83 protein-coding genes, 1 tRNA gene and 3 pseudogenes (1 of these 87 running past the window's edge) are annotated in these 115,343 nt (G+C 47.9%); 54 read left to right on the top strand and 33 right to left on the bottom strand.

Going from position 1 to position 115,343, the window contains the following annotated elements:
• Positions 1-60: 60 nt before the first annotated feature.
• From ICL80_RS01825 to ICL80_RS01805, 5 genes are all read left to right on the top strand, one after another.
• A complete protein-coding gene (locus tag ICL80_RS01825) occupies positions 61-852 on the top strand; it encodes a thioesterase family protein (protein WP_194214428.1) in 792 nt (263 codons plus the stop codon).
• 168 nt (positions 853-1,020) lie between these two features.
• Positions 1,021-2,235 (top strand): NosD domain-containing protein, encoded by a 1,215-nt coding sequence (locus ICL80_RS01820; protein WP_194214427.1) that lies wholly within the window; start codon positions 1,021-1,023, stop codon positions 2,233-2,235.
• Between the two features lie 27 nt (positions 2,236-2,262).
• Positions 2,263-3,042, top strand: coding sequence for a hypothetical protein (locus ICL80_RS01815; protein WP_194214426.1), 780 nt, complete (start codon positions 2,263-2,265; stop codon positions 3,040-3,042).
• The gene (locus ICL80_RS01810; protein WP_194214425.1) at positions 3,008-3,964 is read left to right on the top strand and encodes a hypothetical protein; all 957 of its coding nucleotides are present in this window, start codon (positions 3,008-3,010) and stop codon (positions 3,962-3,964) included. Before ICL80_RS01815 ends, ICL80_RS01810 begins: the two co-directional genes overlap by 35 nt.
• Positions 3,965-4,100: 136 nt before the next feature.
• Positions 4,101-4,634 carry a hypothetical protein gene (locus tag ICL80_RS01805; RefSeq protein WP_194214424.1) on the top strand — a complete coding sequence of 178 codons (534 nt, stop codon included), beginning with the start codon at positions 4,101-4,103 and terminating at the stop codon, positions 4,632-4,634.
• A gap of 46 nt (positions 4,635-4,680) precedes the next feature.
• On the opposite strand, the gene ICL80_RS01800 is transcribed toward ICL80_RS01805, so the two are convergent.
• Entirely contained in the window at positions 4,681-5,031 is a 351-nt protein-coding gene (locus ICL80_RS01800; protein WP_194214423.1) for a YigZ family protein, read from the bottom strand.
• 466 nt (positions 5,032-5,497) lie between these two features.
• On the opposite strand from ICL80_RS01800, the gene ICL80_RS01795 reads away from it, so the two are divergent.
• Positions 5,498-5,686 carry a hypothetical protein gene (locus ICL80_RS01795; RefSeq protein ID WP_194214422.1) on the top strand — a complete coding sequence of 63 codons (189 nt, stop codon included), beginning with the start codon at positions 5,498-5,500 and terminating at the stop codon, positions 5,684-5,686.
• A 206-nt stretch (positions 5,687-5,892) separates the two neighbouring features.
• Positions 5,893-7,794, top strand: coding sequence for a CocE/NonD family hydrolase (locus ICL80_RS01790; RefSeq protein ID WP_194214421.1), 1,902 nt, complete (start codon positions 5,893-5,895; stop codon positions 7,792-7,794).
• Between the two features lie 18 nt (positions 7,795-7,812).
• Here the strand turns inward: ICL80_RS01790 and ICL80_RS01785 are convergent, their stop codons facing one another.
• Complete coding sequence (locus ICL80_RS01785; protein ID WP_194214420.1) at positions 7,813-7,962, bottom strand: hypothetical protein; 150 nt, start codon at positions 7,960-7,962, stop codon at positions 7,813-7,815.
• 658 nt (positions 7,963-8,620) lie between these two features.
• Here ICL80_RS01785 and ICL80_RS01780 point away from each other — a divergent pair.
• Positions 8,621-10,816 carry a TonB-dependent siderophore receptor gene (locus ICL80_RS01780; RefSeq protein WP_228073751.1) on the top strand — a complete coding sequence of 732 codons (2,196 nt, stop codon included), beginning with the start codon at positions 8,621-8,623 and terminating at the stop codon, positions 10,814-10,816.
• A 157-nt stretch (positions 10,817-10,973) separates the two neighbouring features.
• Here ICL80_RS01780 and ICL80_RS01775 read toward each other — a convergent pair whose 3' ends face one another.
• The 3 genes from ICL80_RS01775 to ICL80_RS01765 all read right to left on the bottom strand — a co-directional run bounded on the left by ICL80_RS01775 (position 10,974) and on the right by ICL80_RS01765 (position 14,315).
• Positions 10,974-11,945 (bottom strand): NAD(P)H-dependent flavin oxidoreductase, encoded by a 972-nt coding sequence (locus ICL80_RS01775; RefSeq protein ID WP_194214419.1) that lies wholly within the window; start codon positions 11,943-11,945, stop codon positions 10,974-10,976.
• Between the two features lie 106 nt (positions 11,946-12,051).
• Positions 12,052-12,684, bottom strand: coding sequence for a 2-hydroxychromene-2-carboxylate isomerase (locus ICL80_RS01770; protein WP_194214418.1), 633 nt, complete (start codon positions 12,682-12,684; stop codon positions 12,052-12,054).
• 14 nt (positions 12,685-12,698) lie between these two features.
• Positions 12,699-14,315 carry an AMP-binding protein gene (locus ICL80_RS01765; RefSeq protein WP_194214417.1) on the bottom strand — a complete coding sequence of 539 codons (1,617 nt, stop codon included), beginning with the start codon at positions 14,313-14,315 and terminating at the stop codon, positions 12,699-12,701.
• 412 nt (positions 14,316-14,727) lie between these two features.
• Here ICL80_RS01765 and ICL80_RS01760 point away from each other — a divergent pair, with 412 nt between their 5' ends.
• The 11 genes from ICL80_RS01760 (at position 14,728) to ICL80_RS01710 (ending at position 29,530) form a co-directional block, all read left to right on the top strand.
• Positions 14,728-15,546, top strand: coding sequence for an alpha/beta fold hydrolase (locus tag ICL80_RS01760; RefSeq protein WP_194214416.1), 819 nt, complete (start codon positions 14,728-14,730; stop codon positions 15,544-15,546).
• A gap of 57 nt (positions 15,547-15,603) precedes the next feature.
• A complete protein-coding gene (locus ICL80_RS01755) occupies positions 15,604-17,022 on the top strand; it encodes an aldehyde dehydrogenase family protein (protein ID WP_194214415.1) in 1,419 nt (472 codons plus the stop codon).
• Positions 17,023-17,147: 125 nt separating this feature from the next.
• Positions 17,148-17,948: a 3-ketoacyl-ACP reductase gene (locus tag ICL80_RS01750; protein WP_194214414.1), complete on the top strand. Its 801-nt coding sequence runs from the start codon at positions 17,148-17,150 to the stop codon at positions 17,946-17,948.
• Positions 17,949-18,106: 158 nt separating this feature from the next.
• Positions 18,107-18,874: an IclR family transcriptional regulator gene (locus tag ICL80_RS01745; protein ID WP_194214413.1), complete on the top strand. Its 768-nt coding sequence runs from the start codon at positions 18,107-18,109 to the stop codon at positions 18,872-18,874.
• A gap of 392 nt (positions 18,875-19,266) precedes the next feature.
• Positions 19,267-21,003, top strand: a complete 1,737-nt coding sequence (locus tag ICL80_RS01740; protein ID WP_194214412.1) for an acetolactate synthase catalytic subunit — start codon at positions 19,267-19,269, stop codon at positions 21,001-21,003.
• 86 nt (positions 21,004-21,089) lie between these two features.
• On the top strand, positions 21,090-22,508 hold the full coding sequence (locus ICL80_RS01735) for an NAD-dependent succinate-semialdehyde dehydrogenase (RefSeq protein WP_194215726.1): 1,419 nt from the start codon (positions 21,090-21,092) through the stop codon (positions 22,506-22,508).
• 205 nt (positions 22,509-22,713) lie between these two features.
• The gene (locus tag ICL80_RS01730) at positions 22,714-24,975 is read left to right on the top strand and encodes a TonB-dependent receptor (protein WP_194214411.1); all 2,262 of its coding nucleotides are present in this window, start codon (positions 22,714-22,716) and stop codon (positions 24,973-24,975) included.
• Between the two features lie 89 nt (positions 24,976-25,064).
• Positions 25,065-26,396, top strand: coding sequence for a spinster family MFS transporter (locus ICL80_RS01725; RefSeq protein WP_194214410.1), 1,332 nt, complete (start codon positions 25,065-25,067; stop codon positions 26,394-26,396).
• A 58-nt stretch (positions 26,397-26,454) separates the two neighbouring features.
• A complete protein-coding gene (locus ICL80_RS01720; RefSeq protein ID WP_194214409.1) occupies positions 26,455-27,396 on the top strand; it encodes a cyclase family protein in 942 nt (313 codons plus the stop codon).
• Positions 27,397-27,530: 134 nt separating this feature from the next.
• Complete coding sequence (locus tag ICL80_RS01715; protein ID WP_194214408.1) at positions 27,531-28,742, top strand: alpha/beta fold hydrolase; 1,212 nt, start codon at positions 27,531-27,533, stop codon at positions 28,740-28,742.
• A gap of 206 nt (positions 28,743-28,948) precedes the next feature.
• The gene (locus ICL80_RS01710; RefSeq protein WP_194214407.1) at positions 28,949-29,530 is read left to right on the top strand and encodes a TetR/AcrR family transcriptional regulator; all 582 of its coding nucleotides are present in this window, start codon (positions 28,949-28,951) and stop codon (positions 29,528-29,530) included.
• A 74-nt stretch (positions 29,531-29,604) separates the two neighbouring features.
• Here the strand turns inward: ICL80_RS01710 and ICL80_RS01705 are convergent, their stop codons facing one another.
• The 4 genes from ICL80_RS01705 to ICL80_RS01690 all read right to left on the bottom strand — a co-directional run bounded on the left by ICL80_RS01705 (position 29,605) and on the right by ICL80_RS01690 (position 33,740).
• Positions 29,605-31,920, bottom strand: coding sequence for a TonB-dependent receptor (locus ICL80_RS01705; RefSeq protein ID WP_194214406.1), 2,316 nt, complete (start codon positions 31,918-31,920; stop codon positions 29,605-29,607).
• Between the two features lie 118 nt (positions 31,921-32,038).
• Positions 32,039-32,524, bottom strand: a complete 486-nt coding sequence (locus tag ICL80_RS01700; protein ID WP_228073747.1) for a RidA family protein — start codon at positions 32,522-32,524, stop codon at positions 32,039-32,041.
• Positions 32,525-32,619: 95 nt separating this feature from the next.
• Entirely contained in the window at positions 32,620-33,030 is a 411-nt protein-coding gene (locus tag ICL80_RS01695) for a RidA family protein (protein WP_194214405.1), read from the bottom strand.
• Positions 33,031-33,272: 242 nt separating this feature from the next.
• Positions 33,273-33,740, bottom strand: a complete 468-nt coding sequence (locus ICL80_RS01690) for an Lrp/AsnC family transcriptional regulator (protein ID WP_194214404.1) — start codon at positions 33,738-33,740, stop codon at positions 33,273-33,275.
• Positions 33,741-33,863: 123 nt separating this feature from the next.
• On the opposite strand from ICL80_RS01690, the gene ICL80_RS01685 reads away from it, so the two are divergent.
• From ICL80_RS01685 to ICL80_RS01655, 7 genes are all read left to right on the top strand, one after another.
• Positions 33,864-34,121, top strand: a complete 258-nt coding sequence (locus tag ICL80_RS01685; RefSeq protein WP_194214403.1) for a DUF6356 family protein — start codon at positions 33,864-33,866, stop codon at positions 34,119-34,121.
• 2 nt (positions 34,122-34,123) lie between these two features.
• On the top strand, positions 34,124-35,149 hold the full coding sequence (locus ICL80_RS01680; protein ID WP_194214402.1) for a YeiH family protein: 1,026 nt from the start codon (positions 34,124-34,126) through the stop codon (positions 35,147-35,149).
• 248 nt (positions 35,150-35,397) lie between these two features.
• On the top strand, positions 35,398-36,111 hold the full coding sequence (locus ICL80_RS01675; RefSeq protein WP_194214401.1) for a GntR family transcriptional regulator: 714 nt from the start codon (positions 35,398-35,400) through the stop codon (positions 36,109-36,111).
• A gap of 425 nt (positions 36,112-36,536) precedes the next feature.
• The gene (locus ICL80_RS01670) at positions 36,537-38,738 is read left to right on the top strand and encodes a TonB-dependent receptor (protein WP_194214400.1); all 2,202 of its coding nucleotides are present in this window, start codon (positions 36,537-36,539) and stop codon (positions 38,736-38,738) included.
• Between the two features lie 145 nt (positions 38,739-38,883).
• Complete coding sequence (locus ICL80_RS01665; protein ID WP_194214399.1) at positions 38,884-40,059, top strand: RidA family protein; 1,176 nt, start codon at positions 38,884-38,886, stop codon at positions 40,057-40,059.
• 55 nt (positions 40,060-40,114) lie between these two features.
• Complete coding sequence (locus ICL80_RS01660; protein ID WP_194214398.1) at positions 40,115-41,380, top strand: spinster family MFS transporter; 1,266 nt, start codon at positions 40,115-40,117, stop codon at positions 41,378-41,380.
• A gap of 45 nt (positions 41,381-41,425) precedes the next feature.
• On the top strand, positions 41,426-42,433 hold the full coding sequence (locus ICL80_RS01655; RefSeq protein ID WP_194214397.1) for an NADPH:quinone oxidoreductase family protein: 1,008 nt from the start codon (positions 41,426-41,428) through the stop codon (positions 42,431-42,433).
• Between the two features lie 243 nt (positions 42,434-42,676).
• Here ICL80_RS01655 and ICL80_RS01650 read toward each other — a convergent pair whose 3' ends face one another.
• Positions 42,677-43,726 carry a M14 family metallopeptidase gene (locus tag ICL80_RS01650; protein ID WP_194214396.1) on the bottom strand — a complete coding sequence of 350 codons (1,050 nt, stop codon included), beginning with the start codon at positions 43,724-43,726 and terminating at the stop codon, positions 42,677-42,679.
• Between the two features lie 465 nt (positions 43,727-44,191).
• On the opposite strand from ICL80_RS01650, the gene ICL80_RS01645 reads away from it, so the two are divergent.
• From ICL80_RS01645 to ICL80_RS01630, 4 genes and pseudogenes are all read left to right on the top strand, one after another.
• Positions 44,192-44,947, top strand: a complete 756-nt coding sequence (locus ICL80_RS01645) for an enoyl-CoA hydratase/isomerase family protein (RefSeq protein WP_194214395.1) — start codon at positions 44,192-44,194, stop codon at positions 44,945-44,947.
• Positions 44,948-44,987: 40 nt separating this feature from the next.
• Entirely contained in the window at positions 44,988-46,358 is a 1,371-nt protein-coding gene (locus ICL80_RS01640) for a phenylacetate--CoA ligase family protein (RefSeq protein ID WP_194214394.1), read from the top strand.
• A gap of 120 nt (positions 46,359-46,478) precedes the next feature.
• Positions 46,479-48,107, top strand: coding sequence for an enoyl-CoA hydratase-related protein (locus ICL80_RS01635; RefSeq protein WP_194214393.1), 1,629 nt, complete (start codon positions 46,479-46,481; stop codon positions 48,105-48,107).
• Between the two features lie 254 nt (positions 48,108-48,361).
• A pseudogene (locus ICL80_RS01630) lies at positions 48,362-48,602 on the top strand (IS3 family transposase); the annotation flags it as partial.
• Here ICL80_RS01630 and ICL80_RS01625 read toward each other — a convergent pair.
• Entirely contained in the window at positions 48,536-48,793 is a 258-nt protein-coding gene (locus tag ICL80_RS01625) for a hypothetical protein (protein ID WP_194215946.1), read from the bottom strand. The pseudogene ICL80_RS01630 and the gene ICL80_RS01625 overlap by 67 nt on opposite strands.
• 557 nt (positions 48,794-49,350) lie before the next feature.
• Between ICL80_RS01625 and ICL80_RS01620 the strand changes: the two genes are divergently transcribed.
• Positions 49,351-50,865 carry a Fic family protein gene (locus tag ICL80_RS01620; protein ID WP_194214392.1) on the top strand — a complete coding sequence of 505 codons (1,515 nt, stop codon included), beginning with the start codon at positions 49,351-49,353 and terminating at the stop codon, positions 50,863-50,865.
• Positions 50,866-50,999: 134 nt separating this feature from the next.
• A pseudogene (locus ICL80_RS01615) lies at positions 51,000-51,308 on the top strand (transposase); the annotation flags it as partial.
• A gap of 37 nt (positions 51,309-51,345) precedes the next feature.
• On the opposite strand, the pseudogene ICL80_RS18085 reads toward ICL80_RS01615, so the two are convergent.
• From ICL80_RS18085 to ICL80_RS01600, 4 genes and pseudogenes are all read right to left on the bottom strand, one after another.
• Positions 51,346-51,498, bottom strand: a pseudogene (locus ICL80_RS18085) (IS3 family transposase); the annotation flags it as partial.
• A gap of 53 nt (positions 51,499-51,551) precedes the next feature.
• Positions 51,552-57,491, bottom strand: a complete 5,940-nt coding sequence (locus ICL80_RS01610) for a DUF3320 domain-containing protein (protein ID WP_194214391.1) — start codon at positions 57,489-57,491, stop codon at positions 51,552-51,554.
• Between the two features lie 18 nt (positions 57,492-57,509).
• Positions 57,510-57,785 carry a hypothetical protein gene (locus ICL80_RS01605; protein ID WP_194214390.1) on the bottom strand — a complete coding sequence of 92 codons (276 nt, stop codon included), beginning with the start codon at positions 57,783-57,785 and terminating at the stop codon, positions 57,510-57,512.
• Positions 57,786-57,826: 41 nt separating this feature from the next.
• Positions 57,827-58,714: a BRCT domain-containing protein gene (locus tag ICL80_RS01600; protein WP_194214389.1), complete on the bottom strand. Its 888-nt coding sequence runs from the start codon at positions 58,712-58,714 to the stop codon at positions 57,827-57,829.
• 189 nt (positions 58,715-58,903) lie between these two features.
• Between ICL80_RS01600 and ICL80_RS01595 the strand changes: the two genes are divergently transcribed.
• The 8 genes from ICL80_RS01595 (at position 58,904) to ICL80_RS01560 (ending at position 72,081) form a co-directional block, all read left to right on the top strand.
• Positions 58,904-62,275 carry a TM0106 family RecB-like putative nuclease gene (locus tag ICL80_RS01595; protein ID WP_194214388.1) on the top strand — a complete coding sequence of 1,124 codons (3,372 nt, stop codon included), beginning with the start codon at positions 58,904-58,906 and terminating at the stop codon, positions 62,273-62,275.
• 75 nt (positions 62,276-62,350) lie between these two features.
• Positions 62,351-63,568, top strand: a complete 1,218-nt coding sequence (locus ICL80_RS01590) for a DUF6361 family protein (RefSeq protein WP_194214387.1) — start codon at positions 62,351-62,353, stop codon at positions 63,566-63,568.
• 5 nt (positions 63,569-63,573) lie between these two features.
• A complete protein-coding gene (locus ICL80_RS01585) occupies positions 63,574-65,391 on the top strand; it encodes a phospholipase D family protein (RefSeq protein WP_194214386.1) in 1,818 nt (605 codons plus the stop codon).
• Positions 65,384-68,554 carry a DEAD/DEAH box helicase gene (locus ICL80_RS01580; RefSeq protein WP_194214385.1) on the top strand — a complete coding sequence of 1,057 codons (3,171 nt, stop codon included), beginning with the start codon at positions 65,384-65,386 and terminating at the stop codon, positions 68,552-68,554. The genes ICL80_RS01585 and ICL80_RS01580 overlap by 8 nt, the downstream gene beginning before the upstream one ends.
• Before the next feature lie 368 nt (positions 68,555-68,922).
• Positions 68,923-69,573: a hypothetical protein gene (locus ICL80_RS01575; protein WP_194214384.1), complete on the top strand. Its 651-nt coding sequence runs from the start codon at positions 68,923-68,925 to the stop codon at positions 69,571-69,573.
• Positions 69,573-70,040 (top strand): hypothetical protein, encoded by a 468-nt coding sequence (locus ICL80_RS01570; RefSeq protein WP_194214383.1) that lies wholly within the window; start codon positions 69,573-69,575, stop codon positions 70,038-70,040. The genes ICL80_RS01575 and ICL80_RS01570 overlap by 1 nt, the downstream gene beginning before the upstream one ends.
• Before the next feature lie 27 nt (positions 70,041-70,067).
• Positions 70,068-71,206, top strand: a protein-coding gene (locus ICL80_RS01565; protein ID WP_392389792.1) for an IS3 family transposase whose coding sequence is annotated in 2 segments (ribosomal slippage) — positions 70,068-70,338 and positions 70,338-71,206 — 1,140 coding nt in all. Because the reading frame shifts where the segments join, the coding sequence is not laid out codon by codon here.
• An 8-nt stretch (positions 71,207-71,214) separates the two neighbouring features.
• Positions 71,215-72,081: a hypothetical protein gene (locus tag ICL80_RS01560; protein ID WP_194214382.1), complete on the top strand. Its 867-nt coding sequence runs from the start codon at positions 71,215-71,217 to the stop codon at positions 72,079-72,081.
• Here ICL80_RS01560 and ICL80_RS01555 read toward each other — a convergent pair.
• A protein-coding gene (locus ICL80_RS01555) for an IS3 family transposase (RefSeq protein ID WP_392389792.1) occupies positions 72,078-73,216 on the bottom strand; the annotation gives its coding sequence in 2 pieces (ribosomal slippage) (positions 72,078-72,946 and positions 72,946-73,216; 1,140 coding nt in all). The two genes, ICL80_RS01560 and ICL80_RS01555, sit on opposite strands and share 4 nt — an antisense overlap.
• A 31-nt stretch (positions 73,217-73,247) precedes the next feature.
• Here ICL80_RS01555 and ICL80_RS01550 point away from each other — a divergent pair.
• The gene (locus ICL80_RS01550; protein WP_194214381.1) at positions 73,248-75,062 is read left to right on the top strand and encodes a site-specific integrase; all 1,815 of its coding nucleotides are present in this window, start codon (positions 73,248-73,250) and stop codon (positions 75,060-75,062) included.
• Positions 75,063-75,699: 637 nt separating this feature from the next.
• Here the strand turns inward: ICL80_RS01550 and ICL80_RS01545 are convergent.
• From ICL80_RS01545 to ICL80_RS01500, 10 genes are all read right to left on the bottom strand, one after another.
• Positions 75,700-76,491 (bottom strand): enoyl-CoA hydratase/isomerase family protein, encoded by a 792-nt coding sequence (locus tag ICL80_RS01545; protein WP_194214380.1) that lies wholly within the window; start codon positions 76,489-76,491, stop codon positions 75,700-75,702.
• Complete coding sequence (locus tag ICL80_RS01540) at positions 76,488-78,476, bottom strand: acetyl-CoA carboxylase biotin carboxylase subunit (RefSeq protein WP_194214379.1); 1,989 nt, start codon at positions 78,474-78,476, stop codon at positions 76,488-76,490. Before ICL80_RS01540 ends, ICL80_RS01545 begins: the two co-directional genes overlap by 4 nt.
• A 29-nt stretch (positions 78,477-78,505) precedes the next feature.
• On the bottom strand, positions 78,506-80,125 hold the full coding sequence (locus ICL80_RS01535) for an acyl-CoA carboxylase subunit beta (RefSeq protein WP_194214378.1): 1,620 nt from the start codon (positions 80,123-80,125) through the stop codon (positions 78,506-78,508).
• A 117-nt stretch (positions 80,126-80,242) separates the two neighbouring features.
• Positions 80,243-81,124 (bottom strand): phosphatidylglycerol lysyltransferase domain-containing protein, encoded by an 882-nt coding sequence (locus tag ICL80_RS01530; protein WP_194214377.1) that lies wholly within the window; start codon positions 81,122-81,124, stop codon positions 80,243-80,245.
• Positions 81,125-81,138: 14 nt separating this feature from the next.
• Positions 81,139-81,939 (bottom strand): TIGR03084 family metal-binding protein, encoded by an 801-nt coding sequence (locus tag ICL80_RS01525; protein WP_194214376.1) that lies wholly within the window; start codon positions 81,937-81,939, stop codon positions 81,139-81,141.
• Positions 81,940-81,949: 10 nt separating this feature from the next.
• The gene (locus ICL80_RS01520) at positions 81,950-83,116 is read right to left on the bottom strand and encodes an acyl-CoA dehydrogenase family protein (RefSeq protein ID WP_194215724.1); all 1,167 of its coding nucleotides are present in this window, start codon (positions 83,114-83,116) and stop codon (positions 81,950-81,952) included.
• A gap of 240 nt (positions 83,117-83,356) precedes the next feature.
• Positions 83,357-84,163 (bottom strand): helix-turn-helix transcriptional regulator, encoded by an 807-nt coding sequence (locus ICL80_RS01515; protein WP_228073741.1) that lies wholly within the window; start codon positions 84,161-84,163, stop codon positions 83,357-83,359.
• Positions 84,164-84,303: 140 nt separating this feature from the next.
• Complete coding sequence (locus ICL80_RS01510) at positions 84,304-86,100, bottom strand: CocE/NonD family hydrolase (protein ID WP_228073740.1); 1,797 nt, start codon at positions 86,098-86,100, stop codon at positions 84,304-84,306.
• Between the two features lie 90 nt (positions 86,101-86,190).
• The gene (locus tag ICL80_RS01505) at positions 86,191-87,363 is read right to left on the bottom strand and encodes an enolase C-terminal domain-like protein (RefSeq protein ID WP_194214375.1); all 1,173 of its coding nucleotides are present in this window, start codon (positions 87,361-87,363) and stop codon (positions 86,191-86,193) included.
• A gap of 269 nt (positions 87,364-87,632) precedes the next feature.
• Positions 87,633-88,514, bottom strand: a complete 882-nt coding sequence (locus tag ICL80_RS01500; protein ID WP_194214374.1) for a fumarylacetoacetate hydrolase family protein — start codon at positions 88,512-88,514, stop codon at positions 87,633-87,635.
• 115 nt (positions 88,515-88,629) lie between these two features.
• Here ICL80_RS01500 and ICL80_RS01495 point away from each other — a divergent pair, with 115 nt between their 5' ends.
• The 8 genes from ICL80_RS01495 to ICL80_RS01460 all read left to right on the top strand — a co-directional run bounded on the left by ICL80_RS01495 (position 88,630) and on the right by ICL80_RS01460 (position 103,369).
• The gene (locus tag ICL80_RS01495; protein ID WP_194214373.1) at positions 88,630-90,153 is read left to right on the top strand and encodes an AMP-binding protein; all 1,524 of its coding nucleotides are present in this window, start codon (positions 88,630-88,632) and stop codon (positions 90,151-90,153) included.
• A gap of 41 nt (positions 90,154-90,194) precedes the next feature.
• Positions 90,195-91,343, top strand: coding sequence for a malonyl-CoA decarboxylase domain-containing protein (locus tag ICL80_RS01490; protein WP_194214372.1), 1,149 nt, complete (start codon positions 90,195-90,197; stop codon positions 91,341-91,343).
• A gap of 22 nt (positions 91,344-91,365) precedes the next feature.
• Positions 91,366-92,034 (top strand): GntR family transcriptional regulator, encoded by a 669-nt coding sequence (locus tag ICL80_RS01485; RefSeq protein WP_194214371.1) that lies wholly within the window; start codon positions 91,366-91,368, stop codon positions 92,032-92,034.
• Positions 92,035-92,062: 28 nt separating this feature from the next.
• Positions 92,063-93,442: an MFS transporter gene (locus ICL80_RS01480; protein ID WP_194214370.1), complete on the top strand. Its 1,380-nt coding sequence runs from the start codon at positions 92,063-92,065 to the stop codon at positions 93,440-93,442.
• A 313-nt stretch (positions 93,443-93,755) separates the two neighbouring features.
• A complete protein-coding gene (locus tag ICL80_RS01475) occupies positions 93,756-95,486 on the top strand; it encodes an IlvD/Edd family dehydratase (protein ID WP_194214369.1) in 1,731 nt (576 codons plus the stop codon).
• Positions 95,487-95,507: 21 nt separating this feature from the next.
• The gene (locus ICL80_RS01470; RefSeq protein ID WP_194214368.1) at positions 95,508-99,020 is read left to right on the top strand and encodes an indolepyruvate ferredoxin oxidoreductase family protein; all 3,513 of its coding nucleotides are present in this window, start codon (positions 95,508-95,510) and stop codon (positions 99,018-99,020) included.
• A 216-nt stretch (positions 99,021-99,236) separates the two neighbouring features.
• The gene (locus ICL80_RS01465) at positions 99,237-101,033 is read left to right on the top strand and encodes an acyclic terpene utilization AtuA family protein (RefSeq protein WP_194214367.1); all 1,797 of its coding nucleotides are present in this window, start codon (positions 99,237-99,239) and stop codon (positions 101,031-101,033) included.
• A 125-nt stretch (positions 101,034-101,158) separates the two neighbouring features.
• Entirely contained in the window at positions 101,159-103,369 is a 2,211-nt protein-coding gene (locus tag ICL80_RS01460; RefSeq protein WP_194214366.1) for a TonB-dependent receptor, read from the top strand.
• A gap of 133 nt (positions 103,370-103,502) precedes the next feature.
• Here ICL80_RS01460 and ICL80_RS01455 read toward each other — a convergent pair whose 3' ends face one another.
• The 5 genes from ICL80_RS01455 to ICL80_RS18260 are packed head-to-tail and all read right to left on the bottom strand — an operon-like array spanning position 103,503 to position 105,904.
• Positions 103,503-103,919, bottom strand: coding sequence for an antitoxin Xre-like helix-turn-helix domain-containing protein (locus ICL80_RS01455; protein ID WP_194214365.1), 417 nt, complete (start codon positions 103,917-103,919; stop codon positions 103,503-103,505).
• Positions 103,916-104,113, bottom strand: a complete 198-nt coding sequence (locus tag ICL80_RS01450) for a hypothetical protein (RefSeq protein WP_194214364.1) — start codon at positions 104,111-104,113, stop codon at positions 103,916-103,918. Before ICL80_RS01450 ends, ICL80_RS01455 begins: the two co-directional genes overlap by 4 nt.
• An 11-nt stretch (positions 104,114-104,124) precedes the next feature.
• Positions 104,125-104,481 carry a hypothetical protein gene (locus ICL80_RS01445; RefSeq protein ID WP_194214363.1) on the bottom strand — a complete coding sequence of 119 codons (357 nt, stop codon included), beginning with the start codon at positions 104,479-104,481 and terminating at the stop codon, positions 104,125-104,127.
• Positions 104,474-105,673, bottom strand: coding sequence for an Arm DNA-binding domain-containing protein (locus ICL80_RS01440; protein ID WP_194214362.1), 1,200 nt, complete (start codon positions 105,671-105,673; stop codon positions 104,474-104,476). The genes ICL80_RS01445 and ICL80_RS01440 overlap by 8 nt, the downstream gene beginning before the upstream one ends.
• Positions 105,674-105,685: 12 nt before the next feature.
• Positions 105,686-105,904 (bottom strand): hypothetical protein, encoded by a 219-nt coding sequence (locus tag ICL80_RS18260; protein WP_380082466.1) that lies wholly within the window; start codon positions 105,902-105,904, stop codon positions 105,686-105,688.
• 161 nt (positions 105,905-106,065) lie between these two features.
• Between ICL80_RS18260 and ICL80_RS01435 the strand changes: the two genes are divergently transcribed.
• A complete protein-coding gene (locus tag ICL80_RS01435) occupies positions 106,066-106,287 on the top strand; it encodes a helix-turn-helix domain-containing protein (RefSeq protein ID WP_194214361.1) in 222 nt (73 codons plus the stop codon).
• Between the two features lie 61 nt (positions 106,288-106,348).
• On the top strand, positions 106,349-107,155 hold the full coding sequence (locus ICL80_RS01430) for a HEPN domain-containing protein (protein WP_194214360.1): 807 nt from the start codon (positions 106,349-106,351) through the stop codon (positions 107,153-107,155).
• 140 nt (positions 107,156-107,295) lie between these two features.
• On the opposite strand, the gene ICL80_RS01425 is transcribed toward ICL80_RS01430, so the two are convergent.
• Together ICL80_RS01425 and ICL80_RS01420 are read right to left on the bottom strand one after the other, a co-directional pair.
• Positions 107,296-107,382, bottom strand: a tRNA-Leu gene (locus ICL80_RS01425).
• 105 nt (positions 107,383-107,487) lie between these two features.
• The gene (locus ICL80_RS01420) at positions 107,488-108,318 is read right to left on the bottom strand and encodes an undecaprenyl-diphosphate phosphatase (RefSeq protein ID WP_194214359.1); all 831 of its coding nucleotides are present in this window, start codon (positions 108,316-108,318) and stop codon (positions 107,488-107,490) included.
• Between the two features lie 341 nt (positions 108,319-108,659).
• On the opposite strand from ICL80_RS01420, the gene ICL80_RS01415 reads away from it, so the two are divergent.
• From ICL80_RS01415 to ICL80_RS01405, 3 genes are all read left to right on the top strand, one after another.
• A complete protein-coding gene (locus tag ICL80_RS01415; RefSeq protein WP_194214358.1) occupies positions 108,660-110,093 on the top strand; it encodes an NAD(P)-dependent oxidoreductase in 1,434 nt (477 codons plus the stop codon).
• Positions 110,094-110,107: 14 nt separating this feature from the next.
• Positions 110,108-114,619, top strand: coding sequence for a glutamate synthase large subunit (gltB, locus tag ICL80_RS01410; protein ID WP_194214357.1), 4,512 nt, complete (start codon positions 110,108-110,110; stop codon positions 114,617-114,619).
• 67 nt (positions 114,620-114,686) lie between these two features.
• Positions 114,687-115,343 carry the 5' portion of a glutathione S-transferase family protein gene (locus ICL80_RS01405; RefSeq protein ID WP_194214356.1) on the top strand. It continues 12 nt past the right edge of the window, so only the first 657 of its 669 coding nucleotides appear in the window; the start codon lies at positions 114,687-114,689; the stop codon falls past the right edge of the window.

The raw sequence follows: 115,343 nt of genomic DNA, 5'->3' as shown, positions 1-115,343 counted from the left end.
TCACTTTAAAGTGCAATAGATTTTAATCAAAACCTACAGCGAACAACAGGATATTTTAACATGCGCACCTCCCTACAAAACATGCTGGACACTGTAATAGCCAGCGATGATTGTGGCACTGATATATGCCCAAGCTGGTTGCAGGGCCGGGCTGCGTTTGGGGGGTTGGCTACAAGTGTTGCTTTAACTGCCCTGCAGAAGGAAGACCTTGAAGGAAAATCGTTAAGATCGTTAATGACAAATTTTGTCGCACCGCTCCCTGCTGGGGCGACGCAGGTTAATACTGCGGTGCTGCGCAGTGGCCGGTCTGTGACCCAGTCAGTGGCCGATGTTGTTGCGAACGGGCAGATAACCACCCATGTTTCAGCCACTTTTGGTGCGCCGCGCCCGTCTCTCGCTGTTGCGCCTGTGGCGGCTTTTAATCCTGATGCGCGGGAGAGCGTTGCCCCCCTTGATAGTCATGATCGGCGCAGGCCACCTTTTATGTCCCATTTTGATATTCACTGGACTGGTGGTGGTATACCAATGGCAAATACAAAGAGCACAAGCTTGTCCATGTGGGTGCGGCATAAGGATGATATCAGCAGGCACCCAGAGGCAAAACTTGTTGCCCTTGCCGATATTCCACCCGCAATCATTTTCTCGCATTATGATCGTATGATTATGATCAGCTCCCTTTCATGGTCGCTGGATTTTGTTCGTCCGGCAGAAGATGTTTCTTCTGATTGGTTTTACCTGGAGTTTGAAATGCATGCTGCAGCGGACGGTTACTCCCAGCAGTCTGGGAAAATATTTGATGCGCAGGGCAACCTGTGTCTTTTGACGCGGCAATCCATGGTATATTTTGAGTAACCGCAACTTTGTTGTTGGCTTTGCAGCCTTGTTCAACCGGTGTTCAGTTTTGCATCTTTAAGATGATGCTAATAAACATAAACTGTCAAAAAGTGTTTTTTAGTTTTAACCAGCCCTGATAGGGTATGGTTAATGTGTTTAAAATAGCAGCGATGAATGAGGCTGGCCATGATTGGGAAAAAACTTCTTCTTTCTTGTTTTGTGTTGTGGGTGGTGTCACTTGGCACTGTGCAGGCTGATGAAATTCTTATTATGGATGAGGATTTTAACAAGTATCTTTCTGCCGCAAAACCGGGTGATGTTTTTAAAATATTCCCTGGCGTCTACAAAATTAAAGGAACGGCCAAGCTTGAAGCCTCTGGTATGGCAGGGGAACCAATCATTATACGACCAACGCTTCCGGGTTCTGTAACCATTGTTGTCACAACAACAATCGGCTTTAAAATCTCTGGCAGTAACTGGATTGTAGAAGACCTGAAATTTGTGGGTATGTGCGAGACAGATGACCAGTGTCAGCATGCTATGCAGATAGTGGGAGACGCAGATTTTACCACGATTCGTCGCAACACCTTTAATGAGTTTAATTCTACGATAAAAGCGAATGGTATTGATGTTCAGGGGGGCAAACAGTTTCCTGATAATGTACTGATTGAAGGTAATCAAATATTTAATAACCGCCCTCGCGAAACTGGCTACCCTGTTACCTTAATTGATGTTGTTGGTGGTAAAAACTGGGTTGTTAGAGACAATTTTATTGCCGATTTTCATAAGCTTCGAGGTAACAATATAAGTTATGCTGCTTTCTTAAAGGGTAATTCTGAAAATGGCCTGTTTGAGCGAAATCTGGTCATTTGCGAATGGCGGCATAAGGGCGGCGTGCGCTTGGGTCTGTCTTTGGGTGGGGGCGGCACTGAAGAAAAATACTGCTATGGCGGTAACTGTAAAATTGAGCATTACAAAGGGGTTATTCGCGGCAATGTTATTATGAATTGCCCGGCGGATGTCGGCATATACTTAAACAAGGCTGCCAACACCCAAATTGTGAATAATACTATTTTAAATTCGACAGGCGTTGATGTGCGCTTCAGTACCAGTTTTGCCATGTTTGCTAATAATATTATTGAGGGCCGTATCAAAGACCGTGATGATGGCACCCACAGGGAAGAAAATAACCTTGTGCAAGAATCCATGAAAGATGTGTTCCCCAATAGTGCTTATTATGACCTTACCCCGGCCAATCAGGAAATTTTGATGAAAGCTGCGCGGGATTATAACGGGGTTGATTTCTGTACGGGCGAACGGCAGGACACATGGATTGGTGCCTTTAGCCAGCCTGCAAAATGCACGCTGCAAGACAAACTGTCTGAGATTCATACACAGTAAATAAAGTTTCAGTAGGTAAGGCTATATATGTCGTCTTTTGTGGTCTTTCGCAAACAGCCTGACACTGAAGGAGCCCTTCGCCAGTATATTGGACAAAGGGCGGTTTATTCTGAGACGTTAGATATTTCGTCACGCCCCGGTTTTCAGCTGTTTTTATGGTCGGCTCTACGTCCTGAAACATGTGCTCTCCATAAAGAGCCAACTGGTGGCTTTGCTGCAGTGGCCGGCACGTTTTTATACGGTGATAGTGAGGGCAGAGAAGCTCTCGAGTTGTTTTATAAGCAGTTTGACCCAACAGCCATTGACCTTTCTGGTACGAATGGCCATTTTGCGCTAGTTATTGAAAAAGCTGGGCATTGTTTTGTGTTAAATGATCGGCTTGGCGTTTGGAAATTATATGGCAGCCAGGATGGTAGTTTTATCTCTGCTGGTTTTTTAGAGACCTTATTATGTGCGCCGTCACTGTCATTTCATGCGCAGGGTCTTTATGAATATGTTTTTAACGGCCATGCACTAGGTACTAATACGCCGTTTCAGGAAGTGATGGCCGCCATGCCCGGCAAAGGGTTCGAACTGACAGCGGAATTGGCTATACAGAATATACAGCATTCTGTGCCTTTGGGACGGTGCCCGCAGGACGATCCACTATCTGATCTTGAAACTGCTGCTAAAGGGCAGGTGGTAGCTTTCAAGAGAATAATGAAAAAGTATAGTGGTTGTGTCGGGAAAATATCATCCTCGCTTTCTGGCTGGTTTTTTATCAGAGAACAGGGTGCCAGACCTGTTTGTTTACGGGCAAGATACTGACCCAGATGTTACTTCGGCAAAGGCCGTGGCTCAAGCAGGGGTCATGCCGTTAAGACATATTGATAAGCAGAAGATAAATATTACTGAAGCTGAGCTCCCAACTGCGGATGACCTCATTTTTTATTTTGATGCTACACAAGATGAAGGCCTTTTCCCGACTGCAGTTGATTTACTAGACAGGAAAAACCGAAGTACAGCCATGTCTTTTATGGCAAATGGCAGTGGCGGCGAAATTTATAGGCACTTTTTCCTATACCCAAACAAGCCTGTAAGCGTAGATGCCTTTCTGGCGGCCACATATGCCAGAGTGGATACGGGTGCTGTGTCACAAGGTTTTAATCTGGGGGTATATAGGCAAAGCGCCCGAAAAACCTTTTTAGCCCTTATGGGCTGCGTAGGGGATACGTTATCTCGGCAAGACATAGACCGAGTTTATATAAATGTACGGTTAACCCATGAAAAAGCGCGTGACATTATGGTTAATCACCGATTTGTAAAAACGCTCTACCCTTTTATGGAACCTGAGGTCGTAGCCGCCAGTCTGCCACTGGCGTATAGATACCGACAATTTGGTCGGCTTGAGGCAAAAATGAATGCACTTTTAAACCCGCTTCTGGCTAGTATTCCGGGTGAATATGGGCACAGTTTTGATGAAGAGCCTTCTTTGAAATACAAGATGCGTGTACTGGAAAGCTATTATCGCCCCTTGTGGCTTCGGCGGCTGATCCCAGCCATTCGGCGCAGGATTAAAAAACCTGTGGGGATTAATGCTCTTTTAGGGCGCGATCTATATCTAATAAAGGATCAGACATTTCCTTATATGCAGGCCTATTTTCAGCTTGATAAACTAAATGACAGACTTATTGCCTCGCGCATTGCAACGCTAGAGCTTATCGCCCAGCGTTTTAAGGCGCTAAGATAATTAGGTGATTTGTGCTGGGCGCACTGCTCGCCTCGCTGTATTGTGATCGTGCCTTCATTGTATTGGGTTGACATTTCCCCTGTGTAAGCCACCATTCATCTTTGTTATCGATTCAAATTACCGGAAAGGTACGATAATGTTTTCATATAAGCTGTCAGCCGTCACACTCTTGCTTTTTGCTGTGCCTGCCTTCACTGCTGCATCTGTTGGTGAGGAAATGCAAGTTGGCACCACGCTGAACAAAAAGGTCGCTGTTCCGGTATCTGAGGTGCCTGCCGCTGTTTTGGCAGCGGTAAAAGCCAAAAGGCCCGAATTGAAAGTTGAAGAGGCTGAAAAGGAAATACGCAACAATAACCAATATTTTGATATTGAGGGAACAGATGCCAGCGGCAATGAAATTGAGCTGGATCTGGTTTTAGAGGATGGCATCTGGGCGGTGGTTGAAATTCAGCGTGATATTGCGTGGAAAACAGTGCCTCATAGTGTGCAGGAAGTGTTAACACATAAGGTGCCCGGTATTGCGCCAGCGCGTATTATTGAAAGTGATCAGGATAACGGCATGATCATTTATGAATTTTTCACCCGTGATACAGAGGGCACAGAGGCAAAATATGAAGTGTCTTTTGAAGATGAAAAAGCAGTGTTTTTAACAGAAGAGTGGAAACACTAACTACGCCCAGCCTGGGGGGCAGGCGCACGGCATGGCCTGTGGTTTGCTAAAATGCGTTATCCAGATAATGCCGGACCGCATCTTGCACATGGCGAAACCGGTCGCCCCCTAGGTGCTTGCCGCCGTACCAGCGAGTAACCACCACAATATGGTTATGCAAGGTCTCGCGCTCTAGCATGCGCACGATCACCATGCCTGCGCCGCTTTCACCGTCATCATTTTTCACGGGGCCTTCACGGCCTACAAACGCCCAGCTGTTGTGGGTGGCTTTTGCAAACTTCTTTTGTTTGCAGAGGTTCTTTATAAGGGCTTTTGCTTCGTCCGCACTGCTGCACGGCCCGCCAGACACCGCATATTTTGACCCACGGTCTGATATGATTCCATCAAATATTTTCATATTGTTTTTATAGGAGGGCCGGCAGCAGCAAGTCAAATACACAGTGGTGCCCCTCTGTCATCAAATGTACAGGTGTATTATAAATATTTGATGTGCAATAAGATAAATTATAGTAATTTTCAAAAGGCTAAGTTTTTTGCAAAACGGTGGGGTGAAATTTTAAATCTCAGCTTAGTATCTTATAATTGGATATTGAATAGCCACCCCTTACGTAAAAGATGAAGCTCTCTCAATAAACTGTTCCTAATATGAATAAGGTACAAAGCAAAAATATAAACCAAAAGTGTACCTTTCCTGTTTGCGGGTCATTGAATAGCATATCACCTGTTTCTGGTATAACAGTAACGATTAGCTTGGAATCTCAGGGCTGCACGCGGAGGGTAACGTCGTCTTCAAGTGGCACACGCCTTTTGCTGGTTTGCCGTCAGGAGAATATAGTGTTTTCATTACGTCTTCAGCGGGGGATATGCAGGAAAAAACAGCCCGTGTTACTGTATCTTCACCGATGACTTCTCAAGCTGATGAAGTTAGCGAATGGCCGGTAACTTGGTTTGAAACTTTCAAGTTGGCCCCCGGTAGGCATGGAGCATTCATGTGTGAAATAGCACTTGCGGATGAGGTAGCAAAAGCGGGAGGGCCTAAATCTTCCGCCTAACCCAGCTTATTTTGTCAATATTCGTAAAAATGTTTTGTCTCATACAGATTCGAAAACAGTAGGCCCCGTATCAGCACAAGAATGCTTGGCACGTCTGGGTAAGTGGAGAGAAGAGCATCCAAGTGCGTTGATTGACTAGGTCTTACGTCTCATCAGTAGATAAAGTATTTGGGTCAATTCAATAACTTGAATTGACCTTGTAATGAATGAGGAACTACATGCGTATTTTGCTTTTTACCTTGGTTGTTTTTAGTTCACTGAGACTAGTTTCTGCCGATGACCCATCATATGATGAGCGGCCAGAAACACATGTGGTTTCTACGGAAGGGTGGAATTACGAGCGGCGCATTGTTGACATTGAAATGCGTGATGGTGTGACTTTGCACACTGTGATTATAGTGCCTAAGGGCGCTATGAATTCGCCTATACTCCTAACCCGCACGCCCTATAGTGCGGAGGCGATGACAAGTTATGCGACCAGTGGAGATATGCGTGCTATTTTGCACGGGTTTGGCAATGTTGCAGACTTGATAGTTGATGGTGGTTATATCCGGGTTATTCAGGATATCCGTGGTACGAACGGCTCTGATGGTTCGTTTGTTATGAACAGACCCCTAGTCAGTAATCCTTATAATTCAACGGATGTAGACGAATCCACCGATGCTTATGACACTATAGAGTGGTTGATTAAGAACATTCCTGAAACAAATGGAAACGTTGGTATCATGGGAATGTCGTATAACGGGTTTGAGGCGCTGATGGCGCTTGTGAATCCACATCCCGCTTTAAAAGTAGCCGTTCCGGTTGATCCGATGGTTGATGGCTGGAGGGGTGATGACTGGTTTCACAATGGCGCCTTCAGACAAATGACTATCAGTTCTATATATAGCAGTAGTGCCTCCAGAGGAGGTGACAGCAGTTTTGTTTGGAGTACGCCTGAGCGTTATGAGGCCTTTTTGCGTGAAGGGTCCCTTAAAGCGATGGCAAATCGTTATGGGATGGAGCAGTCTGGGTTTTGGCGAAAGCTTACAGACCATGAGGCCTATGATGATTTCTGGCAGTCTCAGGCCATGGATCTGGTTTTGGCGAAGGAACCTTTGAAGGTACCTGTGATGCTGGTGTCTTCACTTTGGGACCAGGAAGACCTGTATGGTGGGTATGCCGTATACCGGGCTCTTGAGCCGAAGGATACCGCAAATGATATGGTGTTTTTGTCATTGGGACCTTGGTCTCATGGTCAGTCCATGGCTGATGATGCCAGCAGCCTTGGGAACATAAAATGGGGGCACAACACATCTGTATGGTGGCAAAAGAATGTACTTGCCCCCTTTTTGGCATATCATTTGAAAGGAGAAGCCGCGCATATTGCCCCGGTAACTGTATTCCAGTCTGGCACAAATGAATGGCAGCAGCATATCACATGGCCAGAGACATCAACTGTTAAAAAGCTATATATGAAGCCTGATAGGACGCTTGAGTTTACGCCAGCATCTGGGGCTGAAAAGACGGTTGATTATATATCTGATCCCGCATACCCGGTTCCATTTATTGATCGACCTATCACCTTTGAGGATTACAGCCAATGGACCACATGGCTCACAACAGACCAACGTAACGCAGCCACTCGGCCAGATGTAATCACTTTTACTTCAGAAGTTCTTGCTGATGCGATAGCTGTTGCGGGAGTGCCTGTTGTTAACTTAACCGCATCCACCAGCGGCACAGACAGTGACTGGGTTGTGAAGCTCATTGATGTTTATCCAGATGAAGTGCCCTCTGATAATAATATGGCAGGATATCAGTTTCCAATTGCTATGGAAATTTTTCGAGGTCGCTATCGGGAAACTATATCTGAGGCGCGTCCGTTAACAGCAGATAAACCTCTTACTTATACCTTTGAGCTTCCGAAGGTGAACCATGTTTTCAAGCCCGGACACAGGCTTATGGTGCAGGTGCAATCTAGCTGGTTTCCTCTCTATGATCGAAATCCACAAAAGTTTGTGCCTACTATATTCTTTGCTAGCGAGGGGGATTATAAAAAGGCGACACAAAAGATTGTGGTTTCAGGTGAGAGGCCCTCATACATTAATTTGCCGGTAATAAAGTAGGTTTTTATTGGGGTTGGATTATTTTGTGGTGATGTGATCCCAATATTTTTTGATACGCCAAAAGTCCTTTGCCATTTTTAGAATGAGCGGCAGTTTCTGAGCGCGGTGGATGATTGCGCCCTCCACGTCAACAATAACGCTTTCTGCGATCTTATCTGTTTTGCTCATTATTTACCTCTGCCGAACACCTGTAACTGTAACTATAAAAATAAGGGTACGCATATTTGTTTTAAACCAAAACTGTACCTTTTTATGGGCAAGTTTGTCCATTAGTATCACTGTATGGTCTCAATTCAAGAAACCCCTAAGGAAGGCAAGATGGATTCACGTTCTTTCAGAGAAGACCGGGCGTTTGACGATAGTGGGCATAAGAAATGTGCGGCCAGAGGGGAGATTGGCTGCGCTCAGCTCGACTGCAATGTTCGATCCGGAGAGTGTTTCCCGATTAATTCGGTGAGGGTGTTTTACCCCTGAATGTAGCCAACGACAGGATAGAAAACGGTGTCGGGAAATTTGAGTTGCCTATGGGGAGTGGTACCTAATTTTATCGTTAATGGGAGAGAATATTTGTTCCAATGGTAGTAGAGCCTTCTGTAGTTGCTGCTGCTTCCTATGTGATCAAGTTGGCTGCTCAGCTGCTCAGTGTGGTGGTTTCACTGCGCGCTGACCAGCCTATCATGCGGACACAAATAAAGAGTAAATGCTTAGCGCATTATGAGTAACAAGTACACTGGTCAGTAAATTTCTCTAAGCCTTTTAATAGCTTATGAGTCACTAAGGTGAGTTTTAACGTTACCAATAATAGATCATGGAGGAGAAACAAAAAATGAATTTTATGAAAACCTTGTTAGAGGACAGGTGTAGCATGATATACAAGAAAAACCTTGAACACTTACGTTCATGCTCCATCTTGAATAGAACCCCTTTCATTATGGCGGCAGCTGGTATGCTGCTAGGTTCGGCAAATGTGAATGCGCAGGCCGATCAGCCTGAGGATCAATCTAATTACCTGGAGACCATCACAGTAGTGGCTCAGCGTGCCTATCGCACCAGTAAAGGCGCCACCAACCTGAATATGGAAATTAGTGAAACGCCGCAATCCATTAGTGTGATTAGCGCCGATATGATGCAAAAGTTCGGTGCTGATTCTATCAATGAAGCTCTTAGACTGACAACCGGGGTTAGAGTAGAAGAGACATCAACCAACCAAACGACATTTGTTGTTCGTGGTTTTGATATCAGAAGTACGCAGGTCGATGGTGTTGGTATGCCCAATGAATGGGGTACGCTGACAAATGCGGTAGATTCATACGGCTATGAAAGAATTGAGGTTATTCGTGGAGCGAACGGCCTACTGACCGGCGTGGGTAATGCGTCTGGCACCATCAACTATATCCGCAAACGGCCGACGAATGAAGCGCAAGGACATATTGGTGTTAGTTATGGTAAATGGGGTAACCGAAGGATTGAAGCCGATTATTCGACGCCCTTTACTGACTCAGGTAGCTGGGCAGGCCGTGTCGTAGTCGCCAAGGAAAAATCTGACTCGCACCTGCGCGATTTTGAAACTGATCGCACCTTTATTTACGGTGTAGTAGATGGCCAGATCGGCGAGAACGGCGTGCTAGCTATTGGCTATTCCAATCAGGATTCTGACACTAGCGGCAATATGTGGGGTCAGCTTACTTTCGTGGCAAATGACGGCACTCAACTTGAGTGGGATACCGATGCATCCACAACTCAAGATTGGACATATTGGAATTCCAATACCGAGAACATTTTTGTCGATTACACACATCAGCTAGGATCGAATTGGCAGGCAAAGGCCTCGTACAACTACCGCCAATATGCTCATGATTCACAGTTGATGATGGGTTACTCCCTTACTGGTCTCGATCCTGAAACTGGCGAAGGTCTCCTTGGGTGGGCTTATAAGAGCCCATACGAAACTGAAATGCATCTCTTTGACCTTACAGTAAACGGTGAATTTGAACTGTTTGGGCACGTGCAGGAGGTTGTGTTTGGTGGCGGTATCGGCAAAAGCGAACGCACTGATTGGTATAACCCAACCGACTTCAGCAATCCGCTTTTCTCGGGTCTGCCAGCTTTTCCATATGCAGGGGATGCGATTCCTGAACCGGTTTGGGGAGACCCCCTAGTTTATACGACTTTAGATCAGGACTTAAAACGCTTTTTCGCGGCCACAAGGTTGACATTTACAGATAGTTTTGTGGGCGTTTTTGGCTTCAACTGGGCGGAGTATCACCGTGTGGGTGTGAATGCCGAGGCCGTGCCCTTTGATCAAACAGAATCCAAAATCAGCCCGTACGCTGGTTTAACCTATCATATTACTGATGATATCATGGTCTATGCCAGTTACTCCGATATTTATCAGCCACAAGAAGAAACTGATATTAATGAAGTGTACCTGGACCCGAGTAAGGGTGTGAACTATGAGATCGGTGTAAAAGCAGAACTTCTTGACGGCCGCCTGCTGACGACTCTCGCTTGGTTCAGCGCGAAGCAGCAAGATTTAGCGACCTATGGCGGTTTCCAGTTCTTACCTGATCGCGCTTATGCTTACTACGTTGGCGTTGATATTAAATCCAAGGGCTGGGAACTTGAAGTAGTTGGTGAACTGGGTGATTATACGGAGATCGTTTTCGGTGCGACCACCTTGGACATGGACGGCACTAGTGGCAGCGATACCTATCCTTGGGTACCACGTCACACGGCAAATCTGTCGCTAAGCACGCAAATACCTAGCACACCTGTTTCCATGGGCTTTAATGGGCGTTGGCAAAGCAAAACATCCAATATTGATAGCTATAGTGGATATGAAATCAAACAGGGCAGCTACGCTATACTCGATCTTTTTGCCGCTTGGGATATCACCCCAGATCTTACCCTGCGCGCTAATGCTGGTAATGTGACGAACGAGAAATACATCAACAGTCTCTATTATGCGAGCTATTACGGTGCACCAAGAAGCTATAGTATTGGTTTGGATTGGCGCTTTTAATACCTTGATTTGTTTTCTATAGGGTAAATGCTGTATTTGTACCGGCGCCCATTCGGCGCCGGTACGAAAAAGTAGTAGACCGATAATTTACCCAATATAGAATCAACTTACACGAGGTGTCCCACGAGCTCCTACATTCCTACAATGTGTATTTCAGTCAATATAGACCCGCTAATCTCTGTTTTATAAGTTGCTCTGCGTCCTGCATAATCTGGTCGATGAGTTGCTTGACTGTTGGAATGTCATGAATAAGGCCGGCGACCATGCCGCATGACCATGCACCAGCGTCGAGATCACCGTCGATCATCACTTTGGGGTAAACACCAGCAACCTCTGGGGCGATATCTTCGAATTTGATGTTTGCGCCCAGCGTGCGCTCTTTTTCAAGTAGCCGCTCAACAGCGGCATTGGTCAGCACACGTTCTGTATTCCTAAGGGGCCGCATCACAAGACGAGTATCAAGCTCCGTTGCTGCCACAATAGCCTCTTTTACTTTTTGGTGTACGGGCGCTTCTTGTGTTGCAATAAAGCGGGTGCCCATGTTCATGCCTTCTGCGCCCATCGCAAGTGCTGCCACAAGCGAGCGAGCGTCTGCCATGCCGCCTGATGCAATGAAGGGAATGTCCAGTTCATCAGCCGCACGCGGCAGCAGGATCATATTGGGGATGTCGTCCTCGCCTGGGTGGCCGCCACATTCAAAACCATCCACCGAGACGGAATCGCAGCCAATATCCTGCGCCTTCAGGGCGTGGCGCACCGTCGTGCATTTATGGATGACCTTAATCCCGGCTTCTTTCAGTTGTGGCATATATGCTGAAGGGTTATTGCCTGCTGTTTCCACAACAGTAACCCCGCCGTCAATGATTGCTTGTATATAGCCGGGGTAATCTGGCGAATTAACCATGGGCAGAAAAGTGAGGTTAACACCAAAAGGCTTGCTGGTAAGCGATTTACACTTGGCAATTTCTGCGGCCAACAGTTCTGGTGTTCTTTGTGTAAGGCCGGTGATGATGCCTAGCCCGCCCGCATTGGAAACGGCGGCAGCAAGCTCTGCAAAGCCGACATAATGCATGCCCCCCTGAACGATGGGGTGCTCAATGCCTAAAAGCTCGGTAATACGGGTTTTCATATGTAGACTTCCTTTTTGGGGTACACAGCCCCTAGAATATTGTTTTAATCACGACAGGAAAGTGCCCACTTTCCGCGTTGCTGTGATCAACCTAGAGCGAAATAGTTTACCACCCACCTTTTTCTAGCCATGTTTTTATCATTTGTAGCCGGTCAGACCCCCAAAACATTTCACCGTCGATTATAAAAGAGGGAGATCCAAAAATACCCTTGCTGATAGTGTCAGAAACAGCGTCGCGCAGGGCTACCTTGATACTGGCACTTTTCAAGGCTATTGCAGCCTCGTGTCGTGCAAGGCTTATGGATTCTATGACATCAAGCACCGTTGCAGTGTCGGAGATGTCTTTGCCGTCACGCCAGTGCGCACGGTATAAGGCAAGAACCAAATCTTCTATTTTTTCAGGCGCGGTGGTGTGTGCCCACATAACGGCACGGGCTGGGACCACAGAGAGGAAGCCGAATTTTGATTTTTCATGCAAAAAAAGGCCGTGATAACGCAGCGACCGCTTGATATCATGCAGGAGATAATCCCCTTTTAAGGGGGTTTCAAGTGGGGGTTTCATCCCCATTGTTTCAAGAACTGTGACTTTAAGAAGAAAGGGGTGCCAATTAACGCGCCTGCCAAATTTACGTGCAAGGGCCCCAACCTTTTCAGCCCCAAGCCACCCATAGGGGGATATAAAGTCAAAATAGAAGTCAATGACACCATTATCTACCGTATTGGTGGTATCAGCATTCATTGTGATTGTTTCCATTATGCGCTTTGTTTCATGAGTTGGTCACGCAGGGCAAACTTTTGAATTTTACCAGATGCTGTTTGTGGGAAACTATCCATGAAATGCCAGTTTCTAGGTACTTTAAAGCTGGCCAAATGTTGCCTGCAAAAAGTTTCCAATTCGGCGGGTGTTACGATGCGGCCTTCTCGCAGTATAATGCAGGCTGCTACAATTTCACCCCAGTCATCATCAGGCAGCCCAATAATAGCAGCATTCATAATAGCAGGGTGCGTAAAGAGAACATCTTCGATTTCTCTGGGGTAAATATTTTCGCCGCCGCGAATAATCATATCGCGGAGCCTGCCATGGATACGGCAATAGCCATATTCATCCATGCTGCCTGTGTCACCTGTATGAAGCCACCCATCTTTATCGATTGTCGCGGCAGTGGCCTCTGGTGCGTTATAATATCCAAGCATGATGCCGTAACCCCGTCCGCAGATCTCTCCAGAGGTGCCTACTGGCAGGGTATCGCCGGTTGAGGGATCAATGATTTTTACTTCTGTCTGCGGCAATGGTTTGCCAATTGTTTCAACCCATGAAGGGTGTGGATCATTAATAAGTGTATGGGTGAGATAAGGCGAAAACTCTGTTTGACCAAAGCCGATACCTACGTTTGCGCCGGTTAGTTCTTTGGCTCTACGCGCGAGGTCTGCGGGCACCGGTGCGCCGCCCAGCGCAACAGTGCGCCATGATGACAAATCTCTGGGGTTTTGTTCTTGCTCGACGAGCATACGGATAAGCATTGTTGGTACGCACAGCATGATCGTGCCGCACTCTTGTTCAAAAAGATCCAACATTTGCCCTGCCTCAAAGTCTGGTGCCATCACTAGTGTGCCGCCTGTTTGAAGGGCACCAAGGGTTGCTAGGCCGCAGCCGGCTGTATGGAACATGGGCATAACATTGATCCAGATATCCTTGTCGGTACCCCCAATTCTTTGACCAAAAAGGCGGCCATTATTACTGAGCCCAAGGTGTGACAGGCAGGCCCCTTTGGGAAAACCTGTAGTGCCAGATGTATATTGTATTTGGGCCATATCTGTGGGCGCAACCTTTGGTAAGGCGCAGGGCTTGGCAGCTGCTATAAAAGCATCCCACGTTGATAAAGGAAGCACTGTTTTAATATTTGGTAAGTTTGCTTTAGCTTCTTCTAAAACCGTGATTAGGTTCCGTCCCCGGTATTTGTCTTGCAGTATGATCCCATGCGCTTCTGACTGACCAAGCACATGAACCAGTTCATGGGTAAGATAAGCGGGGTTTACGGTTACGAGCGTCAGGCCTGCGAGGGCGGCACCAAATTCAATAAGGGCCCATTCAGGGCTATTAGCACTCCATACCGCTATACGCTGACCGGGTTCGAAATGTTGAAGAAGCGCATATGCGACTTTTTTGGCGTCTTCTGCGAGCTCATTGAATGTCCATTGACGCCGGGCTGATGGGTCTGGCTGGCCGTCAATTAAGGCGATTTTGCTGTCAAATTGTTCTGCTGCTCTCAGCACGGCATCACCCACTGTTCCTTCAATCAGAGGTACGCTCTCATCACGAGGAAAAAAAGACGTTGTCAATTTAGTGGTTGTTGCAAATGTGGTTGTCATATTGAAGTTTCCTCCCCGAGAAACCTTAAGCCCGATAAGCTCTGTATGTTTCGCTTTAGCCCTTTGAATATGAGTGTGGTGTCCGGTCATTCAGCAGCACAAAAATGCTGATTTTCATACCTTTCCTTATCGTATCACTCTACCCTATTATGTCAATATATGAAAATATTTCAAATATTGACATTTATATATTGCGTGCTACCATGTATCCATGTTGCACGCTAACAGCGTAAAGGCTGGACTGCGGGTGCGGGGAAGTAAGCTTGCAGGCGAGAGAGTTGGCGGCCAATGTCTGTGGGGAAGGGAATCTTTAACAGAATAACGGCATGATTGCACACGTGTGAGCCCTCTGCGCCATTTGCGGGTGTGGTTCTGGCATTGCATGGGGTAACTGGGAATAAGGAAGTTGGGTATGAGCACTGGAAATGGAATTGCAGTCAATGGCACTGTTTTGTGGGTTGAAGACACTGGTGAGGCTAATTTACCGCCGATAGTTTGTCTGCATTCACTTTGGCTTGATGGCAGCATGTTTGATGCTCTTGTTGTTGCGGCTAAGGGGCGGTTTCGTGTTGTACGCCCAGATTTTCGCGGACAGGGTGGCAGTGCGCCTGGGTTCACTGATGCTATTTCAATGGATTGCTGTGCGGATGATATGATTGCCCTTAGTGATGCGCTGGACTTGCCGCCTGTTCATTTGCTTGCTGCATCAATGGGCGGGGATGTTGCGGCCCGGATGGTCGCAAAAAAGCCTGACCTGTTTCGGTCTATGGTTATGGTTGGGTCTTCTGTGTGCACAGAGCCACCTGAGCAAAAGGCACATTTCACTGAATGGTTGGACGGCATGTCAGGCCATAAAAGCTTTGTCGGTGACGATTTAGACATGTTGATGTCTATTATGTTTGGGGCAACGACACGTGCCCGGCCAGATGCGGACACTATTTTGGACCATTGGCGCAAAAAACTAGAGCTCACACCACGTTCTGCATGGCCAGCCCTTATCGGCGTGCTGGAGCGCGGCACAGCGGTACCGCTACTGGCGGGTATTACAACCCCCACTTTTATCATGAATGGTGAAGAAGATATGCCGCGTCCGCCAGCATGGGCCAAAGAGGTGGCGGACGGTATAAAAGGTGCCAAGCTGGAGATGATCAAAGGGGTTGGTCACACGCCAATCATTGAGGCTCCAGAAGTTGTTATTCCGAAAATTCTTGATTTTATGGCTGCGCATTAAGGATCGTTCAATCGGTTTAGGATGTGCAGGACGCATAGGGAAAAGGAACCAGATCTAATGAAGTTTGATAGTGATTTTGCAATGTTGATTAATGGTCAACTGGTGACAAGCGATAAAACTATGGGGGTGATTAACCCTGCAACTGAAGAAGTGTTTGCCCAGATGCCGGATGCGAGCCATGAGCATCTTGATAAAGCAGTGGCTGCCGCGAATGCTGCCTTTCCTGCATGGGCAGCCCGGCCCATTGCTGAGCGCCAAGAAATGGTTGTGGCGATTGCCAAGTGCCTTGAAGATAATAGGGATGGGTTTTGCAGACTTCTAACGCTTGAACAAGGTAAGGGGCGTGGCGGCGCTGAATATGAAGTTGACGCGTCCGCCGGCTGGTGCCGGGGTACTGCAGAATTTACCTTGCCTGTAGAAATAATGGAAGAAGACGGCCGCAGGACTGAAATACGCCATACACCGATTGGTGTGGTTGGGGCAATTACACCTTGGAATGTCCCTATCTTGATGATGGTATGGAAAATAGCGCCAGCCCTTGTGGCGGGTAATACGATTGTTTTGAAGCCGTCACCCTATACGCCGCTTGCAACCCTAAAGCTAGGCGAGGCGCTGAAAGATATACTGCCTGCGGGCGTGTTAAACATTGTCTCTGGCGGTAATGAATTGGGGCAATGGATTACCAACCACCCTGGTATTGGCAAGGTTTCTTTTACCGGTTCAACAGTGACTGGCCGCAAGGTAATGGAAAGTGCGTCAGCGACATTAAAGCGGGTTACGCTGGAACTTGGCGGTAATGACGCGGCGATTGTATTGCCAGATGTTGACCCAAAGGCGATTGTCCCTGCCTTGTTCTGGGGGGCGTTCTTTAACAGTGCGCAGGTTTGTGTTGCTATCAAGAGGCTTTATATCCACGAAGACATTTATGATGCTGTTGCGCGGGAGCTGGTTGAATATGCCAAAGGGGTGACAGTTGGTGACGGTGCGAAGCAAGGTGTTGATCTTGGGCCGGTGCAGAACAAGATGCAATTTGAAAAGGTTAAAAGCCTGATTGCAGACTCGCATGGCAAGGGTCATAAATTCCTGCTTGGTGGTGATATTCCTGACGGAAAAGGCTATTTTATACCGATTTCCATTGTGGATAATCCACCAGAGGATTCCCGAGTAGTTGTGGAAGAAGCGTTTGGTCCAGTTGTGCCGCTTTTGAAATTCAATGATCTTGACGATGTGATTAAACGCGCCAACAATACGGACACCGGCCTTGGGGGATCAGTTTGGTCTGCGGATACGGATAAGGCATATGAAATTGCTAAAAAGCTTGAAACGGGTACTGTATGGATCAATGAGATGTTTGCTTTCTCACACAAGGCAACTTTCTCTGGCCACAAGCAGTCAGGTGTTGGTGTAGAGCATGGCATAGAAGGCCTGCTGGAGTTCACCAATACGCAGACAATTACTGTCAAAGCCTTGGCATAAGAAACGGCGCTTATATTGGGGAGGGGATGCTGTTATCTCCCTGGGTTTTGCAGCGCCGTATCCCTGAGGGCTGTGGTGCTGATGTATAATTATTTTCACGATAAGCACGATAAGGAAGCAATATCATGTCAAATCATCGCGGGGAAGGCACCAACCGTCCTGTTGCAATTGTCACTGGCGGCTTGCAGGGCCTTGGTCTTGGGGCTGTATGCGAAATGCTTGATGAGGGCTTTGATGTTGCGATTGTTGATTTAGCGGCGAATGTTGCTCTGCCGGATGGGGTAACATCGCGTCTCGGTGCCGGTAAACAGTGCCGGTACTATCAAATGGATATTGCCGATACAGAAAGACACGAAACAGTTCTTTCCGCCATAGAAGGTGATTTCGGACGGCTTGACTGCCTTGTGAATAATGCGGGCATTGCAGCCCGACCTTTAACCGATATTCTCAAGCTTGATACGACTGCGTTTGATAAATCGGTTGAGGTGAACTTGAAGGGCACTTTTTTTCTGACCCAGAAGTTTGCCAACAAGCTTTTGGCGATGGGTGAGCCGGCGGATGGTGCTTACAGGTCTATTATTAATATTACGTCAATTGCAGCTGATTTTGCCATTACTGATCGGTCACAATATTGTGTAACCAAGTCAGCTCTGTCAATGGTGACCAAGCTTTTCGCCAAACGATTGGCCCCAGCGGGTATCCATGTGCATGAAATTCGCCCGGGGTTTATGCAAACCGAGATGACGGCTAAAGTGGGGAATGACACAATCGAGGCCTTGCTGGCACGGGGATATGTGCCCATTCCTCGCTGGGGGAAACCGGAGGATGTGGGGCAGGCAATTGCATCACTTGCAGCAGGACGTATCCCCTATATGACAGGTCAGCCCATGTGGATTGCCGGAGGCTTGAACGTGGCAAATATATAGTGAAATCATGTTGAGCATATCATGTGATTTCACTATATGGGTGAGACCTGCAGGAAGTGATCATATTTCATATATAGAACTTGACGCTAACCAGTGGATCATTTACCCCTTCGCGTTGAGGTACACATTGCTGTGCATATTTGTAGTGGGCATTTGGTATGGATAATCAGAATACACTTCAGACAGTTGATCGTGCGATATCATTTCTGGAATTTGTGGCGGCCGCAGCAGAGCCTCCCAGTATTCGAGAAGTCTCTAAGGGCCTGAATCTGAATATTACCACCTGTTATCACCTACTTCGGACGTTGGTTGCTCGCGATTATATAAAGCGCGGTGCTGACGGCCAACTGGAGCTGGGCGAAAGCGTTGGTATTCTCTTTCGTAGTTATCAAAGGTCTTTGGATACCGAAGAATATTTGGCGGGCGTCGTGAAACGTATTGCTTCGCAAACACTGGAAACGTCCTTTTTGTCCCTGAGAGACGGCAAGAATGTTATTCTTAAGGTGTTGATCGAGGGAACGCACAGATTAAGGGTTGCGGGCTTGTTTGTTGGCTTGCAGGGCCATGAATATCGGCGTGCAGCAGGCAAGGCCGTTTTAGCTCATGTGGATGAGACAACAAGAAGCGACATTCTGGAAGCATGTCTTGCAAACACACCAGAGCGGCAACGCAAAACTATATATAAAACACTCGAAAAAGAGTTACCTCAGATTGTCGCTCGCGGTTGGTCCGTAGATGATCAGACTGAAGAAGGTATCATTTCGATTGGTGCTCCTATCTTTGATGCGTCAGGCACTGTTATCGGGGCTGTGGGCATTGTAACGCCTACTTTCCGGATGGATAAGTCGCGGGACAGTTTTATCAATGCTGTTTTGGCAGGCGCTGCTGAGGCAACCCAACTGCTTAAGAATATTTCCGACAAGTAAAAACATCCATTATCGCTGATTTTTCAGTTTAGTCTGCGGCCAGTACATTCGGCCCTTGGCCAAGCAATATGATAGCTTGTTCCTTTACTATGCTTTTGTGCCGTCAAAATTTATATCCTCTGTAACTATCTGAAAAGTAATATTTTTTATCCATATAAGGCGTGCTTTTTGCGAGTGCACGGTGCCCTTTGTGGTGCATTTTCCCTGTGCATTTTTCCCGAAGTGATCCACGACGCACATAAAAAAAATTCCTTTACTAACGCTTTTTATTATGTCAAATAATGAAAATATTTCACAATATAAAATAACCGGGGCGGATATTTTCAAGGAAGGTGACGTAAAAGTACGGGGTCCATGACGCCTCACCCGGCTACGCTGGAAGGAGAAATTTGATGAACCAGACTGTTGCAGGGGCGATTGCCTCGGCTCTTACGCGTCACGGTGTTGAGTATATTTTTGGTCAGAGCAATCCCACAGCCCTGATGTTGGCTGCTGAAGCGGAAGGTATTCGTCAACTTTTGTACCGGACAGAGAATGCCGCAGGTGCGATGGCGGATGCCTATGCGCGTGTGACAAATAAGATTGGTGTTGTGGCTGCCCAGAATGGCCCAGCTGCAACGCTTATGGTTGCGCCGATGGCTGAAGCGCTAACCGTCTCTATTCCTATGCTGGTACTGGTTCAGGAAGTGCCAGCAAGCGAACGCGATAGGAATGCATTCCAAGAATATGATCATTTTGCTCTTTTTCAGGGCGTGTCAAAGTGGATTCGCAGACTAGATGATCCTAACCGCGCCGCTGAGTATATTGATCTGGCTATGATGGCAGCGAACAGCGGCAAGCCAGGGCCTGTTGTGTTATTGTTAGCAAAAGACGTACTGCGCATGCCCAGCAACCCACCAGCATTTAAACGGCAGCAAAATTTGGGTAGCTTCCCACTTGATCGGCCGCGCCCAGAGGCTGCTGCTGTATCAGCTGCTGCAAGGATGCTGGCAGAAGCGGAATCGCCGTTAGTGATTGCTGGCGGTGGTGTACTTGCATCGCAAGCATCAAATGAGCTGGCGCGACTGATTGAAGTGGGTCAAATTCCTGTTGCGACAACAAATATGGGTAAAGGCTCGGTTGATGAAACCAGCGAGCTTTCCATGGGTGTTGCCGCCAATATTACAGGTGAAAATGGGCCTGCTTATGCCCACCGTGACCTAATTAAGAATGCAGATGTTGTTCTGTTTATTGGGACGCGTACAAATGAAAATGGAACAGATTCCTGGACCCTAACATCACCGACAGCAAATTATATCCATATTGATGTTGATGGTACAGAAGTTGGCCGCACATACGAAGCGCTTAGGGTCGTTGGTGATGCAAGGTCTGCTGTTGCTGATCTTGCGACGGCGCTAGAATATGAAGATTTGTCTAAGCGACACAAGAAAAGTGCCAAGATAAAAGCCGATATTGTTGCGGGGCGCAAGGCGCGGGCTCAGGCAATCGCGCCTGTATGTCAGTCGACAGCAAAGCCGGTGATGCCGCAGCGTTTGATGTCTGAATTAGACAAGCTTATTTCACCAAATGACATTGTTGTGGCTGATGCAAGCTACTCGTCGGTTTGGGTGCTGGGGTATTTAACAGCCCGCAAGGCTGGGCAGCGGTTTTTGACGCCGCGCGGGTTAGCTGGGCTTGGTTGGGGTTTCCCGTTCGCTGTGGGTGCAAAGTTGGGGCGTCCGGAAGCTAAGGCAATTGCGCTTGTTGGGGACGGTGGTTTTGCACATGTATGGGCTGAGCTTGAAATGGCCGTGCGGGAAGAAATTCCTGTTGTTGTTATTGTGTTGAATAACGCGCAGCTTGCAATGCAAAAGCACGGTGAAGCGCTGGGGTTTGGCAAAACAACGACAGGTATTGAATTTGCTGCTGTTGACCATGCTGCTGTTGCGCGGTCCGTGGGTGCGGAAGGAATCCGTATTGAGGATCCGGAAGATTTTGCGCCTGCATTAAAGCGTGCTCTTGCTTCGGATAAAGTGACACTAATTGATGTTATCAGTAGCGCTGATGCGGCGGGGCCACTGCGGATTTTTGACGGGAACGCAGATCTTGTCAACGTGCAACCAGCACCCAAAAAGTTAGCAAAAGTATAGGGTGTGAAACTGTGAATGCACCTGACCAGAATAGCATTGTAGAGTTTCTGGAGAGAAAAGCATTGGCACAGATATGCCCACAATTAATGGTGGGGGGTGTTTGGCAGGATGCGGCCACTGGGGCTACTTTCCCTGTTGAAGATCCGTCAACAGGGAAAGTCTTGGCTCATGTTGCTGATGCGGCGCCTGCTGATAGCTTGGCGGCTCTACATGCGGCGCATGAGGCACAAGGCGAGTGGGCTGCATGGCCCCCACGTGCGCGCAGTGAAATTCTTCGCAGAGCATATGACCGCTTGATTGATGAGGCAGATACATTCGCCCGTGTTATTGCACAGGAAATGGGAAAGTCCTTGCAGGATGCACGCGGCGAAGTTTTGTATGCAGCTGAGTTTTTGCGCTGGTTTTCTGAGGAGGCAGTTCGCATACAGGGCCGCTATCAGTTGGCGCCAAACGGTAAGCTGCAACATTTGATTAGTAAAAAGCCTGTAGGCCCTTGCCTATTGGTGACGCCGTGGAATTTCCCGCTTGCGATGATTACCCGTAAAGTGGGTCCGGCTGTGGCTGCTGGGTGTACGATGGTTTTAAAGCCTGCTGAGCTTACACCGCTTACGGCAGGCATGTTTGTGTCACTCATGCACGATGTGGGCCTGCCTCCGGGTGTGTTGAATCTAATTACAACCACGCATTCGAGTGAAGTTGTTGGTGCGTTGCTGAAAGATAACAAGCTAAAAAAGATTTCTTTCACGGGGTCTACCCGGGTGGGCAAGATTCTTTTGGTCGGCGCTGCAGAAAACGTACTGCGTATATCTATGGAGCTGGGTGGTAATGCGCCGTTCATAGTGTTTGAAGATGCAGATGTGGGTGCTGCAGTTGAAGGTGCTGTTCAGGCAAAACTGCGCAACATAGGGCAGGCCTGTACAGCCGCGAACCGTTTTTATGTTCATGCCACACTTGTGGAAGAGTTTACCGAAAAGCTCAGGCAGAGGTTTGCTGCGCTGCCAATTGGTCGCGGTACGATCGAAGGCGATATAATAGGGCCGCTTATCAGTGCAGTTGCCAGAGAGAATGTACACAAGCTGGTTCTGGATGCAGTTGGCCGTGGCGCAAGGCTTGTGCAGGGCGGGGCTGTCATTGATGGTGCGGGCTATTTTTACCCACCGACAATTTTGGTGAATGTGCCAGCTGATGCTCGTGTGATGCAGGAAGAAATTTTTGGGCCTGTTGCACCTATTTGTGGTTTTTCAAGTGAGCAAGAAGTCATTGCGCATGCAAATGCCAGTGAATATGGCCTCGCCGCGTATGTTTATACGAGCGACCTTGATAGGGCGATGCGCATAAAGTCTGAAATAGACACCGGTATGTTGGGCATTAACGCTGGGGTTATTTCTGACCCTGCTGCGCCGTTCGGCGGCGTTAAACTTTCAGGTATAGGCCGAGAGGGCGGCGCAGAAGGCATAGAGGAATATCTGACCACGCAGTATGTGGGAATAGGCAATCTCGCCTAAAGGTGTGGTTAAAACAAGGCGATAATTTCATTATTTGATATTCTTTCACATATTGACATTGTGAAATAATTGCGTAATATGAAATTTATTGGCTTTGATGCGGGGAATTACAACAAGCGGTCAAAAAACATTTGGCCATATTTACTAGGGGAAGGAAGTAGTGATGAAGGCTTTCAAAAAGAGTTCTTTATTTATTGGGAGCATTATGGCGGGGACGGCACTGATGTCTGTGTCACCAGTTATAGCGCAGTCTGAGAGTAATGAGCCGTTTCGTCTTGAGGAAATTGTTGTTACCGCTCAAAAGCGTGAACAGAATGTTCAGGATGTTGGTATTGCTGTAGCAGCCTTTGGCGGTGAAGAGCTTAGGTCACTGCGTGTGTCATCAGCTGATGGTATTGCGGATTCAGTATCCGGCGTTCAAATTTATAACTACCGCGGTAAAAGCCAGCCATCTTTTGTGGTGCGCGGCGTTGGTACGCAGGATTTTGCACCAAACACAGCGCCAACGGCAGCAGTTTACATTGACGAAGTTTACCTTGGTTCCAACATTGTAACAGGTTTTCAGATTTTCGATGTGGAACGTGTCGAAGTGTTGAAAGGTCCACAAGGTACTCTGTTTGGCCGTAACACGACGGGCGGTGCGGTTAGCTATACAACCAAGCGCCCATCTGACGAGTTTGAAGGCTATGCCGAAATTGGCTATGGCAATTACCAGACAATTGACGGCGCTTTAGCAATTGGTGGCCCTGTTACTGACGGTGTTAGAATGCGTCTTGCTGGTAAGTTTTCCAATCAGGACAAGGGTATTTACACAAATACCTTCACAGATGCCCAGAACCCATTTGGGCCTGCTCCTAACTTCCAAAATGTAAAAAGCAACGTCGGTGAAGATTTTAACTGGGCTGGTCGTTTGCTAACAGAAATTGACCTCGGTGATAATGCGACACTCTTGTTGAACATTCACGGCGGTGAAAGAAGTGCGGATACACTGCCGGTAACGCCGATTGGGTTTACGCAGCTTGCAGGTGTGAGCGGCACGTGTGAAGCAACAGCAACTGGCGGTGATTTCTCAGACCCACGTTTTTGTGGTGATGCGTTTGGGTATTCTGACACAGACGGTGACGAATTTACTGTCAGCAACGACTATGTTGGTGAAAATGACGAGAAAAACTTTGGTGCTTCTGCCCGGTTTGATTTTGATCTTGGCGACGTAGCCTTTACATCGATCACAGCTTATGAAAGCGCCAGCAAGCAACAGTCTGCGGATGCTGATGGTTCGGCGTTCTTTGTGTTCAGTAATGCGTATGACATTAATTTTGATCAGTTCAGTCAGGAAATTCGCCTGAATGCAACGATGGGTAACCTGTTCTGGATCGCCGGCCTTTATTATAGCCATGATGAAATTGATCAGGTTTTCTGTGGTGACCTGAACTTGCTTATTGGTCTTGGCGCGCAGTGCCGGAATGAGTTTTCTCAGGTAACAGACAACGGCGCCGCTTACGGCCAAGCAGAATACTTTGTTAGCGATAAACTACGCTTTACACTTGGTCTTCGCTATACATACGAGCAACGTGATTTCAATAGCATTAACACGCTTACTGATGAGTTCGGTAATGAGACAATTGCTAACTTTGGGCTTAATCCAGAGGATGAAGCAATTATCGATGATAAGGTGAGTGGCTCAAACCTTTCTGGTCGCATTGGTATCGATTATTTTGCAACCGAAGATATCCTGCTTTATGCCAGCTACTCTAAAGGTTTCAAAAGCGGTGGTTATGACGGTGACTTCTCTTTCACACGTCAGCAGCTTGACCCATACGGTGAAGAAACATTGAAATCATACGAGTTTGGCTGGAAAACGACACTCGCTGATGGTCAGGTGCGCTTTAATGGTGCAGCATTCTATTATGATTATTCAGCACCGCAAGTACGGGTGCAGCGTGTTAGTAATGCTGGCCTGCCATTTAACCAGCTTATTAACCTGAATTCTGCTGAAGTATATGGTGTTGAAGCTGATCTGAACTGGGCGCCAACAGAAAGCTTGTATTTTGCGGCTTCTGCAACGCTTCTTGACACCAAGCTGAAAGAGGATAGCACAGATCCGGCACTTGCTTTGTTTGACGGTAACGAACTGCCGCTTGCAGCGAACGAGTCCTTCACCCTACTTGCGCGCTATGAACAGCCTATCACGGATAATTATACAGCCACAATTCAAGTGGACGGTAAATATAACGGCGCTTACGAACTGAACGCTGAAAACCTAGGTTGGCTTGCGCAGGACTCGTATGTGCTGGTGAATGCCCGCCTGAGCCTACTAAATGTGGAAGGTGGCTGGGAACTGTCTGTATGGGGTAAAAACCTTACAAATCAGACATTCTCTGTTGGTAGCTATTCACTCTTTGGTGCCTTCCCGGTGTTTTACAATACACCACGTACATACGGTGTATCACTGCGGTATGACTGGTAAGAAATACTGAAGACATAGGGTGATATAAGATAGCAGTGTCGGCTTTAAATCGGCGCTGCTATTTTCTCTTAAAGGCGGGAGTAAAGAGAATGAGTAAGCAGAAAACTACCGATTTAAGAAATGGTCTGTATCCATGGGTTGTCGTGGTAATGCTCCTTGTTGCATACACGCTGTCTTTTATTGACCGGCAAATTATTTCGCTGATGGTTGGCCCTATTCGCGAAGATTTGCATATATCGGATACACAATTGAGCCTGTTGCAGGGGCTTGCCTTTGCTTTGTTTTATACCTTGATGGGTATTCGTATCGCCAACTGGGCCGATAAACATTCGCGCCGGAATATCATTGTTTGGGGCATTGCAATCTGGTCTATTATGACGGCCTTTTGTGGTATTTCTAAGAACTACTGGACACTGTTTCTGGGGCGCTTGGGTGTTGGGGTTGGTGAAGCGGCTTTGTCGCCTGCATCATATTCGATGATTACCGACTATTTTTCTGCAAAACGCCTGAGCACGGCTTTATCTGTTTACGGCGCTGGGCCGTATATTGGTTCTGGACTTGCTTATATATTGGGCGGTGCAACGGTTTCTTATATCGATAGCCTTGGGCAATTATCCGTACCAGTTTTAGGGGATATTTCTAGCTGGCAGGCTGCTTTTTTGGTGGTTGGCCTTCCTGGCGTGCTGGTGGCACTTGTGATTTTAAAGTGGGTGCGTGAGCCAGAGAGAAAATCAAGCGGGGTGCTGGAAGAGCATGAGACCTCTTTCTTGCGGGGTGTTCTGCCTTATATGGCCGGGCACACCCGGTTTTATTTGTGCCATGCTTTGGGAATGGGCCTGATTTCCCTAGTTGCTTACAGCACATTTTCTTGGCTGCCGACATATTTTGTTCGCGTTTACGATATGCAAATTGGGGAAGTGGCGCGCAATATAGGCGTGCTTATATTGGTATTTGGTACATTAGGCATATTTGCCGGTGGGCGCTTAGCGGATTACTTGCAAAACAGCCGGTCTTATAGTGACGGGGCGATGCGTAGTGTTTGGCTGGGTTCGATTTTGCTGGCGCCTGCTGTGATGGGTGCGACAATGACTGGTTCTGTCGCTGTTTCGTTTTTCTTTGTGGGTGTTGTTTTCTTTCTGGTTGCTTTCCCGTTTGGCTCAGGTGTGGCAGCCCTTCAAATGGCAACGCCGCCCCATTACCGGGCTCAGGTTTCTGCTGTTTATCTGTTTGTCACTAGCATTATTGGGCTTGCTGTGGGGCCAACAGCGGTGGCGATGTTTACAGATTATGTTTTTAAAAATGACAATGCTGTTGGGCAGTCGATTGGTGTTGTTGGGGCGATAGCAGGCATTGGTGGATGTGTTTTGTGCTACCTTGCCCTGAAGCCCCTTCGGAAAATGCTGAACCAAAATAAGGGTTAGTTCTGCCGGTCCTTGTGGAAGCAGAAACTTTGCCACTATAGCTTAAAGGAGCATGACTATGATGAAATCAATAAAACAGGCTTTGTTAACATGTGTACTTGGCGGTGCCATTCTGTGCCCTGTAGGTGCAGAGGATCAGGCCCCTTCAAAATGGGGTAAGGATGATACCATAGGATCAGCTAACTATCTTACACCAGAGCTGGCTTTGAAAGCGGCAGGGTTGGTGACAAATGGTAAGGTGTACGGCCTTGGTCTTCCCGTGAGTAGTTCAACGCCAGCAGTTGCCCCGCGCACGATAGCCGTTAATGTGTTTATGCCGGGCCAATACGGTGGCGCGACACTTGGATCCAATAAAGCAAGTTACCTCGATGACATGATTACGGGCTGGATGGGCATTGGAACTCAGATTGATGGCCTTGCCCATGCCGGCCAGAACGGCACTTTCTATAATGGAAATAAGGCAATCGATTTTGTCACACCTTCCGGTGTTAAAAAACTAAGTGCCGCTGACATTCCCCCAATTGTTACGCGGGGTATTTTGTTAGATATTGCTAAATACCGTGGGGTTGAGCGGCTTAAGGAAGGTGAAGTTGTTACTGTAGATGAACTGAAAGCGGTGGCTGAACAGCAGGGTGTTGAAATTCGCCAAGGCGATGTTGTTATCTTGCACACTGGCTGGCTCTCATTGCTGGATGAAGACCCTGATCGTTTTGGTGCGGGCGAACCGGGCCTGAATAGGGCGGGGGCTGAGTATCTTGCCAGTAAAAATGTTATTGCTGTTGGTGCGGATACGTGGGGCATTGATGCTGTTCCATTCGCTGATGATACTGTTTTTGATGTTCATGTCACCTTGCTCTATGAAAACGGTACGTACCTTTTGGAAGCCATTGACACGCGGGAACTGGCTGCAGACGGCGTGTATGAGTTTATGTTTGTCCTTGGGCAACCGCGTTATGCGGGCACTGTTCAGGCGATGATTAATCCAATTGCTATCAAATAATAGGGTTTGATAGGCCCAACGGTCTGAACTCCGCTACGTAAGTAGCATTTGGGCACCTTTGGTAAATTCCCAACCGGGGGTGTCTCTTTTTTCTATTTGATCTGGTGGTGCTGAGCGCAGGGAGGGGAGAGTAGATGAGTAATTTTCTTGGTAAAGAATGGCTGAAAGACTACACAAAACACTTGATAGCCGATCAGGCGTGGGCGGCAGCAACAGCATATTTTTCTGGCCGCATTGGTTTTCGCTGTGGCACTTTGAGCGGTGTTGTTGAAATTCAGGCAGGTAAAGTCCAGGGTGTATTTTCCTCAGAAGAGGCTTTGCCAGCAGATTTTATGCTGGTTGGCCCAGAGGCAGAATGGCAGCGCGTTCTCTCTGGCGAGACAGACTTTTTCAGAGGCCTTTCTGAAGACCACGGCGACCTCACAATCGAGGGGGATGCCGCTGCAGCCATGCGTAGTGCCAAAACCATGTGGCTTGCGCTTGAGATAATGTCACGAGTTGGCGGCACAAGTTGCTGTGATGCAGTATCCTATTCGCCAGACCCTGAACCCTCTGGCAGGGCAGTGACGGGGCGTTATATCGAGGTTGATGATATCCGTACTTACTATGAAGAGGCTGGTGAAGGGTATCCCCTTATCTGCTTTCATGCCGCTTGTCAGGATACATTAATGTACCGGCATGTTCTGGATAATCTTTCTGATAAATTTCGAGTTATTACTGTCGATGCCCCAGGGCACTCTAAAAGCTTAATGCCAGAAGCAGGTCCGTTTACCAGCCTTACACAGCACTGTGAATTTAATGAGAAGCTGATGGATAAGCTTGGTTTGGTGCGCCCTGTTATTCTTGGGTGTTCCATGTCTGGTAATCAGGTGCTTGAGCTAGGGAGCAGGCGGCCAGACAAGTATGCGGCTATTATTTCTGCTGAGGGGGCCGATTATACACCGACGATATCTAAATTCATGCTTGATATGCTGCTCGTGAACGGACAGCAAATTCTGGAAGGGTATTCTCAGTCTATCACCGGCAATCGCACACCGCCTGATCGGGCGCGTGAAGTGGTTTGGCAATTAATACGTGCTGTGCCTGAAGTGATGAAGGGGGATTTAGCAGGTTATGCCGGTTTTGATATGCGCAGTGAGGTGGGAAAAATTACGGCACCTTTATTGTTAATTAGGGGTGACGCTGATTGGCTTGTGTCACAGCAGCAGGTTGACGAGACAGCATCCAGAATTCCCTGTAGCAAGGTTACTGTCCTTGAGGGTACAGGTCATTATCCGATGATCGAGAATCCGGTTGAGTTTAATGATGCTGTACGTCAATTTTTAAACGAGGTAGGAATTAGTTGAAAATATAGCCGTTTGTTCATGTCATAAATGAAGGCGGCTACATTTCTGGAATCGTCTTTCATCACCATGGGGCCTTGGTGTCTAAGCCCTGCTGCGCGCCTTATATTAATAAGGCGGTTTAATTATGCTCAGTGTTGTGTCATAATTCTATTTTGTTGAGCACAATAAGTTTTGTGTTGTGGATATAATGACAAGTGTAGAGTTTTATGAAGAGCCCAAAACAAGATCGTCGTTCTGTCATTTTGGATACCGTCATTCTGCTTCTTGCAGAAAAGGGCTTGGCGGGCATCACGCACAGGGCAACAGATGCTGCTGCGGGCTTACCGCAGGGATCAACCAGCTATTATTTTCCCAAGAAATCTGATTTGCTGCGTGCAGCGGCGCTTCATTTGGCGCTTGAACTGGAAAAAGACTGTGACCGCCTTCAGGTTGGTTTTGCCGGTGTTGTTGCCAAGGACGGCCTCGATAAGGCGATTAATTATGTGGCAGGGGAATTAATTGATACAATTGATGAAGCCAAACATTTGATGTTGGCGCGTATTGAACTGACACTTGCTGCAGCCCGTGATGAGGAATTATCAGATATTGGTGAAAGGCTTTTGGTTGCAGGCAAGCGACCAATTGAATTTTTCATAAGCCTTATTTCTGGCGGTAAAAATGATGTTCCAATAGATACCTATGTTGGTATGATTGATGGTATTACACTTATGTATGCAAATGGTCAGAATTCACAGCCTGCCAAAGATCAAGTGGCTGTTGTTATCAGATCCCTTATTGCAGGGGTCTGAGTGCTCTGTTTCAAACGAATAACAGGTAAGAAGCGCCCCTAGCCGGGAAGGTGCCAAGGGCGCTTATAGGTAAGCTACATTTTGTAGCGGAGTGTTAAACCGTACGTTCTAGGCTCATTATAAATTGTGTAATAGAAACCTAAGCTTGCCAGGTCATTCATATCTGCAATATAGCGTTTGTCTGTGACGTTTTTGACGAAGGCGTGCAGCTCGACGCCTGTATTCAGAAGGGATATACCTGCATCTAGGTCCAGCTCACCGTGACCTGAGCTTTGCATTGGCGATTCGTTCACTGGGCTGAAGTAAACCTTTGATTGATAAGAAAAATTACCACCTAAAAAGGCTTCTGCATCATCAGTAACATTAAACGTATAGCGCGCACCAAGTGCCATTTGAAGTTTTGGCGTCTTGTCTAGGCGCTGCCCGGCAAAATCACCGCGAATTGGGTCATCAAACTTTGTATACTGGGCATGGAGTGCGGATAGACCAAAGTTGATGTCTAGTCCCTGTAGTGGCCTTGCTTGTAGCTCAATTTCAGCGCCGTAAATTTCAGCTGAGGCATTCTGCAAGCGCTGCAGGATAGCCCCATCCGGGTTCGATTCGAGGCTGAATACTTGCATGTCTTTATAATCATAATAGAAAGCTGCAAGGTTCAGGCGTACATGACGGTCAAACAGATCAGACTTCATACCTATCTCAAACGAGTCCAGCTGTTCTGGGGCTACTCCTGAAAGCTCTTCTATTTCAAAGACGGCGCCGGTGTTGTGACCGCCAGAGCGCACACCGCGTGTGTAGCTTGCGTAAGCACTGATATCATCATTAAAAGAATAGTTTGCAGCAAACCGCCACGTTGGCTTTTTCAGCTTGTCTGTTGTGTTAACAAAGCCGTCGATTGCAGGGTCATGTGGGTTACTGTCCACAAGTCCGATAACCGGCTCTTCTGTCGGGCGAAGCGATCTGTCAGCATCAGCATTTACAGGAAAAGCGACGCTGCGGAATGTCAGGTCTTTTTTGTCGTTTGTATAGCGAATGCCGGCAGTTAGTGTTAGTTTGTCTGTTACATCATAATCAGCTTGGGCGAACCCTGCGAAGCTGTCAGTGGTTTGTTCAAAAGTGCGCTCTACGTACATAATAAAATTTGCAGGATCAAAATATGGCTCAAGTGGGTTAGGGTTAAATTCACGCAGGAAGGTGAAGTCAACAAGGCTATCGAGCTTTTCGTGTAGGAAGTAGGCACCAACAACCCAGTTCAGACGGCCTCCTGCATTTGATGCAATACGCAGTTCTTCACTGATTTGTTCTGATGTTTCATCCCACAGCGTGCCACTTGCAATGGCATAAGGTGACCAGTCTTCATCTGTACTTAGGCGGCGGTGGTTTCTTACATAACCTGTTATTGATGTAACGCTTATGCTTTCGCCGTCATAGACAATAGATAGGCGGTCACTGAGGTTATCTAGCCGTTCATAGTTATCTAAGATATCAGTTGGCATATCGCTTAAGTCGGCTGAGGGTATGAAGCCTGTTAGCGGGTTTGCGCAGATATTGATTGCCAGGATTTCATCACCAGTACAGTCACGTCCTTCTACAACATTGAATGTACCAAGTGCTTTGTGAGCAATGTCAGAGGTTTCGCTGCGGCCGCCTTCAATCTTGTTTGAAATTGTAATGTTATCAGTCGGTTTAAAAAGAAGCTGTAACCGAGTTGCATAATTGTCGATGTCATTCAGGTCACGGCCGTCGATGGTGTTAATTGCCCAGCCATCTCGCTGTTTAACAGATGCTGAGACGCGCACAGCAAGCGTATCATCTATGACAGCACCGCCGCCTGCTGCCTCAAGGAATAGCTGGTTAAAACGACCATACGTCACGGATGCTGACAAATCAGGTTCAAAGGTTGGCTGTTTTGTATAGAAATTTATAACACCGCCAGTTGTGTTGCGGCCGTAAAGAGTGCCTTGCGGACCTTTTAGAACCTCAATGCGGTCAATATCATAAATTTGGAAGAGTGCACCAACGCTTGAGTTTAGGAATACGTCATCAATGGTAACACCGACCGCACCAGAAGAGGCAGCATTAAAATCATTCACACCGACGCCGCGCAAGAAGATGGTGGGATTCGAGGCCTGAAATAATTGATTGATTTGCAGGCCTGGTACAAGTTTCGTTAGGTCTGTTGCATTACGCACGCCGCTTTGTTCAATTTTGGCACCACTTAGAGCAGAAACCGCAATTGGTACGTTTTGAATGTCTTGGCCACGTTTTTGTGCCGTAACGATAATTTCTTCAAGTTGAAAGCCTGTATTGTCTTGAGCGAGAGTTGTTGTGGATAGCGTCGTGCCCGCCATAATTCCAGCTATGAATAACGCACGAGGATAACTGTTTTTCATCAAATTTCCCTTTCCTGAGGATAGCAGCGGGCGTTTGCCGCGCCGCATGTTATTGCTGCACGCCACTCGTTTGAGGTTTGTTGGAATTGCCCCGCTTGGCGCGGGGTCTATGCTCTAGTTAGTCAAGGCGCACTGTCATCTCGAGTTCGATCATCAGATCTGGTGCCGCCAGTGCAGTAACGCCTACGCCTGTCAGGCTTGGTAGGTGACCATCGAACAGAATGTTTAAGTGGGGCATAACTTCTGCAATGGTTTCGGGCCTTAAGTCTGTCATGTAGGCGCGTACCATCACGATGTTTTTTGCTGATGCCCCGATAGCCTTAAGAGCGGCCTGAGCATTGGCCACAACCACTTCTGTCTGCCCTGATAGAGTATCAGGAACAGGTTCGCCGTTTGCGCGCCAAGCAACCTGACCAGAGATGAAAGCAAGTTTGCCAGCTTCCATGACTGTAATCTGTGAATAGCCTGCCGCGGCTGCGTCTGGCAGTGTGGACGGATTTAAATGTGTTATTGGTTGTGCAAAGCTAGGTATTGTGGCGGTTAGTGCTGTGATAATGGCGGCACCGCCTACCATCACTGTGCGTAAATATTTGGACTTCAACATGATTTCTTCCTTTAATATGATGGTCAGTTATGTGTCAGCTGCAATTGGCTCTTCCGTATCTGTTTTCTCAATTCTTTGGGTAAGGTGGTTAGGCATTAGGCAGGTAACCGAACCGTCATTTCCAGTTCTAGCAGCAGATCAGGCCCGGCAAGGTTGAGAACACCGATTGCAGTTATGCTTGGCTTTCCGCCATCAAAAAGCTCAATAATCTGAGGCATTACTATTCCTGCGGTATTAGGTAATATCCCGCCTGTAATAAAAAGCCGTGCCATAACGATGTCTTTCCCTGTAGCGCCAATTGCTTCCAGAGCTGCTCTGGAATTGGCAACCACAACTTCTGTTTGGCCGGCTAGTGTTGCGGGCACAGGTTTGCCGTTTGCTTGCCAGGCAACTTGTCCTGAAATGTATGCGGTACGCCCAGCTTCTGCGATGGTGATTTGCGAGTGGCCCATAGCACTGGCATCAGGCAGTGTTGTCGGATTCAAGTAGGTGATAGGTTGTGCCATTATTTTCTCTTTGTAATGATTTAATTAATAGTATAGAAAATTACTACATATGTAGAGGTTATATGTCAAGTAATAGAAGGGAAGCCTATCGGCTTTCGGACGTTGGGGAGAAAAGCTATTATAGAATAATGACTTGTGTTTTTATCTGTGCATAGATGTGTGCGCACTTGATCGAATGCCCAGTGCGGTTCAGGGGTAAAAATAGTAAAATACTAGTGTGGTAGTTAAGGAATCGGGCTACCTCAGGGCAATGAGAGAGGGATTTCCGTTGTTTCCTTAATGCGTTCCATAGCGAAGAACGATGACACGTCAACAAGGGGTGCGCATTTGATGATTTTTTTATAAATGCGGTCATAGTCATCAATGTCGCGGACCCGGATTTTTAGGAAATAATCCACATCACCGCTCATTCTGTGAAATTCCACAACTTCTGGGATGAGATGGATCCCTTTGGCAAATTTTTCTAGCCAGTCCTCGGTATGCTGATTGGTACGTACAGTGACATAAACAGTAACACCGCAACCAAGTTTTTTGTAATTCAAGAGGGCAACCTTTTTTAAAATATAGCCTTCTTCTTCCAGTGTTTTTAATCGCCGCCAGCAGGCATTTTGTGACAGCCCCACTTCTTCTGCCATATCAGCAATGGATAGGGTTGTGTCTTGTTGCAGTAGTTTCAACAAGCGAACGTCATAGCTATCAACTTTTCTCATGATAAAGCCATTGTATAAAAAATTATCCCAATATTTAATATTATTAAGGGATAATATGGGATTTTATGTGGGCGATAGCAACTATAATTTGTCTTATTGTAACAATAAGCGCAGGCCAGTTTTATGTTTAAAAAGATTTTCCTAAATCATCCTCAGTCCGTTGATGAAAGCTATTTTCAGCATTTTATTCAAGCATGTACATTTAGTTTTAAAATGTTTACAGGCGGTTTGGCCTGCCTTGTCCATGCCTTCATTCCGTGTTTGTGTGTAAGTACGGGTAGTAAGGCCATTGTAAATTTGCATGATAAAATGGTGATGAACCGTCATAAGCAAACCTCTCACCGTAAGGGTGATAATACTTCACATGAACGGGCAGCCTAAAGGTGTCAGCGCAGTTAACCGCTCAGTTTTTGCCGCTCACTCATCGCTGGAACCTATATGCCCCGGGGGTTATGGTTTCCTTTATGATTGCGGCGTCTGCCTACTATATTTCCAGCAGGCTAGGTGGCCCGGTTATGCTCTATGCCCTTCTGTTTGGCATGGCTCTTAACTTTCTATCAGATTCAGATAGGTGCCAGCCCGGCATCAGGCTTTCCAGCAAAACTATATTAAGGCTTGGTGTTGCTTTACTTGGGCTACAGATAACATGGCTAGATGTTGCTGCGCTTGGCCTGTCCACAATAGAGCTGGTTATTGCAGCGGTTACACTCACTATCATTGGCGGGGTGTTTTTAGGCAGGCTTCTTAAGCTTGACAAAAGTTACAGTGTTTTATCGGCGGGCGCTGTTGCCATTTGCGGTGCCTCTGCGGCCTTGGCTATATCCTCGGTTCTGCCAGTTGACAAAGAAGACAGTGAAAAACTAGAGAGCCAAACCCTTCTCGTAGTTGTCGGCGTAACGGCGCTTAGTACCATTGCAATGGTTTTATATCCTGTTCTTATTAATGCTATTGGGTTGGACGATAAAACAGCAGGGGTTTTCCTTGGGGCAACCATTCACGACGTAGCGCAGGTTATTGGCGCTGGGTATATGATTTCCGACGAAACAGGGCAGGTGGCAGCTGTTGTGAAGCTATTGAGGGTCGCATGTTTGGTGCCTGTGGTTATGATCATAGGGCTTATCTTTAGGTCAGAACTAGACGCAAGAAGGGGCAGTAAGCGGCCGCCCGTTATCCCGTTCTTTTTATTTGGTTTTCTCGCGTTTGTAGGGCTTGCTAGCATAGAGGTGCTGCCAGAGAGTATGGCGATCTTCCTCTCGGATGTGTCGCGCTGGTTTTTAATTGCAGCTGTTGCGGCGCTGGGCATGAAGACGTCACTAAAGAAACTGTTCACCATTGGATATGCCCCTGTTCTTGCGCTGGCCTTGCAAACATGCCTGCTCGCTGTGTTCGTACTAGCGGTTTTAATATGAAGTCTTTATTATTCATAAAGCGTAACTTTTCCTGAAATGTCACTGCTTCCTTGTTGTTATCTTACCTTTCGGGTTGGCTATGAACCATAGGATTAGTATTGCAGGTCATTCTGTGTTTGACCGAAGGATTGACGTTCATCTATAAGATTTTGATTATATATTTATGCCAAGTGTGAGAAGCGGTGCTGGTTTCCTTATAAGTTTATATAAGGTAGTAAGGAAAATAGTGATTAATCAAGGAGTGATGAATGCTCAATAAACCTGATGAAGGTTCGGATAAAGCCGATCTGGGTGAAAAAGCGTACCGGCTCCTATACAGAGAGATCATTCGTTGCAAAATCCTGCCGGGACAGGATATTACCGAAGCTCAAATGTGCGAGAAGTATGAACTAAGCCGCAGTCCTGTTCGTAGGGCTCTTGCGCTTTTGGCGCACGATGGTTTGATCACGCCAGTTCCCCGTCTTGGGTTTCATGTGTCTGATATCAGTTTGGTGAGCATTCGGCAAACCTTTGAGATGCGGGCTTCGCTTGAGGGGCTTGCTGCGCGTGCCTGCGTGGGGCGCGTTGATATTGATAAGCTGCGTGATTTAAACACGAGATATGTTGAAGGGGCACATGCTGGTGAACATGGCATGCTTGATGTGCACAATGAAATTCACAGAGAAGTATACGCAGCAACGAATAACCCGATCTTGGAAAAAGTGTTAAAGCAGTTGCTCGATCAGTCAAATCGTATTGCATACTTTGTTGTGAAGGTTGGTGGGCAAGGCCACGCCAGTAGTGATGTAAATATTGATGAACATGAAGCGCTTTTTACAGTTCTGGAAAAGAGTGATGCAGAAGAAGCAGCTCTAAGATTTCAATCACATGTGAGGGAAAGCGAACGACTTGTCATTGATGCTTTATTGAAATCTCGATATTTTAGTGATTTGCCTATCAGAATTAATAATAGCGAATACTGAAATTTCAATACTGAAATTTTGAAATTATAATGTAATTATTGACTCTGGTGTGCTCAATAAGCAGTCTTTGCTGCTTTAATTTTTTCAAATCATCTGATATTCCGCTGCGTATGTAGGCTTGGCCTACGTTGATGCACCATCCTGCTTTTTCTTTTTTATTCCCCGGTAACTGTGCTTTGGCGCTGAGCTTGTGCAGGCTAATAGGAGCCGCCTGTTTGGCTTTTCCAATAAGATAAAAGTTATTAATAGCGAGCTTTGTATTACAAAATTAGCTTAATGAAATTTCATAATTAGTTATTGACATTCCAATAAGCTTATATAAAAATGTTAAATAGATTTTGATCATATAAAGAAATGTGATCATATATAGAAATAATGTATAGAGGAAATGTCGCGCATAGACGCATAAGAAAGGGGTGGTTACTATGACTAAGAAAAGTTTATTATTAGCGGGCGCATGTTCGGCTTTGCTTTCTGGCGCAGGTTTAAGTGCTCAAGCAGCGGAGCCTTCATTCGATATTGGTGAAGAGATTGTTATCACGGCCCAACGCCGAGAAACATTGCTTGGCAAAACGCCAGTCTCCGTAACAGCTTTTAGTGGTAGGCAGCTCCAAAACGCGGGTATTGGTACGCTTGATGCTGTGGCAATTCAAACACCAAACTTCAACTATGTTGATACAGGCCTGCAGCCGCGTTACCGCATTCGGGGCGACGGCCTTCAAGTGTTTAATGACACCTCTGAATCGCCCGTTGGTTTTGCTGTTGATGATATTTTTTACGGTGCAGGTGCCCTTCAGCGCGCGCCTTTATATGATATAAACCGTGTGGAAGTACTGCGCGGTCCACAAGGCACGCTTTTTGGCCGTAACACAACGGCGGGTTTGGTGCAGGTTGTTACTAAAAAGCCAACAGACACATTTGAGGGTTACGTACAGGCGGGCTATGGTTCATTTGATGACAAAAGGCTTGAAGGCGCTGTAAGTGGACCGCTGGCTGATGGTGTCCGTGGCCGTGTCTCTTTCTATTATGATAAAAACGATGGCTGGCAGAAAAACCTTGGTATTCCGGGCGGCGTTAACTGGGCTTCCCGCGATGTGATGTCTGGTCGTGCACAGCTTGGTGTTGATCTTGGTGAAAATGCGACCTTGCTTTTGAAGGCGGCTTATACGGAAGATCGCAGTGTTGCACATTCTACCGGTGGGCAAGGAACGCTTGAGCCGGGCACGTTTGCGCCGTGTGCTACAGCACAGATTTTGGCAAATGAATGCGTGAACGGTACGGGTTTCAGTTTTGGTGAGCCTGACCCAAAGGTTATCTACAGTGATCAAGACGGCCTTCCTAATCATCTGGATTTTGCAGAATTCAGCGCGCGCCTTGATTGGAATATCACGCCTTACCTTCAGCTGGTTTCCATCACCGGTTACCTTGATTATGACCGTATTTTTGCGGAAGACGGTGACGGCAGTGCCCAAGGTGGTTTCCTTGGGAATGCTGAAGTGCCCTACACGCTTGATGCTCAGCAGTTCTCACAGGAATTGCAACTGCGCGGTGGCGGCGATGATGAAATCAATTGGGTTGTTGGTGGCTTTTACTATAATGATGACAGAACAGCGACCAGCACTGTTCCGGAATTCCTTGGTGATGCGATAGACACAATAGGCCGGATTAAAACAGAATCCGGGGCGGTTTTCGCAAGTGTTAACGTGCCTGTTACTGACACGATTGGTGTGGAATTCGGTGGCCGGTACACGAGCGAAAAGAAAGACCTTGATCTTGTTTTTGCTTTTGCCCCTGATGCAAATGACGGTGTAAAAGTTGATGAATTTACGTGGCGGGTGGGCACTAACTGGCAGATGACCGATGATGTTTTCCTCTATGCGAATGCATCAACCGGTTATAAATCACCTGACTTTAACACAACCCTTCTGTTTGGTGATGCAACAGCTGCGATACCAACGCAGCCAGAAAAAAGCTTCTCGCTTGAAGCGGGCGCCAAACTGAAGCTTGGCCCTAGAGTTAATCTTTCAACAGCGGTGTTCAGGAACCTTGTGAAAGACAAGCAGGCGACCGTTACGCAGATTGTAAACGCGCTACCAGTTGCCCGTCTTTTCAACTTTGGTGATGTGGAAATTTATGGTGCTGAACTGGAGCTTTCTGGCCGCGTTACTGATCAACTGAGTGTTATGCTTGGGGCAGCAGTGCTTAATACAGAGATTAAAGCTGATCCAACAACAACATACAGCACGGGGCCTGCTAGTGTTGCTACGCCGATCGACGGCAATGAACTGCCAGCGACACCGCATTTCACCGCTAATGGTTTAATTCGGTATGATTTTGATCCAACGTCAGTAGGTCAGTTTGCTGTGCAAGCAGACTTTAACTACACAGCCAAGCAGTTCTTCCAGGTGGATAATAACGACCGGGATTTCCAAAAAGGCTATGGCATTGGTAACCTTCGTGCCTTCTGGCATGATAATGATGATAAGTTCAATGTACAGGTGTTTGTTGAGAATGTCACCAACACTCAGTACGCCTCTTATGTGGTCACGCCGAACGGCTTTGATACACGTTACACATGGTGGGGCACGCCGCGTACATGGGGTGTTAGGGCTGGCGTTAACTTTTAAGCCGCCCCATACTGACATCATATGAAAACAAAAAGCTATCCGGTTGATATTTGGCCGGATAGCAGTGTCTTTGAAGACAGTTTTTCTAAGCCCTTTCTTCCATGTTGTTAGGAAAGTTAAGTGGGATCTACGTGGACAGGTTAAAATGAGTAAACATGAAATGGTAACTGAACGGCTGTATATTGGGGCCTCCCCGCTCGTTAAAAAGGCAGCGCCGGGTTTTAAGATTAGCCGTGCCGTGCGTGTCGGTGATTGGTGCATCACGAACGGGCAAATGGACATAGGCGAAAATGCGAGAGTTCTAAATACAGATGATATTATATCGCAGACCGTTTCATGTATGCGCAGTATTTATGAATTAATGGCCAGAACAGGTTTCTGCCTGTCTGAGCTGGCTCAGTTGCAGGTATTTTACCATGCAGATTTTATAGAGGATGAAGCAGCTTTCCGGGGCATGATCCTTGAAGAGTTTCCTGAGTGTGGGGAAGCTCTCATGATGATAACGCGGGTGCCCAGTTTTGCGACTGTAGGCCATGTTGTGGAAATTGATGCGATGGCTATCAAGGGACCACAGACATGTGTAGCAAATGAAAAGGGTGTTGTCACGGGTGTTCGGCGTGGTGATTGGGTGCTGGCAAGTAGCCGGGTAAACGGTGACAGTAAAGATATATGCGCGGGCCTTCGTACGATACTTGGTGAATTGGGGGCTGGTCTGAATGATGTGTGCCGCCTGTATGTTTATTATCCAGCTGACCTAACGGCAGCGGAACACAGTGATATTGAACGCGCATTGGCGGCGGCCTTTGCAGATATGCCGCCAGCATATCATGCGGCGCTATTGCCGAAGACCAGTAAATCCGATTTTGCAGTTGAGTTGGAAGTGATTGCGAATTCAGGCTTTGGGTTTAAAAAAATACGCCTTGGCCGTGCTACAGCCCCTTCTGCTGATATTGACTGGCCTTTTGCTGAGACACTGCGCTGCGGCGATGTTATTTTTACGAGTGGCCAATTTTCAGTGGATGAAACGGGGGCGGTTCTGCATGCAGAAAATATTGTGGCCCAATCCCGCGAGGTAATGCGCCGCTTAGGCAAGGCATTGAACAAGGCCGGCGCGGATTTTAGCGACCTTGCGAAGATAAAAACATATTTTGAAGGTGAGGCGGATCTCGATAATTGGTTGGATAACTTAAATGCACGCATGGAAAGCCTAAGCGATCCGGGGCCTGCATCTACGGGGATAGAAGGCTTGCCGCCAGTAATAGAAGGCACGCTTTTGTCTGTTGATGGGATTGTTATTTTAGACTCTGCGGACAATGACTAAAAGCCACGATTGATAGGGGCATCATGAACTTGAACAATTATAGATTGGGCAAAGTATGAGGCATATTCGCCGACACGCTATTCTTTTGATCATCACTCTCATGATCATCATCCATGCGATTGACCGGCTCGCGATTGTGATCTTGCTTGAGGATATTAAACATGATCTTGACCTCAGTGATGCACAGTTAGGGTTTTTGTCAGGCTTTGCTTTTGTTGCCCTCTATGTGCTTGCGGGTATTCCAATGGCGTACCTTTCAGATCGGTCAAACCGCAGTAAGCTTATAGGCAGCGCCCTTATGGTAATTGGCGGTATGACAATGCTGTGTGGGATGGCGCAAAATTTTGTTCAGCTTGCGTTTGCGCGGTGTGGTCTTGGCATTAGTGCTTCGCCGTGTGTGCCAGCAGCCCATTCAATTATTGCGGATATCTATCCGCCTTCTCAGCGTACAACAGCTCTCTCCATTACAGAGTGTGGTTTTTTTGTTGGGTCTTTCATTGGCCTTTGGGTTTGTGGGTGGATCGCGACAGATTACGGCTGGCGTGCGGCTTTTATAGCGGTTGGAATTTTGCCTATTTTACTGAGTTTTGTTGTTTTCACGTTCATGCGCGATCCGGTGCGGACAACCAAGTCACAAAAGGAAATTAAGCTAGGTTTTAAGGAATCACTAGGCACCATCATTGGTGTGCCTGCTGTTCGCTGGTATGTGGTTGGCAGTTCACTTGCTGTTTTTGCACTTGCGGCCATGATGACGTGGCTACCGACATTGATGATCCGGTCTTATGACATGACACGAACAGAAGCGGGGGGGCTTATCGGTGCTATTAACGGTGTAGGCGGTCTTGTTGTAACCATTTTGGTGGGCGTAATGGCGGACCGGTTAGCCCGCCGCGATAACCGCTGGAATCTTTGGATCCCTGCAAGCCTGTTTGCCTTAAGTGCGCCGTTTGCTGCTCTGACATTCTTAAGCGATACACCGACAAGCATTCTTATTTATTTTGCTATATCTGCGTCGCTTGTGCCAGCGTGCAGTGCGCCCATCATTAGCTACTCCCAGCAAATCATGCCGTCGAATGTGCATGCCATGATTACAGCCCTGATATTCTTGATGCTGAATATTGTCGGTTTCGGTGCGGGGCCTTTAATCGTGGGGGCTTTTAGTGATTTTCTAACGCCGATTGTGGGCCAGCAAGAAGCTCTGCAACAGGCGCTTCTTTATCTGGCGGCGCCTGCCCTTTTCGTTGGGGGATGCTTCGTGGCGGTTGGGTCCTATCTTTCTGTGAACACGAAAGCGGCGGGTGCAGTGACGCAGGCTGGATAGATATGTCTGCGCTGTATATTTAACTCATTATCTGGAGATGCTCTGATGAAGGCTCTGCTATCCACCGCGCCAGGCGGCCCTGAAACACTTGAATTGAGGGATATTCCATCACCAACGCCAAGTGCAGGGCAACTGCGTGTTCGTGTACTCGCCTGTGGTATCAACTATCCTGATGTGCTGGTGATAGAAGATAAATACCAGTTTAAACCGCCGCGCCCGTTTGCGCCAGGCAGTGAAATTACTGGTGTGGTGGAAGAGGTTGGCGAAGGCGTGACCGGCTGGGCGGTTGGTGACAGGCTGATTGCTATGCTGGGAAGCGACGGCGGGTTGGCGGAACAAGCACTTGTAACGGCGGGTCAGGCGATAAAACTAGGGCCAAAATTTGATCCGGTTGAAGGCGCGGCCCTTATTTTTACCTACGCAACAACCATCCACGGGCTGGTGGACCGAGGGGCGCTGAAAGCAGGGGAAACCCTGCTTATTATGGGTGCTGCGGGCGGTGTTGGCATTGCGGCTATTGAAATAGGCAAAGCACTAGGCGCAACTGTTGTGGCGGCTGTTTCCAGTGAAGAAAAAGCGGCTGCCGCCCGGGCGGCGGGCGCAGACCGTACCCTCATTTATGGCAGGGGACCGTTTGATAAGGAGGCCTCCAAAGAGCTGGCTAAGGTGTTTAAGGAAGCTGTTGGCCCGAACGGTGCTGATGTTATTTATGACCCTGTGGGCGGTGATTATGCCGAAGCTGCCCTCCGTAGTATTGTATGGGAAGGGCGCTATCTGGTGGTGGGCTTTCCTGCAGGCATTCCGAAAATGCCGCTTAATTTACCGCTTTTGAAATCTTGCGACATACGTGGTGTGTTTTGGGGCGGTTTCCTGCAGCGGAACCCTGAACGCAACCGCCAGCATGTGGAACAATTGTTCAAATGGTGGGCTGGTGGGCAGATCCGCCCTCGCATTGATAAAGTCTACTCCCTTGCAGATGGCGGTGCGGCGATTGCCCGCCTTGCCAGCAGGTCTGTGATTGGGAAGGTAGTTGTGCGCCCTTGCGAGGAATAAACCGACTATCAAGGTTATTGCCCAGTTTATTACTATGCCTTGCATTAACGACAGCAAGCCGTGCTGGTGAACCTATCTATGACATTGCGGCGGCACCGTTTATGATGGATCGGGTGCACAGGGCCGGGCGGTGGATGTTGCAATCAAGGGTGACAGAATTGCATATGTGGGTGATCTTTCAGGTGTTCGGGCCAGCCAGATAATTGATGCACAGGGCCCCGGCTGGCAGAAATAGGATCCCAGTTAAACGAGCTCTGCTTCAACCCAGTCACGGGCAATATAGGCGATACTGTCGCCTGTGTGAATGATTGGGTCCAGCCGAACGGCGATTAGAAGGACATCGGTTGGTAGTGTAACCGTTTCCAGCAGGATGCCGGTAAAGTCAGTAATAGTACCAAGGGGTTCGCCCGCTTTTACAAGAACACCGGGTTTAAGGGGAGATTGCCAAATGCCACCAGTATCAATGTTCAAGTGACCGCGGGCGCTGACCAGATATGATTTTTTTGCCTCCGCAGGCACTGCCTGCATGGTCAGCATGCCAAGCTCTGCACACACACTGCGGTAGCACTGTATCCCTAGTTGCACTTCTTCGGGGGTAGCACGCTGAGCGACACCGAACTCAACCATAAAGGCGGGTATCCCGTTGACCATCGCCATATAATCGAGCGCACCAGCATGGTTGCCGGGATGTTCCCCAGCCCCAGGCAGAACGCTTTGATGGCAAACGACGAAGGGGTCAAAATGTTTTAGAAACCGGTAAAGGTAAGCAGGCTCAATAGGGCAATTGGGAGGTAACTTATAAACGCCGTATATTTTGCTGGCAAAATCAGTGCCTTGTGCATGCATGCTTAAGAGAAGGTCAGGCTTCACCGCCAAAATCTCACAGAATAAACGATGAGCCATGCGCTCGGTTATAAATCCGTTTGGGCGACCCGGAAAACTGGTGTCAAGGTTTTGACCAAAATCCTGCTGTGTTGCCCATGTTCGGCTTTCAAGGGCAAGGGGATTACCGCTTGCCGTGAACACAACAGAGCCCTTAAGTGACGTAGGGTCAAGGCTATTGCAAAATTCTATGCCAGCAACAATGGCGCAGACCTCTGTGCCGTGCACCTGTCCGTTAATCCACAGGGTCGGGCCGGCTTCGCTGCCGATCACAACGATATAACTGATTGCGATGTTAGCACCAGTAGCGCGTGTACCCAGTGTAATTCTACCCCGATTAATGCTGCCGGGTTTGCCTTCTTCGATAATACGATCAATCACCGTGTAAGCTATCTCGGGTTGTTCTTGCATTGCCGCCTCTTCATAATCGAATGTTTTATGAAATGTCAGTATAAACATTCTGAAAAACACAAATCAATGAAATTTTCATGAAATGGTTATGGCAGGGATGTATAACAAAGAGAATTAATCTAGAAGATACAATAAAAAGTGCTTGTGTGGCTCGGCTGTTTATATAGTAAATACAGGTATATATGAAAAAAAATAGCTAAATATAACGCAGCTATATTTTTGAAATTTTAAATTGCTTTATTGACATTCCATAAATCAATAAATAAAATGTCAATAGTAGAGAGTAATGCTCCAAAGCCTGCGGCCGCAATGAAATGACATGGTTGTAGTATCTGGGAATAAGAGATCGCTGAATACAATGCACAAAAACTTATTAAATCTGAGGGCAGATATTATGGTCCCTAGCTTTGGCTTCTTTTGTCAGCAAGAAATGGAAAATGCTGATCAGAGTAAAGTGTTTGCATTATGACCGCATTTAACTCAAATCATGATATAGTCGCTAATGAAAAAGCCTTGATGCAATCTGGTGTTCGCGACAACGTCGGTTTTCTTATTCTTAACCGTCCAGAAAAGCGTAATGCAATGTCAGCTGAGATGTATGACCTGTTTAATGAGGCGATGAGGTCTCATCAGGAAAATACAGATGTTAATGCCATTTTGATTGCGGCGAACGGACCGGCTTTTTGTGCGGGTGGTGATCTTGATATGATCAGTAAAGCAAAGAGCGGTGTTATTGATGCTAATAAGCTTGATCTTGATTTTTTGCAGCCGGGTGTCATTACAAAGCCGATTGTGTGCGGTGTTACTGGTCCTTGTGTTGGTGAAGGTTTTGCGATGGTTCTTGCCAGTGATTTAGTGGTTTGTGGCACATCAGCACGGTTTGCGTTGCCGGAAGTAGCGCTAGGTATTCCGCCCGTTGATATACCCCTGCTTGCAGCGCGCCGCCTTGGTGCAAACTATATACTTGAGGCACTACTGACAGGTAACTGGAAAGATGCACAGTGGGCAGATAAGGTTGGTCTGGTGAATGAAGTTGTGTCGGATGAGATGGTTCGGGACACTGCTTTTATTCTGGCATCTAAAATTGCATCAGCGCCGGTTTCCAGTGTGGCTTTGGTGAAATCACTTGTTTATGAAGCAAGGGTGCCAGGCGGCGCTTCGGCCCTTAGAAAACACGGTGCTGAAATCCGGACGCAGATTCGTGAAAGTGCCAGAAATTAAGCTATCTGGCTCAAGGTAATAAAATCATGGTAGTGATCTAATGAATAAAATTTTACACCGTCCTGATGTAGAGTGTTTGACAGGTGAGGCCTTAAAAGACCTTCAGTTCTCAAAGCTGCGCAAACAACTCGTTCGTGTTTATGAAACCTCCCCTTATTATCGGGAAAAATTTAAAACTGCGGGCGTTGATCCGCACCGCTTTCGCTCATGGGAAGATTATGCGGCATATCCATTCTTTGACAAAGAAGAAGAGCGCATCAGTCAAGAGCGCTCACGCGAAGAACTAGGGCATCCGTTTGGTATGCATGTAACATGCGATGTTCGTGATATTAACCGAGTGAGTGCTTCATCGGGTACAACTGGAGCGCCTACTTATATTGGATACACGGCAAGGGACCGTGCCGTTTCAGAAGATCATTTTGCTAGAATGGCAGCAAGGATGGGCCTAGTGCGTGGTGACAGGGCGATGTTTGCCGGTGTCATGAGCATGTGGGTTGTGGGGATCCCGTCTGTTGATGCCATGCTGAACCTTGGGTACGGCGTTATCCCGATTGGTGGGCTCGCAAAAACTGAGCGGCTTGCACAGACAGTGATTGATACACGTCCCGACTTTTTTATGTGTACTCCTTCTTATGGATTGCATCTGATCAAATCAGTTGCGGAGAAAACTCGGTGGCGGACAGAAGATTTTGGTATAAAGAAAATCCTAGTGTTTGGGGAACCGGGCGGCAGCATTCCTGAAATCCGTGAAAAGCTGTCAGTAGGTTTTGGTGGCGCTGAGATTTACGATATGTCTGGTGGTACGGGGTGCACGAACCCTTTGGGCGTTTCATGTGAAGCACATAGTGGTATCCATACCTTTGCTAATGATAATGCCCTTATGGAAATTTTGGACAAAGACTTAAACCCATTACCGCTTGAAAACGGGATAGAGGGCGAAATTGTTTTCACGGGCTTAGTGAAAGAGTGTCAGCCCCTTATCCGGTGGCGTGACAAAGACCTGATCCGTGTTTACACAGATCCGTGCCCTTGTGGGCGTCCGGGCCCGCGTATTGAATTCAGAGGCCGTATTGATGACATGTTGCTCGTTAAGGGGGTGAATGTATTCCCTACTGCCGTGCGTGATACAGTGGCGCGGAGTTCTGAATTGGTGAGCGGCGATATTCAAATTTTGCGTTATTCGTCTTCAGCGGTGGTAGAAGCCCCGGTGGATGTTGAAGTATGCCTGAAACCAAACGTGGGTACAGAACCGCTTGATAGACTAAAGGCGCGACTTGAAGACGCTATACAGAGCAAATTGAGGTTCCGCGCACGCGTTCATTTGGTTGCCTCATCTGACTTTACGCTTGATTACGGTGCAACAGGAAAAGCCAAGTTGGTTCGAACACTTTCAAAGCCAAAATATAAGTAATTCGCTGTTTGCTTAGGGTGCTGGCATCTGTTCAGTACAAATAATCTCAACAATATAAATGTTCGTGCTTCGGCTCGCATTGAGCCGGAGGCAAACAATAGAGGATTACCAAGGGTGTTAGTGAACGCGTCCCGTAAAGGGCAAGCTATTGTTTTGCAATTATCTAATGGTTCAGCAAACGTGCTGGGCATAGAGAACGGCATGGTCGCTGCTTTAAGGCAGGGCTTGAAGCAGGCTATGGCAGATCCTTCTTGCAAGGCTGTTATTCTAACAGGCTCAGATGGGGTATTCTGCGGCGGTGCAGACCTCAAGGAACTACACCTTGTTGGTGCTATGCGAGATTTTCTGAATAGTGTTGAAATGTCAAAAAAGCCTGTTGTTATGGCCGTCAACGGCATGGCCCTTGGGGGCGGTGTTGAGCTGATAATGGCAGGTCATTACCGTATAGCTAATGCTGGTGCGCGTTTTGCTCTGCCTGAAGTAACTATGGGGCTACTACCAGGCGTGGGCGGGACGCAGCGTTTGCCGCGGTTGGTTGGGGCAGAGCGAGCCCTTGATATGATGCTGTTAGGTAAGACCATTGTTGCTAAAGAGGCTCTTTCTTGCGCTCTTATTGATATTGTTGTGGATGGCTGTGCTGTAGAAGCTGCCCTTGAATTGATTGATGCCGATGAACTGGCTGTGCGCAGAACAAGTGATTTGCCCGTTCCGCCGGATAAGATAATGGCAGTCAAAACCCGGCGCTCAATAATGAAACCAGTATTGAATAAGGCACCGCAACATATTCTAGACTGCGTAGAAGGGATGTCAGCCGATTTTGCTTCAGGTTTAAAGCGAGAGGCGGAGTTTTTTGAAAAGCTTGCAGACTCTGAAGTTTCAAAGGGTCTGCGCTATGCCTTTTTTGGGGAACGCACTGTTGTCCGGGTGTCGGCCTTGCCGTGTGAGGTTAAACCAAGATCCGCTACTTCAGTGGGAGTTGTTGGGTCTATCGCTTTACATGAGCACTTCATGGCAGCGTTACAGAAAGCTAGTCTGGATGTTACTGTGGTTGAGAGCTGTAATGGTGATCTCGCGGCCTTTGCCCAGGTTGACCTGGTAATAGATTTGGTGCCGGGGAGTTTGAAAGATAAAAAACAGCTTTTAAACCGTCTCGAGGCTGTTGTTTCAAGGGATGCTATGCTTGCGCTTAATGTCTCAGGGCACGATTTAGATGTGCTTTCTACAGGGGCACATGAAGCCACACGTTTGATTGGTTTTAAGGCACCTGATGACCAAGCAGCGCATTTGATTGAGGTCGCTCCTTGCCGCGCAACAGCATCTGGTGTGCTGGCAACTATAATGGCGCTGAGTAAGAAAATACGAAAAATAGCGGTTGTTACAGGCGCGTACGGTGCGTTCATCGGTGACCGGATTTTTGCAGCTTACAGACGTACGGTTCTTTCGTTACTTCAGGTTGGTGCGCTGCCACGTCAGATTGATGCTGCCCTAGAAGACTGGGGGATGGCGGCCGGGCCTGTTCGGGGTATAGGTATAGATAGGCCGAATACGCCGACCAAGGGTCAGCAGATAGAGGATGCAGAGATTATTCAAATGTGCCTGACAGCCATGATTGAAGAGGGCATCAGAATGATTGAAGAGGGTATTGCTTGCAGGCCCGTTGATATTGATGTGGTTGCTATACACAGGCTTGGGTTCCCGCGTGAAAGGGGGGGGCCTATGTTTCAGGCTGATTTCCTGAGGCTTAAATAAGTGGGTATTTTAGAAACTTCTATACTTTTAGTGTGGTGATCTTCCACCTGAGCTATGGCTCTATTTTTCCAAAAGCATCAATATAGGTACGCACGTTATAGAGATCAGTTATGCTATTTTGGGTTATTCGTTCATATGGCGACTTTCCTCGAAAGGCATAGTCATGGTTGTTCCCCGTCAGAGCCTATGTTTCAGAATTGATATTGTAACTAAGTGAGTGTTTTGGTTTCATAGTAGTGACGTAAGGAACGGAAATGAAAGCAAAACAGAAAGCCCCTAAAGTTTCGGCAAGCAAAGTGGTTAAAGACATTCATAGAGCCACTCGCAAGCAGTATAATGCGGAAGAGAAGATCCGCATTATACTGCTTGCGCGGTGAAGACAGCATTGCAGAGCTTTGCCGCAGGGAAGGCATTGCTCAGGGCGTCTATTACAAATGCTCGAAGGACTTTATGGAGGCAGGCAAGAAGTGTTTGGCGAGGGATACTTCACGGGCGTAGCGCATGAAAGCATCTCCCACAGATTTAAAGCGCCCCATATCGCCAGAGGCATACGACTTTAAAGCCTGCTCTTTGCGGCTGGCCCGTTCTTTAGCTTCGGTTTTAGTGGCAAGGGTGGCTGAGTAGCGCTTGCCCCTATAGCTGACGACTGCGCGCCCTTTGGTGCCGCGTTTGGTGAAGGATGCCATTCAATATCTCACTCTGGTGCATATTTGGTGCACGCACATTCAAATTATTTGGAACAATGTGGCAACATATGGAAATAGCGCACAAGCAAAAATTAGCGCTAACCCTTGGTTTGAAAGGGTTTGATATAAATGAATATGTTTTGGAAATTTTGAATTGGTGCCCTGAAGAAGACTCGAACTTCCACTCCCGTAAAGAGAACTAGCACCTGAATATAGAACCTAAGCACGTCTATTATTTTACGTTAATTTATATAGATTAATATTATCCAATAATATCAAGGTATTATGGCGATTTGTATTTAATATGTCATAAGATGAATTAAAGTAATTTTAAAGGGGATGAATATTTTTTGCAAAATGGCGGGATAAATTTTTAAATTTCTGATTTATTGTTAACGTATGATGCCACCATTTATCTTAATTCAGATGTCATATAGCGCAATCATCGTTCTGGAAAAGCAGAATAAGCTAAATAAAAATTGACGCAATAAGCTAATTATAATACAGCATGAAAAGCTAAAATATAATCATCTCAATAAGCTATAATTGGATACATAATGGCAAGCCCTTCTGAGAAACTTGTTAGTTCGTTGGAGGCTTTGAAGAAACTGCAGGATCAGGGCCTGGGAGCAATTCGTTCTGCCGACCTGACACGCACACACCGGGAGCGTCTCTTGAAGCATGGTTTTCTTCAGGAGGTCATGAAGGGTTGGTACATTCCGGCGCGGTTAGATGATGCAGTTGGGGAAAGTACAGCGTGGTATGCGTCGTACTGGGAGTTTTGTGCTACGTATCTAACATCCAGATTTGGAAGTGACTGGTGTTTGTCACCAGAGCAATCCCTCCAGCTTCATGCCGGTAATATGCAGGTGCCAGTACAACTGTTGGTGCGTTCGTCTAAGGCCCGTAATAAAGTAACAAACCTCCCGCATGGAACATCCTTATTTGATGTGAAGGCTAGTCTGCCAAGTGAGCAAGACATTGATGTCAGAAATGGATTGCGGTTGTTTTCATTGCCGGTGGCGCTGATGTCTTGTTCTCCTTCCTACTACAGGCAATGTCCCACTGAGTTGCGTACAGCTCTTGTGGTGGTAAAAGATGCATCGGCTTTGCTGAGAGCGTTACTCGATGGGGGGCATAGCACGATCGCTGGAAGGCTAGCAGGTGCCTTTCGTAATATCGGACGTGACCGTCTTGCTGATGAGATACTATCCATAATGCGTGCTGCAGATTTTGACGTGCGGGAGCATGACCCCTTTGAAGAGAAGTTGCCCTCCGTGGGTAATTTAAGAGAAGAAAATCCACTTTCGGTGCGTATTAGATTGATGTGGCAAAGAATGCGGGCAGACATCGTTGGGCGGTTCCTTGCGGCTAAGCCCAAAAAGGATGTGCAGGTGTATCTTGCAGATGTTGATGATATATACGCCACTGATGCTTACCACTCGCTATCGATTGAAGGTTACCGAGTTAATCATGATCTCATTGAGCGTGTTCGGTCAGGAGACTGGAACCCAGACGCGGAGGAGGTGGATAGGCAGCAACGTGATGCTATGGCAGCCCGAGGTTATTGGCAGGCCTTCCAGAAGGTCAGGGAAAGTGTCAAGAAATGCCTTGAAGGTGAAAACCCGGGTCGGGTTGCAGATGAGGATCATGGTGGTTGGTACAGGGAGTTGTTTGCGCCAAGTGTTGCGGTAGGTCTTTTAAAGCCTTCAGACTTAGCGGGCTATCGCAGTACAGCTGTTTATATTCGCCGGTCTATGCATGTACCTCCTTCGTCAGAGTCTGTTCGCGGTGCGATGCAAACGCTTTTTGAGCTTCTGGAGGCTGAAGAGGACCCTACTGTTCGTATCGTCCTCGGCCATTTCATATTTGTTTATATTCACCCGTATACTGATGGGAATGGTCGCACTGGCCGTTTTCTCATGAATGTTATGATGGCTGAAGGCGGGTACCCGTGGACTATTATCCCTGTGGAACGCCGTAGCGACTATATGAGTGCTCTTGAAGCCGCGAGCGTCGAGGGAAACATAGTGCCATTTGCAGACTTCATCGCGAGTTGTATTGTTGAGTGACTGTTCTGAGGATACTAAAAGTTTCAAATAGAGTTCTGACTAGGCTCATGACAAAACTCCTTTGCCATCCGTGTATCATATACCCAGCAATGAGGTCAAAGCTTTGACCTGCTTCCCGAACTTTAGACCACGTAATGCTGGAATTTTCTAATTATGCCCCCTGTTTGGGAGAAGGAGAATTCTATGAAAAGACGAAGTTTACCGAGGCGCAAATCGCGTTCATTTTGAAGCAGACGGAAGATGGCACGCCAGTATCTGAAATGTGCCGCAAAGCCGGCATATCAGATGCAACATATTATAATTGGCGGAAAAAATACGCAGGTCTTATGCCTTCAGAGATGAAGCGGCTCAAGCAGTTGGAGGAAGAGAACCGTCAACTCAAGCGTGTTGTGGCAGACCTGAGCTTGGACAAAGCAATGTTGCAGGATGTTATTAAGCGAAAGCTGTAGGGTAATACCCCCATATTTAGGGGGGATTACCATAGGGCCTGCCACGCACATGCTTCATCCCCTTTGATGTTAGAAAGCCTGCAAGCTCCTCAACCATATAGGAAGAGCCATTGTCACTGAGCAGACACGGCATATCAGCTTTGCGATCACAGCCAGATTCCGTTAGTGCCAGCTCAAGGGTATTACCGTGTACGGCCTGGCATGTCCAATTTACATAATTTATCTTATGGCTGTTGTTCACAGGCTATTTTTATTGTTGGCGTCACGCACTCGTTGAACGACGTCACTCACAACCGCTTCAAAATCTTGCATCGTAGAGGAAGCCAGCCTTTTCAGGTTTAGCTGTTCCCCCATTTTGCGAGGCGCTTCTGTAACACCGTACTTCCTAATCATCTGAGCTGCTAAGCCTAATTTTTCAGGATATGGTAGGTCAATCCAATGCCGATTTATCCCCATAACTACAGGGCCACGGAAAGGGATGAGTTCTTTTAATTCAGCTTCATTAGGCCATAAAATAATTTCACCATCAGGATCATGGCTCATTGCTCGAAGTCCTTTTATCGATTCAGTAACCACTTCCCGAATTTTCCTAGCGGTTCTTTTGAAGCCATGTTCGCGAGCAATAGCATCGGCTAAGTATTTAAAAGTTATTGGGCCATGATCATCAATAAAGTTTGCTGCAAACTTTCGTATCACGGGCCGATAGTCGTCAGCGTAAAATCTATCTGGATTTAGAGAAGTTTCTTGGCCTGATACAATATCTAAACTAGCGACCTTTTTTTCAAAAGCTTCACCTATAGGCCGTAAAGTAGAGTTTGTTTCATCAGCTTCTAGCGAAGATGACTTCTCTACGTTATAAATTTGCTCCTGCTCGCTGATTGCATTTAACTCAGGTTTTAGTGCAATAACCTCAGCCTCTACTTTAGAGGTTTTTTGATCCTCTGAGGCTTGATCCTGTTTTGCATCTTCTTCGATTAAATCATGTAGCTTTTTTGAAAGAGCTTCAATACTTCCTTGAGGATTAATAAAGTAGTCCGTTGACCAGAGTCTAAGAAGTTTCCAGCCTAAGTTTTCAAGGATAACGTGCCTTACACGGTCCCTGTCTCTTGCCGCAGGGAGACTGTGATAGGTAGCCCCATCACACTCAATCCCCGCTAAATAAACACCTGGTTTGTCTGGATGTACTACGCCCAAATCGATACGAAATTTGGAAACGCCTATTTGGGTATGAATAGTCCAGCCCTCTCGCCTTAAGCCATCTGCAACTGCTCGTTCAAAGTCAGAATCATAATCATGAAGGTCGCCGATTTCATGTATGGCTTCGCCTAGCGCCTTAGGACCTCTTTGGGCAAACTCAAGGTAGTGTTTTAAGTCATGAACGGCTTGCGCGGATGTTCTTGTAAGATCAATCATTGATGGATCAAAGCTAGCGAATATAATTTTTTCTTCAGCAGCACGGGTAATTAGCACATTAAGCCTACGCTCACCACCCTTTCGGTTTAGAGCACCAAAGTTCATTGACATTGTTTTGGCTTCAGGAATTGTCGGCCCAAAGCCTATGCTTATGAGGATTACATCACGTTCGTCTCCTTGAACGGTTTCTAAGTTGCGGACAAATAAGTGCTTTGGATTTTCTTCATCGAAAAAGGGTTCCAGCGTAGGGTTTTTCTTTCGCTCTTGATCGAGCAAGTCGTCTACAAGTCGTTGTTGTTCGGTATTCATAGTCACTACCCCAAGACTATGTTGGGACAGCTCAGAGTCAGTCAATCGTCTAACTATCTCGGCAACAACTGCTTTCGCTTCTTTTTCATTCGTACGTTTTCCTCTTTGATATTGGCCCGCAACATGTACGAAAGTTACTGCACTTTCTCTTGTGTCAGATGCAGGATAAGTTATCAGGTCACCGCCATAGTAAGCATGATTCGAGAAGGCTATTAGACTTTCGTGCCGGCTTCGATAATGTCCAGTTAAACGGTGAACCTTAACTCCAGATGCAAGTGCCTCATCAAGTATACTTTCTAGGTCTTGTACCATCTCATCCCCATCCTCTTCGTCACCGGCTGAGCGGTCGAAGAAGCTAGTTGGGGGCATTTGTTTTGGATCGCCGACCACAATGACATTTTTACCGCGCGCAATAGCCCCGATAGCGTCCCATACTGTAATTTGCGAGGCTTCATCGAAGACAACAAGGTCAAATAGCTCCGCATTCGCTGGTAAAAATTGTGCAATTGATAAAGGGCTCATTAACATGCAAGGAGTGAGAGAAGTGATTACGTTCCCCATCTCACTAATAAGCTGTCTTACAGGTTTGTGAGCTCGTTGCTTATTCATTTCATGGGATAGTATTTTATATCCTTGTGGACGAGAAGGATCATTAGGGGCATGTATGTTCCCGCTTAATCGGGCTCGAATAAAGTCAACAGATAGTTCAGCAACTTTTTGATCGAGTTCCCTGAAAGTTTTTATTTTCTCTTCATGAGCAAGAGAAGAAAATGCCCTAAGAGCTTCTCTGTCATCAATAAGTTTAGGAGCTATCCAGTATGCATATGCAGTTTTAAATGCTTCTACCACATTGGTGGGGTCAACGACTTTTTGTTCTAGAGCAACCACTAAAGAGCCAAGTTGGCTTTCGTTAGCTTGTCGTTTTGCTCCTAACCATCGACACCATGCATTTAGCTGAGTTTGCGATTGGTCAATTTTAGACATACCGTCTACAGTCTCAGCTACTGACACGTTTGAAAAGTCGGCCTGGGTCAGTGCTGAAAACTCAGTTTGGCTCTTCTCATAATCTGCAAATGCTATATTAAATTCTTCTGAAGTGGAGGGAATTATTAATCCTGGTTGGAGCAGCTCTCTACCGTCCACGAATAAGGTTTTTAGTGAATGCTTCACTTGAGAAACACTATTTAAGTCTAAGATGTTTTCCGAAACTGCAACTCTTAGTTTCTTAATTAAGTCAATTCGATCTGTTAGAGTATTAGTATCGGTAGCCAAGTCTTTCCAGGGTAAAGTGTCCGAAATTCTTGTTCCCATTTCCACTGTCTTTTGGCGGCAAGACTGCATTGAAATGAGCTTTGGAAGATCAAGTTCGGGGTGTAATTTTGATGTACCAGCAGCTTTTTTTAAATTACGTCGGATAGAAAATTGTTGCCAGTGCCGCAGTCCAAAGAACGCTGTATTGCTTTTTCTCCAATGAGAGAAGAGCTCCTTGGCAGGGATTTCCAACACTAGATCATCATTAACTAAATGGGTAAGGCTTTGGGAGATTTCCCTATATTGATTAAGTTGAGCCAATGCTGACTCTGCAATTTCTAGTTCTTCATCTATATTAACATTAAAAGCTAATGATAAGTCAGCCTTTGCAGCCCCCTTCAAGCAATCTGTTAACTTAACTAGACCATTTAAATCAGCTTCGGTAGGGCTTCGATCAGGCAACCCAAATGCTTTTTGTAAATTTTGAGTAGCATCTATAAGTTTAGATGCAGCGTTTCCTAACTTATGTGATGCACTTACTACTTGACCTTGCCAAGCATGTGACCAACCATCGTTATTGATAAGGTGAAAAGTATCAGCGTCTATTGAGGTAATTTCGCTAAAAGCAAGCGCCAACTGACCTGTAATGGCTTCTAGCTCTTGTAGCGCCTCTGGTGTTTTGATTGGGTCGGAGGCGAGACTATTGTCCCAATCTAACCGTAATCTGTGAATATCACTATATCGAACAACACGTCCTATTGCGCTAAATGGGCTAATTCCACTTGCTGTAGGCCGATGAATTTCTTGCACTACAGAATTCAAATGATCGCGTAATTCCCCTAATCGCGACGTTTCCGAGACCCATTCGTTTGTTGTTAACAGGCGTCGGGATTTCCAAGACTGACCAAGGTGATCAATTACAGCTTTTTTATTTGTCTTGTTTGAGTGCAACTCTAAACAAAAATCTCCTAAGCCATGTAGTTTTAAGCGATTATAGACTACTTCAAGAGCAGCCATTTTCTCTGACACAAAGAGGACTTTGCGCCCAAGAGCCAAATTGTGTGCAATGATATTAGAAATAGTCTGTGATTTACCTGTACCTGGGGGGCCTTCTAGGATGAAGTCGTTATTTTTTCCGGAGGCATGTACCGCTACAATCTGGGAGCTATCCGCAGGTAATGGCATATAAAGGTCTCTAGGCTCGATTTTAGAATCTAAATCCTTGGGCTCTATAAAGTCGGCATCTCTTTCGTAAGGATCTCGTGGGTTATCGATTAGGTGTCGGACTAGTGAGCTTTTTTTAAGAGTTTCGGTCCGATCTGATAAATCTTTCCACATGAGATATTTTGCAAAAGAGAATGTGCTCAATACAACTTCTTCACGGACCTCAAATCCAGGTATTTCTTTTACAGCGCGACGAACAATCTCCCAAACTAGAGGGACATCAATGCCAGATTCGTCAGTTGGTAGGTCTCCCTCCAGCATTGGGATTGAAACTTCAAAATCCTGCCTCAGCATTTCTAGGAGTGTCATGTTGAAGACGGGTTCATCATCGTGCAAAACGATTTTTACCTGAGACCGTGCACTTTTTCTCTCTAACTTTACTGGCAACAATAAGAGCGGTGCGCGGTAACTTCTTTGCTCATCATCAGATTGCTTCCAACGCAAAACCCCGATAGCTAGGAATAACGTATTTGCCCCTCCTTCACGAATATCAGCTCGCGACTTTCGGTATAACTCTATCATGCCTTTTTCGAGGTCTTTTGCGTCAAGGTCGGCTACAATTTGCCCTCTTTCCATAGCGCGTGCAGCGAATTCTTGCTCATAATCTGCTCCAGTCCTCTCTCGAAATAGTTCGGGATCTCTCTCTCCCTGTTCTCCGGTGATTTTCTCAAGAGGGATTACAGTTATCTTGTCACCTTCTGCTAGGCGATCTTCCAAAACGGCAGGGCTGGGACAAATAAGCTTAATTGCAGTTTTTGTCGGCTTGAGGTTTAAAAGTCGATTACGTTTCGTTAAATCAAGAAGTTTTCGCCTCCAGCGGTCTAGCCTTGTTTCGGGAGTTTCTTCGGCTCCACTTTCTATCTCTATTCCAAAATCAAAAGCAGGTAGATCTGGTGCAGCATCTAGACCAAAAGCTATTGGTTCCGGGTTAGAAGTGTTGGTTATTGTTTGCGCTATACCATCTAGTATAGGAAGTGGACTAATTCCTCTATGCCTTGCTTGTTTGAGGTCAAGAGCATAGACAAATTCTTCTTCAAATTGCTCATCAAGTTTGTCATGTCCACGGCTAACGGCCTGCCTAAAGGTTGCAGGAGGTTCATGAGTTGATAATGTGGTCTCAAAAAGTATGAGTTCTTTCGCGGCAATATGTTTGCGAATTTCCACACAATCATCTGTTGTGAGCGCTTGTAGGCTTTGAGGTTGTAGCCAAAGGCCACAAAAAGCATGGCCATTAGTGAAAGCTATCAGAGGGTTTAAACCAGCTTGTTCCAACGCTGCAGCGAATAATACAGTAGTATCCAGGCAAGTCGCTAAACCTCTTTCCCAGATTTGGCTGGGTGACCGAAGTTTCTGCCCAAGCCTTTCGAAACTCGCTGGTGGCTCTGCATATGTTAAGCGCTTTGCTGCAACAGCACTCCAAATGGCTGAGGCTATAGTATAGACACGTTTGCGAGATTTCGATTGATACCCTTCAATTGCATGATGTTCACCTGCACGGCGTAATACCTCACTAGCTTCTTTCAGAAGTATATCTACTGAGGGATCATTAGGGGTGATGAACGCAGCCAGTAATTCTGGCATGTAATTCGCTCCTCCCCACTCATTTCTAGCGAGCACAGTTAACTTATGCTCAAAGGAGGCAAGCCTTTTGTCACCTTGAAAAAGCCTGAGAGATACATTCGCGGTCATCCTCTCAGTGAGTTTTTGGAGCATACTTGCTGACAAGTGCACGGATCGCTTATGGATACGTAGTTCTGATTGTGGATGAAGCCGATCTATAGTCCAGCTATGTTCTTGTATTATGTCAGGTTCAGCAACGAGTTTTAACGTTAGATTTTCCAATACCTCGTCAGTATTATTATGCAGTACTAACTCACTAATGACGGCCACGTCATTTTGCTGTGAGGCAAAATTAACTTGTTCCAGAATGGATGCTTTAACTGTGACTGGAAATTGCTCGTTTGTTGCTGTCTCTTCCATTTTTCCGTCCAAATAACTTTATTCTGCTGTTGGGTAGCGTCTGAACTTAAGCGTGATTGTTCCGTCCAGATTGTCATGTTGTGAAACTAGTTCAGTTGCATAGGCTGCTGGGGCAAACTTGCGATAATAATCGTCAATTTTTTGCTGCACCTCGGCATAGGATGCCTCCACAGTTTCGAACTTGAAGGCGTTTGTTGGTACGTCTTGTCTATTGCTTGGGTAGAATGATTGAGGCTTGTATGGCCTTGGTGTTTGACGCCTTAGCCAACCCTTATCTTCTTCTTCGTCTGCCATGATAACCCCCATTATCTGTGCTATTGATGGTGTCGTTTATTTCAAAGCTTTATTGACTGTCGCCATACATCTTCGCCGACAAGATAGGGGAAACTATCCTCTCGCATAGACATCACGCGTTTAATCTTGGTTCCAAAATGTGATGTTAACCAGAATGGGCTCGCAATTGAGCCAACGACTAGATAGTCCAACTTCTTGGTGACATCTTTGATCGGTAAACCGCCCATTTCTCTTGTTGTTGCTTCACATTCAGCTCTTTTCCCGAAAAAGAATTTTCCAGTGAAGCAGAATGTTTTCCCCTCGAAAGTAAGGTCGTGCGCCAGATGTTTGGTGACTTCTATGGGGAGACCGATGGTTGTTGAACCTGTTTCTGCAAAACTTCCACCCACTAAATGCTTCAAAGCTGTAAGTAATTCGGCAGCCTCGCTTTTATCAAGTATTCCATCATTCAGAAAACTGTTTAATCGGCGTGAAATGTCACAAGCTGGCCATTCACTTACAATATCTTCATTGGTATTTAGCCATTGTTGAAAGCGTTCAGCCTCAGCTTGGTTGATAGCGTCATCGGCGATCAGGCCAGAGCAAACTCCTAAGAATTCCTCTAGTCGTTCTAGCTGAAGGGCGTCTTCAGGGGTTTGGTATTCAATAATACAGTCGATGACACCTAAAAGGTCTTCTTGGCTTGCTTTATCGATGTGAGCTTTTGCAACTAAATCTTCTGTGACGTCTAAAACATCAACGATATCGCCGTGATCAAAATGGTCTGCACACTCAAGCATATATGTGTGTAATGCTTGGAGCTCTGTGGCATTGATTTTATCATCAGCCACAATGCCTTGTAAAAAACCAAGGGCATTACGAAACATTTTTGTTCTGTTTCGATCACGATGGATAGCTATTAAGGCATTATCACTTACAGTATGGCCCATTTAATTTCCCCAAAAATTAATGGCTAAATTTACAGTTTTAAATAGTGCGTATTTCTTTATAGGCTTCAACATAAAAATTTATTAGTATTTATTTGAAATTACTTTAGCCACTTATTTATTGGGGGATAATGATGGCTGCTTTCGTATATTTCTCTGGCTATTGTTTTCCCAATGCAGATTGGGGGATTTATGCAGTATCAAAATAGTAATATTTTGTTTTCACCATCAGATTTAACAGCATACATGGACAGCCCATATGCTAGTGCAATGGAGCGACTGAAGCTGGAGAGCCCTGAGCTCAAAAAGTTCATGGATGCTGAGGATGAAATGCTCAAACGTCTCCAGCTCAAGGGCGATGAGCATGAAAAAGCTGTTGATCAATCTATGCGAGATGACGGACTTGATGTCCTAGAGCTGAAGCGTTCCAACAATCATGAATGGATGGCTGCCGAGACAATCAGGGCCATGGAGGACGGTCAGGAAGTGATCGTGCAAGGGTACTTAAAAGATGGTTGTTTTGCTGGATTTTCGGATTATCTGGTTAAGGTGTCAGGTGATAGCAACTTTGGCAATTATCATTATGAGGTGTGGGACAGCAAGCTAGCCAGTTCCGTGAAGCCTTACTTCATAGTCCAAATTTGTTGCTATATAGACATGTTAGAGAAGATCCAGGGTGTGCGCCCGAAAGAGATGGCTGTTAAGCTAGGAAATGGTGAAACGGTGCGTCTGCCTGTTGCTCGCTATTATGCGTATTATCAGAGCCTGAAACGTAATTTTCTGGAATTTCATGAAAACTTTGATGGGGAGCGCCCGGACCCTGCTGTTAGCAAAGCTTATGGTCGGTGGAGTGAACTAGCAAGCCGAGAACTCATCGAAAAAGACCACCTTTCACAAGTGGCCCGCTTGTCGCGACAACAGATTAAGAACCTGGAAAAGTCGGGCATAGTCACTATGCGGTTACTTGCTGAAACAGATATAGAGCGTATTCCTAATATGGGGGATGCCACATTCCAGAAGGCCATCCATCAAGCTCAGCTGCAAATTGCATCTTTTGGGAAAGAGCGACCAGCTTATGAGGTCCTTCCTCATGGAGCAGGCGAAGTCAAAGGACTTGCTATGTTGCCGGCCCATAGTGATCTGGATGTTTTCTTCGATATTGAAGGCTATCCCAATATGGATGGTGGGCTAGAATACTTGTGGGGCAATACATATTATGCCGAAGATGGTAGCCGAACATTTATTGATTTCTGGGCACATGACCGGGATCAGGAAAAGCAGGCATTCGAGGATTTTGTCGACTGGATATATGCACGCTGGTTAGCTGATCCCAGTATGCATGTTTATCACTATGCCAATTATGAAATTGCAGCTATTCGCAAGCTGATGGGGCGCTTTGGTACCCGTGAAGAGCAGGTGGATAACCTTCTGCGCAATAATGTGTTTGTGGATCTCTATAAGGTGGTGTCCGGGGGATTGATGATTGGGACCCCCAATTATTCCATCAAGTCAGTGGAGCTACTCTATCGGGGCAAGCGGAATACTGAGGTGGGCAATGGTGGTGAAAGTATCATCGTCTATGAAAACTGGCGTGAAAATCCTGACGGAGAGACCTGGGAAACATCAAAAACTCTGAATGATATTCGGAATTATAATATTGATGACTGTGATAGCACGCAGGAACTGACGGCTTGGCTGCGCAAGCAGCAAGAAAAGTACGAGATCACCTATCTTCTTCCTGATGGCGAAGGCGAAAAGGATGTGCCGGAGGAGGTCACGGCAGTGATACAACTCCGTAATCGATTACTAGAACAGGCTGGGCAATTGCAGAGCTTAGATGAGCGACGGGCCCAGCTAATGGAAGTGCTAGCCTGGTCACTGGAGTTTCATAGACGAGAAAACAAGCCGACATGGTGGCGACTGTTTGACAGAATGGGTCAAAGCTTTATTGATCTTTATGATGATATGGATTGTCTTGTTGGGTTGCAGCGTACATCTGCTCAAATTGAAAAGGTTTCTAATCGGTCGAATGCAACAAGTCTCTATGAATATAGCTTTGATCCTAATCAGCCCTTCAAGGGTACAGCGAAAAGTTATTATATTCTCGGGGAAGACAATCTGAAGGCTGAGTGCAAGATGTATGATGCCGAGGAGGGTCTGATTGTTCTCAAAACTGGAAAAAACCTACCTGATTCCATTGATATTGTACCCGATGAATATGTGCGTCCAGATCCAATTCCTGCGAGTATTCAGACTGTTATTGAAGGGCTGCTCAATACCGACTTTGCTTCTAGCGCTATTGTTGACTTTCTCACCCGTAGTCGGCCTCGCATTAAGGGTAATATAGAAGGGCCCATTGTTAAGTATCAGGGTGATTTATTGACGGAGGTAATTGAAGCTAGCGTCAATCTGGATCGTAGTTACCTTTCAATTCAGGGGCCGCCAGGCGCTGGGAAAACCTATACGGCTAAACACATCATTGGGGAGCTGTTACGGCAGGGTAAGAAAATTGGGATAAGCTCCAACTCTCATAAAGCCATCCTTAATCTGATGCACGGGGCTGCAGAATATTGCCTAGATCAAGGCATTGCGGCTGATTTCGTCAAGGTCGGAGGCGACAAATCCGAACCAATTTTCTCTAAAGAGAATGTAACTCATGTGGGAGGCGTGAAAGGTAATTATCTGGGACAATGCACTGGTGCTACCGCTTGGGGGTTTTGTAACGACGAAGTAGCAGGTGCCTTTGACTATCTCTTTGTTGATGAAGCTGGACAGGTCTCTGTGGCCAACCTCATTGGCATGAGCAGGGCAACCAGCAATATCATACTGCTGGGGGATCAGATGCAGCTTGGCCAGCCAATCCAGGGGAGCCATCCGGGAGACAGCGGGCTGTCAGTGCTCGACTATCTGCTGCAAGATCATGCTACAATACCTGATAACCTTGGGGTGTTCCTTCCGGTTACATATCGCTGCCACCCTGATGTGACAGGGCTCATTTCTGAACAGGTATACGAAGGTCGATTAAGGGCAGCGGAAAGTACCAGCAGGCATAAAATCGAGGCTAAGGGGCCATTGATAACAAGAAGCTCCGGAGTTCAATTTGTGCCGGTGATGCATGAGGGTAATACACAGGGTAGTGATGAAGAGGTTGCTGTTATCAAAGATATTGTCAGCGAACTCTTGGGCACGCATTATTGGCCGGAAATTGAGGGCGGTGAATTACGGGTTTTGGCGTTAAATGATATATTGTTTGTAGCCCCATATAATTTTCAGGTGAATAAGCTCCGTGTGGCGCTGGGACCAGAAGCTAAGATTGGTAGCGTGGATAAATTTCAGGGGCAGGAGGCTCCCGTCGTGATCATGAGTATGTGTGCAAGTGACGCGACTGAAAGCCCGCGTGGGTTGGATTTCTTATTCAATAAAAACCGTCTGAATGTGGCTTTGTCACGTGCTCAGGCTCTGGCTATAGTCGTGGGTAGCCCTGCGCTAGCAAACACGCCTGTGTCTAAGCCAGAACAGATGGAACTGATTAATTTTTACTGTGCGATTGTGGAAGGGGAGTAACGTGACAGATTATTCGTGGGGCACCTTGTGTAAATTAACTTGTTTTCAATTAAATTTCTGATTTGGAGATAACTCGTGCCATCTCAACTTGCATGGATAGATCATGATTCAACAGCGAGAGAACGCACCCTTCGCATTCTTTCTCGGTTCCAGGAGAAGGAAAGTCGGGATGAGCTTGGGTTAGGATCTATACGCGATAGCTTCGCCGATCAGCTATTTCCTGGTACCAGTACTATCCAGACACGGCTGCGTTATATGCTTTTTGTACCCTGGATTTATCGCACCCTAGAAGATGAACGAGTACCTGCAGAGAATTTTGCCGCCCAAGCTGACTTTCGGGAAAGGGAGCTAGTTGAGGCGTTGATGGAGTCCGATGATCTGGCGGGTGTATTTGGAAAAACGGCAGGAAAAAGCCTCAAACGGTTGCCAAGCTCGGTTTATTGGGCAGGCCTCGGTAAGTGGAAAATACGGCGGACGCAATTCTCGCAGGATGTGTATCACAGGCGTATTGATGAAGATTATCGTCATTGGGGCACATTGGAATCACTGGAACAGGACGCCAGAGTCAGAGGCGATGATTTCGGTCAGGAACAACGAGATATCACGAAGAATTGGCATCCGCAGCTGCCGAAACCACCAGTTAAGTTTCCTGCTAAGATCGGTTTCAATTTAACCCGGGAAGAAGCAGAGTTTATACAGGAGTGCATTCAGGCCGCTTGCCCTGGCAGTCTGCTTTCGTTTCTGGTGTTGCACTGCAAGCCTGCTGATACCCTGGCCCCATGGGAGCACCCTGACTACGCCAGTTTTTCCACTCAACACCAAGAGCTCCTGACCCATGCGCGTCTCTTTTCTGAGGTGATGCACGGGGCTTCACTCTTGTACAACATTCAGCTCGCCAAGCTCAAAAACCATGAGGCACTTGTTGATGAGCATCAGACTAGCTTCAATAATTGGATTGAAAGTTTTTCTTTGGATGAGCTTCGTAAGTGGTCAATTGAACGACTTTGGGAACTGACTAGCAATGACGGTCACAATGTAACCGGTGAAACAAAATTCTTTATTGAGGCCTGGATCAAACATACCCGCAAATCCCCTGAGGACCTTCTGGCTAATACTGATGCATTGAATTTGATCAAAAGAAGGGAGATGAAACTTAAGGGTGTGCGCTCGCGGTTCAGAAACCAGCAAGCACTTGAACAGTGGGGCGGATATTCGGGTGTCGGAACACTGGTCTACCGGTGGCCGACTGTGCAGGTGCTGTTGAACGACTTATACAATGGGCTGAGTCAGTAGTAGTCATGCTAAATCCAAACTCCAGAAGCCTCTACACATCGGCATTGACCCCACCCCCAGGAATGATCTTTGATGAGGCTGTGGCGACCACATTCTCAATGGACCCTGTCTTACTGCTTGAGGCGCCTGTCTACTTGGCTCTTATGGCAGCCGACGGTCAGACAGATCACGACCCGTTAGCGGTACTTGAAGCCCTCCGTCGGTACTCGAAGCGTATTTCTGTCTATGTGCAGCGTGGACGTATTCATATCCCCAAGATTGCCAAGCCCAACCCACTGTTTGGCTTTCTGGAGAACACAGTAATTGAGGTATCTGCCCCGGGAGGCGGTGTATTCCATCCCAAGGTCTGGGCAATTCGCTTTGTTAGTCCAGATCAAAGCCGTGCCATGTATCGCTTGGTGGTTCTGAGCCGGAATATGACTACCGATCAATCCTGGGATCTGTCTCTGCAGCTTGAGGGATCTGTGGTTGGCCACAAGTCCGAACTGAATAAGCCATTGGCGCACTTCTTTGACATGCTGCCCGATCTTGCAACCGGCGTAGAAGACAAGGAGCGAACGGCTCAAGCACATCGATTTGCAGAGGCGCTACATTACGTCGAATGGGAGCTGCCTGAGGGCTTTGATGAGTTGGCTTTTCATCTGCCGGGCGTAAAGGGCTTTGATTGGGAGCCTCCGAATCCGAAAGCTAATCGAATGGCTGTTATTTCGCCATTCTGCTCGGATGATGCACTGCAAGTCTTGGCGCGTAAATCTATAGCTGCAGATGCGCTCATTTCACGACCAGAATCATTATCCGCATTGAAGCAAGAAACTCTGTCACTCTTCACTCGGCGCCTTCAACTGGATGATGCGGCGGAAACCGAAGGTGGCGAAGAAAACACAACCGCTGAGCATCCGCTCTCAACGGGCCTTCATGCGAAAGTTTATCTATTCGAGACCCGATATTACTCCGACTACACCCATCTGATTATGGGATCTGCCAATGCTACCAATGCGGCGCTGAATGCGGCAAAGAATATAGAAATTCTGGTGAGTTTAGTAGGCAAAAAGAGCAAAGTTGGCGGTATTGACGAACTTCTTGGGGCTGATGGTCTGGGTGAATATTTGGTGGACTTTGATGTCAGCAATGAGTCTATTGTTGATGTGGAGCGTCAAGCTGCGGAAGCGGATGTTGAGAATGCTCGGAATTGGTTCGCAGGTCCTGATACCAAGCTCTCGTTGGAATGCGCCCCTGCAACAAAGGAGAGCTTGTGGTCGCTGGTCATGGCTGGTGAAATTCCTCCCCTGGAAGGAATTGTCAGCGCTAAAGCCTGGCCAATCACTCTACATTCTGACAACCATTCAACCTCCCTTTTATCAAGTGAGCCCGTGGTGTGGGAGTGTGATGCAGCCTATATCACGGGTCTCATTGCTTTTGAGTTGAAGACCAACCATCCCGATGTGTCAGCCCGGTTTGTGCTAAACCTTCCTATTACAGGCATACCTGGAGAGCGCAGTGCCGCAATTCTGCAAACGGTCATCAACAACCAGGAAGGTTTTATCCGGTACCTGCTGCTGTTACTGGGTGACGATACAGCACAGGGGCTAGATGGAGGGCGTGCTTCAGGCTGGGCCAAATGGCTGGTCCGCGTGGCAGCCGGCGAGGATATTCCTTTACTGGAAGAGCTTACGCGTACCTTCAGTCGCCAGCCGGAGCGATTATCAGAAGTCTCGCGGTTGGTCCGGGACCTGTCAAATGGCGCCGAGAACGCGGTGGTTCCAGATGAATTTCTGGGGATGTGGCGTGTTTTTGAGTCGGCGATAGGGGAACGTGATGCCTAGCAATCGATTTCTGGCCGCGCCTGCATTGGCAGGGTTAAAGGACTTTCAGAGAACAACTGTTGAGTATGTTTTCCAACGACTCTACGGGGCAGTGTCAACGTCGCGTTTTCTTGTTGCGGATGAGGTTGGTCTGGGCAAGACGCTGGTTGCTCGAGGCATCATCGCCAAAACCTTGGAGCACATGCAGGATAAAGTGGACCGGGTAGATGTGATTTATATTTGCTCCAATGCTGCGATTGCGACCCAAAACGTCAACCGACTCAACGTGAGTGATACCGAAGGCTTCACAATTGCTACGCGCCTGACTTACCTGCCCAAACAGGTACGGTCCCTGCGCAACAACAAGGTAAATTTCATCAGCTTGACGCCGGGAACGGCGTTTGATCATGCCCGGAGCAGGGGAGGCCACGCCGATGAAAGGGCTATACTCTATCGGATATTGTACGACCTGCCTTTGGCGCAGAATGAACGCCGCAAGCGGTTGCGAATAGGGCTGCTGAATATATTGCAGGCGACAGCAGGGAAGAAAAACTGGCGGGTGAAAGTCAAAAACCTCCCTGCACCAGAACTGGATTCGGATCTCTCCAAAGCGTTTCGCCGTGCGGTTCTTGCAGATGCTGAGCTCTATGCTGATCTGAAGGAGGGCTGTGACCGCTTTGTTCGATATCGCGACTACAGCAAGATTCCTGGGGAAGATTCTGAGTTGCGCTATAATCTGATTGGCCGGCTCAGGAGCAAGCTGGCATCTGTGTGTCTTGTTGCTCTTGAGCCAGACCTGGTTATCCTAGATGAGTTTCAGCGTTTTAAGAGCTTGTTGGATGGTGATGACGAAGCCTCCATGCTGGCAACGGCGCTCTTTGAACATCCGGAAGTTCGTGTCCTTCTGCTTTCCGCAACGCCCTATAAAATGTTCACCCTCGATCAGGAGAAGGAAGAGGACGACCACTATCCTGATTTTGTTCGTACTCTGAACTTTCTGTTTAATGACCCTGCAAAAGTAGAGGCGGTCAAGGCACTATTGTCAGCACATCGAACTAGGCTCTATGCAAGTGCCAGCGTCGTGGAAGACCTTCCACAGAAAAAGTCCGAACTTGAGCAGGCACTTCTTGATGTGATGTGTCGAACTGAGCGGATCGCTACTACGCGCGATCATAACTCAATGTTGAGAGAGATTGAGCGGGTGGCACCTCTTAAGCCAGAGGATCTGCAGCACGCGGCCACGGCAGACGCGGTGGCAGTATGTGTCAAAGCCGGAGAGCCCATCGAGTACTGGAAATCGGCACCGTATCTAATCAATTTTTTAAAACACTATGAGCTGAGGCAAAAACTAGATGCCCAGTTGAGTACGCCTTCAGATGCACTGCGAGGCGCCTTGCAGTTAGCAAACGGGTACTTGTTGAGCAAAGATAAGTTCGAAGGCTACAAGACAATCGACCCTGCGAACCCGAGGATGCGCTTACTGTTTGAGGACACTATTGAAAAGGGCATGTGGCAGCTGCTCTGGATGCCACCGTCTATGGCGTATATTGAACCAGGCGGGGCTTATCGGGATAAGGAAAATCTGACGAAAGCACTGGTCTTCTCATCTTGGAGTGTTGTTCCCGATGCTGTGGCTTCGATCTGTTCCTATGAGGCAGAACGGCGGATGGTAGAGGGGTATGAGCCTGCATCGCAATACGGATGGAAAGCTGGTAGACCTTTTGATTTCAACGATAGAGATGGTCGATTGACGGGCATGCCAGTGGTTGCATGGCTGCTGCCTTCGCCCACTCTTGCCACCCAGATCGATCCTCTGGAGATTGCACTACGCCGTGGGCTGCTGAGTGCTAGGGAATTGAAGAACGAAGTAAAGGCGGTGTGTCGCGATTTGATTAATACCCTGCCTGAAGGTAAGGAGGGATCGCGGGCCGACGAACGCTGGTATTGGGCGGCTCCCATCCTTATCGACGAGCACAACGGCTTGCTGGATTGGTGTAAGAGTGAGTTGGGGTGGAGATCTGCAACGCTAGACTACGAAATGGGTACCCGCTTCAGGGATCACCTTGATCTGTTGGTTAATGTCGCTGAGGGTAATCTCACGCTCGGCCCCATGCCTGACGATTTGGCGGATGTGCTCTGCGATCTCGCGTTGGCGGGGCCTGGCATCTGCTCCTTGCGAGCGCTTCGTCGTATCGCGGTTGGGCTCGAAATCGATAGTCCAGCACTGTTGTCAGCCGCGGCCAGAATTGCGGCTGGATTCCGATCGTTATTCAACATGCCGGAAACTATCGCCATGCTGCGCGGCGCGGGTGAAGAGACATATTGGCGATTAACACTCCAGTACGGCATTGATGGTAACCTTCAGGCTGTGCTTGATGAGTATGTCCATGTTCTTCGCGAGTCCCTGGGCTTGCAGGAGCATTCAGAGCAAGAACAGGTCGCGGCGATTGCTGACTGCATACAGTCGGTGCTGTCTCTACGCACGGCTCAGTTACGCATTGATGAGATAAAAAGCTGCGGAGAAGCGTTTGTTGTGGATGACTTCAATACCCGCTGTCGATTTGCACTCCGCTTTGGCGATATTCGCGACGACAATAGTCAAGCTTTGGTTCGTGCCGACTCTGTAAGGGATGCCTTTAATTCTCCGTTTCGCCCCTTTGTCCTCGCTTCGACCTCAATAGGTCAGGAGGGACTGGATTTTCATACCTGGTGCCATGCGATCGTGCATTGGAATCTGCCGTCGAACCCGGTTGATCTGGAGCAGCGGGAGGGGCGTGTACATCGTTATAAGGGACATGCGGTCAGAAAGAATGTTGCTGAGCGATATGGACTGAGCGCTCTCTCTGGAACTCACGACGGCGGGGATCCCTGGCAGACACTCTTCGAGATGGCCGCCAAGGGGAAAGCCCGTGGTTTGTCCGATTTGGTTCCTTACTGGGTATTTGAAGAAGGTTCCGCGCGTGTTGAACGCCGAATCCCATTGCTGCCATATAGTAAAGAAGTGGGCAAACTCAAACGCCTGAAGCAGGGGTTGGCTCTTTATCGAATGGTGTTTGGCCAACCGCGACAGGAAGACCTTCTGTTTAGTCTCAGCCAAAATGGCCAGCACGAGGTTGCAGACTTTGCTAACTGCTTGATTTCGCTCCAGCCGCCACAATGGGGCGATGATAGCGGTCAAACATAACTCTATGACAGAAACACTTTACTGGGGCAGTTTAAGACACCTTTGCCACAAAGCTGCAGGATGGTGTTCATTTGAGAGTGCATCACATGAAAATAATGCGCTTAAAGACCGATTTATAAATCCCTGAATTCTTGGAGGGTAACATTTTGTATATAACCATCGGATCCAGTGATTGGAGTTGCTTTTCATTTAGGTTAGCTTGAAATTTTCAGAAATATACTTCCTATCTAATTGAAAATATTATTATTTTTAGAAAGTTATTTTTATATACGTTGGTTCACGTTTCGATTTCTATTTAATACTATGACATAGGAGGAGACCAGTTTCGGGCTTCATTCTGATGTTGTACACAAAGATGGAGGCGTGAAATGGCAACTGTAAATTTATCGCGAAAAAATATAGCTGTGCGTACGCATCCAGTTCTGCTTCAGAAGATTGATGCACAGTTTTTGGCAATCTCCAGTTATCCAAAATTCATCGCTGGAAAGCTTGAACGGGCCCAAAGCTATCTGACGGCCAGCTCTATTACTGTGGTGCGGGGCGATGCGCAAAATGTATATTATTTGGTATGTCCGTTTGTAGTAGTGCTCGTTGAACATTATAGGCAAGCACTCTTTGATAATCTGGACATAAAAGCTTCTGTGCAGGATTTGACGGACGAGGAAGTCACCTCGCGGTTTTGGATGCAAATCGGCCAGGCGTTTAGTTTTATGAAGGTTTGTCGAGAGTTAAATATCAGGCAGACGCACGCCAAAAATCAAGGCGCAGGCCTAATCATAAGCCCCAGACCCAAAATTAAGGTGGAGAGTTTTCCGACCCACGTTGAGCGATTGGCAGTGGACAGCAAACCAATCAGAGAAGATTTGTTCGGGGATCCGCTTGTTAAGCCAGCGACGAAATTAACAAGTAAGAAGGCTGATGCATCAGGGGCCTCTAATGCTTCCAAAGTTCGGCGGAAAAAAGTGGCGAATGGTGCTGTGGATGATGAGAAGCACCAGTTTCAACTCGGATTAAGCTGATGGCTAATACCAAAAAGAAAACTCAATCGAATGCTGAAATAGCACGAAAGGTAGTTCTGAAAGAACGCACTTTAAGTGCGAACTTCAATGCCCAAGGCATGCCTGAGAATAAGGCTTTTCTGGAAAAGAGCCTCCGCGCCCTTGAGGATATGCCAGCCGGTTCTGAGGAGTGGTGCTTAGCTTTCCTTGCAACTATATCCCTTCTAACCGGGCGCTCTCTGGAGCCTTTAATTGAGATCGGGTTTAAGGAGAACTCAGAAGCAAATGAGTGGTGGGTGATCCAAGATGATGAAGCGTGGTTATGTTACAGACCTGATATCATCAGAGATAATATGGAGAACACAGTCGGTGCAAATTCCCTGAGTGTTTTGGTGAATGTCATCAAGACGACTTATTTTTCACAGCCAATTCCCAGAGCCCTCACAAAACACCTGTGGACTTGCTTCGGTTTAGTGGAGAGCATTTGATATGATCCTAGACTTTGGAGTTATTACATGTCTTCACATCGAGTATTGTTTACAAAAGAATTTAAGGAAGAAGCAGTTCGTCTTGCGTTAACGAGTGATCGTCAGCGACAGGATATTGCCTCAGATTTGGGCATAGGTAAATCCACTCTTTGCCGCTGGGTTAGCCAGCATCGTCATTCAGTCCAGCCGGATGCTGTTTCAGATGACAAGGATAAGGAGCTTGCCCTTCTGCGACGGGAAGTTCAACTTCTGAAGGCAGAACGCGATTTATTAAAAAAGGCTACAGCTCTTTTCGCCCGGGAAAGTCGGTGAGGTTTTCCCTTATTGATGCGAAGAGGGCCTGTCTGCCTGTTGAGCGTGCCTGTTTGTTGCTGAATGTCAGTATGAGTGGTTATTATGCCTGGAAGAAGAGGTCTGTCAGCAAGCGACAGCGCGATGATATGGTGTTGCTTGTCCATATACGCAGCTATTTTCGCCAGTCAAACGATACGTATGGCAGTCCCCGTATGGCAGCAGAGTTGCAAGCATGTGGGTTTTCTGTTGGCCGTCGGCGTGTTGCCCGTCTGATGAAAGAGACTGGCCTGCAAGCCAGACAAAAAAGGCGGTTCAAATGCACAACAGATAGCCATCATGATAATCCCGTGTTTCCTAACTTGCTGGAGCAAGATTTTACAGCTTCTGCGCCAGACAGGAAATGGGGTGTTGATATCAGTTATATCTGGACAATGGAAGGTTGGCTCTATCTGGCAGTTGTCATTGACCTTTATGCCCGTCGTGTTGTTGGCTGGGCCACAAGCAACAGGCTAAAAAAGGAGCTGGCCCTTGAAGCTCTGGACAAGGCTTTCATCCTCAGACAACCGCCTCCCGGCCTGATCCATCACAGCGACAGGGGCAGTCAATATTGCTCATACGAGTATCGCAAGCGTCTGAAAAAATACCGTATGACCGGCTCTATGTCAGCCAAGGGAAATTGCTATGATAATGCCGTGGTGGAGACATTCTTTAAAACCATTAAAACTGAACTTGTCTGGCGCACAAGTTTTGCAACACGAAAGGAAGCTACAAATATGATTGCACACTATATCGGTGATTTCTATAATCCCAGACGCCGTCATTCGACATTGGGATACTTAAGCCCCATTCAGTTCGAAAAAAGGGCCGCTTAAAACTGAAAATGCTCTCCACTAAACCGAAGCAAGTCCAATTAGGATTTGACGCCAAGGAAATACCTGCGACATCATCCGTTATAGTTGGATCAGCACTAACAGTGAATGAAAGGTCCCTGTCTAAGATATATTCTGATCTGGTCAAGCCGCTTCAAAGTGTTCTCGGAAAGCCAGTCGACAATTATATCAGCGTGCATAATGAGATAGCTTATATGGTGTGGATCTATATACAGCTCTCAACTGCACACCGCCATAATGTAACCGCTTTAAAAACAGTGTTACATTTTGATCTGAAGGGAGGGGTATTGTTTGTCGAAGACAAAACCTCACGGCCGCTAGTCTTATCGACTTCGACGAGTGACCAACTTGAGTTTTATCTAAACTATCTGCAAAACTTTTTGCTTGCTGCAGAGGTGCCTTATCCGGGCCTCGCTTCAATGTTAAAAGAAAGCTTGGTCGGGACAGCTCCACTGTTTTTCCTCATTAGTAAGGATGGTAAACGTGAACCCCTCAGCACGCGCAATCTGAAAAAACTCACCTCGAGTTTTTGGACCATACCGGCAAACTGGGCACGCCATTTTACGTTAACGAAACTCGCTTGTCTGCTTCCTGCCGACCAGTTTCCGGGGTTCGCTGGTCATCTGGAAGGTGAGAAAGAAGTAGATGATAGATTTTCTTGCCTGTCGCCTATTTTGCAGAAAAAAGCTTCAGAGGTTATGGAAAAAGTGCTGGAGGAACTTAGTATCAAACCCATTAATCCCTGTTTGGATAAACAGCCACCTCTTAGTGATATGCCGCTAAAAATTGCTCTCTCAAAAGTAGCAAGGTGGAAAGTGGACTTGCTTCGGTTTAGTGGAGAGCATTTTCAGTTTTAAGCGGCCCTTTTTTCGAACTGAATGGGGCTTAAGTATCCCAATGTCGAATGACGGCGTCTGGGATTATAGAAATCACCGATATAGTGTGCAATCATATTTGTAGCTTCCTTTCGTGTTGCAAAACTTGTGCGCCAGACAAGTTCAGTTTTAATGGTTTTAAAGAATGTCTCCACCACGGCATTATCATAGCAATTTCCCTTGGCTGACATAGAGCCGGTCATACGGTATTTTTTCAGACGCTTGCGATACTCGTATGAGCAATATTGACTGCCCCTGTCGCTGTGATGGATCAGGCCGGGAGGCGGTTGTCTGAGGATGAAAGCCTTGTCCAGAGCTTCAAGGGCCAGCTCCTTTTTTAGCCTGTTGCTTGTGGCCCAGCCAACAACACGACGGGCATAAAGGTCAATGACAACTGCCAGATAGAGCCAACCTTCCATTGTCCAGATATAACTGATATCAACACCCCATTTCCTGTCTGGCGCAGAAGCTGTAAAATCTTGCTCCAGCAAGTTAGGAAACACGGGATTATCATGATGGCTATCTGTTGTGCATTTGAACCGCCTTTTTTGTCTGGCTTGCAGGCCAGTCTCTTTCATCAGACGGGCAACACGCCGACGGCCAACAGAAAACCCACATGCTTGCAACTCTGCTGCCATACGGGGACTGCCATACGTATCGTTTGACTGGCGAAAATAGCTGCGTATATGGACAAGCAACACCATATCATCGCGCTGTCGCTTGCTGACAGACCTCTTCTTCCAGGCATAATAACCACTCATACTGACATTCAGCAACAAACAGGCACGCTCAACAGGCAGACAGGCCCTCTTCGCATCAATAAGGGAAAACCTCACCGACTTTCCCGGGCGAAAAGAGCTGTAGCCTTTTTTAATAAATCGCGTTCTGCCTTCAGAAGTTGAACTTCCCGTCGCAGAAGGGCAAGCTCCTTATCCTTGTCATCTGAAACAGCATCCGGCTGGACTGAATGACGATGCTGGCTAACCCAGCGGCAAAGAGTGGATTTACCTATGCCCAAATCTGAGGCAATATCCTGTCGCTGACGATCACTCGTTAACGCAAGACGAACTGCTTCTTCCTTAAATTCTTTTGTAAACAATACTCGATGTGAAGACATGTAATAACTCCAAAGTCTAGGATCATATCAAATGCTCTCCACTAAACCGAAGCAAGTCCATATTGCTCGATTACGCTGGCTGCATCAATTTGGTGTGGAAAACTACGGGTGGGATATAAATATTAAGCTCACTAAATTTCTTCAGGTGAGTAAGTCTTTAACCTTTGTTCGGACATCTATTTTGGATCACCGGCATGTGTATAATGTGCTCGAAGCTATCGAGACGCTGGAAGAGCCTGAGATTTATCAAACTCAGCTCAAACTAATCCTGATTTTTGGTTTTCGGTGTGGCCTTAGGATCGGAGAAATTCTAAAATTTCGGTTTCGGGATATAGACCCCAAGTCAGGGTGGACAGTGTATGTTCGCGGGAGCAGGCATGGGTCCAACAAATCTGACAATGCTCTTCGCAGGCTTGAGCTGTCGGTACTCTTTACTGCTGATGAACTGGAGTTGTTGAAGCACTATTATCACAAGCTCGGCTTAGATAATGGACGGGGTGCGCTTTTGTTTGGGCTTGACGGTGAGAATATCCCCCTGGACCAAATTGTTGTCAGTCAAAAGCTCGGAGGTGCCCTGAGACAATCGACTGGTAATGAAGAGGTGGTCTTCCATTCACTACGTCATTCGTGTGCAACATACACTTGGACAATATTGTCGAAAGAGCATGAACTCGCCCATAAACTCACAGGTTATGATGCGCAAAAGCTTGCGTCCGTCAGAAGGTATTGGATGATGGGCGATGACCTAGTGAGAGATGCCCTCTGGCAGATGACGAAAGGGCTTGGGCATGCAAGCCCCGCAACATCAGCACAAACCTATCTGCATTTGGTTATGGAAACGGTTCATCGGAAGCTAGGGCGCGCTATATGGGATAAAGAAAGTTTACAACTATCTCTTAAGCGATTTGGTAATTTACGGGCTAAAAAGCTCCGAGAAGGCTATCAAGCTACTATGACCACGCTTGTGAAGCGAGTGCATGAGCGGGTTCGTTTTGGCCGAGAAGAAAAGCGGATCCTTGGCACTGCGGGGCGGAAGTGTCAGCCAAACCTGACCTTTGATCTCCCAGAGACATATCTTATTCTCGCGGGCGCTCTTCAAAAGTTGGAGGCAGGACAGAGCATAGCGGGTATAGCTCTACAGTACCCAGTTGTAGAAGAAGACCTTGAGGGCATTGTGTATCGGTGTAGGAAGCTCGCAGCTGTGAAAACGAAAAAGGGCGGCGCAAAATTTATCGGCGATAAGGCAGGCTCAGAGGATACACCTCAGAATGCAATTCAGGAAGTTTTGATACCAGACCTTCATAACAGCCCAGACGTTTTAAGATTGGCGATTAAAGTTTCGAATATCTTACGCAATAAGTGCCAGAAGAAGCGTCCTCGCAAAGCTATCGTTAAGCAGGCTATGGCAGTCTTGAAAGCTTTCACTGCCAGCAAGCATTATCTGCGGATAACAACCCGGGAGGACCTGTCGGCAATATTGAATTTTGATCAGGATGCTATTCCGTCTGTGTTCTGGAGCATGAAAGGAAAACCGCTGGCAAAACGGGGAGAAGACTCTACGGAGAGCCTTGAACAAGAGGCATATAGGTATTGGATGTCGGGCCGCAAGCAGGAGTTTATAAATATAAGGTTGAAAGCTAAAGAAACGAACAAAAAACCTAGATATAGATATGGGGTGCTGCGTGCCAGCCTTGCTCATTCCACAGAGTCATTAAACTCAGGGAATGACAAACGTTTCCTTGGTGTGAAAATGCTGGGTTGGTTAGCCTATATGACGGTCATTCTATATGGTACTAATGAAGAGGTGGATGCGTTTGTGGCTGGAAATAAGAGGAAGCTTTTATAACAGGCCATTAAGTTCCATCTAGATTGTCTCGATTGTCGGTAACTGTCAGACCATGTCAGAATGAGATGCCCCTAGATTTGTAGACACCTTGCGCTTTATAAAATGGGAGCAAGGAGTTTATAGATTGTGCCGATAGGTGTTCGTTATACAGAAGAATTCAAGCGTGATGCTGTATCACAAATCACTGACCGAGGTTATTAGGTTAAAGAGGTTGCAGAGCGTCTCGGGGGTTTGCACGAAGTCCCTTGATGACTGGAAGCGTCAATTCCATAAGCCTGCCAAAGAATCCAAGCAGGAGACTGCTGATAGAATGGAGGTCTGCCGGTTGAAGGCTGAGCTGTTGCGTGTCACTGAGGAGCGCGACCTTCTAAAAAAGGCAACGGCGTACTTCGCAAAGGATGTGTCGTGAAGTACGCCTTCATTCAGGCGCACCGTATCCCGGTCATCCTCATAGTTCAATGCCACCATCCAAGCGTACTTGGGTGATTTTGTAGAATGGTCTCAACCAAGACAGTAGGTTCACTTTACCAAGCTCATTAAAATTCTAATATAAAGTTGTTTCTAATAACCCAAAGTGCATTCATGACTCTCATGGAATTAAGCTTGGTGTACATAGGTGGATTATTAGAAGTTTGTTTTAGCGCCCTGTCCAATTTGGTCTGCGTTTCTCTTGGAAAGCCGCTATTCCTTCGCGAGCATCTTCCGTCATGGGTAGTAGGGCAATTTGACTCTCTGTGTACGCAATAGCTTGATCAAATGACATGGCAGAAATAGCACGTATAGCATATTTACCCCGCCGTATTGCTGTTGGTGATTTGTCTGCAAGTCGATTAATCAGCCATTCTGTTTTGCTATCAAGGTCTGATTGTGGAACAACGTGATTGACCAGCCCAAATTGACGTGCATCCTCGGCAGAGAAGGGCTCACCTGTGAGTGCCCATTCACGCATAATTCGCATAGGAATCTGGTCTTTGAGAAGGCTAAGGACTTGCATTGGGAACACGCCTACTTTTACTTCAGGCAACCCAAACAGTGCATGATCAGCGGACACAGCCAAGTCCGCCATGCATAACAGGCCCATGCCCCCGGCCATACAGGTACCATTGATCCTAGCTACGATTGGTAAGGTTGCATTTTGGGTTTCACGTAGTAAATCGGCATAGTCATTGCTGGGGCGAGAGAAGTCGAATACAAATCCTTTACCGGGTTGTAGGTCAGCGCCGGCGCAAAAAGCCTTTTCACCAACTGCTGTTATGACGATAACCCGGATTTCAGGGTCGTTTTGTGCTGCGTGGATACCTGCGCGAATACCGGAGATGACACCGTCATTAATGGCATTTCGCTTTTCTGGACGATTTATGATGATCCAAAATGACCGTTCGCGCTTTTCATGAATAACCTCTGCTTTGGTCCCTTGCCAATCGCTCACTTTGAGCCTCCTTTTGTTTCATCTGGTAAGATTTCGATGACCACGCTGTGAGCTTTGACTTGATCGTCGACGCTAGCCATTATTTCTGTGATAACGCCTTCGACGGGTGCGGTATGCACATGTTCCATTTTCATTGCTTCAAGTGTTAGAAGAGGCTGGCCAAGTTGTACCTTGTCGCCTACGGCCGCCATCAGTGCTACAATCCGGCCATTCATAGAGGCCCTAACTCGCCCATCACTATCACCGTTATCTTGGCGTGAAGCTACTGCACGGGTATGATCTTCCAGCGCATATGGCCGGCCTGCAAGAAGTATCCAGAGGCTAGAGCCATCTCGGTCATAGGCTACACTTTCCATCACACCGTCGAGAACAAAACGAGCCTCCGTTTGGCATAGAGAAACCGCAGTTATTTCATGTTCCTCCCCTTCTAGAGAGACCTTGAAAAGACGCGGTTGAACCTGGGAAATATTTACAACATGCGGAGTATCGTCAAGGGCGAAATGCATGCCAAGTGGTAACGCGTGGGCCAGGCTACGGTCGCTCACATTTTGTCGAACGTGTGCATGTGTTTCGTGGAGTAACCAAGCACCAACAATAACTGCACGTTTGGTTGCTTTTTCATCAGCTGGAACAAGATCTTTTTCATGTTGTGCGATGAAGGCCGTAGTGGCCCCGTCTTTAGCAAAGACCGGGTGCGATAGGCAGCGCGTTAAGAACTCTTGGTTTGTTTTTACACCTAGTGCTACTGTATCTTCTACACCTTGTATTAAGCGGCGACGGGCTTCGTCACGTGTTTTACCGTGCGTGATCAGCTTGGCAATCATTGAATCGTAGAATGGCGGAATTGATGTGCCTGAGTTTAAACCATGTTCTACTCGCAGGTCGTGAGGGATGTCCCAGCGCCGCATCGTGCCGCTCTGAGGCATAAAGCCGGCGCGTACATCTTCAGCACATAAACGAACTTCCATGGCATGGCCTGAGAAACAGATATCGTCCTGAGTGAGGGGAAGAGCCTCACCAGCGGCTACGCGTAATTGCCACTCGACTAAGTCCAGGCCTGTGATAGCTTCGGTTACAGGGTGCTCTACTTGTAACCGTGTGTTCATTTCCATGAAGTAGTAATTGCCTGCACTGTCTAGTAGAAATTCCAGTGTTCCCGCGCCTTCATAGGATATGGCCTTGGCGGCAGTTACGGCAGTGGCGCCCATGGACGCACGTAGTTCCGCATTGACTGCTGGTGATGGAGCTTCCTCGATCACTTTTTGGTGGCGACGCTGAACAGAACAGTCGCGTTCACCTAAATGTACTGCATTGCCATGTCGGTCAGCAAAGATTTGGATTTCAATATGGCGTGGTTCAAGAATTGCCCGTTCTAGTATAACTGTGGCATCACCAAAAGCGTTTTTGGCTTCTGATTGAGCACTTCGAAGCATGTCGACGAATTCAGCACTTGATGTGACTAATCGCATACCCCGACCACCGCCCCCTGCCGTGGCTTTAATCATCACAGGATAACCAATGCGATTGGCTTCTGCGAATAAATGCGCTTCACTCTGATCATCACCCTGATAGCCAGGTATGCAAGGAACTCCGGCATCAATCATTAAACGTTTGCCGCCAGCTTTGTCGCCCATTGCACGAATCGATTCTGGTGAGGGGCCGATAAAGACCAGGCCTGCAGCACGGCAAGCGGTGGCAAAGTCTTCATTCTCTGCTAGAAAGCCGTAGCCAGGATGAACTGCATCAGCGCCGCTGATCTGTGCTGCCTCAATGATAGCCTCAATACGCAGGTAAGACTGCGCAGGCAGTGGTTCACCAACGCATACTGCTTGGTCTGCGGCAAGAACATGAGCTGCTTGGGCATCGGCAGTGGAATACACGGCGACCGTTCGGTAGCCGAGCGCCCGTGCGCTGCGGATGATTCGTAACGCAATCTCGCCTCGGTTAGCGATCAAAATCTTGGTAAAGGGAGTTGAAGCATTCATAGAATTAGCCAAATTTGTTATGGAATCGATTACGGGCGGGCGACAGAGAATTGCATAGCTTGTGGCTTGCGAATCTCGGCTTCACGACAAACGGCAAGTATATTTGCCAGTACAGCACGGGTATCACGAGGGTGAATCACACCGTCGTCCAATAAGTGAGCGCTAGTTGTGAAAACACTCATCTGGCTGTCAAAGAGGTCGACGATGCGTGCTGACATTGCGTCAAGTTTGGCCTCGTCTACTTGTCCTTTACGGCGCATATTGGCTTCGCTTACGATGCGCATAGTTTTTGCTGCTTGTTCGCCCCCCATCACGGCTGTCTTTGAATTAGGCCAACTGAAGCAGAAACGCGGATGGAAGCCACGGCCACACATTGCATAGTTTCCGGCTCCATATGATGCGCCGCAGTAAATTGTGATCTGTGGCACCGTTGCATTGGTTACCGCTTGGATCATTTTAGATCCATGCTTGATGATACCTGCTTCTTCATAAGAGCGGCCGACCATAAAACCTGTGATATTGTTCAAATACAGGATCGGGGTACGGGACTGACAACAAGCCTGAATGAAATGTACAGCTTTTGATGAGCCCGCCGGATCAATTGGTCCATTGTTGGTGATAACGCCAACAGAAAAACCCTCAATCTTGAAGTGGCCGCAGATGGTGGCGCTACCATATTCTGCACCAAATTCAAGAAATTCAGAATCATCAGCAATGCGAGCAATGACTTCACGCATGTCTATTGGTCTTTTGTAATCAGCAGGCATGAGGCCTATTAGTTCTTCGGAATCGTAACGGGGGAGCTTATATGTTCGTGGTTTCTCCTCTGGGATACTACGGTTCCAATCAAGTTGCTCTACAATTTCTCGTGTGATGCGCAGAGCGTCACGGTCATCTTCCGCGAGATAATCGCCTAAGCCTGATATAGAGGCATGCATAACGGCGCCACCCAGCTCTTCTTCAGTTGCTATTTCACCGGTTGCTGCTTTGAGAAGAGGTGGCCCAGCGAGAAAGGCGCGCGACCGACCACGAACCATAATGATATAATCTGACAAACCGGTTTGATAAGCACCGCCTGCGGTCGATGAACCGTGTGTCACGGTCACAACAGGTAATCCGGCTGCCGATAGCCGCGCCAGATTGCGAAACACATTACCGGCGTGCACAAATGCTTCAACACGGTACTGCATGAGGTTAGCCCCTGCGCTTTCTACCAACTGGATATAGGGCAGCTTGTTTTCCAGCGCTATCTCTTGTGCCCGAAGCTGTTTTTCTAGCCCCATTGGTTGTAAGGCACCCGCGTCAATACCAGAATCGCTAGCGCAGACCATGCAGCGGGTACCGCTTACGATGCCAATGCCAGCAATAACACCTCCTCCAGGAACACTTTTGTCGAGATCAGTGGTGTCAAGCCCTAGACCTGCGAGAGTGGATAGCTCGACAAACGGTGCACCAGGGTCAAGTAAGAGTGATAGGCGCTCGCGAGGCAACAACTGCTGGCGTTTTTCAAAGCGTTCGCGTGAGGCGGCAGACTTTGATTGTGTGCGGCCTTCGTAAACACGCACCTGCTCAATGAGACCACGCATATGGTCACGGTTAGTCTTAAAAGTCTCGGAAGACGTGGAGATGGTAGATTCGATATGAGGCATGACTAGTTGGTTCTGATCTCGTTTGCTGTGATATTGCTTGAGCCTAAGCCAGCTTGATTTAGGGGTCTTGTGTGAAGTGGCTGATAGAATGTAAAGGCACCGTGTTGAACCAGATGACTACGTAGATGAAAAAAGGCGCCATTTAGGAAGTAAAAAAGCTGGACGATAGCTTGTTTTCGTGTGCCGGAAGTTAGCTAACCCAAGATCCTGCTCAAAGTTTAGCCAGTTCACGACAAAGCCGTCTTCAGCCTTATCCTGGCAAGCGAAGTGGTGGAACATGTACTGAGAAATACCCTTAAAGCGCGCCAAACCCTTTGCAAATCTGATTGCCCAGACGCCTTCCTGCAATGGCTCGGCAAGTAAAAAGCCTGCGGGTTGTTTATCTGCAAGGTATAGAAACCCCTGTAGCCTGAGTTCAGGTGCCAGATTTAGGGCGTCTTTACAGGCATCTTCGTCAGCATCGCCGTGCGCTTTGCCCTTTTCCTGCATCCAGTCATTGAGTACGCTGAGAGCGATATGGCGCATGTGGGTGCCATAGGGTTTTACTTCAATAGTATGGGCTGAAATCAGCTGTGCCATTAAGTTTGCCTTTTTGCGTAGTGCGCGTCCTTTATAAGTGCGGAAAGCTTGTGCTTGATAAATGTAGTCTGCGTCATCGCGGTTATTTGTCAGCTCAAATCCTGTATTGCCCACTGTACCTATTTCATGCCGGCATAAAGGAAAGAGGGGGCCATGATTGGCTATAAGAGTACGAATGATGTCTATTGGCGCATGTTTCAGGTCGAACAAAGGCAAAGCAATGCTTTGCCTGTCGTAGCTTAGCCCGCTAATATATGGCCAAGATCCGTCATGCCAGCGCCATTGGTGTTCACGGCGAAAAAGCCAGAGGTTACCAAAAGTGAGGTCGGCGGGTGTATATTCTGCCAGGTTTTTAGTGCGCTGAGCCAGCAGTGGGGCAATGTGAGGTGCAAGCTCTAAGGTTAACTCGACGCCGTTCAAACGTGCCACCATACTTAGGTGTGTGAGACACGCACGCCAGCTGGCGGGCTGTCTGCGGGTTCTCCAGCGAAACATTGAGCAAACTGTGTCCATTGGTCAGCTGCGTCTCCTGCCCATGTCAGCTTTGTGTCTTCACGATTACGGCGCTGTGTAACGAGTAGGGCGAAATCAAGGGCCGGACCTTGCACATAATTTTGTTCCGATGGCTCACCCCACGCCCATTGTTCTCCGTTAGGTGCTTGCAAGTTCACGTAAGGTACAGGTTCTGGCACTACGAGCTTTCGGTTGATAAAGGTCCAAGTATAAGTTGTCACGCCTAGATGTGTGATATGTTTTAGACCAGAATTTGACGTCCGTTCTTGCCCAAGCATATCCCAAATGTCCTGCCCATGTGCCCATGTTTCCATTAGCCGCGCGGTTGCAAAAGATCGAGCACTCATAGAAGGGCCATACCATGGCACGCGAGTTTTGGGGTCAAGATCCCTAAGGGTAGCAACCAGTTTCTCGTGCCGTTGGCGCCATAGTGCTAAAAGTTTTGGACCTGCCAGATGGTTATAACGGCGACGAGTGATGCCGCTCATCTCTTCTCCGGCAGCGATCTCACGTCCGAGGTCAGCCGTTTCTACTCCGAAGCGTGCAACATCATTTATCGCCCACAAAGCGGCTTCATCAAAGAACAATAGGTGGGCGATTTCGTCCCATGGTGTCCACCCGTAGAAATCCGTGTGTTGACTCCACTGCTCAGCAGACAAAGTTTCACATAGGTTTGCCAAGTTGCTGTATTCTGCCATCAGGTCGGCCGCAAGCTTATTCATAGGTATAACCTCAGATGCCTAATTGACGAGCAGTGAGGTCTTTCAAGACTTCTTCAGAGCCGCCACCAATGATCATTACTTTTGCCTCGCGGTAGATACGCTCGGAACGAGTACCACGCATATAACCCATACCCCCAAGGATCTGGACTGCTTGGTCGGCACAGAATTGCATGGCCCGTGTCGAGAGTATTTTTGCCATGCAGGTCCGTGCAACCAGAAGGTCTGGATTGCCGTGTTTGTGCTCAAGCTGCCATGCAAGTTCATAGATGAAGGTACGCGCTGAGTTGACTTGCAATGCCATATCTACAAGTTTATGCCGTATGACCTGGTGCTGGGATAATGATTTTCCGAAAGTTACTCTCTCTTGTGCCCACTCCAAGGCCTCGTCAAAACACGCCTGTGCATAGGCGCATGCGGCAGCAGACATGGATAAACGCTCGCTGTTGAAGTTCTTCATGAAAACTTTAAAACCCTCATGCTCGACACCAAGAAGATTGCTAACCGGTACGCGCACGTTTTCGAAGTGCAGGTGGGCAGTATCGGAGCACCACCACCCCATTTTTTTCAGTGGTGTACGGGTCAAGCCGGGTGTATTAGCTTCAACAAGAAGAGCAGAGACGCCACCAGCTCCTTTTGATCCTTTGTTTGTGCGTGCGGCTACGGTAATGAAATCCGCCCGCATACCTGAAGTGATAAAGGTTTTTTCGCCGTTAAGTACATAATATTCACCATCGCGAAAAGCGGTGCATTTCAGGGATGCAACGTCAGAGCCACCGCCTGGTTCTGTAACGGCGAGCGCTGCAATTTTTTCACCTGACAATACAGACGGTACCACTCGTTCTTTGAGCGCATCGCTGCCATAAGCTGCAACTGGCGGTAAGCCTATTGTGTGAGATAGGAGGGACGCGGATAATCCGCCACAGCCTGCCCGTGCAACTTCTTCAGATGTAATAAGATGAAAGAAAATATCTGAAGGTGTACCCCCAAGATGCTCTTCGTATCCGATGCCGAGAGCGCCTAAGTCTCCGAATTTTCGGTAGAGGTCACGCGGGAATGTCTCGGCTTCGTCCCAGTCATTAACGAACGGAACGATCTCACGATTAACAAATTCGCGAAGAGATGAGCGGTACTGTTCATGTTCGCTGCTGAAATAGTGCGGAATGGGGGGAAGCTCAATCATGGATTAGTTACTCTTGTTTTAGGCTGTTAGATGAAGGCCCTGAATAATTTAGGCATTCGGTAACGGCATACAAAATTCCGATGAAATACGTTGGCACGGTGAGACAAATAAATCTTTGAACACTGTAAACTCATTTCATATGACGTTGATCAAGGTAGCCATTTTGCTCGGTGTGAACGGGGGTGTCTTGCGCAAACTGGCTGGCGTGATCGGCTTATATAAAGACGTCACGCAACCTTACGGTGCGTGTGCAATAACGCGCAGTTTTCTTGAGCCTGCGATGATGTCTCTTGGTGTCAGGCCGTAAACCTGGCGTATCGAGTGACTGAAGTGCGTTGAGTCAGGGTAACCAATGTCTAGTGCAACATATACGAGGTTTATGTCAGTGTGCACATGATGTAGTAGGCTGCGCGCGCGTTTCCATGTTCTGACCTTGCGAAAGGGCAGGCCAACCTGTTCTTTGAATAAATGCAAAAACCGAGAGAATGATAAGTTCGCTTGCGAAGCATATTCTGTAGCCGCGATTGCATCAGATGGATTATCTCTGATGTTTTCCAGTACACTTGCAATACGCTGGTCAAGCGCGCGTGGGGGCAACGGTTTGCTAAAAAAAGCCAAATCGAAGTCGGTTGGGTGCAGATTAATTGTACCGTGGTTCGCAATAATCTGGCTGTGCACTTTGCGGACATGAGTGGCAAATTCTGGAGCGTATATGGCGCCATAGCCTTGGAGAAAGGGAGGTAGTTTGTTCATGTCAACCGTTTCAGGTTCGATCAGGACATTAAGCACATGACGCCCTTCGCAAGAAATTTCATAGGGGGTTTGGGGCTGGATAATTGCAACTTCGGTCTTTTGCCATTCCCCACCATCCAATCTTATGTGCAGTAAACCATCAATAGCGACGTGAGCAACGATAGCGCCATGAGCTTGTTTACATGGCGCTCCTAATAAGCCGGCATAAAAAAGCCGGTCTGGTGTAATCCACATAATTCTGTCGAGGCTTGTAAAGCTTTGCGGAACGAATTGACTGGTGTTTTGCGTCATTGAATGTTCTCCCCGGATTAAAGAGGGCGATTTTCGCCCTCCGATGTTTTCTTAAATCGTCAACCACTTGCAGAGGTGCCGTTGCAATGTTGTTCTTCCGTTAAATGTCCCTTTTGTGCCTCTGACTGCGACGCCTACGATTATGCGTCTGAGGAAGGAATAATCGGCAGAAGAAGGAATGGCTCGTTACCCTCATCAAAATGAAGAGTATTTTCCCCACCAAATATTTCTGGAGGTCGGTCCCTTGGGTCCTCATGGCGGAAGGGACCAACACCGGTCATTGGATAAGGCTGGTCCTTAAAATCAGTGTCTCCTAAACCGTGGTCGTAGTCACAGCCTCGAATGTTCAAAGCCAATGTATATCCGGGCGGAACTACGATACAGGTTGGTAGAATTTCGATGTCGAGCACGACAGGTTCACCAGGTATGAGTGGCTGTTGTTCATCGTGCGTGTGGTATGGCCTATACGGAAGTGATTTATCCTCGTCTAACTTTCGGTGTGAGGCGCGTAGCCAGCCCAAGCCAATTGGAACGCGTGGATCGTTAGAGCCAATAAACAAAACCTCTTTGCCGTCAGGTGCAAACAAGCGTAGCGCTAGAAAAATATCTGCATCAGTCGTTTGTGATGATACAACCAGTCTGGCTGCTACAGGGCCAGTGATTTCTACTTCTTTATCTGTAGGCGGTAGCGTAAAGGTGATGCCGTCATCGGTAGTGCTGTATGTGATGCTTGTTCCGGTAGTTGGTGAGGTATCCAGAGTGCACGTTTCTGAATTTAGAAAGTATTTTGTCCACTGGGTTCGTGCGAGTGGCCATTCGTGTTCGTCGCGGATCGTGAAATGCTCACCGGGGCGCCGAATCTGCAATTGTACTGGTGGCTGGCGGTCCCAGCCCGTGTCTCTACCTTGTAAGAAATGGCCAAGGAAGCGCTTCTGAAGGGCAAGGCCTTCATTACGGTAAAAAGGGCTAAAGTGACTATCCCCGTGTACTTCAAGCCACTTCTGGTTGGTGCCAGCATCAAGATAACCCTCGAAATTTCCCCGAGGGTGAACGCCCATGCCACCCCAGTTGGCCGCTGATAGCAGTGGCACTTCTATGCGGCTGACGTCTGGCTTACGCGGTGCATAAAATTCGTCGTCTAGTGGATGATTTAGGACGGCGTCAGTCATTGGTGTAGCGCGGTTTTTCTCAAGTTCCTCGTCTGATAGAGTTTCTGGCCCGCTGACCAATTCGCCATTATTCGGGTTCCGCATTCCACGTTCACCATATCCGTGCTGAATCTTTAGCACTTGGCGGCCAAACCATCCGGCTCCAAACTGGGATAGGATACCGCCGTGCCTTGCGGCGTCCCGGTAACTGTCAACGAAACCTTCCCAGACGCAAATCGCCGCAAGGTGTGGAGGGCGCAGCGCGGCAACTTTCAGTTGATTGGTTGCATAATAAGAAATGCCGTTCATCCCAACCTTACCATTGCTCCATGGTTGTGTTGCGGTCCATTCAATGCAGTCGTATATGTCTTTTGTTTCCTGTTCTGAAGTTGGGTCAAGAACGCCTGGTGAGCGTCCTGCACCGCGACTATCAACACGGATACAAATAAAATCATCTGGAACCCATTTTTCAGGGTCGACAACCTCCCAATTCATATATTTGTTCGTGGAGCCTTCGGCGATCTCAGGGTAGGCTTTTACCATACGGTCATATTGGCTTTTATAGCCCACCTGCATTGGTACACCCTTCCCGTATGCGCCGTAGGAAATAAGGGCAGCATAACGGCCTGCCTTTACTGGAAGGAAGATATCTGCACGCAGGATAACACCATCGCTCATTGGAATCGGCGCATCCCACAGGATGCGCATGCCATCTGCGTAAACAGGTTCTGGCATGTCAGCCGATAAGGCAGAGTCAGTTTCTGTCGGGTTTTGATTCTTATGGTTCATTCCATAGTTCCTTTAATTAATATCTATTTTTCTGAAGCCCTAGAGACGGCGCTATTGCAAGCATGCCCCAGTTTTTTTGGATTATGGTTATCAGTTCCAATCTGCTGACACTTCACGCATCAGAGTGTATAATTTACTCTGGCCCTCGAAACCGATGCCGGGGCGCTGCGGAGTGGTCATCCAGCCGTCGAACATGTCACAATCATCGGCGTAACCGCCGAAAGCTCCAAAAAATCCTGGATAAGATTCGCAGCTACCAAGTCCGAGGCCAGCCACTAGAGCGAGAGACATTTGGTTGCCACCATGAGGGAAGTGTCGGCTGTAGTCCCATCCTTCCGCGGCAAGTTCAGTGACAAGATTTGCATATGTACCAACGCCATAGATTTGCGGTGGATCCATTTGTAAATAGTCGCGATCCTTGCGCCAGCGGCCAAAGCGTATCTGATTTCGTACGTCTTGGGTGCTGAAGAGGTTTTCACCAGTGGCAAGTGCGCCTGGATAGGCAGCCGAGATTGCAGCTGATGCCTCGAAATCATTTGGGTGGCATGGTTCTTCGAACCAGCGCAGGTTGAATGGGGCAAGGGCTTCTGCATACTCCAGTGCTTCGCTAGTCGAAAAGCGGCCATTGGCATCAACTGCTAGCCGCTGCGGGTTACCTAAAAGCTTTAAGGCTTCTTCTACGCGGCCAATATCCTCAGCAAGCGATAGGCCACCAACTTTGATCTTCATATGGGTGTAGCCTGCATCCAAATGACGTTGAAGCTCTTCGGTCACGTCTCCCGGCTTGCTGTCAGGACGGTACCATCCACCACCAACATAGCATGGTACTCGAGCTTCCATAGGGCGTTGCCGCCAAGACTGAGAGATAAGTTCAGATAATGGAAGGCGTCGAGCTTTTGCTACTGCATCCCAAAGGGCAGTTTCTATTGTACCTATAGGAACTGCCCGGCCCGCATCTCCGCCACATTTTTCACCGACCAGCATGCATGCTAATGCTTTCGCTGGATCAAGCCAGCTATCTTTATCAAGTAATGTTTCTGGTGCGGCCTGTAGTAGTCTAGGTATGAAGCGGGAACGCATGGCGTCGCCACATGCATACCGACCAATTGAGTTGAAAGCATATCCGATAACCGGTACCCCCTCAACAGTCTTGTCAGTCAAAACAGCAACGATCGAAACTGTCATCTCAGAGAAAGAGAATACTGAGTTTCGCAGATCGCTTCGCATTGGTAACGCCGCTTCGCGTATGTCTAGGATGCGCATATTTAAATCATTCCCAATAATTTTTTGTTGTTAGTACGGGTGTTTAACCCCGTCTCTGCTTGGTTCTTCACAAGCGCATAAACGGCAAGCGTGAATAGAAAAGCAGCTTTGAAAAAACTTTGTTCAGACCGGAAGCGTACCGCTTTTAGCTTCACTTGCGATGTAGTGGCGTTACCGCAAGAGCACTTTTGCCTTGAATTTGACGAGATGGTTTTTTCACTTGGTATTTCGGTTATCATAGTGATCTCAATTATATGGTGATGCAGACATCAACTTATTGTAATCCGATTGGTGAGCTCGCCCACACCGCTGATGGCAACAGTTACAATATCACCGTTCTTGAGATATTGCGGTGTCGCCATGGCATAACCGACACCTTCCGGTGTGCCCGTGGCGATTATATCACCTGCTTCAAGGGTCATGCCGCGGGAAAGTTCAGCCAAGATTGTCGGAATATCAAAGATCATCTGTGAAACTTTGGCAGATTGGCGTGTTTCTCCGTTCACAGTGGTGAGAATCTCGACCGTTTGAATATCTGTCACTTCATCTTTCGTAATGATCCAAGGGCCCATTGGGCAGGATTGATCTAAGCCTTTTCCTTTAAACCATTGATCGTGTTTGCGTTGTAAATCCCGGGCAGTGATATCGTTGATCACAGTATAACCGAAAATATGATCGAATGCATTTTCCGGTTTGATGTCACGGCCCCCCTTAGCGATTATGATTCCGAGTTCACCTTCATAATCCATACGGTCGCTAACCTTTTTCCGGAAGCTTAGGTCTTCACCAGAGGCGGCCAAAGATGTGCGAGGTTTTGTGAAAATTTGGGGTACCTTAGGGACATCGAGTGCCAGCCCTTGCGCTTTATAGCCTTCTTGAACATGGCCAAAAAAATTGCGCCCTATGCAAAATATGTTTTTCCCTGAAGTCGCCACTGGAGCGAGTAACTTCAGTTCAGTGAGCGGTTTTAGTGCGTAGTCCCCTCCTTGGAGTGCTTGTGCAACGGCAGCCAGCCCATCGGAACCAGCGTCTATCAGGTCCTGAAGTTGGGTTATGCCTGGCACATTCAGTGCGGCCATATCGACAACTTCATCATTGTTGATCACACCTGTCCTAGCATCACCCGCTTCATAATATGAAATGAACCGCATACCTCTCCCTTTTTTATAAATAACGATAAAATAATTAGACTTTATAAAATATCGATATTATAAACATATGCAAGCTTTTATATACAAATGTACATTAATTGTGGGAGAATATTTCATGGGCGGGTTGTATGCGGCCATACAAGAGGCGTTGCTAGGCTCTGGCGAAACGGCTGTAATTGAATGGGATGGGCGCGCTTTCCGTGGCCAGGAAATTATCAATGAAATTGATTTGGCGGCACGGGCTCTTGACGCTTCAGGTGTTAAACGTGGCGACCGTGTTTTAGTGCAGGCCGAAAAGTCGTTGCAGTTGGTGTTTCTTTATCTTGCTGTTTTACGACAAGGCGCCGTCTTTGTGCCGCTTAATACTGGGTACCGCGCTAAAGAATTTACATATTTTCTTAACGATGCTTTGCCTGCGCTTGTTATTTGTGATCCGGCGAGCGAGGCTGAATATTCTGCCATAGTGAGTGAAAATGGTGTGGCTTTGTTGACGCTGAACGCTGAGGGAGGAGGTTCGTTTTTCAAGCGAGCTAATGAACTCCGAGAACGCGGCTCTATTGATGATGTTGTGGTTGATAGTGATGATTTGGCGGCCATTGTGTACACGTCTGGCACTACTGGGCGGTCCAAAGGGGCGATGCTGAGTAATGCGAATCTGCTAAGCAATGCTCGGACGCTTGGTCAGGTGTGGGGTTTGACCAAAAATGACGTCTTGCTCCATACGCTGCCGTTATATCATATACACGGACTCTTCATTTCACTGAATACAGCCTTACTGGCGGGTACGCGGGTGCGTTTATTGCCGCGTTTTGATGTCAATTTGGTGATGGATGTCTTAGAGGGTTCAACAATTTTTATGGGTGTTCCGACTTATTATGTACGACTGCTTGCTGACTCGCGTTTTGATCGTGAAGCGGCGAAAGATTTGCGATTGTGTATTTCCGGGTCAGCCCCCCTTCTTACGGAAACGTTTGATGCCTTTGAAGAGAGAGCTGGTAAAGCGCTGCTTGAGCGGTACGGTATGTCAGAATGCGGTGTTATTGCATCTAATCTTCCTGGTGCGGGGATTCGTCGTGGATCGGTTGGTTTACCGTTACCCGGCATGGAATTACAGATCGCTGATGAGAATGGGTCGGCATTACCTGCGAATGCGATCGGTTCAGTTGAGGTTCGCGGGGTGGGTGTGTTTCGTGGTTACTGGCAAATGCCTGATAAGACGAAAGCAGAATTCAGACCAGATGGTTTTTTTATAACAGGGGATCTTGGTAAAATTGATGAAGAGGGATATCTGCATCTCGTTGGTCGAGCCAAAGATATGGTGATCACTGGCGGGCTTAATGTTTATCCTAGTGAAATTGAAGCTGTGATAAATGCGTTACCTGCAGTAGAGGAAAGCGCCGTTATTGGTATCCCGCATGCAGACTTTGGTGAGGCAGTAGTCGCGGTTATCTGTTTGCAAGATGGAGAAAGAGTTGAGGCTGATTTGATTATCCACGCCCTAAAGCAAGAGCTGGCCGGTTTCAAGGTCCCTAAGGCGGTGTTGTTTACAGATGTGCTGCCGAGGAATGCAATGGGAAAAGTGGAAAAGGCCGCACTGCGTAATACGAATGCGGGCCTGTTTGCTGCGGTGGTTAAGTGAAACAATTTCCCTATATAAAGGCGCTATTGAAGCGGCCACCATTGCCAGATGCACAAACGGCGCTTTCGTTGACACGCCAATTGGCAAAGGCGAAAGGCGATGCTGCAGGACCCCGCGTTGCTAATACGCTTGTCGCTGAGTTAAGCAGTCTCGATGATGATAAGCTTGCTGAATATTTCGATGCTGTTGCACGTGAGTTAGTTGCAGAATGGCAAACTGTTATCCATCAGATCAATCTTGCTAAAGCAGGCACAGCATTACTTGTTGATGTACGGCGCAGGCTATTACCGCTGGTAAAGTCTAAGCCTGAACTGAAGCCACTGGACCGTGAATTACAGAAGACTCTTACATCATGGTTCAATGGCGGTTTTTTGACGCTGCGCAGAATTGATTGGGATAGTCCGGCCAGTCTTTTGGAGCGGTTAATGAAGTATGAAGCCGTGCACCCAATCACTAGTTGGGTTGATATGAGGCGCCGTCTTGCTGCTGATCGGCGCTGTTTTGGTTTCTTCCATCCTTCCATGCCGGATGAGCCGTTGATATTTGTGCAAGTGGCTTTAACTCATGAAATTAGTGCGACGATCAAGTCTATTCTGGAGGCGCCAATTGTAGAAGATCCAACACCGTCGACAGCGATTTTCTATTCTATAAGCAATTGCCAAAAGGGCCTGAGTGGTATCCCGTTTGGAAATTTGCTCATAAAGCGTGCTGTTAACGAATTGTATCATGAGATACCCAGTTTAAAAACTTTCTCTACCTTGTCGCCCATACCTGGCTTTAGGCGCTGGGTAATGAATAATACAGATATTATCACGGGCCTTACCAGTGCCGATAAGGCAGCACTTGAAGTACCACGTTGGTGGGAGAATCCGGAAAGTTGTGCTGTACTGGAGTTGCCTCTTTCTAAGGCTGCAGCGCGTTATTTGACATTGGCCCCTCAGGGGCGTGCGCCTGATCCTGTAGCTCATTTCCATCTTTCAAATGGAGCACGCCTCGAGCGTATTAACTGGCAGGCAAACCTTTCGGAGAATGCAATAGCGGAAAGTTATGGATTAATGGTTAACTATCGTTATCGACCGAACTATATCGAAAAGTGTCAGGAAGCATATCGCTTAGGGAGAGTCTCTCGAGCTCGGTCAGTCGAGGGGCTTTTGCAAACGCCCTTGCGTATGCCTTTTTTGGGGAATTAGTAGCACTTCAAGGAGCCTTTTTATGGTTGGATTAGTTGCCAACACGTCTGCGTCAAGCGCTTATAATAGTATTAGAGAAGGGATTATTACTGGACAATATCCCCCGGGCGCAAGGTTGCATGTTCATGATCTTTCCAAGAAACTACAAATTGGACCCAGTCCGATTCGGGAAGCCCTGAACCGACTGGTCAGTGAAGGGTTTGTCTCTCAACAGGATCAGCGTGGGTTTCGAGTCGCTTCGCTCGATCTTGATGATCTTGATGATTTATTTGATGCGCGCTGTTGGGCAAATGAAGCGGCCTTAAGGGCGTCAATTCAGCGCGGCAATCAGGATTGGGAAGAAAATCTTGTTCTGATGTTACACCGCCTACGTCGAGCACCGCGTCTCATCGAGGTGGAGAGCGGGCTTCGAGGTGCAGAATGGGAAAAAGCTCACGACGAATTTCATAATGCTTTGATTGGCGCGTGTGGTTCAAGTTGGATGCAAAACTTTTGCCAGCGGATGTCGGATGCAGCTGCCCGGTATCGTGCAGTTTCGAGGGCTGTAGTTGTCGGTCAGCGGGGCGACGAAGAAGAGCACATAGCTATCTTTGAGGCGGCTATAGCGCGGAATGAGGACAAGGCAGTCGAATTGTTGACCAACCATTTGCGATGTACTCGTGACCTCGTTGTCAAAAGCTGGAAGCAATAAATAGTATTTTAAGTAAGAGAGGTATTGAATGGCTATAGTCACCCCAACTGCAGCGGGTCCGCAAAATAGTTCCGACACTAAAAAAATCGATCTGGGCACCCTGCTTGATGAATCGCCAGTGAGGAGGGGACATGTAGTCACCATAGTTTTGCTCTTTCTGGTTTTGCTAATTGACGGTTATGATTTGGCTGTGACCGGGCAGGTGCTACCTGCGATTGCTGCTACTTTTGGTGTAGCCACAGCAAGCCTTACGGGTGCTTACGCAGCGCAGCCTATAGGCCAAGCGATTGGAGGGCTTTTACTTTCGCCTCTTATTGATCGTTATGGTCGCAAGCAAATGATAATTGTGTTGTTAGCGCTGTTTTCAATCGCGACATTATTAAGTGTGTTTACTACTTCGGTTGTTGATTTTGCGGTTACCCGTTTTGTGGCCGGTCTGCTGGGCGGTGGCTTGTTGCCCGCAGCTGCTAGTCTTGTAGCTGATGTATCTTCTAAAAGATGGCGCTCAACTATGGTTGGGATCGTTTATGCCGGTGTTGGTGTGGGAACGGTTGGTGCCAGTGTTCTCGTTGCTTTATCGCTCGATCATATTGGCTGGAAGGGGATGTATGTGATAGGGGCAATTGCGCCTATCTTGGTAATCGCACCTATTTTGTTCCTATTGCCTGAGTCACCGTTGCATCTGGCTCGAACTAATGCGCCATCAACTGAAATAGTCAGTTCACTGAACAAGCTGAATATTGGACTGGAGCCTGACACGCAATTTGCGGAACCGGCTCGGCGAATTGGTAATAAAATCTCGATCATAGAGATATTTGGCTCCCATCGTGCTGCTTTCACAATGGTGCTCTGGTTCACCTGTGTTTGTGGCCAGGTCAGTGTGAATCTTTTTGCTCTTGGTGCAACATTCTTCCATGAATTTGAAGCCGTTTCAGTTACGAGTTACGCTGCATATGCATCAATTGCTGGGGTGGCAGCTATTATCGCTGGGCTTACAACAGGTTTAATGATGGATCGGTTTGGGGCATACAGCACGATTGCGGTATATTCAGCACTAGGCATACTGTCATTGGCTGGTTTGGCATATGTACCCTTTGGCAGTATGGCTTTCGTAGCCATTATAGCTTGCGCTGGCTTTTTCAGTGTTGGCACTTACCAGTCGCTCAATATTTTAACACCAATCGTTTATCCTGCCGCTTTACGCAGTGCAGCTGTTGGTTGGAAAGGAAGTATTTCACGCCTTGGGAGTAGCGCGGCACCGCTTATTGGCGCGGCACTTCTGGCCAATAAAATGGGCTTGAAGGTCGCAATGTGGACTGCGGCAACACCGCTGTTGCTTGTGCTGGTACTGGCGCCAGTTTTGGCGGTGTTAGAGAGGCGAATGCGGTCACATGGTGGGGTTGCTTAAACGTGTTCTGGCAAGCTGTATGTGAAGATACCATGAGTAAACATTACATAGCCTTAACCTGTTGATTGGACCAAGGTTAGCTGTGAGACAAAACTCAGGCCTAGCCTACAGGGATTGGCCATCGTGGATCATGCTCAGTATGTCCGTAGGTCAATCAAATTGGTGATCAGGATAGCCAGAAACCGCAAGTCTTACAAGCGGATGAGATGTAGATGTGGGTACGCAAATATAACTCATGTAAACCACTTCGTTTGAATGTTTTGATTGGGCCGGGCGCGTATGTTCCACCCGATAAGCAGAGGAATCTATAGGTATGGCCAATGAAAAAAGACGAGTTCTGAGGTCACAAGCCTGGTTTGAAGGAACTGGAGCGAAAAACTTTGCAAACCGGAGCTGGGTTCGAAGTCGTGGTGTGCCGGAGGACCATTTTGATGGGCGTCCTGTGGTTGGGATTTGTAACACATGGTCTGAGCTTACCCCATGTAACTCACATTTTCGAGATTTAGCCCAACATGTTCGCGAAGGCATTATAGAGGCAGGCGGGGTTCCCATGGAGTTTCCTGTCATCTCACCAGGGGAGATGCTAACCCGGCCGACGGCGATGTTACTGCGTAATCTTTGCAGCATGGACGTCGAAGAAACATTGAGGGCTAATCCGATGGATGGTGTTGTGCTTTTGATGGGCTGCGACAAGACAACACCCGCACTGCTAATGGGAGCTGCTAGTGTCAATCTTCCGACTATAGGGCTGTCAGCTGGCCCAATGTTGAACGGAAGCTTCCGAGGTAAGTCCTTTGGCGTCAAAGATGCTTGGAACATGGCTGCGGATTTGCGTGCAGGTCGAGCTGTTAATGGTGACTTTGAAGACGCAGAAAATTGCCTTACCCGCACAGTGGGTGTTTGTAATGTGATGGGAACAGCATCTACAATGGCTTCTATGGTTGAAGCCTTAGGTGTTGGACTTCCTGATAACGCCTCGATTCCCGCAGTGGATGCTCGGCGCCGTGTGCTCGCACGAATGGCGGGACGTCGCATTGTGGATCTGGTGCGCGAGGAATTGACACTTGATAAGATTCTTACCCGCCAAGCACTGGAGAACGCCATTAAGGTCAATGCGGCCATCGGGGGCTCTACAAATGCGGTGATCCATTTAACTGCGGTGGCAAGACGTATGGGCGTAGAACTGGATATTGAGGATTGGCACCAGATTGGGCGTGATGTGCCCACCCTGCTCAATCTCCAGCCATCGGGCAGTTATATGATGCAGGACTTTCATGAGGCTGGTGGGCTACCGGTGATAATACGCGATATGTGCGAAGCAGGGTTGCTGTATGGTGATGCTTTGACAGTCACCGGCAAGACACTGGTTGAAAATAACGCGAATGCAATATGCATGAACTCAGATGTAATCCACAGTGTCGCCGATCCATTTATGCAAAATTCAGGGGTTGCTATTCTGCGCGGTAACCTGTGCCCAAATGGTGCTGTTATCAAGCCATCGGCTGCTGAGCATCGTCTGCTTAAACACAAGGGGCGTGCGGTCGTATTTGAAGGCCAGGAAGACCTTAACCTGCGTGTTGATGATCCGAATTTAGAGATCGATGCTGACTCGGTTATGATCTTGAGAAATTGTGGGCCGAGGGGCTTTCCAGGTATGCCGGAGCTCGGGATGCTACCAATTCCTGCAAAGTTACTAAAGCAGGGAGTGACGGATATGGTTCGTATTTCTGATGCCCGTATGAGCGGAACGTCTTTTGGCGCTGTGGTTTTGCATGTTTCGCCCGAGGCAGCTGTTGGTGGCGCACTCGCTGTGGTGCGGGACGGTGATATCATCGAGCTGAATATCGAAGAACGGCGGCTTGAATTGCATATCTCCGAAGAGGAGTTGCAAGATCGGCTGGCTGTCTGGGAGCCACCAGCGGCAGCAGCTAACCGTGGTTATACAAAGCTATACATAGACACCGTTAATCAGGCCGATGAGGGCTGTGATCTGGACTTTCTGGTGGGCAAGAGCGGCAGTGATGTGCCAGCAGCTCAGCACTGATAATTGACTAGGAGAAAAAGATTGGAAACCGCACTTGTTCGCGATGTAGCAACGCTGGACGACCGCTACCGTGTTGACAATAACTGGGTTTACATGACGGGTATACAGGCTCTGGTCCGTTTGCCCTTGCAACAGCGTGCCCGTGACATTGCTGCCGGGTGGAATACGGGCGGTTATATTTCAGGTTATCGAGGCTCACCGTTAGGTCGTTATGACATGGAGTTGTGGGCCGCAGACAAGGAACTCAAAGCTGCCAATGTTGAGTTTCGCCCAGGCCTGAATGAAGATTTGGCAGCTACGGCTATATGGGGCTCGCAGTATGTGGGAACTTTTCCCGGCGCTAAGGTCGATGGTGTCTTTGGTATCTGGTATGGTAAAGGCCCAGGTGTAGACCGTTCAGGCGATGTGCTTCGTCATGCCAACCAGGCAGGCACCTCTCCTAAGGGGGGCGTTCTATGCTTGGCGGGTGATGATCACGGAGCCAAGAGCTCATCAGTAGCTAATTTTTCCGATACGATCCTTATGGCAGTCGGTATGCCTGTCCTCTATCCTTCAAACACCCAGGAACTATTGGATTACGGTTTGCATGGCATTGCCATGAGCCGGTTTTCGGGTTGTTGGGTTGGTATGAAGGTTGTAACGGATGTCGTCGAAGGTGGAGGGTCTGTGTATGTGGGCACTGACTCTCCAGTTATCACTGTTCCCGAAGCGCCAAGCCATCCTACAGACGCGTTTGGCGCGGGGTATAATATCCGAGGCTTTGACATGCCGCTTCCTCAGGAGGACCGGCTATATAATCATAAGCATGCAGCCGTGATAGCATATGCGCGCGCCAATAATCTTAACCAAATAACGGCAAACCCAGAGGGAACCGGTGTTGGTGTCATCGCGGCAGGCAAGGCCTGGCAGGATGTGTTGCAGGCATTAGAGCGTGATAATCAGGATTCAGATGGTGGGCAAGCTCGCTTTGCAAACCTGAAATTATTGAAAATAGGGTTGGTCTGGCCGCTAGATCCTGTGATTGTACGTGAGTTCGCTGAGGGTCTGCATACTATTGTGGTTGTAGAAGAAAAACGGCCCGTGCTGGAAGATCAGGTACGCACTATCCTATACGGTCAAGAGAATACGCCTCGTTTAATAGGTAAGCAGTTCGAGGGTGGGTTGTTTGAAGCAGTGCCCGATAACGTGGCCTTTCCAAATGCTAAGGAGATAACCCCCGGCCTTGTGACAAGCGTTCTGGCTCGAGTTCTCGGCTACGAAGTTCCTGCGTTAGGGCAGGCTGCCTGTGCAGCCACGAAGGCACCAGGGCCTACTCGTGTTGCGGGCTTTTGTTCGGGTTGCCCACATAACCGTTCGACGAAGGTGCCAACAGGTAGCCGCGCTTTAGCAGGTATTGGGTGTCACAGTATGGCACTGCTCGTTAATCCGCAACAGACCACGACCTGGTCGCATATGGGAGCAGAAGGCGTGATGTGGCTTGGTCAGAAGTCCTTTACGAACGAGCGCCATGTCTTTGCAAACATTGGGGATGGTACTTTGGCCCACTCAGGTCATCTTGCTATTCGCCAAGCTGTCGCTGCAAAGGTGCCAATCACTTACAAGGTCTTGTATAATGGTTTTGTATCTATGACTGGAGGACAACCAGTGGAGGGCAACATGAGCCCTCAGCAGATTCTTGCAGGTTTCGCGGCTGAAGGTATCCTCAAGATGGCCGTGGTCACAGATGAGCCGGAACGTTATGAAGGGGTGTCACTGCCAGATGGAGTGATGGTGCATCACCGAACAGCCTTGGATGCCGTTCAGCGTGAGTTTCGAGAATACCCTAATGTATCGGTTATTTTGTACGATCAGGCTTGTGCGGCCGAGCGACGCCGCTTGCGAAAGAGAGGCAAGCTGCCTGATCCTGACAAGCGTCTGTTCATTAACGCTGCTGTCTGTGAAGGGTGCGGCGATTGCGGTGTGGTCTCGAACTGTATGTCAATCGAACCGCTCGAAACTGAGCTTGGTCGCAAGCGGCGTATCAATCAGGGCACTTGTAACAAGGACTATTCCTGCGTGGAAGGTTTTTGTCCCAGTTTTGTAACTGTTGAAGGTGGTAAGCCTAAAGGTGCTGCGGCCCGGGCCTCTGTAGACGTAATATCAAAGCGTCCTTATCCGAATTCTGTACCTGAGCCAGACATTGCGCCGCTCAAACATGTCCATAGTGTGTTGATCAGTGGCATTGGAGGTACAGGTGTGGTGACAATTGGTCAAACTTTGGCCATGGCCGCCCACCTTGAAGGTCGCTTTAGTTCCAACTTGGATGTGACAGGCTTTTCGCAAAAGTACGGAGCAGTAACCTCCCATGTTCGTTTTGCCCCCGAAGCGCAGATGTTGCATGCGACACGAATTGCTGAAGGAGAAGCTGATGTGATGATTGGCTGTGACCTGCTGGTCGCGGCATCGGATGAATCGCTCTCGTGTATGCCTGTAGGGCGCGGTCGCGCTGTAGTGGCAACGGGCCTTGTCCCCACTACCGATTTTGCGCGCAATCCTGACTTGCAGCTTGATTCTAAGGATTTAATAGAGCGGATCGAGAATGCGGTTGGCAGGTCGGGGCTTGTTCTAATGGATGCTCGGCGTCTGGCAACAGCCCTCGTTGGTGACCCTATTGGTGTAAACATGTTCATGTTAGGGATGGCTTGGCAGCTTGGTTTTATTCCTTTAAGCGAGGTGGCTATTGACCGGGCGATTGAGCTAAATGGTGCTGCGGTACCTATGAACAAGGAAGCGTTTCTTTGGGGACGTCGTGCCGCGCATGACCTTTCGGCGGTTGAGCGTTATCTCGATGTCCAGCAACCTAGTCAGGTCGTCACCTCAATGCCGCAGACTAAGCAAGGGCTTGACCAGATTATTACTCATCGAACCCAGCACTTGCGTGATCACAGTGGGGACCTTCATATTTCAAGGTACCAGGGCCTTGTCGACAGAGTCCGGAATGCAGAGGCTGGTGTCTCGGGTGATACGGCTCTGGCTGAGATTGTTGCGCACAACTACCACCGGTTGTTGGCGGTTAAGGACGAGTGGGAAGTGGCTCGCCTCTATTCTCACCCTGATTTCCGTCTGGCGTTGGAGGAAGAGTTTGAAGGTCCTATTCGGTTACGCATTCAACTTGGAGTGTGGCCATTCGCCAAGAAAGACCCGCACACAGGTAAGCCCGTTAAAGGTGAGGTAGGACCATGGGTGCTGCAGGTTATGAAAGTGATGGACCGTCTTAGAGGTCTTCGTGGAAGTTGGCTTGACCCCTTCCGTAACACTGGGGACCGTATTTTAGACCGTCAATTTCTTGCGCAATATGAGGCTGACATGGAAGATGCGATAGCTGATCTTAGCGCTGAAACACTTGAGGTTGTTAAAGAGATCGCTTCATTACCTAAAGCCGTTCGAGGATATGGGCACGTTCGAGAGGCGCAAGCATTTGCAGCGATAGAGAAGCGTGAAAAGCTTATGGAACGCTTGAACTCTGTGCGTCAGAAGCAGGTCAAAGTAGCCTGATGGTTTTAGCGATTATCTGTCGTGTAGCAATAGCAATTACGCGACAATAAAAAGGAAATGCCAGACGATAATTAGACAGCAAGGCTATAGCGTTCCGGTGGGCTATGGTGCTCACCTCAAGAATGCACAAATCGGGCTCGAGTGCCCAAGTGAATGTAGTTCGGCGCTGTTCTTGTATGTGTTCTTCAGGCCCATTTATTTAGGAAAAATGTAAGTATGGCTGACAAGGTTGTAAAGATTGGCGGAGCCTCGGGATTCTGGGGTGACAGCATGGTTGGTGCACCGCAATTGGTAGATTCAGGAAACATCGATTATTTGGTCTTTGATTATCTGGCTGAAACTACCATGGCGATAATGGCTGCAATGCGGGCAAAAAAACCTGAAATGGGTTATGCGACTGACTTTGTAGAAGTGGCAATGCGTCAGGTGCTTCCGAAAATAATGCAAAACGGCATTAAAGTTATTTCAAATGCAGGTGGTATCAACCCACAGGGTTGTGCAAATGCATTGCAAGCGCTCGCAAAGTCAATGGGTTTGTCTCCTCGCATTGCCGTTGTTGAAGGCGACGATGTGACTAGCCTTATGGCTACGTTGCGGAAAGAGGGTGTCCGTGACATGTTCACGGAAGAAGCATTACCATCACAGGTTCTGAGCGCCAATGCTTACTTGGGAGCGTTTCCTGTTGCACGAGCTCTGGAAGAGGGTGCTGATATCGTGATTACGGGACGTGGCGTTGACAGTGCCGTAACTTTAGGAGCGTTGATCCATGAATTTGGATGGATATCTAAAGATTTTGATCGGTTAGCCGGAGGTAGCCTTGCGGGCCACATCATTGAATGTGGTTGTCAGGCTACAGGCGGCCTGTTCACGGATTGGAAGCGTGTTCCTGATTGGGCCCACATTGGGTACCCCATTATTGAATGCGCTGAGGATGGCAGCTTTGAATTGACAAAGGCCATAGGTACAGGAGGTCTTATTGACCGGGCCTGCGTTATCGAGCAAATGCTTTATGAAATTGGAGACCCCGGCGCATATCTTCTTCCCGATGTTAGCTGTGACTTCCGCTATGTCTCTGTAGAGCAGGTGTCACGGGAGCGCGTGCGAGTAAGTGGGGCGCAAGGACGTGCTCCCTCGGATACTTATAAGGTGTCTGCAACACAGCGTGATGGCTACCGATGCGCAGGGATGATGGTGATTGTAGGAATTGACGCACGGGAAAAAGCACATCGTACAGGTACGGCAATTATAGAGCGTACAAGGGAAATTTTTCGCCGGATGGGCCTAGCCGACTACACCCATGTGCAGATTGAATTATTTGGGTGTGAAGCGCTTTACGGGGACAATGCAAATACGCGGGAGTCTCGAGAAGTAATGGTGCGCGTGGTAGTCGACCATAGTGATAGGAAGGCGCTGGAGATATTCGCCCGCGAGATTGCGCCATCTGGTACGTCTTGGTCGCCAGGCACAACTATGCCTGCTGGTGGGCGCGCTTCCCCGACTCCTCTTGTTAAGCCGTTTTCGTTTTTAGTTGATAAGACAAAAGTTCCTGCACGGGTGCAATTAGAAGGGACTACATACGAGGTAAATGACCTTTCCAAAGGCTTAGGAAGTCAGGAAATTCCCTTGCTTGTTACTCCTGAAATATGGGCCGAGCCCGCTGATGAAAGCCAAGTGGATGTACCGCTCATTCGCTTAGCTTGGGCGCGTAGTGGTGATAAGGGAAATATTTCGAATATAGGTGTGATTGCAAGGCAACCTGAGTGGCTGCCATTGTTGTGGTCACGGTTAACGCCAGACGTGGTTAAAGCCTATTTTGCTCATATGGTTGAAGGTGACGTCGAACGCTTTTACTTGCCCGGTACTGCTTCCATGAACTTGCTGATGCATGATGCCCTTGCGGGGGGAGGCCCCGCATCGGCACGGTTTGATCCATTGGGAAAGGGAAATGCGCAAATACTGCTTGATATGCCTATCCGCGTTCCTGCATCGCTGGCTGCGCAAGTTAGCCAGTAAACGCAAGCATCCTGGCAAAACCAAACTTACACTATGGGGTTGGAAGGGTCGTGTTGTTGTCTGTAGTACTGGACGCAAGAAGATAAACTTTGGGGAAGTAATAAATGAGTAGGGGAGAGTAAGAAATGATTCGAAATAATAAATATGGAACCGGACTAGCCACTTTGGCTTTGACGTTGGCGCTGGCATCTCAGGTCTCTGCCCAGGAGGCTTTGCAGGATGCGGCAGAAGGTGTGATCCAAATCGATGAGATTATTGTGACCGCACAGCGTAGGGCGGAAAGTAAGCAGGACGTTCCTGTAACCATCACTGTGTTGGATAGTGCATCGATTGAAAGAGCACGCATTCATGATGCTCAAGATGTTTCAATGCGTACACCCGGTTTTGGTTTTGACGCATGGCCGGCCACTGAACCGCGCCTGTCTGTGCGAGGTATTGGCACAACTGCGCGTGGTGCAGGCGGTGACCCAAGCACGGCGGTGTTTTATGATGAGATATACGCTGGGCGTCCGGCAGCAATTACCTTTGAAACCTATGACCTTCAGCGCATTGAAGTTTTGAAAGGACCGCAAGGTACTCTATATGGCCGTAATGTTACGGGCGGAGCAATCAGTGTTGTCTCTAACCCTGCAGACTTAAGTGGTTTTGATGCATCTGCAGAGGGCTCTTACGGTAATTTTGATCGCACAGACCTCCAAGGTTATGTGAATGTCCCGCTGTCCGACAAGGTAGCCGTTCGTGCAACCGGAACGTGGCGTCGCCATGACGGGTATGTAAGCCGAATAGTGAACGGGTCCGAGGCTGGTAAACTGGATGATCAGAATACAAAATATGGCCGATTTCAAGTTTATGCGGAGCCCTCTGAGAACGTCAGGATCGATTTGAAAGCTGATATTGCGAGAGACCGAGCTAATGGTCCCGGTTTTAGGGCTTTTGAAGATGCTGGTGTTGGTGGCTTGAGTGGTCGTTACATATTGGTGGATGATCGTTCTGTAAATGCTTCGACTTTTGATGGCATTCAGAGCCGTGATGCATGGGGTCTGCGAGGTAAGCTGGAATTGGACTTGTCGTTCGCTACACTAAGTTACCTTGGCGCTTATCGTGAGTTAGATTATTATAGCTATTATGATTATGATGGCACAGCGCCTAGCCAACCTGGTCTTGGTGGCCCGCGCGATATTGCAGGTGGAAACACTGAAGAAAGTGAATATTATAGCCACGAAGTTCAGTTGAGCTCTTTGCCAGATAGCGACTTCAAGTGGGTTCTTGGTCTTTATAACTATCATATTGATACACACCGCGATAATCTGTCCGAGCTTTCAGTGTTTCTTGGCGGCCCGCCCACCTTTACGGATTTTATTGATCAGTATGCAGACGCTACCAGTTATGCAGCTTATGGCGATGTGACTGTTCCTGTGAGCGATACGGTCAATGTTTTCGGCGGGCTGCGCTATACCGTTGACAAGAAGCGTGTGTTGTCCATTGGCAATACGAATGCACCGGGTACATTTTTTATCGAAGAACCTACCGGCTCTTATGAAGGGACCGGAAGTGATAAATGGGACGCGTTAACATGGCGTTTCGGAGCCGATGTGCACCTTACCTCCGATCTTATGGTCTATGCCTCGGTTTCGAGGGGTTACAAGAGCGGTGGATTCCAGGATACACCCATTGATGCCATAGACGCGGCTACTTCGTTTAATCCAGAATATGCAACCAATTTTGAAGTCGGTCAGCGTGGCACCTTCTTTAATCGCCGTGTTGTTTTCAACAACTCGCTGTATTTTACAAAATACAAGGACTTACAAGTTCGTATTCCGACAGGAACCGGTGTTCGTGCCGAGAATGCTCAGGCTGAAATTTGGGGCCTTGAATCTGAACTGACATGGCGTGTGAGTAACGGTCTAACGTTAAGCGCAATCTATGCTTACACGCATGATCGCCTGACAAAATTTGATACTGAAGAATACGGTATACCTGTAAGCTATGCTGGTAACCGTCTGACACGTATTCCGGCCCACAAGGTTGTTATTTCACCGTCTTATACTCTGGAGTTGAGCTCTGGTGCAGACTTGGAGCTATCTGTGGATTATGCGTATGAAAGCAAAATCTTTGACGATTTTAACAACCAACCGCCAGAAATTCGTGCGTCTACCAACTTTGTAGATGCGCGTGCAGTCTTTACAACGGTAGATGAGCAATGGAGCGTTTCGCTCTGGGGCAAGAATTTGACCAATGAATTGACCCGCACATATCAGAGTGACTTTGGCGGTGTGAACTTTGGCGCTTACAACGCACCGCGCACCTATGGTGTCAGCTTGCGTTGGAAATATTAGCCCCATCAACATATGTTGATGTATTGCACCAGCGGTCGTGCCCCCTAGGACCGCTGGTGTTTTTTTGTCTAAGTCTTCTGTCCGCACGTGGCACAAGTCTTGCTGGCGAGGTAAGATGTATTCGCGTGGTTTGCTAGTATTTTTGGACCCACATTATGGTTTTAATATAGGCCCTAATATTGCTGAGGTTAATCTTTTTGCCGCTTGCTATCAGTTGGTATGGAGATTTACCTTGAAATACCCCGTCATGGTTAGGGCTTTTGAACCAGCGCATGCGGCCAGCTTCCTCGCTGAAGAGTAAGCATAGGTTTTTATGGATGCCAAGGATATGGCCGATACGTTCTAGCTGGTCTTGGGTAAGCGTGCCGACTTTGCCCTCAGTCCATTTCTGGTAAGTTTCTTCGGAAAGACCCCCCATAATGGCGCATCTCTCATCAGTAGAGGCATCCCATGTATCCATAATACCGATAAAAGCCTTCACTGCCGTGCTGGAGATAGCCTTGCGTGTTTCTATATCATCAAGACTGCGGGGTGATTGGGTCTTCTTCATAGTAACTCCATCATATGATCAATGGCTTTCACGCTTGCCTTGACGACAGCTTCAAAGAGGTTGCTGATCACCTCAGCATTGCAGGCAATCAGATACTGCAAGGCGACTTTCTTGAAGAGGGGACGCCTTAGCCAACCCTGCCTTTTAGCCTCAGGCTGTATCGGTTCCGTTTCTGTAAGGTTAGCGCTGCTCATTAGCTTATCCTTCAGTGCACATGCGTTAACCCGCTATCGCGGCTGGCCACGCTGATATGGAAGGCAAGCGCAATGTCCGGGCAGGCGGGAAGGCCGATGCTGTGGATATGGTGAATGGGGCTGATACCGCGCAGGTAAAAAGCTGGCTGCATGAGCCAATACTCTAAGAACTTGTATGATCCAAGCTGCTCCCGCAGCAACCGGTTCAGGGTAATGAGTCCGCTCATCTCCTCAAAGCTGGCACCAACCAGCATCCCGTGAATCAGCCCTTCGTCCAGCCCCCACTTTTTAAGGACTGTTTTGCTGAGGGCAACCAGTAGCTCGTGGTTCAATGTCTCGCTGTTGGTCGTTTGCATAGTGCTACTCATTTCTATCCTCGGTGTCGTGACTCGGGCCGTTGTTGACCTCATGTTTTGATTTCAGGAAAGTCTCGAAGGCGCTGCCATCCTGCCGCACAAGGTTCGGCACATAGCGCGAGTAAACCGTGAACAGCATTTCTGTGGTCGCGTGGCCCATCTGACGGGCGATCCACTCCGGGCTTTCGCCTGATGCCAGCCACAGGGTCGCAGCTGTATGGCGCGTCTGGTATGGGCGCCGTTTCTTGAGGCCTAAAAGCCGCAGGATCGGATACCAAACCTTCTTGGTGACATCATTATGCCTGAGGGGTTGCCCGGCGCCGTTCGTGAACACATAGGTTTCACCCTTGGTAGCCTTCCGTTGTTCACGCAAGGCTTCATAAACAGGCTTGGACATATCAATGGTGCGGTAAGAGCCGTCCGTTTTGGTGGGCACAATCTCCCGGTTCACAATTGCTTGCTTCACAAGGATTTGCCGCCGCTCAAAGTCAACCGCGTCCCACGGGAGGCCATCGATCTCGGCAGTTCGCAGGCCAGTGAAAAAGCGCACGCTATAGTAGGCTTTAAAGTCCCTTCGGATATGCTCCAGAATAAGCTGCACCTCTTCAAGCGTGAATGGCTCCACATCAGAGCGCGGCACTTTGAGGGGTTTGATGTTCCGGTAAGGGGATTGGAAGTCATAGCGGTCTGCCGCTTCTTCCATAATCTGCCGCACCGGCATCAGCACATGGTTGATGCGTGAGGCCGAGAGCTTCCTGCCCTTCAGGCCGTCCTGCCGGACAAGGTCACTCCGGAAGGCCAGAATGTCAGCCTTTGTGATCATATCCAGCTCTTTATCGCCAAACTTAGGCAGCAGGTATTTATCCAGCGTCTGCCGGATATTGAGGATATAACTATTGCGCCACTCTGGTTGTTTTTCGAGAAACCAGACCTCTGTAAACTCCCGAAATGTCGGCATGTCAGAGCGCGCACAAGCGATGCGGTTTTCAAGAACCTTGAATTTCTCTACTCTTTTAGAGTTGGGAAAGTATTGAGCATAATCGAATGTCCCTAATAGGATCTCAGCTTCAATCCGATCCATGATCATTTGCATTTTCTTACGATTAGCAGGCGTGTCAGGTAAGGGTGTGTATTCTTTCACCCGGATGCCTTTGTACCTGAAATCAAATAGCAGTTTGCCGTTACATTCTGCGATAGTAGCCATTGGATTGTACCTTTAAGCCATAACAGATTGCATCAAACGGCTTACGGAAGGTGCGCCGCTCATGTCTTTTTCAATTTGTTCCCATTTGTAGAGAATCTTTCGTCCGCCGAATGGGCGGATATAGTGAACTCCCTCAAGTAGAACTGAATCTTTCAAGCAATTCCGAATCGTCCGGACGTCATATTTGATCCGGTCAGCTAGCTCTTCTGTTGTTAGATAGGTGTATGTCATTACATGCTCCGTAAAACATATTTGTTTATAATGTAAAATATATGATACATATGAGACATTTAATGTCAAACATTTTTTGTAAAGTTTATGGTACATAATTTAATTTTGACGATACAAAGGTCCTGTGGTAGCTACAGAACTAAGGGTTTTGGAGGTTTCATATGATTAGGTTTTTGTTGAAAGAACGTATCGCGGATAAGGAATTTTCCGAGAAACGTCGCATACCTATGGATGAAATTTCAAAAGCAACAGGGATTAGCCGTCAGACCCTCTCGCGCATGATCAATACACATGGCTATAATGCGACTACTGATAATCTAGATAAGTTGTGTGAGTTCTTTGACTGTGAACTAAAGGATATCGCTGTTCGCGTAGTTAGCTGATCGGGTATGATGCGCTACGTCTGAATAGGTATATGTATAGTTCTACGGGGGTAGTCTTTATATGGCGGACAAATTATCTGATCTACAGGATGCTGCAAAACTTCATAACTTCTTAGTTAGTATTGATGACAAGTTAAGTCGGCAGCAAGTTCAAGTTTCTCAGAGACCTATTGCTTGTTTTGAAGATATACAGGGCAAATTCGGAGTCGCTTTTTTCAATTGTCCTGCCTGGCTCAAGGAAGCTGTATGGAATTGGTACAGAAAGCAATATGGGCAAAAGGTAGATCAAGCTATTCAAGAAGGTTTTTCAGTGATTTTGATACGGGGTGAACCCTTTCGAATTCGGTTTCCTGTAGTTTATGGAACAGTCAGATTAAACCTTTTGGAGTTTATCGAAGGAGCTAACGCTGGCTTTTGGCAGGATTTCGCTGCAGACCAAGTTGAAATGATAGCACGTGAGATTGCTCGCCTTTATTATCTGCTTATGGATGGTAAAACGTCTAGGAAAATTTTAGCTGACCTGAATACAGCAGCCCATAAATTAACAGGTGAATATAGAGATTATGGCCTTTCTAAATGGTCATCGGCTCAAGCTGCGGAGAAATCACTAAAAACGATTCTTTATGGGCCAGACGAAACTAAGTGGAAGAAGACCCATGACATCAAGCGATTGGTCGAAGAGGCTATTCAATGTGGGCATTCGGACTTGCAAATTAGGTATGCTGAATTGGTGGATTGCGACCCATCTGCGAGATATAACTATGAAGTAACATTGGATGAAGCCATTAAGGCTAATCATGCGGCGATTTTGATCATTGGCATCTTGTCAGGTAGTACGCGTTATAAGCAATATGAGACTGTTAGTTAAAAGCGCGTAAGCCTTGAAATAAGGATAAGTGGTATAAGAACGGTATAAATCCGGTATAAAATTTAAAAGGCCGTATGAGGCGATGCTCAAAACGACCTTTTTAAATTCATAATAACTTACGCATTTCAATGAGTTAATATTGGTGCCCTGAAGAGGACTCGAACCTCCACTCCCATACGAGAACTAGCACCTGAAGCTAGCGCGTCTACCAATTCCGCCATCAGGGCACGCTTAAAATTGGTTCGGGCGGTTTAGCGTTAATCACGCGCTTCTGTCAAGCGATATGCTGCAACGGGCCGATATTCTTAATGTTTAACGCAGCCCTTGCCTTTTTAAACCCATCCAGCGGCTATCAATCCCAGCAGAATCAGCCCCAGCACGACCCGGTAGACAACAAAAAGGGTCATGTTGGCATGCTCAAGCCAGCGCATGAGGAAATGAATGGCCACAAGGGCTGCAGCGCAGGAAAGTGCGGCCCCGACCCCTGCATCCAGCCACATGGCAGCGGTGGCGTCAGACAGTGCTTTTAAAATAGTGGCAGCCCCAGAGGCGATAATCGCAGGAATAGACATCAACATGGAAAAGCGCGCTGCCTCAACCCGGTTGAACCCAAGGTAGCGCCCCGCTGTCATGGTAATGCCAGACCGGCTGGTGCCTGGGATAAGGGCCAGCACCTGTGCCGCCCCGATAATAAGCGCGGGCTTAATGGCCATGCGTTCCAGCGTTTTGTCTGTCGCGCCGTGTTTATCTGCCCAGTATAATAAGAGACCAAACAGAATAGAGGTGCTGGCAATGACAACAGGGGTGCGCAGATAGTCATTAGCACCAGTTGCCACAAACAGCCCGCCCACAATCACCAGCGGAATTGTACCAATAACCAGCGCCCAAAAAAGCCGGGCATAGGGTGTGCCTTCAACGGCGCGTTTTGCAGGGGCAACACCCACAGCCCCTAGCCCAGCCAGAAACAGGCCCCGGCTATCGCGCCAAAAATACAGCAGCACCGCCGCAAGCGTGCCAATATGCACCGCCACATCCATCATCAGGCCCTGATCGGGCCAGCCGGTGAGCGCGGGTATAAGAATAAGATGCCCGGATGAGCTAATGGGCAGGAATTCAGTGATGCCCTGAACAAGAGCAAGAATAAGCAGCTGAAGTAGGGTCACACCGTTACCTTTCGGAAAATCTATAACCGGGCCGAGTCTTTTCTATAGCAAGGCATTGAGGGCGGCGCGAGCAGCATTTGTGAAAATAATAGTATCAGTATGGTACTATTATGGCATGACATGGCATTGTATAGGGTGAAGAAGCTATAAAAAAACTTAATATAAGACAGTAATACTGACATAGTGTGCGTTTTTTGCGTGATCTTTGGGATTTTTGTGGTTATAGTACGCCAAAGTTAAGATTCGCAGATACAGAATTACACACATGTTCAGGGCCTGTATCGACATTCGCACAGTGCGGTATGCCGAAATTTTCTGACGGTGCAATACAAGGGTTAAACATGGCTGAAGACCTTTTAAAATTTGTCTCCATTGAACAGCGTATGCCGACCAAGCGCGAGGCTGCAAAGCGCCTGCACGACTTTGATGAAGTCTATGCTGAGTTTGACACGGAAGGCGCCAAAGAGCAGGCAAGCCGGTGTTCACAGTGTGGTGTACCTTTTTGTCATATTCACTGTCCGCTTGGGAATAACATTCCCGATTGGCTGCGGCTTACGGCAGAAGGCAGGCTTGAAGATGCCTATGAAATGGCAGCCTCCACCAACAATATGCCGGAAATTTGTGGTCGTATTTGCCCGCAAGACCGTTTGTGCGAAGGCAACTGCGTTATCGAGAAAGATTTTAACGCGGTTACCATTGGCAGTGTTGAAAAATATATAGCGGATACCGCATGGGAAAATGGCTGGGTAAAGCCTATTACCCCTGAGGTAGAGCTTGACCAGTCGGTTGGTATTATTGGTGCGGGGCCTGCGGGCCTTGCAGCAGCTGAAGAGCTGAGAAAAGTCGGCTATCAGGTACATGTATATGACCGGCACGACCGTGCGGGCGGGCTTCTTGTCTACGGTATTCCTGGTTTTAAACTTGAAAAAGACGTGGTGGGCCGCCGCACCGGCAGGCTTGAGCAATCTGGCATTACTTTTCATCTGGATTTTGAAATTGGTAATGATGCAAGCCTTGCAGACCTGCGTGAAAAGCATGATGCCTTGCTGATAGCAACCGGTGTATACCGTGCGCGCGGCCTTAAGGTGCCGGGTGTGGGCCTTGGTAACATTCGGGAAGCACTGGATTATTTAACGGCGTCTAACCGTAAAGGCTTTGGCGACACGGTACCAGAGTTTGAAAATGGTAATCTGGATGCCAAAGACAAAAACGTGGTTGTTCTTGGTGGCGGTGATACTGCGATGGATTGTGTACGTACTGCTGTGCGTCAGGGTGCCAAGTCTGTAAAATGTCTGTATCGACGCGACCGGGCTAACATGCCTGGTTCTGTGCGGGAAGTGCAAAACGCCGAAGAAGAAGGTGTTGAATTTGTCTGGCTTTCTGGGCCAGAAGCTTTCCTCGGCGACGAAAATGTAGAGAAAGTACGGGCATATCGCATGCGGCTTGGTGCGCCTGATGCGACAGGCCGCCAAGCGCCAGAGCCTGTACCGGGTAGTGCCTTTGATCTAGACTGCGAACTGGCAGTTTTGGCCCTTGGTTTTGAACCGGAAGACCTGCCCGCTTTGTTTGGTGCACCAGAACTGCGTGTTACACGCTGGGGTACGGTCACGGTTGATCATGCCACTATGATGAGCAACATCGACGGTGTGTTTGCAGCGGGTGATATTGTACGGGGTGCTTCGCTTGTAGTTTGGGCCATTCGTGATGGCCGCGATGCTGCAACATCCATTAAAAAATTCCTGCGCGCGCAAAAAGCAAAATCCAAAGCGGCATAATCGGGGACTGTTAGATGATACACGAATATAACGAACATGTGCCGGGTCCACAGGGCCTTTATGATCCCGCTGATGAGCATTCTTCCTGTGGTGTAGGGCTTGTGGCAGCGCTAAATGGCCAGCCAAGCCGCGATGTTGTGCTGATGGGCATTGAGGCCCTAAAGGCCATTTGGCACCGGGGCGCGGTGGATGCAGACGGTAAAACTGGTGACGGCGCGGGCATTCTCCTTGAAATTCCACAAGAATTTTTCAAGGAACACGTTCGTGCAACGGGCCATATACCCTCAGATGGCCGTCTCGCTGTTGGTATGGCGTTTTTGCCGCGTGTTGACCTGTCTGCGCAGGAAACCTGCCGTGCGATTGTGGAAACAGAGATTCTGAATTTTGGCTATACTATTTATGGCTGGCGTCAGGTGCCGGTGAATGTGTCTGTTATTGGCGAAAAGGCAGAAGCGACACGCCCTGAAATTGAACAGGTTATGATTGCCAATACTAAAGGTACAGACGATGAAACCTTTGAGCGCGAACTTTATATTATTCGCCGCCGCATTGAGCGCGCTGTTATTGCCAGTCAGGTAAGTGGCTTTTACATGTGCTCGCTTTCCAGCCGGTCTGTTATCTATAAAGGCCTGTTTCTTGCCGAGCAGCTTTCAACTTTTTATCCTGATTTGCAGGATGAAAAATTTGTCTCTAGTTATGCGATCTATCACCAACGCTATTCAACAAATACTTTCCCGCAGTGGTGGCTGGCACAGCCTTTCCGCATGCTGGCGCACAACGGCGAAATCAATACCATTCGCGGTAACGTAAACTGGATGCGCAGCCACCAGATCAGGATGGCGTCTATCGCGTTTGGTGATAATTCTGAAGATATCAAGCCGGTTATACCGCGCGGCGCTTCTGACAGTGCGGCATTGGATGCTGTGTTTGAAGTGATGGTGCGTGCCGGGCGTTCTGCCCCTATGGTGAAAACCATGCTGGTGCCTGAAGCGTGGTCGAACAAGCCGAGCATGCCAACAGCTCACCGTAATATGTATGCTTACACAAACAGTGTGATGGAACCGTGGGATGGCCCGGCAGCCTTGGCGGCAACGGATGGCCGCTGGGTTGTGGCGGGGCTTGACCGAAACGGTCTGCGCCCGATGCGTTTCACGGTCACAAACGACGGTTTCCTGATCGTTGGCTCTGAAACGGGCATGGTGAAAGTAGACGAGGAAGTGATCCGCGAAAAAGGCCGCTTGGGGCCAGGTCAGATGATCGCGCTCGATTTACAGGAAGGCAAGTTTTACCACGACGGCGAAATTAAAGACTATATGTCTGAATCGCAGCCGTTTGAAGAGTGGATGGACGACATCAAGTCGCTTGCAGATTTGCCGGGGTACCGTGGTAAAGAACACGCTGTGTTCACAGGTAAGGAGCTGCGCAAAAGGCAGATTGTAGCTGGTTTCACCCATGAAGACCTTGAGCTTATTCTACAGCCACAGGTGATAACCGGCAAGGAAGCCATTGGGTCCATGGGGGATGATACCCCGCTTGCGGTTCTCTCAAGCCACTATCGGAATTTATCGCATTATTTCCGTCAGAATTTTAGTCAGGTGACAAACCCACCGATTGATAGCTTGCGCGAACAGGGTGTGATGACCCTAAAAACCCGCTTTGGTAACTTTGCGAACGTGCTTGATGCAGGTCATACGCAGGCTGGTGTTCTGGTAAATGACAGCCCTGTTATTTCTAACCGCGAATGGGACACACTTATTACCCATTTCGGCGATGCCGCGCAGGTGATTGATTGCACATTCGATGTCAATGAAGGCAAGGGTGCCCTCAGGAAAGCGATAGACCGTATCCGCCGCGAGGCAGAGGATGCCGTACGCGAAGGTCGCGGGCATTTGTTCTTGACCGATGAAAACATCGATGAAAACAAAGCCCCAATCCCAATGATTTTGGCGACAGGCGGCTTGCATACCCACCTTGTAAACCAAGGCCTTAGAACCTTTACCAGCTTGAACGTACGGTCGGCTGAGTGTCTGGACCCGCATTATTTTGCTGTGCTTGTGGGCGCGGGTGCTACCACTGTGAACGCCTATCTGGCGCAGGATTCGATGGCAGAGCGTCAGGCGAAAGGCCTGTTTGGTGATTATGACCTTACAACCTGTGTTGTGCGCGCAACAGAGGCGATCGAGCAGGGCATGTTGAAGATCATGTCTAAAATGGGCATTTCTGTTATCTCAAGTTACCGGGGAGGTAATAACTTTGAGGCGCTGGGGCTTTCACGCTCGCTCGTGGCTGAATTTTTCCCCGGTATGCCTACTAAAATTTCCGGTATTGGTCTTGCCGGTATTCAGAAAAAGATTCTGGAACAGCATAACAAAGCCTTTCTTGATGGTGTTGAAACACTGGCTGTTGGCGGGCTTTACCGCTATCGGCGTGACGGCGAAGTGCACGGTCATGACGGCCAGCTTATTCACCTGCTGCAAAAAGCGGTGGCCAGCGATAATTACGCTAAATACCTGACATATTCACGTGGGCTTAATAGCTTACCGCCGGTCAATCTACGCGATTTGCTCGATTTCCGCTGGCCTGCAAAGCCGCTGGCGCTGGAGCAGGTAGAATCGATCACCCAGATCAGAAAACGCTTCATTACACCAGGTATGTCGCTTGGGGCGCTTTCGAAAGAGGCACACGAAACCCTTGCAATCGCCATGAACCGTATTGGTGCAAAATCAGTCTCTGGTGAAGGCGGCGAAGATAGCAGGCGTTATACACCGTATGAAAACGGCGATAATGCCAACAGCCCGATCAAACAGGTGGCTTCAGGCCGCTTTGGTGTAACGGCTGAATATTTGAATTCGTGCGAAGAGCTTGAAATCAAGATTGCACAGGGTGCAAAACCTGGTGAAGGCGGGCAATTGCCCGGCTTTAAGGTAACGGAAATGATCGCGAAACTACGGCATGCAACGCCGGGTGTAATGCTTATTTCACCGCCGCCCCACCACGATATTTATTCTATCGAGGATTTGGCGCAGCTTATTTACGACCTGAAACAGATCAACCCGGTTGCAAAGGTTTGTGTGAAGCTTGTGTCGTCGGCTGGTATCGGCACCATTGCGGCAGGTGTCGCAAAAGCCCATGCGGATGTTATTTTGGTGTCTGGCCATTCAGGCGGCACAGGTGCCAGCCCGCAAACCAGTATCAAATATGCTGGAACACCGTGGGAAATTGGCCTTGCTGAGGTTAATCAGGTGCTAACATTGAACGGGCTTCGGCACCGTGTGAAACTGCGCACCGACGGCGGCATTAGAACCGGCCGCGATGTGGTGGTGGGTGCTATGTTAGGGGCGGAAGAATTTGGTGTTGGTACAGCATCGCTTGTTGCAATGGGCTGTATTATGGTGCGTCAGTGCCATTCAAACACGTGCCCGGTGGGTATTTGTACGCAGGATGAAAAGCTGCGTGCTAAATTTGATGGCACCGCCGAAAAGGTTGTGAACCTGTTTAGCTTTATTGCGGAAGAAACCCGTGAAATTCTGGCTGAGCTGGGTGTTGAAAAGCTTGAAGACATCATTGGCCGCACGGATCTGTTGCATCAGGTGAGCAGGGGTGCTGATCACCTTGATGACTTGGATCTTAACCCGTTGCTGGTGCAAGTGGGTGGTCATAAGGGCGGCGGTATCTGCACGATGGTTGAACGTAACCCGGTGCCAGATACGCTTGATGCCCAAATGATCAAGGATGCACAGGCGGTTTTCTCAAAGGGTGAAAAAATGCAGCTAACCTACAGTGTGCAAAACACCTTGCGGGCTATTGGTACTCGTTTTTCAAGTGAGATTACCCGCACCTTTGGCATGAAGGGGCTAAAGCCTGACCATGTAACGGTGCGTTTGCGCGGGTCTGCGGGCCAATCGCTTGGCGCTTTTGCCGTGCAGGGCCTGAAGCTTGAAGTGTCTGGTGATGCAAACGATTATGTTGGCAAGGGCCTTTCTGGTGGCACCATTGTGGTTCGGCCGCAAAACCGGGCGTCTTTCAATTCAAAAGACAACACGATTATTGGTAACACGGTTTTGTACGGTGCTACATCGGGCAAGCTGTTTGCGGCTGGGCAGGCGGGTGAACGCTTTGCTGTACGTAACTCTGGTGCCATGGTGGTGGTTGAAGGCTGCGGCGCGAACGGCTGTGAATATATGACAGGCGGTGTTGCGGTTATTCTGGGCAGTGTTGGTAACAACTTCGGCGCAGGCATGACAGGCGGTATGGCGTTTGTGTACGATGAAAATGGCGATTTTGAAGAGCGTGTTAATGCTGATACGGTGCTTTGGGCCCCGCTTGCCAGCAGTTACTGGGAAGATGTGCTGAAATCACTTATTGAAGAACATGCGCATGAAACCCATTCACGTTGGGCATCATCATTGCTTGCCAACTGGGAAAGCAGGCGCGAGCATTTCTTGCAGGTTGTTCCAAAAGAAATGGTGAAGCGTCTTGAACACCCGGTGAGTGATGTTGAATCTACGTCAGCACTCATTGCCTAAGGATTTTTTTCAAATTGATATTTTGATCATTGGCGGCTCCTTCTTCACAGTGTAAGAAGGAGTTCCTATGCCTGTATTATATCATCATTGGCTCAGTCCTGCCGCCCGATTTGTCCGTGTGCTTCTTGCTGAAAAGCGCATAGGCTTTGACTTGCGTATTGAAAAAGAATGGGACCGCCGCCCGGCTTTCCTTGCCCTTAACCCCGCTGGCGAAGTACCTGTGTTGGTGATGGATGACGGCAAGGCCTATTCTGGTGTTATGGCAATTGCTGAATTCCTTGAGGAAGTGGTGCCAGAACCTGCACTGCTGACAGGCAGTGCTGACGAACGCTATGAAATTCGCCGGCTTGTTGGTTGGTTTCACACCAAGCTTGGCAGTGAAGTAACCCGTCATCTGGTTACAGAAAAGCTGTTTAAGCGATTTTTTGGTATGGGCGAGCCGGACAGTGAAGCCATTCGCTGTGCTGCCCATAACCTCAAAATTCATTTGAAATATATTACCTTTCTTGTAGAGCGCCGCCACTATCTGGCAGGCCAGCAGTTTACAATGGCTGATGCCGCCGCCGCTGCCCACATCTCGGTTGCGGATTATTTTGGCAATATTTACTGGCAAGACTGGCCCCACGTAAAAGAATGGTATGTGCGGGTAAAGTCGCGCCGGTCTGTGCGCACTCTTCTCTCTGATAAAATCAAAGGCCTTGCGCCTTCACCGCATTACAGCGAA

The organism is Kordiimonas pumila, assembly GCF_015240255.1.
Taxonomy (GTDB): Bacteria; Pseudomonadota; Alphaproteobacteria; order Sphingomonadales; family Kordiimonadaceae; genus Kordiimonas; species Kordiimonas pumila.
This window is presented reverse-complemented; position numbering and strand designations above follow the sequence as displayed.

Coding starts and splice junctions, on each gene's coding strand:
- ICL80_RS01825 (WP_194214428.1), top strand. CDS start 61: ATGCGCACCTCCCTACAAAACATGCTGGACACTGTAATAGCCAGCGAT.
- ICL80_RS01820 (WP_194214427.1), top strand. CDS start 1,021: ATGATTGGGAAAAAACTTCTTCTTTCTTGTTTTGTGTTGTGGGTGGTG.
- ICL80_RS01815 (WP_194214426.1), top strand. CDS start 2,263: ATGTCGTCTTTTGTGGTCTTTCGCAAACAGCCTGACACTGAAGGAGCC.
- ICL80_RS01805 (WP_194214424.1), top strand. CDS start 4,101: ATGTTTTCATATAAGCTGTCAGCCGTCACACTCTTGCTTTTTGCTGTG.
- ICL80_RS01800 (WP_194214423.1), bottom strand. CDS start 5,031: ATGAAAATATTTGATGGAATCATATCAGACCGTGGGTCAAAATATGCG.
- ICL80_RS01795 (WP_194214422.1), top strand. CDS start 5,498: ATGCAGGAAAAAACAGCCCGTGTTACTGTATCTTCACCGATGACTTCT.
- ICL80_RS01790 (WP_194214421.1), top strand. CDS start 5,893: ATGAGGAACTACATGCGTATTTTGCTTTTTACCTTGGTTGTTTTTAGT.
- ICL80_RS01785 (WP_194214420.1), bottom strand. CDS start 7,962: ATGAGCAAAACAGATAAGATCGCAGAAAGCGTTATTGTTGACGTGGAG.
- ICL80_RS01780 (WP_228073751.1), top strand. CDS start 8,621: ATGAATTTTATGAAAACCTTGTTAGAGGACAGGTGTAGCATGATATAC.
- ICL80_RS01775 (WP_194214419.1), bottom strand. CDS start 11,945: ATGAAAACCCGTATTACCGAGCTTTTAGGCATTGAGCACCCCATCGTT.
- ICL80_RS01770 (WP_194214418.1), bottom strand. CDS start 12,684: ATGAATGCTGATACCACCAATACGGTAGATAATGGTGTCATTGACTTC.
- ICL80_RS01765 (WP_194214417.1), bottom strand. CDS start 14,315: ATGACAACCACATTTGCAACAACCACTAAATTGACAACGTCTTTTTTT.
- ICL80_RS01760 (WP_194214416.1), top strand. CDS start 14,728: ATGAGCACTGGAAATGGAATTGCAGTCAATGGCACTGTTTTGTGGGTT.
- ICL80_RS01755 (WP_194214415.1), top strand. CDS start 15,604: ATGAAGTTTGATAGTGATTTTGCAATGTTGATTAATGGTCAACTGGTG.
- ICL80_RS01750 (WP_194214414.1), top strand. CDS start 17,148: ATGTCAAATCATCGCGGGGAAGGCACCAACCGTCCTGTTGCAATTGTC.
- ICL80_RS01745 (WP_194214413.1), top strand. CDS start 18,107: ATGGATAATCAGAATACACTTCAGACAGTTGATCGTGCGATATCATTT.
- ICL80_RS01740 (WP_194214412.1), top strand. CDS start 19,267: ATGAACCAGACTGTTGCAGGGGCGATTGCCTCGGCTCTTACGCGTCAC.
- ICL80_RS01735 (WP_194215726.1), top strand. CDS start 21,090: ATGGTGGGGGGTGTTTGGCAGGATGCGGCCACTGGGGCTACTTTCCCT.
- ICL80_RS01730 (WP_194214411.1), top strand. CDS start 22,714: ATGGCGGGGACGGCACTGATGTCTGTGTCACCAGTTATAGCGCAGTCT.
- ICL80_RS01725 (WP_194214410.1), top strand. CDS start 25,065: ATGAGTAAGCAGAAAACTACCGATTTAAGAAATGGTCTGTATCCATGG.
- ICL80_RS01720 (WP_194214409.1), top strand. CDS start 26,455: ATGATGAAATCAATAAAACAGGCTTTGTTAACATGTGTACTTGGCGGT.
- ICL80_RS01715 (WP_194214408.1), top strand. CDS start 27,531: ATGAGTAATTTTCTTGGTAAAGAATGGCTGAAAGACTACACAAAACAC.
- ICL80_RS01710 (WP_194214407.1), top strand. CDS start 28,949: ATGAAGAGCCCAAAACAAGATCGTCGTTCTGTCATTTTGGATACCGTC.
- ICL80_RS01705 (WP_194214406.1), bottom strand. CDS start 31,920: ATGAAAAACAGTTATCCTCGTGCGTTATTCATAGCTGGAATTATGGCG.
- ICL80_RS01700 (WP_228073747.1), bottom strand. CDS start 32,524: ATGTTGAAGTCCAAATATTTACGCACAGTGATGGTAGGCGGTGCCGCC.
- ICL80_RS01695 (WP_194214405.1), bottom strand. CDS start 33,030: ATGGCACAACCTATCACCTACTTGAATCCGACAACACTGCCTGATGCC.
- ICL80_RS01690 (WP_194214404.1), bottom strand. CDS start 33,740: ATGAGAAAAGTTGATAGCTATGACGTTCGCTTGTTGAAACTACTGCAA.
- ICL80_RS01685 (WP_194214403.1), top strand. CDS start 33,864: ATGTTTAAAAAGATTTTCCTAAATCATCCTCAGTCCGTTGATGAAAGC.
- ICL80_RS01675 (WP_194214401.1), top strand. CDS start 35,398: ATGCTCAATAAACCTGATGAAGGTTCGGATAAAGCCGATCTGGGTGAA.
- ICL80_RS01670 (WP_194214400.1), top strand. CDS start 36,537: ATGACTAAGAAAAGTTTATTATTAGCGGGCGCATGTTCGGCTTTGCTT.
- ICL80_RS01665 (WP_194214399.1), top strand. CDS start 38,884: ATGAGTAAACATGAAATGGTAACTGAACGGCTGTATATTGGGGCCTCC.
- ICL80_RS01660 (WP_194214398.1), top strand. CDS start 40,115: ATGAGGCATATTCGCCGACACGCTATTCTTTTGATCATCACTCTCATG.
- ICL80_RS01655 (WP_194214397.1), top strand. CDS start 41,426: ATGAAGGCTCTGCTATCCACCGCGCCAGGCGGCCCTGAAACACTTGAA.
- ICL80_RS01650 (WP_194214396.1), bottom strand. CDS start 43,726: ATGCAAGAACAACCCGAGATAGCTTACACGGTGATTGATCGTATTATC.
- ICL80_RS01645 (WP_194214395.1), top strand. CDS start 44,192: ATGACCGCATTTAACTCAAATCATGATATAGTCGCTAATGAAAAAGCC.
- ICL80_RS01640 (WP_194214394.1), top strand. CDS start 44,988: ATGAATAAAATTTTACACCGTCCTGATGTAGAGTGTTTGACAGGTGAG.
- ICL80_RS01625 (WP_194215946.1), bottom strand. CDS start 48,793: ATGGCATCCTTCACCAAACGCGGCACCAAAGGGCGCGCAGTCGTCAGC.
- ICL80_RS01620 (WP_194214392.1), top strand. CDS start 49,351: ATGGCAAGCCCTTCTGAGAAACTTGTTAGTTCGTTGGAGGCTTTGAAG.
- ICL80_RS01610 (WP_194214391.1), bottom strand. CDS start 57,491: ATGGAAGAGACAGCAACAAACGAGCAATTTCCAGTCACAGTTAAAGCA.
- ICL80_RS01605 (WP_194214390.1), bottom strand. CDS start 57,785: ATGGCAGACGAAGAAGAAGATAAGGGTTGGCTAAGGCGTCAAACACCA.
- ICL80_RS01600 (WP_194214389.1), bottom strand. CDS start 58,714: ATGGGCCATACTGTAAGTGATAATGCCTTAATAGCTATCCATCGTGAT.
- ICL80_RS01595 (WP_194214388.1), top strand. CDS start 58,904: ATGCAGTATCAAAATAGTAATATTTTGTTTTCACCATCAGATTTAACA.
- ICL80_RS01585 (WP_194214386.1), top strand. CDS start 63,574: ATGCTAAATCCAAACTCCAGAAGCCTCTACACATCGGCATTGACCCCA.
- ICL80_RS01580 (WP_194214385.1), top strand. CDS start 65,384: ATGCCTAGCAATCGATTTCTGGCCGCGCCTGCATTGGCAGGGTTAAAG.
- ICL80_RS01575 (WP_194214384.1), top strand. CDS start 68,923: ATGGCAACTGTAAATTTATCGCGAAAAAATATAGCTGTGCGTACGCAT.
- ICL80_RS01570 (WP_194214383.1), top strand. CDS start 69,573: ATGGCTAATACCAAAAAGAAAACTCAATCGAATGCTGAAATAGCACGA.
- ICL80_RS01560 (WP_194214382.1), top strand. CDS start 71,215: ATGCTCTCCACTAAACCGAAGCAAGTCCAATTAGGATTTGACGCCAAG.
- ICL80_RS01550 (WP_194214381.1), top strand. CDS start 73,248: ATGCTCTCCACTAAACCGAAGCAAGTCCATATTGCTCGATTACGCTGG.
- ICL80_RS01540 (WP_194214379.1), bottom strand. CDS start 78,476: ATGAATGCTTCAACTCCCTTTACCAAGATTTTGATCGCTAACCGAGGC.
- ICL80_RS01535 (WP_194214378.1), bottom strand. CDS start 80,125: ATGCCTCATATCGAATCTACCATCTCCACGTCTTCCGAGACTTTTAAG.
- ICL80_RS01525 (WP_194214376.1), bottom strand. CDS start 81,939: ATGAATAAGCTTGCGGCCGACCTGATGGCAGAATACAGCAACTTGGCA.
- ICL80_RS01515 (WP_228073741.1), bottom strand. CDS start 84,163: ATGACGCAAAACACCAGTCAATTCGTTCCGCAAAGCTTTACAAGCCTC.
- ICL80_RS01510 (WP_228073740.1), bottom strand. CDS start 86,100: ATGAACCATAAGAATCAAAACCCGACAGAAACTGACTCTGCCTTATCG.
- ICL80_RS01505 (WP_194214375.1), bottom strand. CDS start 87,363: ATGCGCATCCTAGACATACGCGAAGCGGCGTTACCAATGCGAAGCGAT.
- ICL80_RS01500 (WP_194214374.1), bottom strand. CDS start 88,514: ATGCGGTTCATTTCATATTATGAAGCGGGTGATGCTAGGACAGGTGTG.
- ICL80_RS01495 (WP_194214373.1), top strand. CDS start 88,630: ATGGGCGGGTTGTATGCGGCCATACAAGAGGCGTTGCTAGGCTCTGGC.
- ICL80_RS01485 (WP_194214371.1), top strand. CDS start 91,366: ATGGTTGGATTAGTTGCCAACACGTCTGCGTCAAGCGCTTATAATAGT.
- ICL80_RS01480 (WP_194214370.1), top strand. CDS start 92,063: ATGGCTATAGTCACCCCAACTGCAGCGGGTCCGCAAAATAGTTCCGAC.
- ICL80_RS01475 (WP_194214369.1), top strand. CDS start 93,756: ATGGCCAATGAAAAAAGACGAGTTCTGAGGTCACAAGCCTGGTTTGAA.
- ICL80_RS01465 (WP_194214367.1), top strand. CDS start 99,237: ATGGCTGACAAGGTTGTAAAGATTGGCGGAGCCTCGGGATTCTGGGGT.
- ICL80_RS01460 (WP_194214366.1), top strand. CDS start 101,159: ATGATTCGAAATAATAAATATGGAACCGGACTAGCCACTTTGGCTTTG.
- ICL80_RS01455 (WP_194214365.1), bottom strand. CDS start 103,919: ATGAAGAAGACCCAATCACCCCGCAGTCTTGATGATATAGAAACACGC.
- ICL80_RS01450 (WP_194214364.1), bottom strand. CDS start 104,113: ATGAGCAGCGCTAACCTTACAGAAACGGAACCGATACAGCCTGAGGCT.
- ICL80_RS01445 (WP_194214363.1), bottom strand. CDS start 104,481: ATGAGTAGCACTATGCAAACGACCAACAGCGAGACATTGAACCACGAG.
- ICL80_RS01440 (WP_194214362.1), bottom strand. CDS start 105,673: ATGGCTACTATCGCAGAATGTAACGGCAAACTGCTATTTGATTTCAGG.
- ICL80_RS18260 (WP_380082466.1), bottom strand. CDS start 105,904: ATGACATACACCTATCTAACAACAGAAGAGCTAGCTGACCGGATCAAA.
- ICL80_RS01435 (WP_194214361.1), top strand. CDS start 106,066: ATGATTAGGTTTTTGTTGAAAGAACGTATCGCGGATAAGGAATTTTCC.
- ICL80_RS01430 (WP_194214360.1), top strand. CDS start 106,349: ATGGCGGACAAATTATCTGATCTACAGGATGCTGCAAAACTTCATAAC.
- ICL80_RS01415 (WP_194214358.1), top strand. CDS start 108,660: ATGGCTGAAGACCTTTTAAAATTTGTCTCCATTGAACAGCGTATGCCG.
- gltB (WP_194214357.1), top strand. CDS start 110,108: ATGATACACGAATATAACGAACATGTGCCGGGTCCACAGGGCCTTTAT.